Annotated in this window: 100 protein-coding genes, 5 tRNA genes and 1 pseudogene; 66 read left to right on the top strand and 40 right to left on the bottom strand. The window is 62.7% G+C overall.

Annotation, left to right across the window (positions count from 1 at the left end):
• The first annotated feature begins 39 nt into the window (after positions 1-39).
• Positions 40-975, top strand: a complete 936-nt coding sequence (locus tag ACTJLB_RS21115) for an electron transfer flavoprotein subunit alpha/FixB family protein (RefSeq protein WP_440784349.1) — start codon at positions 40-42, stop codon at positions 973-975.
• Positions 976-1,083: 108 nt separating this feature from the next.
• Positions 1,084-2,874: an acyl-CoA dehydrogenase gene (locus ACTJLB_RS21110; protein ID WP_440784341.1), complete on the top strand. Its 1,791-nt coding sequence runs from the start codon at positions 1,084-1,086 to the stop codon at positions 2,872-2,874.
• Positions 2,875-2,993: 119 nt separating this feature from the next.
• Here the strand turns inward: ACTJLB_RS21110 and ACTJLB_RS21105 are convergent, their stop codons facing one another.
• Complete coding sequence (locus tag ACTJLB_RS21105) at positions 2,994-4,310, bottom strand: D-amino acid dehydrogenase (protein ID WP_020069327.1); 1,317 nt, start codon at positions 4,308-4,310, stop codon at positions 2,994-2,996.
• Between the two features lie 164 nt (positions 4,311-4,474).
• Between ACTJLB_RS21105 and ACTJLB_RS21100 the strand changes: the two genes are divergently transcribed.
• The gene (locus ACTJLB_RS21100; protein WP_013340120.1) at positions 4,475-4,975 is read left to right on the top strand and encodes an Lrp/AsnC ligand binding domain-containing protein; all 501 of its coding nucleotides are present in this window, start codon (positions 4,475-4,477) and stop codon (positions 4,973-4,975) included.
• An 85-nt stretch (positions 4,976-5,060) separates the two neighbouring features.
• Complete coding sequence (locus ACTJLB_RS21095) at positions 5,061-6,206, top strand: PA0069 family radical SAM protein (RefSeq protein ID WP_440784340.1); 1,146 nt, start codon at positions 5,061-5,063, stop codon at positions 6,204-6,206.
• 21 nt (positions 6,207-6,227) lie between these two features.
• Here ACTJLB_RS21095 and ACTJLB_RS21090 read toward each other — a convergent pair whose 3' ends face one another.
• Together ACTJLB_RS21090 and ACTJLB_RS21085 are read right to left on the bottom strand one after the other, a co-directional pair.
• Positions 6,228-6,695: an NINE protein gene (locus ACTJLB_RS21090; RefSeq protein ID WP_087752513.1), complete on the bottom strand. Its 468-nt coding sequence runs from the start codon at positions 6,693-6,695 to the stop codon at positions 6,228-6,230.
• A 240-nt stretch (positions 6,696-6,935) separates the two neighbouring features.
• Positions 6,936-8,018 (bottom strand): PQQ-dependent sugar dehydrogenase, encoded by a 1,083-nt coding sequence (locus tag ACTJLB_RS21085; RefSeq protein ID WP_440784348.1) that lies wholly within the window; start codon positions 8,016-8,018, stop codon positions 6,936-6,938.
• A 259-nt stretch (positions 8,019-8,277) separates the two neighbouring features.
• On the opposite strand from ACTJLB_RS21085, the gene rpsP reads away from it, so the two are divergent.
• The 6 genes from rpsP (at position 8,278) to ACTJLB_RS21055 (ending at position 12,611) form a co-directional block, all read left to right on the top strand.
• Positions 8,278-8,532: a 30S ribosomal protein S16 gene (gene rpsP, locus ACTJLB_RS21080; protein ID WP_006400702.1), complete on the top strand. Its 255-nt coding sequence runs from the start codon at positions 8,278-8,280 to the stop codon at positions 8,530-8,532.
• Positions 8,533-8,652: 120 nt separating this feature from the next.
• Entirely contained in the window at positions 8,653-9,411 is a 759-nt protein-coding gene (gene rimM, locus ACTJLB_RS21075) for a ribosome maturation factor RimM (protein ID WP_020069332.1), read from the top strand.
• Between the two features lie 38 nt (positions 9,412-9,449).
• Positions 9,450-10,217, top strand: a complete 768-nt coding sequence (gene trmD, locus ACTJLB_RS21070) for a tRNA (guanosine(37)-N1)-methyltransferase TrmD (protein WP_020069333.1) — start codon at positions 9,450-9,452, stop codon at positions 10,215-10,217.
• A gap of 146 nt (positions 10,218-10,363) precedes the next feature.
• Positions 10,364-10,750, top strand: coding sequence for a 50S ribosomal protein L19 (gene rplS, locus ACTJLB_RS21065; protein WP_020069334.1), 387 nt, complete (start codon positions 10,364-10,366; stop codon positions 10,748-10,750).
• A 91-nt stretch (positions 10,751-10,841) separates the two neighbouring features.
• Positions 10,842-11,558: a CoA pyrophosphatase gene (locus ACTJLB_RS21060; RefSeq protein WP_020069335.1), complete on the top strand. Its 717-nt coding sequence runs from the start codon at positions 10,842-10,844 to the stop codon at positions 11,556-11,558.
• A gap of 114 nt (positions 11,559-11,672) precedes the next feature.
• Positions 11,673-12,611: a CobD/CbiB family protein gene (locus tag ACTJLB_RS21055; protein WP_020069336.1), complete on the top strand. Its 939-nt coding sequence runs from the start codon at positions 11,673-11,675 to the stop codon at positions 12,609-12,611.
• 191 nt (positions 12,612-12,802) lie between these two features.
• On the opposite strand, the gene ACTJLB_RS21050 is transcribed toward ACTJLB_RS21055, so the two are convergent.
• Genes ACTJLB_RS21050 through ACTJLB_RS21040 form a run of 3 tightly spaced genes read right to left on the bottom strand, consistent with a single transcriptional unit; the run spans position 12,803 to position 15,391 of the window.
• Positions 12,803-13,123, bottom strand: coding sequence for a putative signal transducing protein (locus tag ACTJLB_RS21050; RefSeq protein WP_087752516.1), 321 nt, complete (start codon positions 13,121-13,123; stop codon positions 12,803-12,805).
• A 1-nt stretch (position 13,124) separates the two neighbouring features.
• Positions 13,125-14,135, bottom strand: coding sequence for a ribosome small subunit-dependent GTPase A (rsgA, locus tag ACTJLB_RS21045; protein ID WP_440784339.1), 1,011 nt, complete (start codon positions 14,133-14,135; stop codon positions 13,125-13,127).
• Positions 14,132-15,391: a M48 family metallopeptidase gene (locus ACTJLB_RS21040; protein WP_408130781.1), complete on the bottom strand. Its 1,260-nt coding sequence runs from the start codon at positions 15,389-15,391 to the stop codon at positions 14,132-14,134. The genes rsgA and ACTJLB_RS21040 overlap by 4 nt, the downstream gene beginning before the upstream one ends.
• Positions 15,392-15,535: 144 nt before the next feature.
• On the opposite strand from ACTJLB_RS21040, the gene orn reads away from it, so the two are divergent.
• Positions 15,536-16,147 carry an oligoribonuclease gene (gene orn, locus ACTJLB_RS21035; protein WP_087752519.1) on the top strand — a complete coding sequence of 204 codons (612 nt, stop codon included), beginning with the start codon at positions 15,536-15,538 and terminating at the stop codon, positions 16,145-16,147.
• Between the two features lies 1 nt (position 16,148).
• Here the strand turns inward: orn and mog are convergent, their stop codons facing one another.
• Both mog and yjgA read right to left on the bottom strand, forming a co-directional pair.
• Positions 16,149-16,799: a molybdopterin adenylyltransferase gene (gene mog / locus ACTJLB_RS21030; protein ID WP_440784338.1), complete on the bottom strand. Its 651-nt coding sequence runs from the start codon at positions 16,797-16,799 to the stop codon at positions 16,149-16,151.
• Positions 16,780-17,391, bottom strand: a complete 612-nt coding sequence (yjgA, locus tag ACTJLB_RS21025) for a ribosome biogenesis factor YjgA (protein ID WP_088173629.1) — start codon at positions 17,389-17,391, stop codon at positions 16,780-16,782. The genes mog and yjgA overlap by 20 nt, the downstream gene beginning before the upstream one ends.
• A gap of 256 nt (positions 17,392-17,647) precedes the next feature.
• On the opposite strand from yjgA, the gene pmbA reads away from it, so the two are divergent.
• Positions 17,648-19,018, top strand: a complete 1,371-nt coding sequence (gene pmbA, locus ACTJLB_RS21020; protein WP_408162389.1) for a metalloprotease PmbA — start codon at positions 17,648-17,650, stop codon at positions 19,016-19,018.
• A 125-nt stretch (positions 19,019-19,143) separates the two neighbouring features.
• On the opposite strand, the gene ACTJLB_RS21015 is transcribed toward pmbA, so the two are convergent.
• Positions 19,144-19,644 carry a dihydrofolate reductase gene (locus tag ACTJLB_RS21015; RefSeq protein ID WP_020069345.1) on the bottom strand — a complete coding sequence of 167 codons (501 nt, stop codon included), beginning with the start codon at positions 19,642-19,644 and terminating at the stop codon, positions 19,144-19,146.
• 694 nt (positions 19,645-20,338) lie between these two features.
• On the opposite strand from ACTJLB_RS21015, the gene ACTJLB_RS21010 reads away from it, so the two are divergent.
• A complete protein-coding gene (locus ACTJLB_RS21010; RefSeq protein ID WP_020069346.1) occupies positions 20,339-21,733 on the top strand; it encodes a sigma-54 dependent transcriptional regulator in 1,395 nt (464 codons plus the stop codon).
• Positions 21,734-21,961: 228 nt separating this feature from the next.
• The gene (locus tag ACTJLB_RS21005) at positions 21,962-22,933 is read left to right on the top strand and encodes a thymidylate synthase (protein ID WP_440784337.1); all 972 of its coding nucleotides are present in this window, start codon (positions 21,962-21,964) and stop codon (positions 22,931-22,933) included.
• 87 nt (positions 22,934-23,020) lie between these two features.
• On the opposite strand, the gene ACTJLB_RS21000 is transcribed toward ACTJLB_RS21005, so the two are convergent.
• Entirely contained in the window at positions 23,021-25,531 is a 2,511-nt protein-coding gene (locus tag ACTJLB_RS21000) for a DUF6600 domain-containing protein (RefSeq protein ID WP_440784336.1), read from the bottom strand.
• 147 nt (positions 25,532-25,678) lie between these two features.
• Positions 25,679-26,392 carry an ArsR/SmtB family transcription factor gene (locus ACTJLB_RS20995; protein WP_408486743.1) on the bottom strand — a complete coding sequence of 238 codons (714 nt, stop codon included), beginning with the start codon at positions 26,390-26,392 and terminating at the stop codon, positions 25,679-25,681.
• Between the two features lie 176 nt (positions 26,393-26,568).
• Here ACTJLB_RS20995 and ACTJLB_RS20990 point away from each other — a divergent pair, with 176 nt between their 5' ends.
• From ACTJLB_RS20990 to ACTJLB_RS20975, 4 genes and pseudogenes are all read left to right on the top strand, one after another.
• A complete protein-coding gene (locus ACTJLB_RS20990; RefSeq protein WP_179214179.1) occupies positions 26,569-26,712 on the top strand; it encodes a hypothetical protein in 144 nt (47 codons plus the stop codon).
• A gap of 239 nt (positions 26,713-26,951) precedes the next feature.
• Positions 26,952-28,234: pseudogene (locus ACTJLB_RS20985) on the top strand (MFS transporter).
• Entirely contained in the window at positions 28,234-29,394 is a 1,161-nt protein-coding gene (locus tag ACTJLB_RS20980; protein ID WP_440784335.1) for a GlxA family transcriptional regulator, read from the top strand. Before ACTJLB_RS20985 ends, ACTJLB_RS20980 begins: the two are co-directional and overlap by 1 nt.
• A gap of 224 nt (positions 29,395-29,618) precedes the next feature.
• Positions 29,619-30,125: an acyl-CoA thioesterase gene (locus tag ACTJLB_RS20975; protein ID WP_020069353.1), complete on the top strand. Its 507-nt coding sequence runs from the start codon at positions 29,619-29,621 to the stop codon at positions 30,123-30,125.
• Positions 30,126-30,301: 176 nt separating this feature from the next.
• Here the strand turns inward: ACTJLB_RS20975 and fumC are convergent, their stop codons facing one another.
• The 5 genes from fumC to ACTJLB_RS20950 all read right to left on the bottom strand — a co-directional run bounded on the left by fumC (position 30,302) and on the right by ACTJLB_RS20950 (position 36,922).
• Positions 30,302-31,702 carry a class II fumarate hydratase gene (fumC, locus tag ACTJLB_RS20970; RefSeq protein ID WP_027804847.1) on the bottom strand — a complete coding sequence of 467 codons (1,401 nt, stop codon included), beginning with the start codon at positions 31,700-31,702 and terminating at the stop codon, positions 30,302-30,304.
• A 14-nt stretch (positions 31,703-31,716) separates the two neighbouring features.
• Complete coding sequence (locus ACTJLB_RS20965; RefSeq protein WP_440784334.1) at positions 31,717-33,366, bottom strand: phospholipase D family protein; 1,650 nt, start codon at positions 33,364-33,366, stop codon at positions 31,717-31,719.
• Positions 33,367-33,522: 156 nt separating this feature from the next.
• Positions 33,523-34,482, bottom strand: a complete 960-nt coding sequence (gene panS, locus ACTJLB_RS20960) for a ketopantoate/pantoate/pantothenate transporter PanS (RefSeq protein ID WP_440784333.1) — start codon at positions 34,480-34,482, stop codon at positions 33,523-33,525.
• A gap of 482 nt (positions 34,483-34,964) precedes the next feature.
• A complete protein-coding gene (locus ACTJLB_RS20955) occupies positions 34,965-36,377 on the bottom strand; it encodes an MATE family efflux transporter (RefSeq protein ID WP_020069357.1) in 1,413 nt (470 codons plus the stop codon).
• A gap of 326 nt (positions 36,378-36,703) precedes the next feature.
• Positions 36,704-36,922 (bottom strand): RNA-binding S4 domain-containing protein, encoded by a 219-nt coding sequence (locus tag ACTJLB_RS20950; RefSeq protein ID WP_011489423.1) that lies wholly within the window; start codon positions 36,920-36,922, stop codon positions 36,704-36,706.
• Positions 36,923-37,233: 311 nt separating this feature from the next.
• Here ACTJLB_RS20950 and ACTJLB_RS20945 point away from each other — a divergent pair, with 311 nt between their 5' ends.
• From ACTJLB_RS20945 to ACTJLB_RS20935, 3 genes are all read left to right on the top strand, one after another.
• On the top strand, positions 37,234-37,698 hold the full coding sequence (locus tag ACTJLB_RS20945; RefSeq protein WP_392394197.1) for a hypothetical protein: 465 nt from the start codon (positions 37,234-37,236) through the stop codon (positions 37,696-37,698).
• 80 nt (positions 37,699-37,778) lie between these two features.
• Positions 37,779-38,060 carry a hypothetical protein gene (locus ACTJLB_RS20940; protein ID WP_020069359.1) on the top strand — a complete coding sequence of 94 codons (282 nt, stop codon included), beginning with the start codon at positions 37,779-37,781 and terminating at the stop codon, positions 38,058-38,060.
• A gap of 219 nt (positions 38,061-38,279) precedes the next feature.
• On the top strand, positions 38,280-40,409 hold the full coding sequence (locus tag ACTJLB_RS20935; protein WP_440784332.1) for an ATP-dependent helicase: 2,130 nt from the start codon (positions 38,280-38,282) through the stop codon (positions 40,407-40,409).
• Positions 40,410-40,551: 142 nt separating this feature from the next.
• Here the strand turns inward: ACTJLB_RS20935 and ACTJLB_RS20930 are convergent, their stop codons facing one another.
• From ACTJLB_RS20930 to fdxA, 8 genes are all read right to left on the bottom strand, one after another.
• Complete coding sequence (locus tag ACTJLB_RS20930) at positions 40,552-41,319, bottom strand: DUF4088 family protein (protein ID WP_440784331.1); 768 nt, start codon at positions 41,317-41,319, stop codon at positions 40,552-40,554.
• A 322-nt stretch (positions 41,320-41,641) separates the two neighbouring features.
• A complete protein-coding gene (locus ACTJLB_RS20925) occupies positions 41,642-41,971 on the bottom strand; it encodes an AzlD domain-containing protein (protein ID WP_440784330.1) in 330 nt (109 codons plus the stop codon).
• Entirely contained in the window at positions 41,968-42,648 is a 681-nt protein-coding gene (locus ACTJLB_RS20920; RefSeq protein ID WP_020069363.1) for an AzlC family ABC transporter permease, read from the bottom strand. Before ACTJLB_RS20920 ends, ACTJLB_RS20925 begins: the two co-directional genes overlap by 4 nt.
• Positions 42,649-42,775: 127 nt before the next feature.
• Positions 42,776-43,606: a helix-turn-helix transcriptional regulator gene (locus ACTJLB_RS20915; protein WP_087752824.1), complete on the bottom strand. Its 831-nt coding sequence runs from the start codon at positions 43,604-43,606 to the stop codon at positions 42,776-42,778.
• 128 nt (positions 43,607-43,734) lie between these two features.
• A complete protein-coding gene (locus ACTJLB_RS20910; protein ID WP_408174399.1) occupies positions 43,735-44,211 on the bottom strand; it encodes a CreA family protein in 477 nt (158 codons plus the stop codon).
• 247 nt (positions 44,212-44,458) lie between these two features.
• Positions 44,459-44,534, bottom strand: a tRNA-Asn gene (locus ACTJLB_RS20905).
• 62 nt (positions 44,535-44,596) lie between these two features.
• Positions 44,597-44,672: transfer RNA gene (locus ACTJLB_RS20900), tRNA-Asn, on the bottom strand.
• Between the two features lie 117 nt (positions 44,673-44,789).
• Entirely contained in the window at positions 44,790-45,113 is a 324-nt protein-coding gene (gene fdxA, locus ACTJLB_RS20895; protein WP_020069367.1) for a ferredoxin FdxA, read from the bottom strand.
• A gap of 295 nt (positions 45,114-45,408) precedes the next feature.
• Here fdxA and pncB point away from each other — a divergent pair, with 295 nt between their 5' ends.
• From pncB to ACTJLB_RS20870, 5 genes are all read left to right on the top strand, one after another.
• Positions 45,409-46,605: a nicotinate phosphoribosyltransferase gene (gene pncB, locus ACTJLB_RS20890; protein WP_020069368.1), complete on the top strand. Its 1,197-nt coding sequence runs from the start codon at positions 45,409-45,411 to the stop codon at positions 46,603-46,605.
• Between the two features lie 127 nt (positions 46,606-46,732).
• Complete coding sequence (locus ACTJLB_RS20885; protein ID WP_440784329.1) at positions 46,733-47,395, top strand: LutC/YkgG family protein; 663 nt, start codon at positions 46,733-46,735, stop codon at positions 47,393-47,395.
• Between the two features lie 80 nt (positions 47,396-47,475).
• On the top strand, positions 47,476-48,903 hold the full coding sequence (locus ACTJLB_RS20880; RefSeq protein WP_440784328.1) for a sodium:proton antiporter: 1,428 nt from the start codon (positions 47,476-47,478) through the stop codon (positions 48,901-48,903).
• Positions 48,904-48,957: 54 nt separating this feature from the next.
• The gene (locus tag ACTJLB_RS20875; protein ID WP_440784327.1) at positions 48,958-49,947 is read left to right on the top strand and encodes a 2-hydroxyacid dehydrogenase; all 990 of its coding nucleotides are present in this window, start codon (positions 48,958-48,960) and stop codon (positions 49,945-49,947) included.
• Positions 49,944-51,392 carry a DNA recombination protein RmuC gene (locus ACTJLB_RS20870; RefSeq protein ID WP_440784326.1) on the top strand — a complete coding sequence of 483 codons (1,449 nt, stop codon included), beginning with the start codon at positions 49,944-49,946 and terminating at the stop codon, positions 51,390-51,392. The genes ACTJLB_RS20875 and ACTJLB_RS20870 overlap by 4 nt, the downstream gene beginning before the upstream one ends.
• Before the next feature lie 90 nt (positions 51,393-51,482).
• Here ACTJLB_RS20870 and ACTJLB_RS20865 read toward each other — a convergent pair whose 3' ends face one another.
• The 5 genes from ACTJLB_RS20865 to ACTJLB_RS20845 form a co-directional block, all read right to left on the bottom strand.
• Positions 51,483-51,758: a hypothetical protein gene (locus tag ACTJLB_RS20865; RefSeq protein WP_006053283.1), complete on the bottom strand. Its 276-nt coding sequence runs from the start codon at positions 51,756-51,758 to the stop codon at positions 51,483-51,485.
• Positions 51,759-51,838: 80 nt separating this feature from the next.
• Positions 51,839-53,140: a molybdopterin molybdotransferase MoeA gene (gene moeA, locus ACTJLB_RS20860; RefSeq protein WP_131320295.1), complete on the bottom strand. Its 1,302-nt coding sequence runs from the start codon at positions 53,138-53,140 to the stop codon at positions 51,839-51,841.
• 59 nt (positions 53,141-53,199) lie between these two features.
• A complete protein-coding gene (gene mobA / locus ACTJLB_RS20855) occupies positions 53,200-53,838 on the bottom strand; it encodes a molybdenum cofactor guanylyltransferase MobA (RefSeq protein WP_440784325.1) in 639 nt (212 codons plus the stop codon).
• 8 nt (positions 53,839-53,846) lie between these two features.
• Positions 53,847-54,956 (bottom strand): GTP 3',8-cyclase MoaA, encoded by a 1,110-nt coding sequence (gene moaA / locus ACTJLB_RS20850; protein ID WP_088173478.1) that lies wholly within the window; start codon positions 54,954-54,956, stop codon positions 53,847-53,849.
• Positions 54,957-55,150: 194 nt separating this feature from the next.
• Positions 55,151-58,483, bottom strand: coding sequence for an Rne/Rng family ribonuclease (locus tag ACTJLB_RS20845; RefSeq protein WP_440784324.1), 3,333 nt, complete (start codon positions 58,481-58,483; stop codon positions 55,151-55,153).
• A 733-nt stretch (positions 58,484-59,216) separates the two neighbouring features.
• Here ACTJLB_RS20845 and ACTJLB_RS20840 point away from each other — a divergent pair.
• Genes ACTJLB_RS20840 through ACTJLB_RS20825 form a run of 4 tightly spaced genes read left to right on the top strand, consistent with a single transcriptional unit; the run spans position 59,217 to position 62,366 of the window.
• Complete coding sequence (locus tag ACTJLB_RS20840; protein ID WP_027804850.1) at positions 59,217-60,254, top strand: RluA family pseudouridine synthase; 1,038 nt, start codon at positions 59,217-59,219, stop codon at positions 60,252-60,254.
• Entirely contained in the window at positions 60,247-60,906 is a 660-nt protein-coding gene (locus ACTJLB_RS20835) for an HAD-IA family hydrolase (RefSeq protein WP_020069378.1), read from the top strand. Before ACTJLB_RS20840 ends, ACTJLB_RS20835 begins: the two co-directional genes overlap by 8 nt.
• Positions 60,903-61,319 carry a Rieske (2Fe-2S) protein gene (locus ACTJLB_RS20830; protein ID WP_020069379.1) on the top strand — a complete coding sequence of 139 codons (417 nt, stop codon included), beginning with the start codon at positions 60,903-60,905 and terminating at the stop codon, positions 61,317-61,319. The genes ACTJLB_RS20835 and ACTJLB_RS20830 overlap by 4 nt, the downstream gene beginning before the upstream one ends.
• Before the next feature lie 42 nt (positions 61,320-61,361).
• Complete coding sequence (locus ACTJLB_RS20825) at positions 61,362-62,366, top strand: S49 family peptidase (protein ID WP_440784323.1); 1,005 nt, start codon at positions 61,362-61,364, stop codon at positions 62,364-62,366.
• Positions 62,367-62,459: 93 nt separating this feature from the next.
• On the opposite strand, the gene ACTJLB_RS20820 is transcribed toward ACTJLB_RS20825, so the two are convergent.
• Together ACTJLB_RS20820 and ACTJLB_RS20815 are read right to left on the bottom strand one after the other, a co-directional pair.
• Positions 62,460-63,179, bottom strand: coding sequence for an SAM-dependent methyltransferase (locus tag ACTJLB_RS20820; RefSeq protein WP_440784321.1), 720 nt, complete (start codon positions 63,177-63,179; stop codon positions 62,460-62,462).
• Positions 63,176-63,793 carry a Maf-like protein gene (locus ACTJLB_RS20815; RefSeq protein WP_440784320.1) on the bottom strand — a complete coding sequence of 206 codons (618 nt, stop codon included), beginning with the start codon at positions 63,791-63,793 and terminating at the stop codon, positions 63,176-63,178. Before ACTJLB_RS20815 ends, ACTJLB_RS20820 begins: the two co-directional genes overlap by 4 nt.
• Before the next feature lie 348 nt (positions 63,794-64,141).
• Between ACTJLB_RS20815 and ACTJLB_RS20810 the strand changes: the two genes are divergently transcribed.
• The 22 genes from ACTJLB_RS20810 (at position 64,142) to nagZ (ending at position 84,417) form a co-directional block, all read left to right on the top strand.
• Positions 64,142-64,786 carry a YceD family protein gene (locus ACTJLB_RS20810; RefSeq protein WP_440784319.1) on the top strand — a complete coding sequence of 215 codons (645 nt, stop codon included), beginning with the start codon at positions 64,142-64,144 and terminating at the stop codon, positions 64,784-64,786.
• Positions 64,787-64,887: 101 nt separating this feature from the next.
• A complete protein-coding gene (gene rpmF / locus ACTJLB_RS20805; RefSeq protein WP_006051932.1) occupies positions 64,888-65,067 on the top strand; it encodes a 50S ribosomal protein L32 in 180 nt (59 codons plus the stop codon).
• Between the two features lie 172 nt (positions 65,068-65,239).
• Positions 65,240-66,346 carry a phosphate acyltransferase PlsX gene (plsX, locus tag ACTJLB_RS20800; protein WP_027776481.1) on the top strand — a complete coding sequence of 369 codons (1,107 nt, stop codon included), beginning with the start codon at positions 65,240-65,242 and terminating at the stop codon, positions 66,344-66,346.
• The gene (locus ACTJLB_RS20795) at positions 66,346-67,335 is read left to right on the top strand and encodes a beta-ketoacyl-ACP synthase III (RefSeq protein WP_087752810.1); all 990 of its coding nucleotides are present in this window, start codon (positions 66,346-66,348) and stop codon (positions 67,333-67,335) included. The genes plsX and ACTJLB_RS20795 overlap by 1 nt, the downstream gene beginning before the upstream one ends.
• Positions 67,336-67,433: 98 nt before the next feature.
• Complete coding sequence (gene fabD / locus ACTJLB_RS20790; RefSeq protein WP_440784318.1) at positions 67,434-68,369, top strand: ACP S-malonyltransferase; 936 nt, start codon at positions 67,434-67,436, stop codon at positions 68,367-68,369.
• A gap of 71 nt (positions 68,370-68,440) precedes the next feature.
• On the top strand, positions 68,441-69,190 hold the full coding sequence (fabG, locus tag ACTJLB_RS20785) for a 3-oxoacyl-ACP reductase FabG (RefSeq protein ID WP_214877423.1): 750 nt from the start codon (positions 68,441-68,443) through the stop codon (positions 69,188-69,190).
• Positions 69,191-69,340: 150 nt separating this feature from the next.
• Positions 69,341-69,580, top strand: a complete 240-nt coding sequence (acpP, locus tag ACTJLB_RS20780) for an acyl carrier protein (protein ID WP_004197638.1) — start codon at positions 69,341-69,343, stop codon at positions 69,578-69,580.
• A gap of 231 nt (positions 69,581-69,811) precedes the next feature.
• Positions 69,812-71,050 (top strand): beta-ketoacyl-ACP synthase II, encoded by a 1,239-nt coding sequence (gene fabF / locus ACTJLB_RS20775; protein WP_020069388.1) that lies wholly within the window; start codon positions 69,812-69,814, stop codon positions 71,048-71,050.
• 115 nt (positions 71,051-71,165) lie between these two features.
• A complete protein-coding gene (locus tag ACTJLB_RS20770) occupies positions 71,166-71,549 on the top strand; it encodes a protein YgfX (protein WP_027804853.1) in 384 nt (127 codons plus the stop codon).
• A 116-nt stretch (positions 71,550-71,665) separates the two neighbouring features.
• A complete protein-coding gene (gene rpoE / locus ACTJLB_RS20765; RefSeq protein ID WP_440784316.1) occupies positions 71,666-72,265 on the top strand; it encodes an RNA polymerase sigma factor RpoE in 600 nt (199 codons plus the stop codon).
• An 83-nt stretch (positions 72,266-72,348) separates the two neighbouring features.
• Positions 72,349-72,963: a sigma-E factor negative regulatory protein gene (locus ACTJLB_RS20760; protein WP_440784315.1), complete on the top strand. Its 615-nt coding sequence runs from the start codon at positions 72,349-72,351 to the stop codon at positions 72,961-72,963.
• A gap of 4 nt (positions 72,964-72,967) precedes the next feature.
• Positions 72,968-74,011 carry a MucB/RseB C-terminal domain-containing protein gene (locus ACTJLB_RS20755; RefSeq protein ID WP_020069391.1) on the top strand — a complete coding sequence of 348 codons (1,044 nt, stop codon included), beginning with the start codon at positions 72,968-72,970 and terminating at the stop codon, positions 74,009-74,011.
• Between the two features lie 35 nt (positions 74,012-74,046).
• Positions 74,047-75,582, top strand: a complete 1,536-nt coding sequence (locus tag ACTJLB_RS20750) for a DegQ family serine endoprotease (RefSeq protein ID WP_087752809.1) — start codon at positions 74,047-74,049, stop codon at positions 75,580-75,582.
• Positions 75,579-75,842 (top strand): glutaredoxin family protein, encoded by a 264-nt coding sequence (locus ACTJLB_RS20745; protein WP_020069393.1) that lies wholly within the window; start codon positions 75,579-75,581, stop codon positions 75,840-75,842. Before ACTJLB_RS20750 ends, ACTJLB_RS20745 begins: the two co-directional genes overlap by 4 nt.
• A 150-nt stretch (positions 75,843-75,992) precedes the next feature.
• The gene (gene lepA / locus ACTJLB_RS20740) at positions 75,993-77,786 is read left to right on the top strand and encodes a translation elongation factor 4 (RefSeq protein ID WP_020069394.1); all 1,794 of its coding nucleotides are present in this window, start codon (positions 75,993-75,995) and stop codon (positions 77,784-77,786) included.
• An 18-nt stretch (positions 77,787-77,804) separates the two neighbouring features.
• A complete protein-coding gene (gene lepB, locus ACTJLB_RS20735) occupies positions 77,805-78,698 on the top strand; it encodes a signal peptidase I (RefSeq protein WP_204522241.1) in 894 nt (297 codons plus the stop codon).
• Positions 78,699-78,885: 187 nt separating this feature from the next.
• Entirely contained in the window at positions 78,886-80,241 is a 1,356-nt protein-coding gene (gene rnc / locus ACTJLB_RS20730; RefSeq protein ID WP_440784314.1) for a ribonuclease III, read from the top strand.
• Between the two features lie 52 nt (positions 80,242-80,293).
• A complete protein-coding gene (era, locus tag ACTJLB_RS20725) occupies positions 80,294-81,193 on the top strand; it encodes a GTPase Era (RefSeq protein ID WP_027804855.1) in 900 nt (299 codons plus the stop codon).
• A complete protein-coding gene (gene recO, locus ACTJLB_RS20720; protein ID WP_310068182.1) occupies positions 81,180-82,097 on the top strand; it encodes a DNA repair protein RecO in 918 nt (305 codons plus the stop codon). Before era ends, recO begins: the two co-directional genes overlap by 14 nt.
• Positions 82,094-82,858, top strand: a complete 765-nt coding sequence (gene pdxJ / locus ACTJLB_RS20715) for a pyridoxine 5'-phosphate synthase (RefSeq protein WP_020069399.1) — start codon at positions 82,094-82,096, stop codon at positions 82,856-82,858. The genes recO and pdxJ overlap by 4 nt, the downstream gene beginning before the upstream one ends.
• Positions 82,859-82,878: 20 nt before the next feature.
• Positions 82,879-83,304, top strand: coding sequence for a holo-ACP synthase (gene acpS, locus ACTJLB_RS20710; RefSeq protein WP_020069400.1), 426 nt, complete (start codon positions 82,879-82,881; stop codon positions 83,302-83,304).
• 84 nt (positions 83,305-83,388) lie between these two features.
• Positions 83,389-84,417, top strand: coding sequence for a beta-N-acetylhexosaminidase (gene nagZ / locus ACTJLB_RS20705; protein WP_088173492.1), 1,029 nt, complete (start codon positions 83,389-83,391; stop codon positions 84,415-84,417).
• A gap of 141 nt (positions 84,418-84,558) precedes the next feature.
• On the opposite strand, the gene ACTJLB_RS20700 is transcribed toward nagZ, so the two are convergent.
• From ACTJLB_RS20700 to earP, 4 genes are all read right to left on the bottom strand, one after another.
• A complete protein-coding gene (locus tag ACTJLB_RS20700; RefSeq protein ID WP_088173633.1) occupies positions 84,559-85,938 on the bottom strand; it encodes a sigma-54-dependent transcriptional regulator in 1,380 nt (459 codons plus the stop codon).
• Between the two features lie 369 nt (positions 85,939-86,307).
• Positions 86,308-86,514, bottom strand: a complete 207-nt coding sequence (locus ACTJLB_RS20695) for a CsbD family protein (protein ID WP_020069403.1) — start codon at positions 86,512-86,514, stop codon at positions 86,308-86,310.
• 259 nt (positions 86,515-86,773) lie between these two features.
• Positions 86,774-87,331 carry an elongation factor P gene (efp, locus tag ACTJLB_RS20690; RefSeq protein ID WP_020069404.1) on the bottom strand — a complete coding sequence of 186 codons (558 nt, stop codon included), beginning with the start codon at positions 87,329-87,331 and terminating at the stop codon, positions 86,774-86,776.
• A 460-nt stretch (positions 87,332-87,791) separates the two neighbouring features.
• Positions 87,792-89,054 (bottom strand): elongation factor P maturation arginine rhamnosyltransferase EarP, encoded by a 1,263-nt coding sequence (gene earP / locus ACTJLB_RS20685; RefSeq protein ID WP_440784313.1) that lies wholly within the window; start codon positions 89,052-89,054, stop codon positions 87,792-87,794.
• A gap of 1,187 nt (positions 89,055-90,241) precedes the next feature.
• Here earP and ltrA point away from each other — a divergent pair.
• The 9 genes from ltrA to ACTJLB_RS20640 all read left to right on the top strand — a co-directional run bounded on the left by ltrA (position 90,242) and on the right by ACTJLB_RS20640 (position 98,314).
• Positions 90,242-91,942 (top strand): group II intron reverse transcriptase/maturase, encoded by a 1,701-nt coding sequence (gene ltrA, locus ACTJLB_RS20680; RefSeq protein WP_440784312.1) that lies wholly within the window; start codon positions 90,242-90,244, stop codon positions 91,940-91,942.
• Between the two features lie 209 nt (positions 91,943-92,151).
• Positions 92,152-94,371, top strand: coding sequence for an excinuclease ABC subunit UvrC (gene uvrC, locus ACTJLB_RS20675; RefSeq protein WP_440784311.1), 2,220 nt, complete (start codon positions 92,152-92,154; stop codon positions 94,369-94,371).
• 117 nt (positions 94,372-94,488) lie between these two features.
• Complete coding sequence (gene pgsA, locus ACTJLB_RS20670; RefSeq protein ID WP_310353069.1) at positions 94,489-95,082, top strand: CDP-diacylglycerol--glycerol-3-phosphate 3-phosphatidyltransferase; 594 nt, start codon at positions 94,489-94,491, stop codon at positions 95,080-95,082.
• Between the two features lie 207 nt (positions 95,083-95,289).
• Positions 95,290-95,365 (top strand) — tRNA-Gly (locus ACTJLB_RS20665).
• A gap of 68 nt (positions 95,366-95,433) precedes the next feature.
• Positions 95,434-95,509 (top strand) — tRNA-Gly (locus ACTJLB_RS20660).
• 98 nt (positions 95,510-95,607) lie between these two features.
• A tRNA-Cys gene (locus ACTJLB_RS20655) sits at positions 95,608-95,681 on the top strand.
• Positions 95,682-95,841: 160 nt separating this feature from the next.
• Positions 95,842-96,600 carry a TraB/GumN family protein gene (locus ACTJLB_RS20650; protein ID WP_440784310.1) on the top strand — a complete coding sequence of 253 codons (759 nt, stop codon included), beginning with the start codon at positions 95,842-95,844 and terminating at the stop codon, positions 96,598-96,600.
• A gap of 132 nt (positions 96,601-96,732) precedes the next feature.
• A complete protein-coding gene (locus ACTJLB_RS20645) occupies positions 96,733-97,713 on the top strand; it encodes a sensor domain-containing diguanylate cyclase (protein ID WP_440784309.1) in 981 nt (326 codons plus the stop codon).
• A gap of 88 nt (positions 97,714-97,801) precedes the next feature.
• Positions 97,802-98,314: a GNAT family N-acetyltransferase gene (locus tag ACTJLB_RS20640; RefSeq protein WP_440784308.1), complete on the top strand. Its 513-nt coding sequence runs from the start codon at positions 97,802-97,804 to the stop codon at positions 98,312-98,314.
• Between the two features lie 77 nt (positions 98,315-98,391).
• Here ACTJLB_RS20640 and ACTJLB_RS20635 read toward each other — a convergent pair whose 3' ends face one another.
• From ACTJLB_RS20635 to ACTJLB_RS20625, 3 genes are read right to left on the bottom strand one after another with little or no spacing between them, the layout of a single operon-like run.
• Entirely contained in the window at positions 98,392-99,288 is an 897-nt protein-coding gene (locus ACTJLB_RS20635; protein ID WP_440784307.1) for a cytochrome c oxidase assembly protein, read from the bottom strand.
• 18 nt (positions 99,289-99,306) lie between these two features.
• Positions 99,307-99,780 (bottom strand): copper chaperone PCu(A)C, encoded by a 474-nt coding sequence (locus ACTJLB_RS20630; protein WP_440784306.1) that lies wholly within the window; start codon positions 99,778-99,780, stop codon positions 99,307-99,309.
• Between the two features lie 8 nt (positions 99,781-99,788).
• Positions 99,789-100,352, bottom strand: a complete 564-nt coding sequence (locus ACTJLB_RS20625; RefSeq protein WP_088173500.1) for an SCO family protein — start codon at positions 100,350-100,352, stop codon at positions 99,789-99,791.
• A gap of 501 nt (positions 100,353-100,853) precedes the next feature.
• On the opposite strand from ACTJLB_RS20625, the gene otsB reads away from it, so the two are divergent.
• Together otsB and otsA are read left to right on the top strand one after the other, a co-directional pair.
• On the top strand, positions 100,854-101,603 hold the full coding sequence (gene otsB, locus ACTJLB_RS20620; protein ID WP_020069416.1) for a trehalose-phosphatase: 750 nt from the start codon (positions 100,854-100,856) through the stop codon (positions 101,601-101,603).
• 82 nt (positions 101,604-101,685) lie between these two features.
• The gene (gene otsA, locus ACTJLB_RS20615; protein ID WP_088173502.1) at positions 101,686-103,146 is read left to right on the top strand and encodes an alpha,alpha-trehalose-phosphate synthase (UDP-forming); all 1,461 of its coding nucleotides are present in this window, start codon (positions 101,686-101,688) and stop codon (positions 103,144-103,146) included.
• Positions 103,147-103,244: 98 nt separating this feature from the next.
• Here otsA and ACTJLB_RS20610 read toward each other — a convergent pair whose 3' ends face one another.
• The gene (locus ACTJLB_RS20610) at positions 103,245-105,116 is read right to left on the bottom strand and encodes an ABC transporter ATP-binding protein (protein ID WP_179214139.1); all 1,872 of its coding nucleotides are present in this window, start codon (positions 105,114-105,116) and stop codon (positions 103,245-103,247) included.
• Between the two features lie 671 nt (positions 105,117-105,787).
• On the opposite strand from ACTJLB_RS20610, the gene ACTJLB_RS20605 reads away from it, so the two are divergent.
• The 3 genes from ACTJLB_RS20605 to ACTJLB_RS20595 all read left to right on the top strand — a co-directional run bounded on the left by ACTJLB_RS20605 (position 105,788) and on the right by ACTJLB_RS20595 (position 108,578).
• Positions 105,788-106,852: a glycosyltransferase family 4 protein gene (locus ACTJLB_RS20605; RefSeq protein ID WP_020069419.1), complete on the top strand. Its 1,065-nt coding sequence runs from the start codon at positions 105,788-105,790 to the stop codon at positions 106,850-106,852.
• Positions 106,853-107,107: 255 nt separating this feature from the next.
• Positions 107,108-107,962 carry a hypothetical protein gene (locus tag ACTJLB_RS20600; RefSeq protein ID WP_440784305.1) on the top strand — a complete coding sequence of 285 codons (855 nt, stop codon included), beginning with the start codon at positions 107,108-107,110 and terminating at the stop codon, positions 107,960-107,962.
• 151 nt (positions 107,963-108,113) lie between these two features.
• Positions 108,114-108,578 carry a DUF2214 family protein gene (locus ACTJLB_RS20595; protein WP_020069421.1) on the top strand — a complete coding sequence of 155 codons (465 nt, stop codon included), beginning with the start codon at positions 108,114-108,116 and terminating at the stop codon, positions 108,576-108,578.
• A gap of 73 nt (positions 108,579-108,651) precedes the next feature.
• Here the strand turns inward: ACTJLB_RS20595 and ACTJLB_RS20590 are convergent, their stop codons facing one another.
• Positions 108,652-110,529: an ABC transporter ATP-binding protein gene (locus tag ACTJLB_RS20590; RefSeq protein ID WP_131320285.1), complete on the bottom strand. Its 1,878-nt coding sequence runs from the start codon at positions 110,527-110,529 to the stop codon at positions 108,652-108,654.
• Positions 110,530-110,879 lie beyond the last annotated feature (350 nt).

Raw genomic sequence — 110,879 nt, 5'->3', positions numbered from 1 at the left:
TGCTGTGAGCAGCGCACGGAGACGAATGAAATGACGAATCTGGTGAATCTTGTAATAGCAGAACACGACAACACGTCGATCAAGGGCGCAACGCTGAATACGATCGCAGCCGCGCAGAAGGTTGGCGGCGATATTCATGTGCTGGTCGCAGGTCAGAATGCGCAGGCTGCAGCGGATGCGGCGGCGAAGATCGCCGGTGTTTCCAAAGTGTTGCTGGCCGACGCGCCGCAACTCGCCGAAGGGCTCGCTGAAAACGTCGAAGCCACGGTGCTGAACATTGCAAAGGACTACTCGCACATCTTCGCGCCGGCCACCGCCTACGGCAAGAACATCGCGCCGCGTATCGCAGCGAAGCTCGATGTCGCGCAGATCAGCGATATCACCGCGGTCGATTCCCCGGACACGTTCGAGCGCCCGATCTATGCGGGCAACGCGATCGCGACGGTGCAGTCGGCCGATCCGATCAAGGTCATTACCGTACGCACGACGGGCTTCGACGCAGTTGCAGCCGAAGGCGGCAGCGCGACGGTGGAGAAGATCGAAGCAGCCGCGGACGCGGGCCTCTCGCGGTTCGTCAGCCGTGAAGTGACGAAGCTGGATCGTCCGGAACTGACGTCGGCGAAGATCATCGTTTCGGGCGGGCGCGGCCTGGGCAACGGCGAGAACTACACCAAGGTTCTCGAGCCGCTGGCCGACAAGCTGAATGCGGCGCTGGGTGCATCGCGTGCCGCAGTGGACGCGGGCTTCGTGCCGAACGACTATCAGGTCGGCCAGACCGGCAAGATCGTCGCGCCGCAACTGTATGTGGCGGTCGGCATCTCGGGCGCGATCCAGCATCTGGCGGGCATGAAGGACAGCAAGGTGATCGTCGCCATCAACAAGGACCCGGAAGCGCCGATTTTCAGCGTTGCCGATTATGGCCTTGTTGGCGATCTGTTCACGCTCGTTCCGGAACTGGTCAGCGAACTCGGCTAAGCGTCCGGGCGCCGTATAAAAGCCATCCAAAGGCGTTAGGCGACATATAAAGGGCGCGGGACCAACAAGTCCGGCGCCCTTTTTCCATCAAGGCAGGAGGAGAACACAATGAGCTATACGGCGCCTATCAAGGACATGCTGTTCGTGATGAAAGAACTGGCGGATCTCGAGCAGATCGCGACGCTGCCAGGCTTCGAGGACGCGAATCTGGACACCGCCCAGGCCGTGCTGGAAGAGTCGGCGAAACTATGCGGCGAAGTGCTCGCTCCGCTGAATGTGGAAGGCGATCGCAATCCGAGCAGTTGGAAAGACGGCGTAGTTACCGCGACGCCGGGCTTCAAGGAAGCGTTCCGCCAGTTTGGCGAAGGCGGCTGGCAGGGCGTGCAGCATCCCGTCGACTATGAAGGTCAGGGTCTGCCCAAGCTGATCGCGACCGCGTGCATCGAAATGCTGAACGCGTCGAACCTGTCGTTCGCGTTGTGTCCATTGCTGACCGACGGCGCGATCGAAGCGCTGCTGACCGCCGGCACCGACGCGCAGAAACAGACCTATGTGCCCAAGCTGGTTTCCGGCGAATGGACCGGCACGATGAACCTCACCGAGCCGCAAGCGGGCTCCGACCTCGCGCTCGTGCGCACGCGCGCAGAGCCGCAAGGCGACGGTTCGTTCAAGCTCTTCGGCACGAAGATTTTCATCACGTGGGGCGAGCACGACATGGCGAAGAACATCGCGCATCTCGTGCTGGCACGGACACCGAACGCGCCTGAAGGCGTGAAGGGCATTTCGCTCTTCATCGTTCCAAAGTTTCTGATCAATGAAGACGGTTCGCTCGGCGAGCGTAACGACGTGCACTGCGTGTCGATCGAACACAAGCTCGGCATCAAGGCGAGCCCGACAGCGGTACTGCAATTCGGCGACCACGGCGGCGCGATCGGGCACCTGATCGGCGAGGAAAATCGCGGACTCGAGTACATGTTCATCATGATGAACGCTGCTCGTTTTGCCGTGGGCATGCAGGGCGTCGGCGTGTCGGATCGCGCGTATCAGAAGGCGGTCGCGTATGCGAAGGACCGCGTACAAAGCCGTCCCGTCGACGGCTCTGCAAAACAGCCGGTCGCGATCATTCAGCACCCTGACGTGCGTCGTATGCTGTCGACAATGCGCGCGCTCACGGAAGCGTCGCGTGCGCTCGCTTACGTCGCGGCAGGGCATTGCGATATCGCACATCGTCATCCGGACGAAGCGACGCGTGCAAGCCACCAGGCGATCTACGAATTTCTCGTGCCGATCGTGAAGGGCTGGAGTACCGAGCTGTCGATCGACGTGACGAGCCTCGGCGTGCAGGTGCACGGCGGCATGGGTTTCATCGAGGAGACGGGCGCCGCGCAGTATTACCGCGATGCCCGCATCCTGCCGATTTACGAGGGAACGACTGCGATTCAGGCAAACGATCTGATCGGCCGCAAGACGGTGCGTGATGGCGGCAAGGTTGCAAAGTCGCTGCTCGCGGGCGTCGCTGAGACCGTCGAATCGCTCGGCGCGCAGCAAGGACCTGCGTTCGAGTCGATGAAAAAGTATCTCGGGCAAGGGCAGCGCTCGTTGAGCGCCGCAATCGACTTCGTCGTCGCGAACACGAAAGAGGATCCGAACGCCGTGTTTGCCGGCAGCGTGCCTTATCTGAAGCTCGCCGGGATTGTGCTCGGCGGCTGGCAGATGGCGCGCGCACTGCTCGTCGCCGCTCAGAAGCGCGACGAAGACCCGGCGTTCTACAGCGCGAAAATCGCGACCGCGCAATTCTATGCGGAGCATGTGTTGCCGCTTGCGTCCGCACTCGAAGCGTCGATTGTCAGCGCGAAGGGCAGCGAGGGCGTTCTCGCGTTGTCGGCGGACCAGTTCTGACACGGTCTGTCGCTATACATTGCCCTTTAAATGCAAGCGGCGCCTTGTAGCAAGGCGCCGTTTCTCTTTTTTACGAGTCGCTTCGCGCAGTCACGAACCGGCCGACGACGCGGTATGCGTCAAATCTCGCGAGTTCTCGAAGTCACGCTTCGCGCATAAGCCGGACGATGCGCGCTGCCAGTGTCGCCGAGATAGCGATGTACCGACAGATCGTCTGCCTTGATGGCAGGCTGCTTGCCCGAGATGACGTCGGCGAGCAATTGGCCGGAACCACACGACATGGTCCAGCCGAGCGTACCGTGGCCGGTGTTCAGGAACAGATTCGCCACCGGCGTGCGGCCGACGATCGGTGTGCCGTCCGGCGTCATAGGCCGCAGCCCGGTCCAGAAGCTCGCCTTCGACGTATCGCCGCCACCCGGGAACAGGTCGTTCACGCACAGTTCCAGCGTTTCGCGGCGCGCCTGGCGCAACGATTTGTCGAAGCCGACGATCTCAGCCATGCCGCCCACGCGAATCCGGTTGTCGAAACGGGTGATCGCGATCTTGTAGGTTTCGTCCAGCACCGTGGAAACGGGCGCGGCCGCTTCATTGACGATGGGCGCCGTGATCGAGTAGCCCTTCAGCGGATACACCGGAATCTTCACGAGACCGGACAGGAATTTCGTCGAGTACGAACCCAGCGCGACCACGAACGAATCGGCGCGCACCAGTTCGTTGCCGCATTGCACGCCGGCAATGCGGTCTCCGGCCATGGCGAGTGCGTCGATCGGCGTGTTGTAGCGGAATTTGACACCCAGTTGCTCGGCCAGCGCGGCAAGGCGCGTGGTGAACATCTGACAGTCGCCGGTTTCGTCGCCCGGCAGGCGCAGACCGCCGGTCAACTTGTGGGAGACGGCGGCAAGCGCCGGTTCCGCCTGCGCCAATTCGGCGGCCGAGAGCAGTTCGTACGGCACATTGGCTTCGCGCAGCACCGCGATGTCTTTCGCCGCGCCGTCGAATTGCTGCTGCGTGCGGAACACCTGCAGTGTGCCGCCAGTGCGGCCTTCGTATTGGATGCCGGTCTCGGCGCGCAGCGCCTGCAGGCAATCGCGGCTGTATTCGGCAAGACGGACCATGCGGCCTTTGTTGACCGCATAGCGCGACTCGGTGCAGTTCTGCAGCATTTGCCACATCCATTGCAGCTGAAACTGCGTGCCGTCGAGGCGGATTGCGAGCGGTGCGTGTTTCTGGAACATCCACTTGACGGCTTTCAGCGGCACGCCCGGTGCGGCCCATGGCGACGCATAACCGGGCGAGATCTGCCCGGCGTTGGCGAAACTGGTTTCGAGCGCCGGGCCGGCTTCCCGATCGATAACGGTCACTTCATGACCCGCCCGTGCCAGGTAATACGCGCTTGTCACGCCGACGACGCCACTGCCCAAAACGACGACTCGCATAGCTGCTCCGGAAAATTCGCAAAGATTCGGGGCGGTGCGCTCGCTAGTTCGTGGATTCGTGCGATTAACGAGGTGTAACGCGGTTCGCCCAGTGTTAACCGCTATACTATGGCCGAGCCTGCAGGTTTTGTTATTGTATTTTTGCGATTTTTAGAAGAAACACTATGCGTACGCAGCGCCAGCCGGTCCGAGCTCTCGACAAGCTCGATCACAAGATTCTTCGTCTGCTGCAACAGGACGGTCGCATGGCCATGAAAGACCTCGCGGAGCAGGTCGGACTGTCGGTCACGCCGTGTATCGAGCGCGTCAAGCGCATGGAGCGCGACGGCGTCATTACCGGCTACTACGCGCGCGTGAATCCGGCGGAACTGGGCGCGGCACTGCTCGTATTTGTAGAAATCACGCTGGATCACAAAAGCGGCAACATGTTCGACCAGTTTCGGCGTGAAGTTCAGAAAATCCCCGAAGTGCTCGAATGCCACCTCGTGTCAGGTGACTTCGACTATCTGATCAAGGCGCGGATCGGCGAAATGGCCGACTACCGCAAGCTGCTGGGCGACATCCTGCTGCAGCTCCCCGGCGCGGTGCAGTCGAAAAGCTACGTGGTTATGGAAGAAATCAAGGAAACGCTGACCATTCCCGTCGGCGACGAAGCCACGCGCTAGTTTTCCGCAGGGCTCGACAAACGGCGTAAACACTGTATATTTATACAGGTGTTTTGCGCCGTTTTTTATTAGTCTCCTGCTAGCCGTGACCAAATCCCACGTCTCTTCCGTCCGCGAGTTTCCAATCGCACCGCCAGCGCCTCGCAAAGGGCGCGGCGCGGTAACGAACTTGCAGGGACGCTACGAAGTCGACCACCGCGAAGCCGTAGACGACGGCTGGCTTGGGGTCCCGGACGAAGAGGAAGCACCGAAGGTTCTGCGTACGCAGGTTTTCGAGGAAAGGGCGAAGAGCATCCTCACGCGCAATAGCTCGCCGGATATCCCGTTCAGCGTGTCGCTCAATCCGTATCGTGGCTGCGAACACGGCTGTATCTATTGTTTCGCGCGGCCCACGCACAGTTATCTCGGGCTTTCGCCGGGACTCGACTTCGAAAGCCGGATCTATGCGAAGGTCAATGCGCCTGAATTGCTGGAGCGCGAACTTTCGAAGAAATCGTATGAGCCCGAGCCCATCGCGCTGGGCGTAAATACCGACGCCTGGCAGCCCGCAGAACGCGATTGGCGGCTCACGCGGCGCGTGGTCGAGGTGCTCAGCGAGCGGAATCACCCATTTGCAGCGATCACGAAGTCGTCGCTGATCGAGCGCGATCTGGATCTGCTTGCGCCTATGGCGGCTCGGGGCCAGTTTATGGCAGCCATCACGATCACTACGCTAGACGCGGATATCGCCCGTACGCTGGAGCCGCGCGCGGCTACGCCCTCGCGGCGGCTGCGAACCATCCGCACATTGAGCGAGGCCGGCATTCCGGTCGGCGTGAGCATTGCGCCCGTCATTCCGTTTGTCACCGAGCCCGACATGGAGCGCGTGCTCGAGGCGTGCGCGGAAGCCGGCGCCAGCAATGCGAGTTATATCGTGCTCCGCTTACCGTGGGAGGTCGCACCGCTTTTCAAAGACTGGCTTGCCGCGCATTTTCCCGATCGCGCTGAACGGGTCATGGCGCGCGTGCGCGATATGCGCGGTGGTAAAGACTACGACTCGTCTTTTTCTGCCCGCATGAAGGGCGAAGGTTTGTGGGCCGATCTGCTCAAGCAGCGTTTCCACAAAGCGGTGCGCCGTTTAGGGCTGAACCAGCGCGACCGGGGCATTCTGGATATGTCCCACTTCCGGCGAAACGAGGCGCAGCGCGTGCCGGCGGCAATTCCGGACAATCTGCAACTCGATCTGTTCTAGCGTATTGCGCGGCGTGCCGGATTATTGCGACAGCGCTTTGGCCGCCTGAACTTGCCCTTCGAAGTAGGTCTGGAAGGAAATGGCGAGGCCGGTCATCAACAGGAAGGCCCCAATTAGCAGCGAAAAGATCACCACGAAGATTACGGTCCAGCCCGATCGGCTGGTGCGCTGCGTGTGCGCGTTGAACTGCCTGTCCCATTTTTCGTCAGGGCGGAGACCGTAGACGATCGCGGCGAGGAATGCAGCCAGAAGCGAGACGGCGCCCGGAAACGCCAGGACCCAGCCGAGCATTGAGGTGCGTTCGCTCGCCACCAGCAACATCGCGCCTGGAATGCCGATCAGCGTGCCGATCAGGTGAGCCCAGCCGAAAAGGTCGCGCGGTCCGTACAGGTAAAAGCGATGTGCGCCGAGGGTGCCCAGGAAAAATGCCAGTGCGGCGGTAATAGTTTTGGATCGAAAGTAAGTCGAGGTCGAAACTGGCTTGGACATGTAGGCGAGGGCAGAGTAACGGGCGGTCAGTAACGCGGGCCGAAGGAGCGGTCAATGGAGCGGGCACACCGTTGCCGCGGACCGTCGCGCATTCTACGCCGCTCGCGTGCGGCCGGTCACGCGGCGTACGGCCTCAGGGGGCCTGGCATGTTGCCGTCTGGCTTGCTGGTTCCTGTGTCGCGCACCGCGGGACGAGATCGACTGCTGACCCACTGAAACGTGGAGCGGCCAGACGGGCGTTCAAGGCGCAGAGTAAGTGACGCGATAGATAGCGCCGGCGTAGTCGTCGCTGATAAGCAGGGACCCGTCGGGCAGCGGCAGGACATCGGCCGGGCGGCCCCAGACGGTTTCTCCCGGCTGGAGCCATCCTTCGGCGAACACTTCCTGACGCGCATGACTGCCGTCCGGCTCCGTGACGACGCGCGTCACGCGGTAACCGGACTTCTTGCTTCGGTTCCAGGAACCGTGCTCGGCAATAAAAATGTTGGCGCGGTAGTCGGGCGGGAACATGGAGCCGCTATAGAAACGCATGCCGAGCGCGGCAACGTGCGCACCTAGCTTGGCGACGGGCGGCGTATACGCGCTGCATGGGTGACCCTCGCCGAATTCCGGGTCGGGAATGACGCCGGCGTGGCAGTACGGAAAGCCGAAGTCCATGCCGACGCGCGGGGCGCGGTTGAGTTCGTCGTCGGGTGCGTCGTCGCCCAGCAGGTCGCGACCGTTATCGGTGAACCATAGTTCGTGCGTCACCGGATGCCAGGCAAACCCGACCGTATTGCGTACACCGCGCGCCACGACTTCGTAATGGTTGCCATCAAGGTCCATGCGGCCGATCATCGCGTAGCGGTCACGGTCTTTCTCGCAGACGTTGCAGGGCGCGCCTTGCGGCACGTAAAGTTTGCCGTCCGGCCCGAAAGCAATGAATTTCGCGCCATGATGAGTCTCCGTCGGCAGTTTGTCCGTCACTATGACTGGCTTGGGCGGCGCATTAAGGCGCGTATCGATCGAGTCGAAGCGTAAAATCTTCGACAGCGCGGAGACGTACAGCGCGCCGTTGTGCCAAGCCACGCCGACCGGAGTCTCCAGTCCCGAGGCCACCACGTGGCGCGCGGCTGCGCGTCCGTCCTGCAGCTGGAGCGCGTACACATGGCCGTCGAGACTGCCTATATATAGAACGCCCTTCGGCGACAACGTCATGGCGCGAGCACTCGGTACAGTGTCCGACAAGACCTCAATGCGAAAACCGGCCGGCAGCTTGATGCGTTCAATAGGTAGCGCGGCAAACACATTGCACGCAAAGGAGGCCAGGAGTGCCGCCGCCACCGTGCGAAAACCGCGACAGAGCGGGGCGTTAGCGGTCCGACGGGCGAAGTAGACGAGTACGAGAGCGGCTCGGGACAGTGGTTTCACAAGGCGATCCGTCAGGTTGTTTGGGCTTCTGGGCGCCGCCGACCACCCGCGCTGTATGGGCGGCGCAACCGCGCTGCTCAGTTTATCCCGGTAAGTGTTTGTTATGGCGTCAGTTTCCCGCTATAATCGCGTGTTTCAGTCGTTCCGAACCCCGGTTTTCAAGGATTCTAGTATGGTCATCATCCGCTTGGCTCGTGGCGGCTCCAAGAAGCGCCCGTTCTACAACATCGTCGCAACCGATTCGCGTAACCGTCGTGACGGCCGCTTCATCGAGCGCGTTGGTTTTTACAACCCGGTCGCTACGAAGGGCGAAGCCCTGCGTATCGCTCAAGACCGCCTCACGTACTGGCAAGGCGTTGGCGCACAACTGTCGCCGACCGTCCAGCGTCTCGTGAAAGAAGCGCAAAAGGCGCAGCCGGCTGCTTAATGGTAGCTCGCATGCGGATCGTCGTCGGTTTGCCCGGCGGCTCGTGCAACTCGCATGAGCAGTCCGATACGCAAGATTTTTTGCCGAAGCAGGCGTCGAAGTTCGTTGTGAGGCTCAATCATGTCCGAGCGTGATTCCGGCAGTTCAGGTCGCGTAAAGACCAAAGAGCCGACACAAGAGCCGCCGAAAGGTGCAAGCTCACGTGCGAAGACGTCTGGTCAGGCGCCATTCGGTGCATTCGTCCGCAAGCCGGTCGAGCGGACCGAAGGCAAGGCGAAAGCCAATGTTGCAAACGCCGGTTCCGAGGCAGCAGCAATGCGCGCGGAAACGGCGGAGAGTTGGCCGGCCGACGCGGTCGAGGTCGGCGCAATCGTCGACGCATACGGTCTCAAAGGCTGGGTCAAGGTAGCTGCTCACGCGGATGCCGGCCATGGCGGCGACGCTTTGCTCAGTGCAAAGCGCTGGTGGCTGATGAAAGGCCGCGAGCGGCAGTCGGCGCCGTCATTGCAGGCGAAAACGCATAGCGACAGTGTGGTGGCCCATCTGGGCGGCGTCACTGACCGTGATGCGGCGTTGTCACTGCGCGGCTCTCGCGTCTATATCAGCCGCAGCGAATTTCCGGCGCTGGAAGCCGACGAATTCTACTGGGTCGACCTGCTCGGCCTGGATGTGGTGAACCTTGCCGGCGTCAACCTGGGCAAGGTGGCAGACATGATCGACAACGGTGCGCATTCGGTGTTGCGCGTCGAATATGCGGCAGCCGACAAAGTCGGCAAGCCGGTCACCGCCGAGCGTTTGATCCCGTTCGTCGGTGTGTTCGTCAAAACGGTGGACCAGGCGGCAAAGCAGATCATCGTCGACTGGGAAGCTGATTATTGACAGTTCAGCAAATCGAGTTCGCTAAAACGGAGAGAGCGATGCAGTTCGATGTCGTCACGCTCTTTCCCGAAATGTTTCGTGCGCTGACCGACTGGGGTATAACCAGCCGGGCAGCAAAGCAGGAGCGCTATGGGTTGCGCACGTGGAATCCGCGTGATTTCACAACCGACAACTACCGCACAATCGACGATCGCCCATACGGCGGCGGCCCCGGCATGGTCATGCTGGCCAAGCCGCTGGAAGATGCGATTGGCGCAGCCAGGGCGGCGCAGGCGGAGCAGGGCATCGGCGCGCCGCGCGTTGTGATGATGTCGCCGCAAGGCGCCACGTTGAATCACGAGCGTGTCATGAAGTTCGCCGCGCAGCCGGGGCTGATTCTGCTGTGCGGGCGCTACGAAGCGATCGATCAGCGTTTGCTCGACCGCGTTGTAGACGAAGAAGTCAGTCTGGGCGACTTCGTGCTGTCGGGCGGAGAGTTGCCCGCCATGGCCTTGATGGATGCGGTCGTGCGCCAGCTGCCGGGCGTGCTCAATGATTCGCAGTCGGCGGTGCAGGACAGTTTTGTCGACGTGCTGCTCGATTGTCCGCACTACACGCGGCCCGAGGAATACCAAGGCGTGCGCGTGCCCGATGTGCTGCTTGGCGGCCATCACGCGGAGATCGAAGCGTGGCGTCGGCGCGAGGCCTTGCGAAACACGTTGCACAAGCGGCCTGACCTGATCGTCAAGGCTAGAAAAAACAAGATGTTGAGCCGTGCCGACGAGGCATGGCTTGCAAGTCTCGCGAAGGAAGAGCCGAAGGCGTAAAGCTTCGGTCTTTCGAGCGGACACCAGGCGGCGCCGCACATGCGTGTACGGCGCCTGATGTGAACCCATCCTCTATCGGGGCCGTAGCCGGGCATTTTCATGCGAGGCAGGTACGAACGCCGACAAGATGGACTTAGGAGTCAGTGATGAATCTGATTGCAAAACTCGAGCAGGAAGAAATTGCGCGCGCCCTCGGCGAAAAGACCATTCCCGAATTCGCTCCTGGCGATACGGTGATTGTCAGCGTGAACGTGGTTGAAGGTACGCGTAAGCGTGTTCAGGCTTACGAAGGCGTCGTGATCGCCAAGCGTAACCGTGGTCTGAATTCGTCGTTCATCGTCCGTAAGATTTCGTCGGGCGAAGGCGTCGAGCGTACGTTCCAGACGTACTCGCCGCTGCTGGCAAGCATCGTCGTGAAGCGTCGTGGCGATGTGCGTCGTGCGAAGCTGTACTACCTGCGCGACCGTTCGGGCAAGTCGGCTCGAATCAAGGAAAAGCTGGTCTCGAAAGACCGCGCTGCTTCCCAGGCGTAAATGCTGTAAGAAAAAGCACCCCTCGCGGGTGCTTTTTTGTTTGCCAGGTCAAAATAGCGGCATCGCCTCTACCGCTCACTCGAGAGATCCGTTGATCCGCCCCGCCTTTGAACCTGAAACGTTGCCTGTCGAAGCGACCGGCGCCCACTTGCCGCCAGTGCCCGCGGAGCGTCTCACGCCCGATGGTCTGCGCCGCCGTTTCAAACAGCATCTTTGCTGGACACCCGAGCCGATCGTCGAGGCGCCGTGGCGCAATACCCAAGGCGATCCGCGTGTCGCCTCTGTGCTGGTCCCGCTTGTAATCCGCGCAAATGGTCTGACTGTGCTGCTCACGCAGCGTGCCGACCATCTCAACGATCACGCAGGCCAGGTCAGCTTCCCTGGTGGCCGGCAGGAACCGTTCGACGCAGACGCCACAGCCACTGCTTTGCGCGAAGCGCAGGAGGAAGTAGGCCTGGCGCCGTCGCGCGTGGAAGTGCTTGGCGCGCTACCCGACTATCTGACGGGCACGGGTTTTCGCGTGACGCCGGTAATCGGCCTTGTGCATCCGCCGTTCGCATTGAAAGCGGACGCGCTGGAGGTCGCAGAAGTATTCGAAGTGCCGCTCGCATTTCTGATGAACCCGGCGCATCACGAAGAACGCGTGTTCCGTTACGAAGGAGGCGAACGGCGTTTCTTCGCTATGCCGTACCCGCGCGGCGCGTCATTGGAAGCGGCTGAAAGAGACGACGGCACGGGCAGCCACTATTTCATCTGGGGCGCGACGGCCGCCATGCTGCGCAATTTCTATCGCTTTCTAATGGCTTAAGGCGAGGTGACGCGCATGGTCGCCGGATGTTTGGCAACGACCTCGCTCAGCGGCATCCGACCCTGTGCTATCGTTATGAAACAATCGTAAAACTCGAAAAGCACGGCGCATCGCATGACTTTTTTTTCCGTATTGCTGGCTCTGATCATTGAACAGGTGCGCGCACTGTCGCCGAACAATCCGGTATCCGCGCTGCTTCAATACCATGCGGAGTCGGCGGCGCACGGATTCGATGCAGGCAAGCCCAAGCACGGCCTTCTTGCGTGGCTCGTCGTAGTGGTGCCGTGGACGCTCGTCGTCGCGCTCGTCTACTACGTTCTGTACAACATCCATTTCGCGCTTGCGTTCCTGTGGAACGTCGCGGTCCTGTACTTCACGCTGGGCTTTCGCCAGTTCAGCCATTACTTTACGGACATTCATCTCGCGCTCAATAACGATGATGTGCCGCGCGCCCGTGAAATTTTGAACGAATGGACCGGCCTCGACACGCTCGACATGCCGGTGAGCGAGATCGTGCGCCATACGCTGATTCACGCAGTTGTCGCGTCGCATCGCCACGTTTTCGGCGTGTTCTTCTGGTTCCTGATTCCGGTGGGGCCCGCAGGCGCGGTGCTGTATCGCATCGCCGAGTATTTGTCGCGCACGTGGGCGCGTCCGGTGGACGACCGTACCATCGCGTTTTCAAGTTTTGCGCAGCGCGCATTTTTCGTGATCGACTGGGTGCCGGCGCGGCTTACGTCGCTGGGGTTTGCGATTGTCGGAAATTTCGAAGACGCGATCTATGCATGGCGTAACCACGCGCGTCAGTGGCCGGATGCGAACGACGGCGTGTTGCTGGCCGCCGGCAGCGGCGCGCTTGGCGCGCGTCTGAGCGGGCCGCTCGCAGAGCCGTCGAGCCTCGACGCGCTCGCCACCGGCGACGGCGGTCCCATGCAAGTCGGCGACGATTGCACGCCGCGCACGCTGCAGTCGGCCGTCGGGCTGGTGTGGCGCGCAGTCGTGTTGTGGATGATCCTGTTGCTCATGCTGACAATCGCCGTGTGGCTCGCTTGACCGCACACGCATGCGAACAAAAAAAGCCGGGTCGCCCCGGCTTTTTTTACGTCCTTCTCCAGGCTCAGGGGCGCTTTGAAAGCTAGGGTCTGCTGAGGCCGAGCATCGACCACGCCGCGTCAGTCTGAACAGCATCGCATGAAGCGCATCAAGCGCATCAGCTCGTGTGCGTACTGTGTGTGAGGCGCGAATCACCCGTCCAACGGATCGCGCGCCGTACCGCACTGCCAGCACACGGTGAATTGCGCTTCGAGCCTCTCACCGCACTGTCGGCACTGCCAGCCAGGCGCACCGGCCGCTGGACCTTGCGACGCCGCATCGATCAAGCGCCGCGCCACCGCCTCGTCGCGATCGTCCACGAGCCATAGCTCAGGCGCGCATTGATCGGCGGGAATATCGCCGAGCGCGCCGTTCAGATAGCGGTTGTGCAACTCGCACGGAATGCCGGCCGCGGCCAGCACATTGACCCAATGCTGTCCGATGATGAGGTTCGGCGCCCGCATCAGCCTCATGTCAGCGAACGACCTGACTGGCTTCGTGCACGAGTTGCGCGTACAGCGCATGGCGTTCGCGGCGGATACGGCCATCGGCAACCGCCTCGAGGATCGCGCAGCCCGGCTCTTGCAGGTGATGGCAGTTGTAGAAGCGGCAATTGGGCAAGAGCGGCCGGAACTCCGGAAACGCGCGTTCGAGCCGGCCTTCAGTCAAATGATGCAGGCCGAATTCCTGGAAGCCCGGCGAGTCGATCAGTGCGCCGCCTTCGCCGTCCACGCTGCGAGTGCCGTGCGCGATGTCCGAGGTGTCCGCTGTGTTTGCTGTGTCATTGCGGGCGAAGTGCGGCAGCGGATAGAGACGCGTGAACGTCGTCGTATGGCGGCCGCTGTTCAGCGCCGTCGAGATCTCGCGCGTGGCGACTTCGGCGTCCGGAATCAGCAGATTCACGAGCGTGGACTTGCCCATACCGGACTGGCCGAGCAACAGCGTCGAATGACCGCGCAAATGTTCGATCAACGCGGTGCGAGCGGCCTCGGGTTGAGCCTTGATCGACACTTCCACCACCGTGTAGCCGAGCGCGCGATACGGCTCCAGCCGTTTGCGAGCGCCTTCGAGCGCATCGGTCACGTCGATCTTGTTCAGCACGATCAACGGCTTCAGTTCGTTGGCTTCCGCTGCGACGAGCGCCCGGCCGAGCAGGTCTTCGCTGAAATGCGGCTCTGTCGCGAGCACGATCAGCAACTGGTCGAGATTCGCGGCGAACAGCTTCGACTTGTACTGATCCGAACGATAAAGCAGATTGCGCCGCTCGCCGATTTCGACGATCACGCCCTGGTCGGCGGAAGTGGGCTCGTAGATCACGCGGTCGCCTACTGCGACTTCGCTGCGCTTGCCGCGTGGGAAGCATTGGAGCATCGGGCCGCCGTCTTCGGGCGCGACCAGATAGTGGCGGCCATGCGCGGCGACCACGAGGCCGCCTACGCGCGTGCTGGACGGCGCGCGCGGCGCTTTCTGAGGGCGGCCGCTCATGCGTGGCGCAACAGTCGGTCGATCCGCTGCGACGCAGGCGGATGCGAGTAATAGAACGCGGTGTAGAGCGGATCGGGCGTCAGCGTGGACGCATTGTCTTCATACAGCTTGACGAGGGCGTTGACGAGGTCTTGCGCGCGGGTTTGCGTGGCTGCGAATGCATCGGCCTCGAACTCGTGCTTGCGCGACGTGAGACTGCCGAGCGGCGTCACAAAGAACACGAACACAGGCAGTGCAAGGAAGAACAGCACGAGCGCGAGTCCGCTATTACCGCCGACTAGCGACGGCCGCACGCCCAGCCCTTCGTAGAACCACACGGACTGCGCGAGCCAGCCGAGCAAGGCGAGCATAGCGAGGCTGAGCGCGAACGTGACCAGCATCCGCTTGATCACGTGACGGCGTTTGAAGTGGCCGAGTTCGTGCGCGAGCACGGCCTCGATCTCGCTGCCCGACAGGCGCGCAAGCAGCGTGTCGAAGAACACGATCCGCTTGGCCGCGCCGAAGCCGGTGAAATACGCGTTGCCGTGCGCGGAGCGGCGGCTGCCGTCCATGACGAAAAGGCCTTTGGCCGCGAAGCCGCAGCGTTTCATCAGCGCCTCGATGCGACTTTTCAGCGCTTCGTCCTTGAGCGGTTCGAATTTGTTGAAAAGCGGTGCGATAAACGACGGGTACAGCACCAGCACGAGCATCTGGAAGACGACCCAGACGATCCACGTCCACAGCCACCAGAAGCTGCCCGCCTGGTTCATCAGCCACAGAACGACGAACAGCAACGGCAGACCGAACGCGGCGCCGAGCAAGACGCCCTTCAACCGGTCGACGATGAAAATGCGCTTGCTCATCCGGTTAAAGCCGAAGCGTTGCTCGATTACAAACTGCCGGAAGTAATCGAACGGCAGGTCGATCGCGCTGGTAATGGCGATCACGGCCGCGACCAGTGCGATCTGCCCGACGTAGCCGCGGCCGAGCCAGTCTGTGATCGCCAGATCGAGTGCCTGCACGCCGCCGAGCAGTGTCAGGCCGATCAGCACGGCGGCGCCGACGACGATCTCGATCATCGTGAGACGCGTGCGCTCGACGGTGTAGTCGGCGGCGCGCTGGTGCGCGCTCAGCGCGATGGTGCCGGCAAACTGGCTCGGCACCTGCTCGCGATGGCTGGCGACGAAGCGGATCTGCCGCGACGCGAGCCAGAGTTTGGTGCCGACCATCGCCACGACGGCGACGACGAACAGAACGGTGAAGTACAGGGTAGGCATCCGTGGATTCCGTGGTATCTATGCGAGAATTATATGTTTCTTCCCGCCTCGCAGCGGGGACATGCTCAAACCATCTCAAACGACCAACCGCCGCAGCAATGGGGCTTCCCGCAAGCTTCCTGCCCGGCCATCAGGACTCCCTTCATGACCGACATTCCCGAATCCGCGCAACCGCTGCCGCTCGTGCGCAGCGACATGAATCTCATCTGGCTGGACATGGAAATGACCGGACTCGACCCGGATTCGGACCGCATCATCGAAATTGCGGTGGTGGTCACGAATTCGACACTCGACAGAATGGTCGAGGGCCCGGTTCTGGCGATTCATCAGAGCGACGAGACGCTCGCCAAAATGGACCAATGGAATCAGAACACACACGGCCGGTCGGGACTGATCGACCGCGTCAAGGCATCTACGGTGAGCGAAGCCGATGCCACCGAACAGATTCGCAATTTTCTCAGCACACATGTGCCACCCGGCAAGTCGCCGATGTGCGGCAACTCGATCTGCCAGGACCGCCGCTTCATGGCGCGCTGGATGCCGGATCTGGAGAGCTTCTTCCATTACCGCAATCTCGACGTCAGCACGCTCAAGGAGCTGTGCCGACGCTGGCAGCCGGCAATCTACAAGGGTTTTCAGAAGCGCGCGCTGCATACGGCGCTTGCCGACATTCACGAGTCGATCGACGAACTGAAGTACTACCGGGAGCACTTCCTGATTCCGCCGACGCCGGACGCCTCCCTCAACGCGGAATAAGCTAAGCCTGCCGGGGGGCGCGCACCGCGCTCTTCGGCCGGAACGCCTTCACTACTTCCGCGTTAGTCTCCACGTACGGCCCGCCGATCAGGTCGATGCAGTAGGGGACCGCCGCGAAGATGCCGGGCACCTTCACCGTGCCGCCGGCGTCGGCATCGCGCAAGCCTTCCAACGTTTCCTTGATCGACTTCGGCTGACCCGGCAGGTTGACGATCAGCGCCGCGTGATCCGCCGTCTCGCGGATCACCGCGACCTGACGCGACAGGATTGCGGTCGGCACGAAATTCAGGCTGATCTGACGCATCTGTTCGCCGAATCCCGGCATTTCCTTCGTCGCGACCGCGAGCGTGGCCTCGGGCGTCACGTCGCGCCGCGACGGGCCCGTGCCGCCGGTAGTCAGCACGAGATCGCAGCCGACTACATCGACGAGTTCCGTGAGCGTTGCCGAGATGGTCGGCGCGTCGTCCTGAATGAGGCGCGTGACCACCTGCCACGGCGAAGTCAACGCGGCGCCGAGCCACTCCTGCAACGCCGGAATGCCTTTGTCCTCGTAGACGCCGGTGGATGCGCGATCGCTGATCGACACGAGGCCGATCAGGATCTCGTCGGGGTGATTGCGCTTCAGCTTGGTGTCAGGCGTCGCGGTCGTCATCGTCGTCTTCCAGGGCGTCGTCGGCATCGGAATCGCTCGCCGCTGCGGGTCCGTCCGCGTTCTTGATCCACTGGAACAACTCACGGAAGTAACGCGGCGGCTTGTTCTGCTCGGCTTCCTTGCGGGCGTTGCGGATCAGCGTGCGGCCTTGCTGCGGATCGGCATTCGGATGCTGGCGGATGAAATCGGTCAGCGCGGCGTCGTCGGCAAGCAGTTTCTCGCGAGTGCGCTCGATCCAGTGCAACTTGGCCGTTTCTGCCTTGTTGACACCGTTGTAAGTGTCGAGCGCGGTGCGCAGCGCAGCGGTTTCTTCGTCCAGCAACGAGCGCATCACGCGCCCGACGTACTGCACCTGACGGCGCTTGCCTTCGTGATCGGTGATGCGGCGCGCCTCGCGCACGGCGTCGTCGAGCTTTTCGGGCATCGGCATGCGCTTGAGCGCGTCTTTGGGCAGCGCGATCAGCGCCGAGCCGAGTTCCTGCAGCTCGTGCATTTCGCGCTTGAGCTGCGACTTGCTCGGACGGTCGTAGCCGTTTTCGTCGACTTCCGGCTCGGCGGATTCGATGGGTTGAATGCGGGTTTTGCGTGTCATGCCGATATTGTAGCGTGCCAGGCCCGACGAACCGGCTGCGCTGCCGTGCGCGGCGATCGACATCGCCGGAAGCGAGCAGCGAATGCCAGGTGCAGCAGCGTTTAGCTTGATATGATCGCGGGATGCGTGAGTGCGCTCGAACGCACGGCAAACGCAGACTGACGCGCATACGAGCAGCGCATATGAGGCGCACTGAACAGCGCGGCATGTGCGAACACCCAAGGGCCGCTCGGCCCCGAACAGGACGGCAACGACAATGGCAGCAGACATGGACGTCAAGCAGCGCTTTTTTCCGCATACCCAGGATGAACTGAAGGAAATCGCCTCGGACATCCTTCGTCACGCGAAGTCGCTCGGCGGTACCGACGCGGCAACCGAAATTTCCGAAGGCGACGGCCTGTCCGTCTCCGTGCGGCGCGGCGAAGTCGAGACGATCGAACATAACCGCGACAAGATGGTCGGCGTGACCGTGTTCATCGGCAACAAGCGCGGCAACGCGAGTACTTCCGACTTCTCGTCACAAGCGCTGAAGGACACGGTCGCGGCCGCGTACAACATCGCCCGCTTCACGGCGGAAGACGATTGTGCGGGTCTCGCCGAAGCCGAGTTGCTCGAGACCGAGCCGCGCGACCTGGATCTCTACCATCCGTGGAATCTGTCCGCCGACGAAGCCGTGGAAATCGCCCGTCGCGCGGAAGACGCCGCGTTCGCCACCGATCCGCAAATCAAGAACTCGGAAGGCGCGAGCGTGTCGGCGCAGCATTCGCAGTTCGTGCTTGCCACGTCGCGCGGTTTCCTCGCGGGCTATCCGTACTCGCGTCACTACATCGCCTGCGCGCCGATTGCCGGCAGCGGCCGCAACATGCAGCGCGACGACTGGTACACGTCTACGCGCAGCGCGGAGCAACTGGCCGACCCGGAAGCGGTCGGTCGTTACGCGGCGCAGCGCGCGCTTGCGCGCATCGGCGCGCGTGGCCTCGACACGCGCAAGGTCCCGGTGCTGTTCGAAGCACCGCTCGCCGCGGGTCTGCTCGGTGCGTTCGTGCAGGCTACGAGCGGCGGCGCGCTGTATCGCAAGACGTCGTTTCTCGTCGATAGTCTCGGCAAGCCGGTGTTCGCGCCGCATGTGCAGATCGTCGAAGATCCGCACGTGCCGCGTGCCATGGGCAGCGCGCCGTTCGACGAAGAAGGCGTGCGCACGCGGCAGCGCTCGGTGGTGAAAGACGGCGTCGTGGAAGGCTATTTCCTCTCGACCTATTCGGCGCGCAAGCTCGGCATGCAGACAACCGGCAACGCGGGCGGCTCGCACAACCTGTCGCTGCTCAGCTCGAACACGCGTGCGGAAGACGACTTCGAAGAAATGCTGCGGAAGCTCGGTACAGGACTGCTGCTGACCGAACTGATGGGCCAGGGTGTCAACTACGTGACGGGCGACTATTCGCGCGGCGCGTCCGGCTTCTGGGTCGAGAACGGCAAGATCCAGTATCCGGTCGAGGAGATCACCGTCGCGAGCACCTTGCAGGAGATGTTCCGCCATGTCGTAGCAATCGGCTCGGACACGATCACTCGGGGCACCAAGCAGACCGGCTCGGTGCTGATTGAACGGATGACGATCGCCGGGCAGTAAGCGGTTTCCCAGCGTTGTAGCGGTACAAACGAAAACGCCACGCAAGTTTGCGTGGCGTTCTGCTTTTTCGGCGTGCCTGGTTCTGTTTTTGTCAGCGCGCTTCACTGCGCCCGGGGCGCCTTACGTCACCGGCTTTTGCGCTTGTATGTGACGAACGCGTAGTCGAAATCGTTCGGTGCATGCGCGCGATGCGTTTCGTGTGCGACTTCTTCCCACTCGTTCGGATCGACTGCCGGGAACGTCGCGTCGCCGTCGAAATCGGCGGAAATCTCCGTGACGATCATCTTGTCTGCAAGACGCAACCCTTCCACATACAACTGGGCACCGCCGATCAGAAACGCTTCGGGCGCCTGGTCCTGCGCGGCGAGCTTGAGTGCTTCGCCGAGCGTGGTGGCCGCGTCGCAACCCTGGAAGCGCCGACCGGCATCGCGAGTCACGACAATGTTGCGGCGTCCCGGCAACGGCCTGCCGATCGACTCATGCGTTTTGCGGCCCATGATGATGGGCGCGCCCATGGTGGTCCGCTTGAAAAACGCGAGGTCTTCGGGGAGTCGCCAGGGCAACTGGTTGTCGCGGCCGATCACGCCATTATTGGCGCGAGCAACGATCAGGGTGAGCGTCGTCATCGAATGGAAGAGGGAACATAACCCGCCTGATTCTACCTGACGCACACGCTCCGGCCGCCGCTCTGGCGTGATCCATCGAGCGGCGACGCCCGGCGGCACCGGCCGAAAAATGCCGCGCGCACTGCGACATCGGCTGAATCCGCGCAATAAAAGCCGATTGAGTGGCGAGTCTTCCTATACATAGCGATTGGCGAACATCTAGGACCGCTCGCAAACCATTGGTGCATTGGTGAACAACGTTCCCGTCACCAATCAGATAAAGTAGTGGCACAGCAAACTATGCAGGTTGAACCCGCCAGAAGAAAATACCTATTAGATGCTAATTGAAACGGTACGATCTACCTGCGTTCCTACGTATGAGAAAAGCGCTTCCACATTTCGTAATTCGTAAGTTGATTACTTATTTATCGGCGTGGACGCCTTGCTGGGCAAGGGCGGGCGGATTAAATTCGCATAATTGTTTTCCAAGCCGCGCGCGTATAGTAAGCTCTCGGAAAGAGCTTCAATTTTAAAAAAAGCCCGCTAACGGGCCGTCTCAAACACACACGCCGCTTTCTGGGGATCAGCTGTCCGCACGGAATGGAATGGCCGTTCGGTTTTTGCTATTTGCGAATCCCGAATGTGCCAGCGTGTCTGAATTGCGGTTCAGGTGCGTGCATCATCCTTAACGTTCGTTGACGAGAGGATCTGAATAATGGAACCCGCAACGCGGCAACTGATTTACGTTTCGCGAGAGCCAAGCGCGGAACTGAACACCCGCTTCCACCAGCGTGGCTGGAATGTCGAAGTGGTGGGATCGGCGCGCGACGCGCGCCGGGCCGTACGCGCCGGTTCGGCAGCGGGTGGCCTGCTCGATTTATCGAGCCATTTCCAGCCGCATGAAATTGCAGCATTCGAATCCTGCCTGACCATGCCGAACGTCGGCTGGGTCGCCGCGACCATGCCTGGGCAACTCCAGGACGCAGCGCTGCGCCGTCTGGTACGCGATTATTGTTTCGACTATGTGACCGTCCCTTACTCCGGCGACCGGATCGTCGATTCCGTCGGTCACGCATACGGCATGATCTCGCTCGGCGAACCCGCTTCGAACGATGCATCGCAGGGCGCCGAAGGTGAAATGGTCGGGTCGTGCGACGCAATGCTGGCGCTGTTCCGCTCCATCCGCAAAGTCGCAATGACTGACGCGCCGGTTTTTATCTCGGGCGAGTCAGGAACGGGCAAGGAACTGACGGCTGTTGCGATTCACGAACGCTCGGCGCGGCGCAACGCGCCGTTCGTGCCGATCAACTGCGGCGCGATTCCACCGCATCTGCTGCAGTCCGAACTGTTCGGCTACGAACGGGGCGCGTTTACCGGTGCGAATCAGCGCAAGATCGGCCGCGTGGAAGCGGCCAACGGCGGCACGCTTTTCCTCGACGAAATCGGCGATCTGCCGCTCGAAAGTCAGGCGAGCCTGCTGCGCTTCCTTCAGGAGCGCAAAGTCGAGCGGCTGGGCGGCCATAGCGCGATCGACGTCGACGTGCGGATCATTTCCGCAACGCACGTGGATATGACGGCTGCCATGATCGAAGGACGTTTCCGCTCGGACCTGTATCACCGCCTGTGCGTGCTGCAAATCGACGAACCGCCGCTGCGCGCGCGCGGCAAAGACATCGAACTGCTCGCGCGCCACATGCTGGAGCGTTTCAAGAAAGACGCGAGCCGGCGCCTGCGCGGTTTCGCACCCGACGCAATCGCCGCTTTGCACAACTACGGCTGGCCGGGCAACGTGCGTGAACTCATCAACCGCGTGCGTCGTGCGATTGTGATGTCCGAAGGACGCGCGATCACGGCGCGCGATCTCGAACTCGCCGAGTACGTGGAGATCGTGCCGGTGTCGCTCGCTCAGGCGCGCGAAGCGGCCGAGCGCCAGGCGATCGAGCTTGCACTGTTGCGTCACCGTGGACGTCTTGGCGACGCAGCCCAGGAGCTCGGTATCTCGCGTGTCACGCTGTACCGGCTGCTGTGCTCGCACGGCATGCGTCATATGGAGAGCGAGCCGCTGGCGTCGCCGCACGGCACGCTGCCCGCATCGGTGCCGCATCTCTGAGGTGCGGCCGCACGCAACGGTTGTGAGCTGGCCGCTCCGCAGCGGCCGGTAGACCGGACGGCCCGCGACGCGTCGCCCTCCGCGTGGGTTCGCGCGGGGCTCGTCGCACCAGGGCGCCTTCCATAGACTCTCGCAAGCGGTCGGCGCCCGCCGGCCGCGCTTGGTAAAATCGGGTTTTCCGCTCAATCTCGCGGCGCACCGCTTCCGGACCGCGTCGAAGGAACCCGCATGAAACAATACCTGGATCTCGTCCGCACGATTCTCGACACTGGCACGTGGCAGGAGAATCGCACCGGCATCCGTACCATCAGCATGCCGGGCGCCATGTTGCGCTTCGATCTACAGCAGGGTTTCCCGGCGGTCACAACGAAAAAGCTGGCGTTCAAGTCGGCCGTGGGCGAACTGGTCGGTTTCCTGCGCGCGTCGCGCAGCGCGGCCGATTTCCGCGACCTCGGCTGCAAGGTGTGGGACGCGAACGCCAACCAGAATCCGCAATGGCTTGCCAATCCGTATCGTGAGGGCCCCGACGACCTGGGCGACGTATACGGCGTGCAGTGGCGGCAGTGGCCGGCCTACAAGGTGCTCGACGCCAGTGCGAGCGCGCAGCTTGCGGATGCGACCGCGCGCGGTTTCCACGTGATCACTGAATTCGACGAGAACGGTAGCCGCAAGGTGCTGCTGTACAAGGCGATCGATCAATTGCGTCAGTGCCTCGACACCATCATGCAGAATCCGTCGGACCGGCGAATCCTGTTTCATGCGTGGAATCCTGCGGTTCTGGATCAGATCGCGTTACCGGCTTGCCATCTGCTCTACCAGTTCCTGCCGAATGTGGCGAAGCGCGAAATCTCGCTGTGCCTGTACATCCGCAGCAACGATGTCGGGCTCGGCACGCCGTTCAATCTGACCGAAGGCGCGGCCCTGCTGCACCTGGTGGGACGCTTGACGGGCTACACGCCGCGGTGGTTCACGTACTTCATCGGCGACGCGCACATCTACGAGAACCAGTTGGACATGCTGAAGCAGCAGCTCACGCGCGAGCCCTATGAAAGCCCCAAGCTCGTCATTTCCGAGCGGGTGCCGGACTACGCGAAGACCCACGTGTACGAACCGGAATGGCTGGAAAAGATAGAGCCGTCGGATTTCTCGCTGGTCGGCTACCGGCATCACGAGCCGCTCACGGCGCCCATGGCTGTCTGACGCGCCTGACCAAAAAAGCCTCCGCGGTTCCCATCGCGGAGGCTTTTTGTTTTGTGACGACGACAGACTGCTCGTAAGGAAGGGCGCTTAGCCCTTGTGATGCTCGTCGTGGCCACCGGCCGAGCGCTGCTCGCCGTGCTGCTGCGGCTCAGGGCGCGGCTGCTGCACTTGCTGCGGATGAAACTCCTGACGCGGCGCCTGCTGAGCTTGCGGTTGCGGACGAGGCTCAGGACGCGGCTGCTGCGCCTGCTGCGGATGAAACTCCTGACGAGGCGCCTGCTGAGCTTGCGGTTGCGGACGCGGCTCAGGACGCGGCTGCTGTTGGACCTGCGGCCGCTCGACCGCTTCGGCGTGCTGCGCGGACTGCCGTTGATCTTGCGCCGCATGCTGCTGTTGCCCCATCGCCGGATTCTCCACGGGGCGCGGCGCCTCGCGTGACTGCATCGCTGGGTTCCGCTGACCTCCTGGCTGCTGCGACCACTCCGGCCTTGGCGTATGCGCCTGTTCACCGCCTCGCTGACGACCCTGCTGCGCTTGCTGGGCCATAGGCGTATGCGGCTGCGTCCAGGCGGGCTGCTGACGTCCATCCGCGGCAACTGACTGGCCCTGCTGCTGAGCCGGTTGTCGAGCCGGTTGCTCTGCCACTCCCCGCTGTTGTGCCACACCCGGGTCGCCGCCGTTCGCCTGCGGCGGCCGCGGCACGCCGTTCGGCGGGGCACCTGCTGCGCCAACCTGCTGCCCATTCCACCGCAGGGGCGCGCCGGGACGCTCCGGCTGGGCACCCGCGCGCCCCGGCTGAACGGCGACAGCCGCGTCGCCTGGACGGCGCCCGGCCTGCGGCACGTTGTTCTGCGGCTGGCCTGGGGCGCCCGGCGCGGCCTGTCCGCCCGGTCCCGGCTGAAGAACTGGCGCTCCCGCCGCCGCCCCCGGCATTCGTCCCGGAAGATGCGACTGGACGACCCGCACGTTCTGCACCGGCAACGCACCGGGCCCACCCGACATGTGCGCCGGGACCGACGTCCGAACGATGGGCTGCCCGGCGCCCGGCACGCGTCCACCGCTTTGCGCGAAACGCTGCGCGAGGCCATCGCGGTAGGCGGGCGGCATCGACGGACTACGCGTCGCGACGACTGGACGTGTCATCACCCCCGCCGGCGGCCGGTAATTCGCGTTGCGCAGACCCGGCCCGTAACTCTCGCGCACCGGCGCGATGCCCGGGGCGCCCGGGTTGATCCGCGCATTGCGCCACTGCGCGGGATCCACCTTCTGCGCAAAGCGCCCCACAGGCTGTCCATGCACGAAAGCCGTCGCCGGAACCGCCGTCACAGCGCGCGGCGCCCGGTAGTTGACGTACGTGTTGTGAATGTTGGTGATATTGCGGTTATAGTTGTTGATGACCGTCGTCTGATTGACGCGTTCGTAGTAGCGCGGGCTCCAGTGATCGTGGTCGCCCCAGTGCGGATGCCACCGTTCGCCCGGTCCGAGCGGGAACCACGCGACGCCCGCGGCCACCGCACCGCCAATCGCCAGGTTCACGCCCCAGTCCAGTCCGCCGCCTCCGCCACCGCCGCCGACGAAAGCCACCAGCGCCGGCGCATAGACTGGCGGCGCGCTGACCACGACCGGGCCTGGCACCCATGCCCAGGAGTCGTCGACGTAGGCCCAGCGGCCGTAGTGATACGGAGCGAACCCCCACGGTGCGTCGTCGACCCAGGTCCAGCCCCAAGGCGCCTGCCATACCCAATGTCCGTCGTGGTACGGCGCCCAGCCGGCGGGCGTCGCGCGCGGCACCCAGACCTCGCCGTACTGTGAGCTGCTGCGCCACGTACCGTTGGCGTCCAGATCCTGATAACCGGGGATTTCACGCGACACATAGCGCGCCGATACCGAGCGGTTCTCGGCGCCGTCGCGGCTCGCGGCCCATTGGTCGAAGCCGTCGGGGCCCGGCGCGCCATTGTCGGCAAGCGTTTGCAAAGAAGTGCCGGCAAAGCGGATCTGCTGGCCGGCCGCGACCGGCACCTGTGCGCCGTCGCCATAAACCGTCGCATTGCCGTTGCGAACGGTGACGGTGGTGCTGCTGCCGTCCGGCGCGACGTCGACGCGGTAGTCGCCCGGGCCGTTCAAACCGAGCGCGAGATTCGGCGTGTCGATTTCATACGACGACCCCGGCGGCAGTTCCCGCACATGCGCCGACAACGTCCCTTGCGCGACCTTCAACTGCGCGCTGTTGTCGTCGAGACCGAGGATATCCAGGCTTGTCGACTGGCCGAGACGCACGGCGGTCGAGCCGATATGCAGTTCGGAACGCGCGTTCTGATCGTTCCACAACTGGTCGCCGGTGGTGAGCGGCCGGTTGATCTGCGCGTACGACCAGTCGGCGGCGCCGGCGGGCTCGGTGGTCACGGTTCCGGCCATGTAGTTCAGCCGCGCGACGCGCCCGGGCGGATCGCTGTCCGTAGCGACGCCCTGCGGCGCCGGCGCGGCTTGCTGCGCGAGCGCGGCCTGCGCGGCGAACAGGAAGGCGGCTGCGGCAATCAGCGAGTAGCCGATGGTGCGACGGGTTGACGAGGTTGTCGATGGTGAGGTCGTGGTTCTCATGATTGTTCTCCGACGGACGATGCACGTGCAGCATCCGTGAACCACTGTACCCGCGCCGTTTGTTTCAAGACGCCCACTTTTGTAAAGCCTGGTGGCGACTGGTAACAAAAGGTCTCCATCAGGCCGTCGGGCTCCGAGCGCGGTCAGTCACTCGGCCAGGAAGGCGTCGAAGTGCCGGTGTCCGGTCGGCGTGATGCGCAAGATTCGCGGCCGTTCGGTCCGTTCGACCCAGCCGTGCGCGGCCCACGAGTCGAGCAGCGCCGCCCCGAGCGCGCCGCCGAGATGCGGGCGGCGTTCGCTCCAGTCCGGGCAGGTGCACGCGAAGCGGCGCCGGCGGCTGCGCTGCGCCGACAGGTCGATGCCCCAGTCGGAGAAGCGGGCAGCACCCTCCGGTGTGGCTTCGAGCGACGCACCGTTCAAAGCCAGCAGTCCTCGTCCGATGAGCCGCTCGAATACGCGTACGGACAACTCGCCGGCCATATGGTCGTAGCAGGTGCGTGCGTAGCGCATGTCGGTCGGCACGGTGCGCACCGGGCGCGGCACCGGACGCTGCGGCGCGCTGACTTGCGCGACGTTGGCGAGCGCTTCGATGGACGCCGCGATGTCGGCCGACGCAATGCGGAAATAGCGATGCCGGCCGCGCACTTCGAGCGCGAGCAGGCCTCCCTCGGTCAGGCGCGCGAGATGAGCGCTGGCCGCCGAAGGCGACAGTCCCGCGATCATCGTCAGTTCGCCGGCGGGGCGAGCGCTGCCGTCCATCAACGCCCACAGCATGGCTGCGCGGCCGGGATCGGCGAGGAGCGCGCCAATGCGGCTCAGGCCGGGAAAATGATTGTGTTCGTCTGCGAGGCTGGCGGGCATGACGCGTCTCCGTATCTGTCGGTCTTCGATGCGCGGGGCGCAACGTACGATGCAGCCACTTTACCGGGCAAATGCATTCGATGTTTCAGCCTGGCGTGAACCGTCGATTGCAGCGCGGCGCATGCGCCTGAAGCGCCAGGCTAGAATCGGAGCCTGTCTTTGCAGGATACGCAGTCATGAAAACAGTTCTGGCCGTTGTCGTTTGCATCGTCTTGTTGGGCGCCTGCGCTCAAGGCGGCTCCGGCTCGGCATCGGGTGCGGGTACCGGCAGCGTCACCATGTACGGCACGATCGACGAAGGCATCACCTTCCGCAAATAAAGGCGTCGTTGGCCTCGTTGCCTCTTTCGGCAAGCATCGAATTGGCAGAAACTGATACATCATTGTCATTGCTGCCACGCGCAGTCATGTGACGATGTGGTTTTCGCCAAGTGAGCACTCGGCGGCTCAGCTCAGTCAGGCCAGTCAGGCGACTTAAGGCCGTGGCGGCGTGTGAGGGCCGCTTGGGCCGCTTGTGCCGCTCCTGCCACTTCGACCACCTTCGCCGCCGGGACTGATCCATGCCGCCTGCCGCACCAGCTTCGTCTTCTCGATCCGCCGCCGCTTCTGCCTTCACTGCCGTTTCCGCGGAACTGCGCGGCTCCGGCCCGCATGGACGCCGTGACGCGCGCGTGCTGGCCGTGTGCCAGGCGTTGTACACCTCGTCGGTGTCGATCGATCTCACACTGACGGGCCTCGTTGGCTACACGCTCGCCGACGACAAGGCGCTCGCCACGCTGCCTTTCTCGCTGATCACGGTGCTGCGGCGCTCACGACGATCTTCGCGTCGTTTCTGATGGCGCGCATCGGCCGTCGCGCGGGTTTCGTGCTGGGCGCGAGCGTCGGCGCGCTGGGCGGCGCTGTGTCCGTGTGGGCGATCTTTCATCACGACTTCTGGGCTTTTTGCGCGGGGACCGCGACGGTCGGCGTATTCCAGGCGTTTGCGCAGTACTACCGGCTCGCCGCCGCAGACGCAGTCGGTCTCGAAGCCAAGAGTCGCGCAATTTCGACGGTTCTCACGGGCGGCGTGGTCGCGGCCGTCTGCGGCCCGCTTCTCGCCGCGTGGAGCAAAGACTGGCTCGCGCCGGTGACGTTCGCGGGCTCTTACGCGCTCGTCACCGGACTCGGACTCGCGTCGATTGTCCTGTTGATGCTGCTTTATCGCGACATGGCGCCTGCGCCGGCCGTGGCCAGTACCCACGACGCCGCACGGGCGCTCAGGGAGATCGTGCGGCAACCGATCTTCGCCGCGGCGCTCGCGAACAACGCGCTCGGCTATGCCGTGATGACGTTCGTCATGACCGCCACGCCGATCGCGGCGGTCGCGTGCGGGCACAGCATCGGCGACGGCGCGTCGATCATCCAGTGGCATCTGGTCGGCATGTTTGCACCGTCTCTCTTTTCCGCGCGGCTCATCAAGCGTTTCGGCGTGCTGCCGGTGATCGGCGCGGGCATTGCGCTCTCGGCACTATGCGGTGTCTTCGCATTGCGTTCGACCGATCTGCCGCACTTTTACGCCGCGCTCGCGTGTCTCGGGGTGGGCTGGAATTTCATGTTCGTGGGCGGCTCCACGCTGCTCGCGCAGTCGTACAGGCCGTCGGAACGGGCGAAGACGCAGGCCACCAGCGAATTCACGACGTTCGCGTTCTCCGCGCTCGGTTCGCTATTCGCAGGGCAATTGCTGGCGCGCTTCGGCTGGGCGACGATCAATGCGGCGATCTTTCCGCTGCTTGCCGCAGCGGCGCTCGCCACGCTCGCCTATGCGCGGTCGTCCAGACGGCGCGCGATGGGAGGGGTCGCGTGATGACCGTGCGTCATATCGTATTTGCCGTCGCACCCGATCTGGTCCTGCTCGACGCGTGCGGCCCGCTGGAAGCCTTCTGGCGCGCCGAACTGACGATAGCCGCTGCGCACGGCGCGAGCGATGGCGGTGGGCGGGTGCCTATACCGGCGAACCCGTCCACGCATGCGGATGCGTCCGTGCCTGCATCCACGCATTCGCCCGCACGCCCGATCGCTTATCGCACGACAGTCGCTTCGATCGAGGGCGGCGTCTTGCAGACTTTTCCGGGCCTGCCGGTCGTGACCGAACGACTCGATTCACTCGACGCCGAGCCTATCGACACGCTGATCGTCCCCGGCGTTCCGGTCGATCAGCATTGCACGCTGCAGCCGGAACTCGTCGCGTGGATCAGGCGCAATGCGCCGCGCGCGCGACGCGTGTGCTCGGTATGCACGGGCGCGTTCTATCTGGCGGCGGCCGGCCTGCTGGACGGCCGCCGCGCGACCACACACTGGCGGGATGCGCCGCATCTCGCGCGCCGCTTTCCCAATGTTCATGTCGATGCCGATCCGATCTTTATCCGCGACGCAGGCCCGGAGGGAGTCCGAGGTGATGGCGAACGCGTGGTCTGGACGTCGGCGGGCGTGACGGCGGGCATCGATCTCGCACTTGCGCTGATCGAAGAAGACCTCGGCCACGCCGTCGCGATGCAAGCCGCGCGGCGCCTCGTTGTCTTCATGAAGCGCCCCGGCGGGCAGTCGCAATTCAGCGCGGCACTCGCGGCACAGGCGTCGGCGGGAGGGCCGTTCGAGGCCTTGCATAGCTGGATGGTCGCCCATTTGCGCGAGGACCTCACGGTCGAGCGACTCGCCGAGCACGCGCGAATGACCCCGCGGACCTTCGCGCGCCGCTACGTCGACGAGGTCGGGCGTACGCCGGCGAAAACCGTGTCCGCATTACGCCTCGAAGCGGCTTCGCGGGCACTGGCCGAATCGCGCCGGCCGCTGAAGCGCATCGCGCTCGATTGCGGTTTCGGCAGCGAGCAGAATCTGCGGCGCGCGTTCGTGCGGCGCTTCGGCGTGCTCCCGCTCGAGTATCGTGAACGGTTCATGTCCGCGACTGCGCCTGCGTCGGCGAACCATCGAGAGGCGCCTGTCCGCGCCGGCGACGACGCGCGCTGAACGACTGCGCGCGATGCGACCGTTCGAGCCGGAGAACAGGCCAGCGCCGCGGCACTGTACGAGCTTGCAGCGGCCACAGCGGTGAACCTGCTGATCGGATTGCGCGCCGAAACCGGCTGCGCGCATGGACGTTGCACGCATTTCCGCCCGATAATTGGGTACGCCGTCAATATTGCGCTCGTATAATCGCCTCCTTTCAATGCATCCGATTGACCGGAGTCAAGATGAGTAGCCATCTCTCAGCGCCGCTGGAACGTTCCGAAACCACGTTTCGCTTTCTCGCCGAACCCAGCTCGGTCAACTTCGGCGGCAAGGTGCACGGCGGCGCGCTGATGAAGTGGATCGACGAAACCGCGTATGCGTGCGCGGCGGTGTGGTCGGGGCGTTATTGCGTGACGGTCAGCGTCGGCAATATCCGTTTCCGTCGACCGATTCTGGTAGGCAACCTCGTCGAATTGCGCGCGCGCGTGGTGGCGACAGGGCGCACCAGCATGCACATCCATGTGTCGGTGCAGGCTGGCGACCCGAAGGGCGGCGAGTTGCTGCAAACCACGGATTGTCTCGTCGTGATGGTCGCGGTCAATGAAAACGGACACCCGGTGCAGGTGCCGTCGTTCGTGCCGGAAACCGACGAGCAGAAGCGCCTCGCGAAGTACGCGATGGACGTGAAGGAAGCGCTCGACGCGATCGTCGAGCTGAAGCCGGAAGAGGTGGCGCAGGGCAAGGTTTGAACGACGCTTGCCGGCGTTCACTCGGGCGCCGGCAAAACTTCAGGCGGCGATCCTTTGCCGCTTAAGCGCCCGCGTTTCCGTCCCGGGCTAATCTGAATCAAACCCGCATCGAATCAAACCGGGCGACTCACCGGGAGTCGCCCAGCGCGTCAGGCGTGGGAGCGGGCAGGTGCCAATCAAGGCACCGAATGGCCCACCATATCGCCCGGCCGCACCCATTCGTCGAACTGCTGCTCAGTGACATAGCCGAGCGCGAGCGCCGCGGCCTTCAGCGTGGTGCCCTCCTTGTGCGCCTTCTTCGCGATCTGCGCGGCCTTGTCGTAGCCGATGTGCGGATTGAGCGCCGTCACGAGCATCAGCGATTCGTTAAGCAGCGCGTCGATCCGCTCACGATTCGGCTCGATGCCGACTGCGCAGTTGTCGTTGAAACTCAGAGCGCCGTCGCTGAGCAGGCGGATGGACTGCAGCACGTTGTGCGCGATCATGGGCCGGAACACGTTCAACTCGAAGTTGCCGCTCGCCCCGCCGATGTTCACCGCGACGTCATTGCCGAACACTTGCGCGCACAGCATCGTCAAGGCTTCGGACTGCGTGGGATTGACCTTGCCCGGCATGATCGAGCTGCCCGGTTCGTTCTCCGGAATCGACAGTTCGCCCAAGCCGCAGCGCGGACCGCTCGCGAGCCAGCGGATGTCGTTGGCGATCTTGTTCAGACTCGCTGCCACCGTTTTCAGCGCGCCGTGCGCGAAAACGAGCGCATCGGCTGCGGCCATTACCTCGAATTTGTTGGGCGCGGACACGAACGGCACGCCGGTGAGCTTCGCGATGGCAGCCGCGACCTTGCCGGCGAACTGCGGATGCGCATTCAAACCGGTGCCGACAGCCGTGCCGCCCTGCGCGAGTTCATACAGATGCGGCAACGTCGATTCAACATGGCGGATGCCGTGGTCGAGTTGCGCGACATAGCCGGAGAACTCCTGGCCGAGCGTGAGCGGCGTTGCGTCCTGCAAGTGCGTGCGGCCGATCTTGACGATGCCGGCAAACGCCTTCGCCTTGCCGTCGAGCGTGTCGCGCAACGTCTTGAGCGCAGGCAGCAGATGCTTGACGATGCCATGCGCGGCGGCCACGTGCATGGCCGTCGGGAAGACGTCGTTCGACGACTGGCCGCGATTCACGTCGTCGTTCGGATGCACTTTGCGCGCTTCACCGCGCTCGCCGCCGAGCAGCTCGCTCGCGCGATTCGCGATTACTTCGTTCAGGTTCATGTTGGTCTGCGTGCCGGAGCCGGTTTGCCAGACCGCGAGCGGAAACTCGTCCGGATGCTTGCCTGCGATGATCTCGTCGGCCGCCTGCATGATCGCGTGCGCCTTTGTCTCGTCCAGCACGCCGAGGCCCAGGTTGACCTCGGCGGCGGCGCGCTTGATCACGGCGAGCGCGGTGATCAATTCGGGCGATTGCTTCTCGGTGGAAATGCGGAAATTCTGCAGCGAGCGCTGCGTCTGCGCGCCCCACAAATGAGCGTTCGGCACAGCGATTTCACCGAACGTATCGCGCTCCATTCGTACGTCTTCAGTCATGGTTGAGCTCCGCTTTAAAGTTCTGCGTTGACCGGCAATAGGGAGAATAGCCCTGTTAGCGCGTTCCGGTATAACCCTGCCTGCGGGTCGAAAATGTAGGTGCGGCGCGTGCCGTCTTCGACATCGGTCCACACGAGCGGGGACAGCGGCGCGCCGATCGAACGAAGATAGGCGAGCTGCGCGCCGTCGGCGAGCGTCACGCGGTAGCTTCGCTCCGGCGCCGTGGCGGTGGCGAAAATGTCGGCGACCTGCGCAGCCAGTTGCGGGCTGTGGATCACGAGCGCCAGTTCGGTATTCAGATGCGCCGAGCGCGGATCGAGGTTCATCGAGCCGATCACCAGAATCCGGCGGTCGATCACGTAAGTCTTCGCATGCAGACTCGCGCGCGAACGCGACCCGGCGATTCCCGCCGTGGGCGTATCCTGGCGCGGCTTGAATTCGTATAACTCGACGCCCTGTTGCAGCAGCGGCACGCGAAACGGACTGTAGCCCGCTTGCACCGCAACCGCGTCGGTGGCGGCGAGCGAATTCGTCAGGATCGCTACGCGCACGCCCCGGTGCGTGAGTGTGCCCAGCGCCGTCACGCCGGCGTCGTGCGGAACGAAGTAGGGCGACACGACGAGGAAATCCTTGTGCGCGTCCTTCATGAGCTCGCCGAGCCGCTTCATCGGTGGACTGACGTAGTCCGGCGACGGGCTCTCGATTTTCTCCGGCTGATCCGCCTCGAACTCCGCTTGCGCCCAGGTCAGGCCGAGTTGCTTGCCCGCAATCTGCGTGGCGAGCGGCGTCGCGTTCAAGGGCTTCGCGTTGTATGGATCGGCGTTGGTGCGCCAGTGCTTGCGCAGGTCGTCGCGTGTCTGATCAAGTTCTTCGCGATCGAATTTCTGCTTGTTCAGCACGCCGAGCGGATACGCGACGCTGCTGTTCCAGTAGTCGTCGAAGCTCGCCGAGACATCGGCGGTGATCGGGCCGGCGGCGAGCACGTCGATGTCGCGGAACTGCAGGACTTCGCTCGCGTTAAAGTATTCGTCGCCGAGATTGCGGCCGCCGACAATCGCCAACTGGTTGTCTGCGATCATCGCCTTGTTGTGCATGCGGCGCGTGAAGTGGCCGATCTGCGTGAAGACATTCGAAGTGCGCTCGAACACACCTTCACGCGCGCTGCCGAACGGATTGAAGACGCGAATCTCGATGTTGCTGTGCGAGTTGAGCCCCGCCATGATGCGGTCGATGTCCTTGAAGTTCAGGTCGTCGACCAGCATGCGCACGCGCACGCCGTGATCCGCCGCGTACAGCGCGGCGCCGAGCAGCAGCTTGCCGGTGGTGTCCTCGTTCGCGATGTAGTACTGCATGTCGAGCGTTTTCGTCGCCGCGCGGGCGAGCGCGATGCGCATCTGCAGTGCGTCCGTTCCGCTCGAGAGCACACGGAAACCCGATTCCCCCGGATGAGCGGCTTCGAGCGGTTCAAGCGCCGCGCGAAGCGGCGTGTTTTCGGTCGGTGATAACGCGTGAGTGACCGGGCGGTCGAACGCGGTGGCGGGAGGTTTGGTTGCGCACGCAGTCAGAAATGCCGACGTGCAACACAGCAAGAAAAAATGTCTGGCGGAGCGGATTGCGCGCTTAAGTTGCGTCGCGGTCTGCTTTTGTTCTGTATGCCACTGCACGCTTTTCCCCTTGTTGTTCAGGCTTTTCGTAACGGCAGCGCAGATGCTTCAGCCGCGCTGCCGAGAAATCCATTCTAAGGGGAATCGCGCCGCCGGACTGTGCACCGCGGCACGCCGGCGGCGTCTGGGACCGCGATGAGCGGTGGCTCGAAACCGTCAGACGCGTTCGGTGTTCAGCCCTCGTTCGCCTTCGGCATACGTCGAGCCCTTCGCCGGGCGCCCTGCCCAATAACCCGCGAGCAGCGACCCCGACAGGTTGTGCCAGACGGAGAACAGCGCGCCGGGCAACGCGGCAATTGGCGTGAAGTAGAGCTTGCCGAGCGTCGCGGCGAGGCCCGAGTTCTGCATGCCGACTTCAATCGCAAGCGTGCGGCAAACGGCTTCGTCGAAACCTAGCAGGCGGCCGCCCCAATAGCCGCCGAGAAGGCCGATGCCGTTATGCAACACCACCCCGAGCATCACCACGAGGCCGACGGACGCAATGCTTTTTTGCGTGCCGCCCACCACCGCGCCGATGATCAGCAGGATCGCGACCATCGAAACCAGCGGCAGCACTGGCTCGATCTTGCGAACCGTCTTGCCGAACAGGTGATTCACCACGAGACCGACCACGATCGGCAGCGCGACGATTTGCAGGATGCTCATCAACATGCCGTGGACGTCGACGGCGATTGACGCATCCACGTAAAGGCGCGTAAGAAGCGGCGTCGCAAAGACACCGACGAGCGTGGACAACGCACTGATCGTCACCGACAGCGCGACGTCGCCGCGCGCCAGATAGATCATCACGTTCGATGCCGTGCCGCTCGCCACGCTGCCCACCAGCACCATGCCGGCGGTCAGATCGGGCGGCATGCGCAAGACTTTCGCGATGACCCAGGCGGCGAGCGGCATCACGAGGTAATGCAGCACGATGCCTGCGATCACCGGCGCGGGCCGTGTGAAGACGCGTTGAAAGTCCGCGACGGACAGCGTGACGCCCATCGCCAGCATGATGATGGTCAGAAGCGTGGTGACGTGCGGAGCGATGCCGGTGAACGAAGCCGGCGAGAAGTACGCTGCAACCGAAATGAGCACGGCCCAAACGGGAAAAAGACGGGTGATGCGGGCAAGCATGGGGCAAGGTCCTTGGTTATGTTTTATGGCGAGAAGCGGAGGTTGGTCGTTCGCAAGCGGGCGCAGCGCTGAAGGCGGCGACGCTCTGCCGGGTGCGGGGCCTCACGACTGCAGCGAGTGCCTGTGAGCGGGACGCGCCGTACGTCGCGGTCGCTGCAGTTGAGTCGCAAGCGAACGGCAGGTTGTCAGCGGATGGTGGACCTGCCGGCAGCGCGGTCCTTTGTGAGGCGCGCAAGCGGAGCTTCGGTGGATGGACGCGGGTTCGCGACTCGCACCGAAGAAGTCACGCATTTTAACGTTGTGGGCGGCAGCTTGCTGGCTCTATGGTTGCGCGTGCAACGGGTTTGCAGGGACGTTGGCTCGCTGTGCCATTGTCCCTTTTGCGGCAAGACCGGCCGCCGGGCCTTAGCGGATTTCCCGTCCGCAAGCGGACCTGTCACGCAGCGCGGACGTGCCTGCAACGGCGAGTCTGTTACCCGCGTTCAAACCGATGCGGCAGGCGGCGCGTCCGCCGCAACCGGCACGCGCCGCAAGCTTAACTTGTGAAAGCGCAGCGTCATCAGCAGCGCGACGCTCGCGAGTCCGGCCGCGAGGCCCCACCACAAACCTCGAGCACCCAGCCCGGCATGAAAGGCGAGCGTATAGCCGGTCGGAAAGCCAATCACCCAGTAACCGAATGCGGCGGCGATCATTGGTATGCGCGTGTCTTTCAAACCGCGCAGGCAGCCTGATCCGACCGTTTGCATGCCGTCGACGATCTGAAAAATCGCTGCCACGCCGAGGAGTGAACTCGCGAGCGTAACCGTCGCCGCATTGGCCGGGTCGTCCAGGTGCAGATAGAGGCCGACGATCCAATGCGGCGCGGCGATCAGCACGATTCCCGACAACGTCATGAAGCCGACGCCGAGTGCCAGCGCGACGAAGCCCGCATGACGCGCGGCGAGCGGCTGCCCGGCGCCGGACCAGAAGCCGACTCTCACATTGGCCGCCTGGCCGATCGCGAGCGGCACCATGAATGCCACCGACGCGACGTTCAGCGCAATCTGATGTGCGGCCAGTTGCGACTCGCCGAGCAGCCCGACCATCAGGCCGGTCGCGAGGAAGAGCGTCGATTCGACGCCGTAGGTGATCGCCACCGGCCAGCCGATACCGAACAGTTCGCCCATCAGCGGGACGTTGGGGCGCGTGGCGACCACGAAATGGCGATAGCGGGGCCGCAGATGCAACAGCGCCATCAGCACGAGCGCGGTCAGCCAGACGGTGATGGACGTCGCAGCCGCCGAGCCGAGGAAGCCGAGCCGCGGCAGCCCGTACGCGCCGTGAATCAGCCCGTAGTTGAGAAAGCCATTCACCCCGACGCTGACGAGCGACACCCACAGGAGCCGCCGCGCCGCGCCGATCGCCGGCAGGAAAGAGCGCATCAGACCGACGCCGATCAGACTGCCCAGCGCGCCCCAGCGCAGCACCGCCGCATACTCGCCGACGTTATGCGCGAGCAGCGCCGGTTCCCCGAACGCAAGCAGGATGGGCGTCGCGAACGACAGCAAGGCGAACGCCGGCACCGACAGCAACACCGACAACACAAAACCGGTCCAGTAGATGTGCGGCACGCGGCTTTCGTCCTGCGCGCCGCGCGCATGCGAGACGCTCACGCTGACCGACGTCAGCACGCCCTGCAGCAGCGTCACGACCACGAAGAACAGATTGGCGCCCAGACCGCCGGCCGCGAGCGCGTCCGGTCCGAGAGAGCCGAGCAGGATCGTGTCGGTGACGCCCATGGCCATTTGCGACAGTTGCGCGATGGCGAGCGGCGCGGCGAGCCGCGCGGTGTCGGCGGCGTGGCGGGACAAGGTCGGCGGACGGGTGGCCACCCGGGTGAAGCCGGATTGAGTCATGGAGCGTGTGAAAGTTGACGGAATGACGACGCCGTGACCGCTGGCGACCGCCGCGGCACTGGAAGCAGCGAAGGCAACGGAAGCGCGCTCTACGAGAGACGCGTGGGCTCGCGGTCGCATGGCGGTTCACGAGCCTCGTAATGACGCCGATCGAGGCGGCTCGCCACGGTTTCCCGGCGAGCCCACGGTCGGCGATGTCAGCGGGGCCGTTCGTCTAGCGAAACCAACAGCTTATTGCGTGACCGCTGCAAAGTCGATGGATTAAGCACATTTTTGGTGCGCGAGTTTCCTGCGGAATCTCGTGGTTCCTGCGGGAGTAGTAGCGGTCAGGCTTCGTGGACCGCGATTCGCGTGTCACCGAGCAGTACCACCTGTCCTGCGCGGATCTTGCACGTTTTACGCGTTTCGACGCGGCCGTCCACAGTGACGGCTCCGTCCGCTACCATCATCTTCGCCGAGCCGCCGCTGTCCGCGAGCCCCGTGATCTTCAGCAGATTGTGAAGTTCGACGTAGTCGCCGGTGAGCGTGAAATCGAGGTTGGGCATGGGCATTGCACCTTCAGGCAAGGGGTTCGCATCATAAAGCACAAGCTTGCCCCTAAGAAGTCGCGTTGTCTCGCGCAGTGTTTCGTGAACGCATCGCAAGCAAATGCAAGCAGATGTTATCCGTTTGTCGGAAAGTGAAACGTTGCGTAACACCGGTCGTCACAACACGACTTCACTCGTAAAGTGCATCTCAGCAGGAAAGCTTGCCGGATCTAGTTCGGCTATGAGCAGACCGGGAGGTCGTCCAGCGCGCCGCAGCGCGATGCAGGGCGGTTCGACCCGGCCACAACAACTCTAGAGAGGAATTTGCCATGACCCAGATTCGTACGCTCCTGATCGGTACCGCCATGACCGCATTCGCCGCCACGGCAGCCGTCGCGCAGACCACACAGCCCGTTCAACCGGCTGCGGGCATGAATGCCCAGGTACAGGTTCAGTCGCCCGGCGCCGACGTCGCGCCGGCCGCTCCTGCCGCCCAAGGCGTGCAGCCGGTCACGCCGGCACCGACCCGCCTGACGGCCTCGGGCTCGCCCGATCCGCTGGTACAAAAGCGCGAAGCCAACGCGAAGGCTAACGCGGAGTACCGCGCGTCGAAGAAGGCGTCGAAGGCCGAACTGAAGGAACAGCAGAAGGCTGCCAAGTCCGAATACAAGGAGCAGGTGCGCGACGCGAAGATCAACAAGAAGGCGGACAAGCAGGCCGCTGACAACGAAATGAAGATGAACCTGCAAAGTCAGGCGGGCGCCCAGACCGACGGTGGCGAAGTTAAGCACTAATGGCAGGCGGAGCCGCGGGCTCAGGTAACCCGCGGCGTCGAACCCGACTCGACCTGATGAGACTGGTAAGGAGGAATCGCATGAGCAACACTCGATTTACTAATTCCGCAAAATCCCCGACCGCGCGGCTTTGCGCGTTGCTGATCGCGGGCTGCCTGTCGTCGGCCGCATTCGCGCAGGCAAGCGATCCGGCCGCGGCGCCGGTCACGCACGCCGATCAGAAGGCGGCGAAGCAGCAAGCCAAGGCAGACAAGAAGGCGGCTGTCGCGCAAGCCAAGGCCGACAAGGAAAAGACCGAAGCCCAAGCCGACGCCGACAAGGCGCACGCCGAGGCCACTCTGAAGGACGCGAAGAAGCAGTAGGTTCCTGCTTCCTGATGAGCAGGTGCGACTTGCTCAACGAAACGGCCCGTTTGCGGAATGCACACGGGCCGTTTCGTTTTGAGCGGCTTGTAAGCGTGCGGCGCGGCGCGCGCGTGACTGCGCAGCAGCCACGCTAAAAAAGGGCGCTTGTGCGCGCGGGTTGTATGGATATACAGTATGCGTCGCCGTTCCCGATCCATCCAACGCCCTTAAAACACCGTGCTTTCCGTCGCAGAAACGCCGTCGCCGTCCGATACCGCCGCCTGGCTTGCGAAGCTGAACGACGCGCAGCGCGAGGCCGTCGAATTCGGCACCGATACGCCCCATTCACCGTCGGGCGCCTTGCTGGTCATTGCGGGCGCGGGCTCCGGCAAGACCAGCACGCTTGCGCACCGTGTGGCCAATCTGATGGTGAAGGGCGCTGATCCGCGCAGAATTCTGCTTCTGACATTTTCGCGTCGCGCGGCGCTAGAAATGACACGCCGCGTCACACGTATTGCCACGACGGCGCTCGGCACGCGCGCCGCGCTCGCGCAAGGGCTGACATGGGCGGGCACGTTCCATAGCGTCGGCGCGCGGCTTTTGCGCGAATATGCAGAACTGATCGGACTTGCACCGGCCTTTACGATCAACGACCGTGAGGATTCCGCCGATCTGATGAATCTGGTGCGACATGAACTGGGTCTGTCCGCGAAAGAACGGCGCTTTCCGGCTAAGGGAACCTGTTTCGCGATTTACTCGCGCGTCGTGAACACCGGCGCGTCACTCGGGCAGGTGCTCGATAACGCGTTCCCGTGGTGCCGCGAGTGGGAAGCCGATCTGCGCATGCTGTTCGCGGCCTACGTCGACGCGAAGCAGAAGCAGAGCGTGCTCGATTACGACGACCTGCTGCTTTACTGGTCGCATATGGCTGCGGAGCCGGCGATCGCCGCCGATCTGTCGGCGCGCTTCGATCACGTGCTGGTCGACGAATATCAGGACACCAACCGGTTGCAGGCGTCAATTCTCCTCGCGCTGAAGCCGGATGGACGCGGCCTGACCGTGGTCGGCGACGACGCGCAGTCGATCTATTCGTTTCGCGGCGCCACCGTGCGCAACATTCTCGATTTCCCGGCGCATTTCGATCCGCCTGCGGTTCAGGTCACGCTCGAACGCAATTACCGCTCGACCGAGCCGATTCTTGCCGCGTCGAACGCGGTGATCGAACTGGCCAGCGAGCGTTATACGAAGAACCTGTGGACCGACAAGTCGTCGGCGCAACGGCCCCGGCTCGTCACCGTCGCCGACGAGGCCGACCAGGCGCGCTATATCGTCGAGCAGGTGCTGGAAGCGCGCGAGCAGGGCATGACACTGAAGTCGCAGGCGGTGCTGTTTCGCGCCGCGCATCACAGCGCGGCGCTCGAGATCGAACTCACGCGCCGCAACATTCCGTTCGTGAAGTTCGGCGGCCTGAAGTTCCTCGATTCCGTTCACGTCAAAGACGTACTGGCGGTGCTGCGTTGGGCCGAGAATCCGCGCGACCGTGTGGCCGGTTTTCGCGTCGTACAGTTACTGCCCGGCGTGGGGCCGGCCACGGCCGCCAGAGTGCTCGACGAAATCGTCGCGCGAGCCGGCGTGGGCAATCCCGCCGACACCGCGGGCGGCACGCTCGCCGCGTTCGCACCGCCGCCTCGCGCGCAGGAGGACTGGCATCCCTTCGTCAGGCTGATGTCGAGCGTGTATGGGCGGCAGACGCCATGGCCTGCGGAGTTCGAGATGGTGAGGCGCTGGTACGAGCCGCATCTGGAGCGCAATCATGAAGACGCCGCAATCCGTCATGCCGACGTGTTGCAGATGGAAAGCATTGCGGGCACGTATGCGTCGCGCGAGCGCTTTCTGACGGAGTTGACGCTCGATCCGCCCGATGCCACGAGCGACGAATCGGGCGTGCCGCTCATCGACGAAGACTATCTGATCCTGTCCACCATCCATTCGGCAAAGGGACAGGAATGGCGCAACGTGTTCGTGCTGAACGGGGTCGACGGCTGCATTCCGTCCGATCTGGGTACCGGCAGCGAAGAGGAAATCGACGAAGAACGCCGCCTGCTTTACGTGGCGATGACGCGCGCAAAAGAAGACCTGCATATCGTCGTGCCGCAGCGCTTTTACGTGCACAACCAGACGCATATGGGCGATCGTCACGTGTGGGCGTCGCGCACGCGCTTTATCCCTGCGCACCTGATGCCTTTGTTCGACGCGTACGCATGGCCCCGCGTGCCGGTGCCCAGTGCGCCGACGGCCGCGGGGCTCGCCGCGGCGGCGCAGGCAAAAATCGAAATCGGAGCAAGGCTCAGGAAGATGTGGGACTGAGCGGCGCTCAGGTGGGCGGGGCTCGATGCCGCACGGGCTGTCGCCGTGCGGGAGCATCCCGGAGGGCTCCCTGGATCGCTTTCGGCAGCAGGCAACGTGCTTTACGCGCTAGCTGCTGCTGGTGGGCAGACGCTCGGCCGAGTTAGCGCGACTGCCGTTGCTGCTGTTGCGGGGCGGGGCGGGGCGGCATGAAGAAGTTGCGCAGCCACGCCGCCATCCGCGAAAACACGTCGTACGGTTCTTCGACGAAGATTTCCGGCTTCAGCAGGCGCAGATATTCCATGATCTGTTGCGCTTCCTGCTTCTGGAACGAGCCGTGCGAAATGCCGAGCCGAAGCAGGCCGCGCAGTTCGCCCAGCTTTTCGCGGGCGGTGCTGCCCACGCTCGTTTCGCATGCCACCTTCGCTTCATAAACACGCTGACGCAGCGATTCCACGAGCCGCCATGCCGGCGTCTGCATGATTTCCTCGAGCGCCTGGATATCCTGCACTGCGCTCTTGATCTGTGCCGAGAGCGGGTCGACCAGCACCGCGTCGCCTTCGGCTTCCTTGACGATCGCCGCCGCCCAGTCGCGGCATTGCTTGGCCAACTCTTCCGGCGTCCACTCCGAGCGCGCTGCAAAGCCGAAACCGAATTCCCCGGCCTGCCGCATCAGAATCGCGACGACGTCAGGAAACTCCTTGTCCAGTGTGCGTTTGGCCCATGCATACTGGCCGCCCTGCAACATCCGCTGAACGGCGTGCTCGGTCAGCGGCACCATGTTGTCGAGCAGCTTCGCTCGCAAAAAGTCCTCGAACGAAGGCGTCGCGAACTGCGGATCGAGCTTCAGCGATACGCGCAGAAATGCATCGAAATCCTTGCGCAGCGTCGCAATGGTCTCGTCTTTGAGCGTGAGGGTAATTTGACCCATGTGTCTATCCCGTTTGGTCCTGCCGCGCGGCCTCGTCGTGTTCGTCCGGTCGCAAGCGGACCCGGAAGACTGGACGTGCAATGGCTGCGCGTTTGATTCCTGCCTGTTGCCGCGTCTGGCGGGACGTATCCCGACGAGCGGACCTCGACTGCATATCGGCGGATCAACGGGAAACTTAAGGGTTTTATCGGATATGAGGCAGGCTTTGCCGCACTGCCTGGACGGTATTGCGACGCTCGTCCGGAGCCGACGTTGAACGCGGAAGCCCCGCCACCGGCGGCTTCCGCGTGAGTGAGCCCTTACGTGTGGGAGCGCGCGTGCGTTATCGCAGCACCACGCCTTGCCAGACGAAAAACACCGTGAGGCCCACGGCGATGGTTACGAGTGGCCGCCGCGTCAGCGCGCTTACGATGACAGCGGCCAGTGCGCCGACCAGTTGCGGATTGCGCCACGTCAGTTCGGCACCGGTGTCGGCGCCATGCGGCGAGACCGCCATCGGCACGATGATCGCGGTCAGCACGGTGACCGGCACGAAGCCCAGCGCCGTGCGTACCAGAGGCGGAAACACCAGCCGGTCGCCGAGCACGAAGACGGCGGCGCGGATCACCCACGTGATGAGCGCCATGCTGAGTATCAAAACGACGTAGTTCATCGCGATCCCTCCGCCGACCGGCGTGCACGCCGCAAGCCGAAGCCCGGCGTGGAAAGCAGTACGCCGACTACGACGCCCGCGAAGACGGCAGCGAGCAGTCCGAGCTTGTACGGCCACGCTTGCCAGAAGAAGGCCAGCGTGCCCGCGGTGACCGCGGCCGCGATGTAGCGCAACGCGGTGAGCTGCGGTACGACGATCGCAATGAACGTGGCGACCATCGCAAAGTCGAGTCCGAGCGATTGAAGTCCGGGGAAGGCAGCGCCGAACAGCAGGCCGGCGACTGTCCAGAGCTGCCAGTTCAGATACATCGCGAGACCGGCGCCGAAGAAGTAGTGCGGGCCGACGGTGCCCGGCTCGCGGTTCCGATAGTGCTCCCACGCGACTGCGAATACTTCGTCCGTGAGCAGCGCGCCGAGGGCCCAGCGCCAGCGCGCCGGAAGATGCGCGACGTGCGGCGCGAGTGTCGCGCTATACAGAACATGCCGCAGATTGACCACGAGCGTGGTGGCCCAGATCACCGCGAAGCTCGCGTGGCCCGCGATCAGCCCGAGCGCGATAAATTGCGCGGAGCCCGCGAAAACGATGAGCGACATCAACTGGCCGTGCCACAGATGCAGCGGCCCGGACGCGACAAGCGTGCCGAAAATGACGCCGAAAGGCGCCGAGCCGACCATCATCGGGATGATGTCGCGCGCGCCCGTGGTGACTTCCTTTAAACGGACTGAGTGGGTCAAAACTTGCCTCCTATGAGTCGGGAAGCATAACGGGGCAGGCAGAGCCGGGCTTGTACGTTCTTGCGGACGATCACTGTCCCTGCCAGCGTCCGGGCGGCACGCCGAACATGCGCCGGAAGTGCCGCGTGAAATGGCTTTGATCGGTAAAGCCGCTGGCGGCCGCCACGTCTGTTACCGGGACACCTGCCCGCAATGGCGCAAGCGCGCGTTGCAGGCGTATCTGATTGCGCCAGGCGTGGGGCGGCAGACCCGTCGCGCGGTTGAAAAGGCGCGCGGCGTGAAATGGCGAGAGTCCGGCCGCCTGCGCCACGTCGGCGAGCGTGACCGGTTCGAGCAGGTCGCCTGCCAGACGTTCTTTCATGACGGCGACGCGGGTGTCGTCGGCGGCCATGCGCGAAGGCTCGGGCAGCGTCTGCGAATAACGCACGAGCAGCGTGGAGAGCGCGTCGAGCATGGCGGCTTCGGCCGCCAGCGCGTCGCTGCCCGCTTCGAGCATGCGGTGCGCGTTCGCGAGCCGCACGGCGAGGTCGGGATCGTGGATCACGCCAGGTGCAAACCATGGCAAAGGCTGCGGCTTGCCGGCGATCTGATCAGCGAGTTCGTGGATGAACTGCACCGGCGCGTACGTTACGCGATAGCGCCAGCCTGCTTCGACTGCCTTCGACCCGGTGTGGAGTTCGCCGGGATTGATAATCGGCACGCCTCCGGCTTCGGCGACATAGTCCGAACCGCGATACCGATAGCCTTCGGCGCCCGCGACGATCACGGGAATCGTGTACGCATCGTGCCAGTGCGGTGCGAACTCGTGGTCGTGATATTCAGCCGTGAGCAGGTCCGCACCGGGCAGAAGCGGCGTGCGCCAGTAACGGGCTGAATTCTGGAAACGATGGACGGCGGTCATTGCATGGCTCTCGCACAGCCAGTCAGTTTAGCGCGGAGCGACGGCTGCGGGCATGGCGGCGCGCTTCGTTCGGCGGCGCGCGCCGTGCGCTTTTTCGTAGGACGTCGCCCGCGCTGACCCGCGGTTGGTCACTTCACAGGGATGGTGGTGCCGGCCGGCATCGGCACGGCGCTCACACTGTTTTTCGCGCTGCCGCTGACAACCCGGTCGCTGTAGGTGAGATACACGAGCGCGTTGCGTTTTGTGTCGACCACGCGCACCACATGCAACGCCTTGAAGATTAGCGACATGCTCACCGAAAACACGTCGGCTTGCTGTTTCACCGGACCGGCGAAATGAATTGCACCGACCTGACGGCAGGCGATCGACGCCTCCGTGGGATCTTCCGCGATGCCAAGCGTGCCTTTCACGCCGCCCGTGCGCGCACGCGACACGTAACAGGTCACGCCTTGAACGAGAGGATCGTCATAAGCCTCGACGACAACCCGGTCGGAACCGGTGATGTGAAAGTTCGTATTGACGCTGCCGACTTCTTCGCCGTGCGCGACCGGCACAGCGACGGCGGCGGCGACTGCAAGCGCGATTTGCAACGTGGTGATTTTCATGAGATGGCCGGGTTGAGCAGGAAGCGTTGGAGGCGCGTTGTGCGCCGCGAGCTGTCATCGTATACCGCGGGAAGATTGGCGAGACGTTCGGCAACGGCTCAGCAGACGCGCCTTGGAAAATCCGCCGTGAATTGATGAGAGGGGAGCGACGCGCTGATCGCGAATGAGGCGCTCGCCTTGAAGGAAGATCGAACTGAAGGAAGACTAGAAACAAAAAGGCCCGCACGGATGCGGGCCTTTAAAATTTTGGCTCCTCGACCTGGGCTCGAACCAGGGACCTACGGATTAACAGTCCGGCGCTCTACCGACTGAGCTATCGAGGAACAGCAGTACAACTTGATCTACATAAAAAAGCCCGTCTTGGTTAACGGGCTTTTGCAATTCTTGGCTCCTCGACCTGGGCTCGAACCAGGGACCTACGGATTAACAGTCCGGCGCTCTACCGACTGAGCTATCGAGGAACAGAAAAACAACAGCAGAGAAGCGAAATTGTAGAAGCAGCGTTGGCGCCTGTCAATACCTTGTGTTCATCTCAATTTGATCCGAACTACCGGGAGGTATGACGGGCTCTCAAACGCTCAGCGCGCGAGCAGGGCGAGCTTTTCCTTGACGTCCTTGAACTCGTCGGCTTCCGGCAGCGGCGCCTTGGTCTTGGTGATGCTCGGCCAGTTCTTGGCGAGATCGGCATTCAGCTCGATGAAGTTCTGCTGGTCGCCCGGCACGTCTTCTTCGGCATAAATGGCGTTCACCGGGCACTCGGCCACGCACACTGCGCAGTCGATGCATTCATCGGGGTCGATCGCGAGGAAGTTGGGACCTTCGCGAAAGCAGTCCACCGGGCACACATCGACGCAGTCGGTATAGCGGCACTTGATGCAGCTTTCGGTCACAACGTGAGTCATTCAGGCAGCTCCTGCATGCGGAATCAGGGAAGGCGCAAACGCCAAAAGCGGTATTGTAACGTAACGTCAAGAGGCGCATGCAGCATCGCACAACGCCTTTTATATGTTTTCGTGATTAGTTTATTGCGTGCGCGAAGAGTAACGGGTTCACGCTCGGAGGCGCGAGGGCAGGCCGCGCTCGCGCCTGAATGACGGCGCATTCGGGTAACATGCGTCAAGCCGGCGCGCACGAGGCGCCCCGATGCATGGGTTGAGTCAGGCCTTCCGTACTTCCTGCGGTCCAGTTCGCACCATCATGATTATTACTTCGCTGCTCGACACCGATCTGTACAAGTTCACGATGATGCAGGTGGTTCTGCATCACTTCCCCGCGGCCAACGTCGAGTATCGCTTCCGTTGCCGCACGCCGAACGTCGACCTCGTGCCTTACATCGGCGAGATACGCGACGAAGTGCGCAAGCTCTGCCAACTGCGCTTCACCGACGAGGAACTCGACTACCTCCGGCGCATGCGCTTCATTAAGGGCGACTTCATCGAGTTCCTCGCGCTCTTTCATCTGAACGAGAAGTACATTTCGATCGAGCCGTCGCCGAAGAACAACGGCGAGATCGACATTGAGATCAAAGGTCCGTGGCTACACACGATCCTGTTCGAGATCCCGATGCTCGCCATCGTCAACGAGGTCTACTTCCGCAATACGCAGCAGGAACCGGACTACAGCGAAGGCCGCGGGCGCCTGGTCGACAAGATGAAACTTCTGGGCGCGCGGCCGGAATTTGCCGACTGCAAGATTGCCGACTACGGCACGCGTCGCCGCTTTTCGAAGCAATGGCACGAAGAAGTGATCCTCACGCTGAAAGACGGCCTTGGCGAACAGTTCGCCGGCACCAGCAACGTGTTTTACGCAATGAAGCACAGCCTGACGCCGCTCGGCACCATGGCGCACGAGTATCTGCAGGCGTGCCAGGCGCTCGGCCCGCGGCTGCGCGATTCGCAGATCTTCGGCTTCGAAATGTGGGCGAAGGAATATCGCGGCGACCTTGGCATTGCACTGTCGGATGTCTATGGCATGCAGGCGTTTCTGCGCGACTTCGACATGTACTTCTGCAAGCTGTTCGACGGCGCGCGCCACGATTCTGGCGACCCATTCGATTGGGGCGAGCGCCTGCTCCAGCACTACGAGGCGAACCGTTGCGATCCGCGCACGAAGATCCTGGTGTTCTCCGACGCGCTCGATATTCCCAAGGTGCTGCAGCTGTATGAGCGCTTCCGCGGACGCTGCAAGCTCGCCTTTGGCGTGGGCACGAATCTGACCAATGACCTCGGCTACAACCCGCTGCAGATCGTGATCAAGATGGTTCGCTGCAACGGCCAGCCCGTGGCGAAGCTGTCCGATTCGCCGGGCAAGAACATGTGCGAGGACAAGGCGTATCTCGCGTATCTGCGGCAGGTTTTCGGCATCGCGCAGCCCGAGGAAGAGTCGGCGAATTAACGGCTTTTGCACGCGTGTTTCCTCGTGTCTGAAGAGTTCCTATGCCGTTCGGCCAGGGTGTTCGCGCGGAGGGTGGCCGGTATAATTCCGACATATCGCACGGCTATCGACACGAGGACTTTCGCATATGGACACATCGATTGCCCGCCGCAACATTCTGGCGCGTATCCGCGCGGCGCAAGGCCGGGAACCGGAGCCGTCCCCGTCCGAGCGGGAAGCGGCGGCGGACTATCTGGCGCGCCATCCGTCTGGCCCGCGCCCGGATATGCCTGCGGACCTGACCGGGCGGTTCATTGAAGAAGCGCAGAAAATGGCGACCACCGTCGACACGGTAGCGTCGCTGAGCGACGTGCCGGCCGCGGCGTATCGCTATCTCGCAGATCACTCGTTGCCGTTGCAAGCCATTGCCTGGGGAACGCTGCAGGATCTGCGCTGGAACGACGCAGGCCTCGCAGTTGAATTTCGCAAGCCGAGAGACGGTGACGTAGTGGGCCTGACCGGCTGCTTTTGTGCGACTGCCGAAACGGGCTCGCTCGTGTTGCTGTCCGGCCCGGACACTTATGCATCAGCCGGTCTGCTGCCGGAAACGCATATCGCAATCGTGCCGGCTTCGCGCATCGTGGCAGGACACGAAGAAGCATTCGCATTGATCCGCAGCGAGCGGGGCGAGCTTCCGCGTGCGGTCAACTTCATCTCTGGGCCGTCGCGCACCGGGGATATCGAACAGACCATCGTGCTCGGCGCGCATGGGCCGTATCGCGTGCATGTGATCGTCGTACTCGGCGCCTGAGTGAAAACCACGCTTGTCTTCACGCGTGCGTAACTGTCCGCGGTGTTCAAGTCATTTCAACAAAGAAGGACCTCCAGCATATGACTAGACGTGCCGTGCCGACGTGCATGGTGCTCGTGGCTGCACTGACGCTGACGAGCTGGCCCCAGGTGGCCTGCGCCGCCACACTCGAAGGCGCTTCGCTTTCCGCGCTCTGGGGATTGCCGTTTGCGGGCATGCTGCTCTCTATTGCCCTCTTTCCTCTCGTCGCACCGGCTTTCTGGCATCACCATTTTGGCAAGATTGCGGCGGCGTGGGCGCTGGTGTTTCTCGTGCCGTTCGCGCTTGCGTTCGGCTCGGCCATCGCGTTAGGCACGCTAGTCCATGCGTTGCTCGAAGAATACATTCCCTTCATCGTGCTGCTGACTGCGCTGTACACGGTTGCTGGCGGAATCTGCGTGCGTGGCAATTTGCACGGCACGCCGCGCCTGAACACAACGATTCTTGCGCTCGGCACGTTGCTCGCGAGCGTGATGGGCACGACCGGCGCGGCAATGCTGCTCATCCGTCCGTTGCTGCGCGCAAATGACAATCGCCGGCATGTGGTGCACGTGGTCGCGTTCTTCATTTTCCTGGTCGCGAATGCGGGCGGCTCGCTCTCGCCGCTCGGCGACCCGCCGCTCTTCCTGGGCTTCCTGCAGGGCGTCGACTTTTTCTGGACCACCACGCATCTCGCGCTGCCCATGTTGTTCGTTTGCGGTGTGCTCCTAACAGCGTTCTATTTCCTCGACTCGCACTATTTCCATCAGCGTGAAGAAGAGCGTTCGCGTTTTTTTGACCCTACGCCCGACTCGCCGCTCGGCATCGACGGCAAGGTGAATTTCCTGCTACTTGGCGCGGTTGTCGGGCTCGTTCTGATGAGCGGGCTGTGGAAACCCGGCGTCAGTTTCGATGTGCTCGGAACCCATGTAGATTTACAGAATGCCGTACGCGATGTCGCGCTCGTCGTCGTCATGTTGCTTTCACTCGCATTGACGCCGCGTGCGGCTCGCAAGGGCAACGACTTCAACTGGGCGCCGATCGAAGAGGTGGCCAAGTTGTTCGCGGGCATCTTCGTGACTATTGCACCCGTCATCACAATACTGCGCGCGGGCGAAGCCGGTGCGTTTGCCGGCGTGGTTCATCTGGTCAACGATTCCGCAGGGCGACCGCACGACGCGATGTACTTCTGGGCGACGGGCCTGCTATCTTCGTTTCTGGACAACGCGCCGACGTACCTGGTGTTTTTCAACCTGGCCGGCGGCGATGCTTCGTCGCTCATGACAACCGGCGCCACCACGCTCGCGGCGATTTCGGCGGGCGCGGTGTTCATGGGCGCGAACAGTTATATCGGCAATGCGCCCAACTTCATGGTAAAGGCGATTGCAGAGTCGCGCGGGGTTCGCATGCCGAGCTTTTTCGCTTATCTGGGGTGGTCCGGTGCGGTGCTGCTGCCGCTTTTTCTTGTCACCGGTTGGCTGTTTTTCTGACACCGAGTCTGAAGCCGAGGCCGCCGAACTCGACACGCTATACGGAGAATTGCAATGCAGAAGATCCTCGTCGCCCGTCCGATTTTTCCCGATGTGATCGAACGGCTCAAACAGTATTTCGACGTCGACTGGAACCAGGGCGACGTGCTGTCCGCGGAAGAACTGAAGCGCCGTCTCGTTGACAAGGACGGCGCACTGACCGCGGGCGATCCTGTCGGCGGGGAGGTTCTCGCGGCCGCGCCGCGCCTTCGCGTGGTGTCGAATATGGCGGTGGGTTACAACAACTTCGACATGGCGGCGTTCAACGCAGCCAACGTGCTCGGCACGAATACGCCGGACGTGTTGAACGAGTCGACCGCGGACTTCGGCTGGGCGCTGATGATGGCTGCGGCTCGGCGCATCGCGGAGTCGGAGCACTGGCTGCGCGCGGGCAAGTGGCAAAAGTGGGCGTACGACGGCTTTCTCGGTGGCGATATCCACGGCTCCACGCTGGGCGTGATCGGCATGGGCCGGATCGGCCAGGCGCTCGCAAGGCGCGCGAAGGGCTTCAACATGCAGGTCATTTATCACAACCGCTCCCGGGTCGCGCCCGAGATCGAAGCCGAGCTGAATGCCGAATATGTGTCGAAGCAGGACCTGCTGCGGCGCGCCGATCATGTCGTGCTCGTGCTGCCCTATACGAAGGAGAATCATCACACGATCGGCGCTGCCGAACTCGCGCTGATGAAGCCCACTGCGACGCTGACCAATATTGCGCGCGGCGGCATCGTCGACGACGCGGCGCTCGTCGAGGCGCTGCGCTCCGGGCAGATCGCCGCGGCCGGCCTCGACGTCTTCGAGGGCGAGCCGAATCTGAATCCCGATCTGCTGAGCGTGCCGAACATCGTGTTGACGCCGCACATTGCGAGCGCAACCGAGGCGACGCGCCGTGCAATGGCCAATCTCGCCGCGGACAATCTGATTGCCGGCCTTGGCGAAGGTCCGCGCGCCGGTCGGCCACCCAATCCGATCAATGCCGAAGTTATCGGCCGGGCGCGTGCATGACGATGATTCTTGTCGCGGCCGTCGCAGTGCTGGCGGTCGCGCTCGTGCTTGCGGTGGTCTTGCTGATGCGAGTCCACGGTCGCGCTAATGAGCACGAGCAGTTCGAAATGCTGAGCGATCGCATCGATACCGCAGCCGACGCGCAGGCACATGCCTATGAGCGCCTCGAGCGGCAATTGCGCAACGACATCGCCGAGACCGCGCGCGTGTCGCGTACGGAGCAGAGCGGCGGCTTCGCGCATTTCCAGCAAACGCTGGCCGCGCAATTCAGCAGCATGACCACTGTGCAGGGCGGCAAGATCGACGGATTCGCGCAGCAACTGGACGCGGTGCGTCACAGCCTTCAGCAGCAGGCGCAGCAGGCGCGTGACGAACAGGGACGCTCGCTCAAGCAGTTCGGCGATACCCTCAGCCTGCAGCTCGGCCAACTCACGGAGGTGAACGATCGCCGCTTCGCCGAGGTTCGCGCGACCATCGAACAGCGGCTGAAGGACATCGAGGCGAACAATGCCAGCAAGCTGGATGAAATGCGCCGTACCGTCGACGAAAAACTGCACGCCACGCTCGAACAACGCCTAGGCGAGTCATTCAAGCTCGTGTCGGACCGCCTCGAACAGGTACATCGCGGCCTGGGCGAAATGCAGACGCTCGCGGCCGGCGTCGGCGATCTGAAGAAGGTGCTGACGAACGTGAAAACGCGCGGCACGTGGGGCGAAGTGCAGCTCGAAGCGCTGCTTGAACAACTGCTCACCGCCGACCAATACGCCAAAAACGTGGCCACCGTGCCGAAGAGCGCGGATCGCGTCGAGTTCGCTATCCGCCTGCCTGGACGGGTGGAGGCGGGCGGTGCGGCCACACCGGTATGGCTGCCCATCGACGCCAAGTTTCCACGCGAAGATTACGAGCGGCTCATCGACGCGCAGGAACGGGCCGACCCCGCCGCAGTGGAAGAAGCCTCGCGTGCCCTGGAAGCCAGGATTCGCGCAGAGGCACGCGCCATCGCCGAAAAATACGTGTCGCCGCCGCACACCACCGATTTCGCGTTGCTGTACCTGCCCACCGAGGGTCTCTACGCGGAAGTGCTGCGTCGGCCAGGTTTGTCAGATCTGCTGCAACGCGATTACCGCGTGACGATTGCCGGCCCCACTACGCTGACGGCGTTGCTCAACAGTTTGCAGATGGGTTTTCGCACGCTTGCCATCGAGCGGCGCTCAAGTGAAGTGTGGCAAGTGCTCGGCGCGGTTAAGACCGAGTTCGGCAAGTTCGGCGACGTGCTGGCGAAGACCAAAGCGCAACTCGAAACAGTCACGCGTTCTATTGAAGCCGCTGAGACGCGCACCCGCGTGATGAATCGCAAACTGCGCGATGTCGAGGCGCTGCCCGGAGAGGAGGCGAGTGGTCTGATAGGCGGCGCGTTGCCGGGCGTCGATCCCGACGAGCAGTAAGCAGTAACGCTGGCGCGGCGCGTGCGCGTCAGCAGTCCGCGCCTGCCGCGTCAGCGAGCGCGGCGGCAGTGGCGCGGAGCGGGGCACGCATCAGGCTTCTTCCGGTGCGTCGGTCAACTGGATTTCGATGCCGCCGAATCGCGACGCAACCCAGTTGTATGCGTGGCATGCAATCCACAGCAGGATGAAGCCAAGAATCGCATTCAACAGCAGCGCGCTAAACACAGTGCTTAGTTCGACAGAACCGTAGCGCACGAACGCGACGAGCACGCCGAGCAACACGATCGGCACAGAGAACGTCAGATAGACGAGGATAAGTGCTTTGGCCGTCTGTCCCGGTGCGATGAACGAGATCTGTTTTTTCATGTAAGTCAAACCCGCATGTCGTAGTGGTAATGGGTAAAGCTGAATATGACCGTGGATGAAAGCGCCGCGAGGCGGATACGTCAGATCAAGCCGTGGAACAGCATGATACTGACGCGTTCGCCCTCGCCAATGTCGCCTTCTTCATGGCCGAGCACGATGAAACAATTGGCCTCGCTCATCGAACTCAATACGCCGGAGCTTTGCGAGCCTGTCGGCGTGACCTGCCACTGGCCGTTCGCGGCCTGGCAAGCTATGCCGCGCTGGAACTCCGTGCGTCCGGCGCGTTTGCGGATTGGCCGCACGCTCGCCGCGTGAATCAGCGGCAGCGGCTGCGGCGCGGCGCCCGACATGAGCAACAGCACTTCGCGCACGATCTGATAGAACGTCACCATCACGGCGACCGGATTGCCCGGCAGACCGAAGAATAACGCAGGTCGTCCAAGACCCGGCCGCTCGCCGGACCATACGCGGCCAAACGCAAGAGGGCGGCCCGGGCGCATGGCGAGGCTCCAGAACGCGACGTCGCCGAATGTCTGCAACAACTGCCTTGTGAAATCCGCCTCGCCGACTGAAACGCCGCCGGAGGTCAGTACCACGTCGGCACTCTCCGCGGCGCTGCGCAGCGCGGCTTCGAGCGCGGCAGGTTCGTCGCGGATCACGCCCAGATCCAACGCTTCCACGTTCAGGCGCCGCAACATGGCGAAGAGCGTGTAGCGGTTGCTGTCGTAGACCGCGCCCGGGTCGAGCGGCTCGCCCAGAGAGCGCAGTTCGTCGCCAGTGGAAAAGAATGCGACGCGCAAGCGCCGCCGAACATTGATTTCGCCGATGCCGAGCGAAGCCAGCAGGCCGAGGTCGGATGCGCGAATAATGCGGCCCGCATGTAACGCAACGTGGCCGCGAGCGAGGTCTTCGCCGGCTAGCCGCCGGTTTGCGCCGGCCTCGACCGCGTCGGCTGCAAAGCTGATCGAAGCGGAGTCGGCATTGCGCTCGACCAGTTCCTGCGGCACCACGGTGTCGCAGCCTTCCGGAACGCATGCGCCCGTCATGACGCGCACGCATTGCGCTGCTCCCACGTGGCCAGCAAACGGATGTCCCGCCAAAGCTTTGCCGACGACGGTCAGTTCGACCGGCTGCGCGCCGCTTCGCAATGCGGCGCCGTTGAACGCATAGCCGTCCATTGCGGAATTGACGTGCGACGGCACGTCGATCGGCGAAACGATGTCTGCGGCCAGCACGCGGTCGAGGGCGTCGCGCAAGGCCACGCGTTCGACGGCCGTAACCGGCGTCGCCCACTGGCGAGTAATCGCCTGGGCAGCCGAAACAGGTAGCGCATGAGGATCGTACTGCGCGACGCAGCGGGAAAATTCGTTATGCGTGGTCATGAAGAGCTGGACGTCGCGGCTGGCGGCTAGGTGGCGCTTGCCGTGCGGCGGAGCGGGATTCAGCCGGGGCCCCGATCACGCTCGAGGTCGGCGAGTTCTTGTAACGAATTGATATTGTAAAACGCATGCTCGTCGGTAAAGACGACTTCCACGGTCTTGTGGCGCGCGTACCACGCGCGCACCTTCCGCTCGCCGGCGGCCAGGTAGGCGGCGAGGTCGTCGGCGAGACCGGTTCGCAGCAGCGCAAAAACCGGGTGAAGCGAGCGATTTCCGTCGGCGTCAACGGTTGTAACGGTGGCGATGTCAGCTGCGTTTGCAGCAAGGGCCTGAGCAAGGCGCTCGGCGAGGTCGGCGGGGAGCCAGGGCGTGTCGCACGGCGCGCTCAGCAGGTATTCGCTGCGAGCAGTGCGCAGACCGGCCAGCAAACCGGCCAATGGCCCTGGGAATTCAGGCAACGTGTCGGCGACAATCTCTGCGCCGAACGGCGCACCGAGTGCTGCGTAAGCGTCCGGGTGGCGATTGGCGCTGATCAGCAGCGCGCCCGTCTGCGGCGCAAGGCGCTTCAGCACATGACCGGCGAGTGGCTCGCCGTGCAAGGTCTGGAAGCCTTTGTCGGCGCCGCCCATACGTGTACCGCGGCCGCCCGCGAGCAGCAGGCCGGTAATCTGTTCGCGCGTCGGCGTCGCGGCTTGACCCATCCCAGCGATCAGCCGCCGATGTACGACATTTCGACGCGCCGTGCGTCCTGCTCGCGTGCTTCGGCCGCGTTGCTGCCGCGCAATTGCGAATAGCGGTCGCCGCGGCCTTGCCAGATTTCGGCCACCGCAGTTGCGATTTCGGCGTCGCTTGCCCCGCTGCGCAGCAACGCGCGCAGGTCGTGGCCCGACGATGCGAACAGGCACAGGTACAGCTTGCCCTCGGTCGAAAGGCGCGCCCGCGTACAGCTCGCACAAAATGCGCGCGTCACGCTGGAAATGACGCCGATTTCGCCGCTGCCGTCGGCATAGCCCCAGCGCTGCGCTGTCTCGGCTGCACTGTGCGCTTCGAGCGGCGCAAGCGGGAAATGCTCGTCGATGCGCGCGATCACGTCCGCCGACGGCAGCACTTCGGTCATGTTCCAACCGTTGGACGTGCCCACGTCCATGTATTCGATGAAGCGCAGCACGGCGCCCGAGCCTTTGAAATGGCGCGCCATCGGCACGATTTCGCTGTCATTCGTACCGCGCTTGACCACCATGTTGACCTTCACCGGCGCGAGGCCGACGGCGTGCGCGGCGGCGATTCCGTCGAGCACGTCGGCCACCGCGAAATCGGCGTCGTTCATGCGGCGAAACAGCATGTCGTCGAGCGCGTCGAGGCTGACGGTTACGCGGGTGAGGCCTGCGTCCTTGAGGCTGCGCGCCTTCCGGGCGAGCAGCGAGCCATTCGTGGTGAGCGTCAGATCGAGCGGCCGGCCTGCTGGCGTAGTGAGTTGCGCGAGGCGTTCGATCAGGAATTCGAGATTCTTGCGCAGCAGCGGCTCGCCGCCCGTCAGGCGAATTTTCTCGACGCCATGCGCGACGAAGAGCCGCGCGAGCCGCTCGATTTCCTCGAAGCTCAACAACGCGCTGTGCGGCAGGAATGCATAGTCCTTGTCGAACACGGCGCGCGGCATGCAGTAGACGCAGCGGAAGTTGCAACGGTCCGTCACCGAAATGCGCAAGTCTCGCAACGGACGCGCGAGCGTATCGTGCAGTTCGCCGCTAGGCGTCTGCACCGGGCCGGAAATGACCGGCGCCGCGCTGAGGTCGGCAACAGGGATGATGCGTCGGGACATGAGTGACTTGCGTTGTGCCAAACGGATAAGGCGATTCCTTCATTCTATCGGAAATGCCTTAAACGGCTGGGCGATGCCAACCCCTGTCGGGGTTTACGGGGAGGGTAGGGAGTTCGCGAGGGCGATGCGATTCGCATGCGCAAAAAACAAAAAGCCCGCCGGTGAGGGCGGGCTTTTCGAAGCGGGTTGCAAGCTTACTGCGGATGCTTCCCGGTTTCCACTTGCTGCATCGGTGCCGAGTCGAGCGGCGGCAACGGCTTGCGCTCACGCACCACGCGCGGCGGTTTCACCGTTTGCGCAGCGGCTTCTTGTGCTGCGCGCAGCTTGTCGGCGTCGGTATTGACCCAGACAAGACCGGCTTGCTCCAGCACCGGCTTCAAGGCTTCAGCCGAGACGCCGCCGTTGAACGACGCGCGCGGTGCCGACGGCGCTTGCGATGCCTGCGTGGCTTCGGCCACATCGGCGGCTTCGGCCGCTTCGGCCGGTTGCGGCGCGGCGGCGACAGGCGCCGGCTCGACCGCTGCTGAGTCCGCAGCCGGTGCGACTGCTGCCACGACCGGTTTCTGCTCGACGATCTGCGGTTGCGGTGCCGGCTCGGCGGCCGGAGCTGCGATCACTTCCGCCGGAGCGGCGGCCGCAGGTTCGACGTGAGCCTGTTCGGCTTGCGCTTCAGCCGCCGGCGCAACAGCCGCAGCCTCTTCACGAACGACCGGTTCCACGAGCGATACCGTCTCCGCCGCAGCCGGTGCAGCCTGCGCCGGTTCGACCGGCGCCACAGCTTGTGCAACAGGCGCCTGCACGACCGGTTCGACGGCAGCCGGAGCAGCCGGCACTTCGGCGACCGGCACGACCGTTTCCGTCTTCGCTGCCTTTTCGACAGCGAGTGCCGGCGTTTCGGTTGCAGCGTGGAGCTCCGTGACGACAGCCGTCTCGGTTGCAACGGCGGCAACTACGACTTCCACCGGCGCCACTTCCTTCACTTCCCGGGCTTCGCTCACTTCGGGCTTCGATTGGACCGGCTGATGCGCGGTGCGCACCGGTGCGTCGTCGCTGACGTTGACGTTGTCGCCTTCCGCTTCGGCGACGTCTGCCGCCAGGTTGCCGTTCACGTCTTCCTCACGCTCACGACGACCGCCGCGACGGCCGCGACGGCGACGACGACGCTCTTCGCCGTCACGCGCCACAGCTTCCTGATCGACCGGCGCAGCGTTGTCAGTAACGGCCGTCTGGTTTTGCGCCAGTGCCAGTTCTTCCGCGGTTTGCGCCTCGGCCTGGGTCATCGCATCGGCGGTTTCTGCCTGCGGCTTGCGGCGCTCGCCGCGCTCAGCGCGTTCGCCACGTTCGCGGCGCTCGCCGCGTTCCTGACGCTCGCCACGCTGTGCGCCTTCGGCCGTTTCAGCACGCTCGCCGCGATTGTCGCGCTCGCGGTTGTCACGCCCTTCGCGCGGTTCCCGTGCTTCGCGGGGTTCACGGCCTTCACGCGCTTCGCGGTTGCCGCGAGGTTCACGAGCCTCGCGCGGTTCACGCGGCTCACGGCCTTCGCGTGCATCACGCACCTCGCGGCCTTCGCGCGGCTCGCGTTCCTCGCGACGCTGCGAAGGCTGCTGGCCTTGACGGCCGCCGTTCGTCGCTTCGCCACGGGCTGCCGCATCGCGACCACCCGCGCCACTGCGACGATTACGGTTGCGATCGCCGCCGCGTTCGCCGGTGCGCTCACCGCGCTCCGAACGCTCGCCACGCTGTTGCGGACGGGCGGGTTTTTCGGTAGCCGCAGGCGCAACGGGCGCCGGCGCCGCCGGCTGCATGCCGAACAGATTCTTCAGCCAGCCGATGAAGCCGCCGCTCGCCTGCGTAACAGCGACGGGCGCCGGCGCTGCGACCGGTCGAACCGGCGCGCTCGGAGCCGGCTTCTCGGGCGTGATGCCCTTGACCGCCGCTTCCTGCTTCGGCTTCACTTCTTCGGTGCGCTTGCTGTAGCCGGTTTCCGACTCCAGCTCGCGAGCCGCTTCTTCGGCCATCTTCCACGAAGCGCGCGGTTCGTCGAGGCGCGCGTCGTCGTGACGCAGACGTTCCAGCTTGTAGTGCGGCGTATCCAGGTGCTTGTTCGGCACCAGCACGACGTTCACCTTGAAGCGCGATTCGATCTTGTTGATTTCCGAACGCTTTTCGTTCAGCAGGAAGGCGGTCACTTCGACCGGCACCTGGCAATGGATCGCCGCGGTGTTTTCCTTCATGGCTTCTTCCTGAATGATCCGCAGCACTTGCAGCGCGGACGATTCGGTATCGCGGATGTGGCCCGTGCCGTTACAGCGCGGGCACGTCACGTGGCTGCCTTCCGACAGGGCCGGACGCAGACGCTGACGCGACAGCTCCATCAGGCCGAAGCGCGAGATTTTGCCCATCTGGACGCGCGCACGGTCGTGTTTGAGGGCGTCTTTCAGGCGTTGCTCGACTTCGCGCTGGCTCTTGGCCGACTCCATGTCGATGAAGTCGATCACGATCAGGCCGCCCAGATCGCGCAGGCGCAACTGGCGCGCGACTTCGTCGGCGGCTTCGAGGTTGGTGCGCGCGGCCGTTTCCTCGATGTCTGCGCCCTTCGTGGCGCGGGCCGAGTTCACGTCGATTGCAACGAGTGCTTCAGTGTGGTCGATCACGATCGCGCCGCCCGACGGCAGCGGAACCGTGCGCGAGTACGCCGTTTCGATCTGATGTTCGATCTGGAAGCGGGAGAAGAGCGGCACGTCGTCGTGGTAGCGCTTCACCTTGCTGACATTGTCCGGCATCACGATGTCCATGAAGGCGCGTGCCTGGTCATGAATCTCGGTGGTGTCGATCAGAATTTCGCCGATGTCCGGCTGGAAATAGTCGCGGATCGCGCGAATCACGAGGCTCGATTCGAGATAGATCAGCATCGGCTGGCCGCTCGAACCGCTTTGCGACGCCGCTTCGATCGCGCGCCACAGTTGCATCAGGTAGTTCAGGTCCCACTGCAGCTCTTCGGCGCTGCGGCCAATGCCGGCCGTGCGCGCGATGATGCTCATGCCTTCCGGCAACTGCAGCTGCGCCATGGTTTCGCGCAGTTCCTGGCGGTCGTCGCCTTCGATCCGGCGCGACACGCCGCCGCCGCGCGGGTTGTTCGGCATCAGAACGAGATAGCGGCCGGCGAGGGAGATGAAGGTGGTGAGGGCTGCGCCCTTATTGCCGCGCTCTTCCTTTTCGACCTGGACGATCAGTTCCTGACCTTCCTTCAACGCGTCCTGAATGCGCGCGGAGCGCATGTCGACGCCGTCGCGGAAATACTGGCGGGCGACTTCCTTGAACGGTAGGAAACCGTGGCGGTCTTCGCCGTAGTTGACGAAACAGGCTTCGAGCGACGGCTCGATGCGGGTAATGATGCCCTTGTAAATATTGCCTTTGCGCTGTTCGCGCCCGGCGGTTTCGATGTCGATGTCGATGAGTTTTTGCCCATCGACGATGGCAACGCGCAGTTCTTCCTGCTGCGTCGCATTGAACAACATGCGTTTCATGGAACGGCTCCAGTGCGGCTCGGCCGGCGCGCTTCGCCTTCGCGGTTGTCAGTCGCGAGCGCGAAGCGGGCAGCGGCATGCCGCGCCTTATTGTGTTTTCACAAGCACGCTGGAGCGGGAAAAATGGCGGGAGAATTGCCTGAGAGGGCCCGGCTCCATAAAGAAGGAGCGCGGTGCCGCAGGGCACATGCGAACACGGCTTCAAATAACGACCCGACACGCCGCGGGTTCTGCCGGCAGACCTTCATAAGCCTTTCGTCCCCTCTCGCCGGTGCGCCAACTGGGCGCGTGACCGGAGGGTCGAAGGCTGCGGTCGTGCCGCAACGGGAAGTTCGCGCAAGCGGCGCGTCTTTTCCTGCTGGGGGTGTCTCGCCTCATTTTGACGTCGCCAAGTCTTGTACTTTCTACAAGACGCCATGGGCGCACGCCGTATTTTCGCAACTCGCAGCTTCGTACAGCAGGACGTAAGACGCCCGATACCGAAGCTGAGAGTTAAATTCTTTTTTACCAAAATTCCGTTACCGTCGAAGCCGACCTTGACCGAACGCGCCTGTGGGCGCCGTCCCTGCCGGGTGCTGACTTCGTGCGTGCAACTTGTTGCATCTCATTTTCAGGGTGAGCAACCAGACCCCGGCACAAGTAAAATAACGATTTACGCTTGCACCTGCGCAATCCGCCCGAATTCCGGACACTGCGCCGGCCGCCGCAGACTGCTGGGCAAATTATATTCAGAATGAAAGAGTTAGGCAAAATATCCCAGAAATCGGTGACAAGCGCGGTCGCGAGCGATCAGGTCTCAGTGATCGAGATCGACGACAGCGCGGCCGGACAGCGCATCGACAACTTTCTGTTGCGAGTCTGTAAAGGCGTCCCCAAGAGCCACATTTATCGCATCCTGCGCAGCGGGGAAGTGCGTGTGAACAAGGGCCGGATCGACGCGCAGTATCGGCTCGAACTCGGCGATCTCGTGCGCGTGCCGCCCATCCGGGTCGCGCAACCCAACGAGGCGGTGGCGCACGCGCCGGTGCCCAGCGCTGAGTTCCGGACCATTTTCGAAGACGAACACCTGCTCGTCATCGACAAACCGGCGGGTGTCGCGGTGCACGGCGGCAGCGGCGTCGCGTTCGGCGTGATCGAGCAGATGCGCGAGGCGCGGCCGCAGGCGAAATTCCTCGAACTGGTGCATCGGCTGGATCGCGAGACCTCCGGCATCCTGATGCTCGCCAAGAAGCGTTCGGCGCTCGTGAATCTTCACGACCAGATTCGCGAGAACAGGATGGATAAGCGCTACTATGCGTGCGTTCATGGCGAATGGGCGAGCGACTGGGGGCGTCGCCGCGCCGTCAAAGAGCCGCTGCACAAATACCTGACCGCGGACGGCGAGCGGCGCGTGCGCGTGCAGGCCGACGGTCTGGCGTCGCACACGGTCTTCAATCTGATCGACCGCTGGCCCGACTACGCATTGCTCGAAGCAGAGTTGAAGACGGGCCGCACGCATCAGATCCGCGTTCATTTGCAGCATCTGGAACTGCCGATCGTCGGCGATGCCAAATACGGCGACTTCGCGCTGAACAAGGCGCTGGCTCGCGCGAATGCCAAACCCGGGCTCAAGCGCATGTTCCTGCACGCTTACCGGCTGAAGCTGACGCATCCGGCAACTGGCGCGCCGCTGCAACTGGAGGCGCCGTTGCCGGCCGAATGCCGCAATTTCATCGCGCAGCTCAACGAATTACGAAATGGGTCACACCCGGAGACGGCACCGCATGGCTAGAGAGCAATTTGACCTGATCGTGTTCGACTGGGACGGAACGCTGATGGATTCCACCGCGCACATCACGCGCAGTATCCAGGCAGCGTGCCGTGATCTCGGTCTGCCGGTTCCAGCGGACGAAGCCGCGAGCTATGTGATCGGCCTCGGCTTGCGCGACGCGCTGCAAATCGCGGCGCCCACGCTCGATCCGAGCGACTACCCACGGCTCGCCGAGCGCTACCGGTTCCACTATCTCGTGAAAGATCAGACCACCGAGTTGTTCGTCGGCGTGCGCGAAATGCTGCAGGAGTTGCGGGATCAGGGCTATCTGCTGGCGGTGGCGACGGGTAAAAGTCGCGTTGGACTCAACCGCGCGCTCGATCAGGTGCGGCTGACCAGCCTGTTCGACGGCACCCGCTGCGCGGATGAGACGTTTTCCAAGCCGCATCCGGCCATGTTGCACGAATTGACGCGCGAACTGGGGCAGGACCCGGTGCGCACGGTGATGGTCGGTGACACGACCCATGATCTGCAGATGGCGATCAACGCTGGCGTCGCCGGTGTCGGCGTGACTTACGGCGCGCATCCGGCCGGGTCGTTGAGCGCGCTGTCGCCGAAATATGTCGCCTCCAGCGTGGGCGCGCTGTCGTCCTGGTTGAGGGAGAACGCATGAGCACCGGCGTGAGCGAGGGCGGGGGCGAGGCTACCGTTCAGGCGGTTCGGGTGTGCGCATCCGGGGAACTCGTGGACGGCGGAATGGGCGTGCGGCGTGCCGCCAGAATCGGTGCCGATGAAGTCGTGGTGTTTTTCGTGCGCTACGAGGGTCGTGCTCACGGTTATCTGAACCGTTGCGCTCACGTTCCGATGGAACTGGATTGGGCGGAGGGTCAGTTCTTCGAATCGTCCGGTTTATACTTGATGTGCGCCACACATGGGGCGATTTACGCGCCGGATACCGGCAAATGCGTAGGCGGTCCGTGCCGCGGCGGCAGGCTGCGGGCGCTGAAAGTAGACGAGCGCGATACGCCCGAGGGCCGCGCTGTCTTCTGGCTTCCCGACGGCGAGTTGCAACCCGCCGCGTCCTGATCCGCGTTTTGATCTGTCTTCCTCGAAAATTCCACTGCACGCATGTCCGATAATTTGACGCCTGAAACGAAAGAACCGGCTATGAGTGGCCATAGCCGCGTCTCCGCCGACGAGACCGGCTGGGAACGCGCGGCGCTCGAGCGCATCGCGCTTGCTGCAATCAACGAACAGCGTGCCGCTCGCCGCTGGAAAATCTTCTTCCGTCTGCTGTTTCTTGTCTTGCTGGGACTGGTGATCTGGGCGGTGTTCATATTTTCCGGCGACAAGCTGGCGGCTACGGGCCGTCATACGGCATTGATCGCGCTTGACGGCGAAATCTCCGCAGATACGAACGCAAACGCCGAAGATGTTGGCGCGGCGCTCGAAAGTGCGTTTGGCGACGCGGGCACGGCCGGGGTGATTCTTCGCTGCAACAGCCCGGGTGGCAGTCCCGTGCAGGCGGGAATCATTTATGACCAAATTCGTCGATTGCGTGCCAAACATCCGTCAATTCCGCTCTACGTCGTCGTGGGCGACATGTGTGCGTCGGGCGGTTACTACGCTGCCGCTGCCGGCGACAAGATCTATGTCGACAAGGCGAGCATCGTGGGCTCGATTGGGGTGCTGATGGATAGCTTCGGTTTCACCGGTCTCATGGACAAGCTGGGCATCCAGCGCCGCCTGCATACATCTGGCGAGAATAAGGGCTTTTACGACCCGTTTTCGCCCGAAACGCCGAAGATGGATGAGCATGCGCAAGAAATGCTCGACCAGATTCACGGGCAATTTATCGACGCGGTTCGCCAGGGTCGCGGCAAACGCCTTCACGAAACGCCCGATATGTTCTCCGGGCTTTTCTGGACCGGTCAGAAGAGCGTCGAACTGGGTCTCGCGGATGGTTTTGGCGACGCCAACTATGTGGCGCGCGAGATCATCAAGGCGCCGGAGATCGTCGACTACACGGTCAAAGAAAGCATCACCGACCGCGTCGCGCGCAAATTCGGCGCGGCCGTCGGCAATGGCGCCGTGCACGCGATGGCGCTGGGCGGCAAGCTCAATTTGCGCTGATCGGATCGAGGCGCTCCTGTCGCAAAAGCCCCGCGCGGTCGTTCGGACCGGGCGGGGCTTTTTTGCATCGAAGTGGCTGGGAGGCCGATTCGTTCAAGCGGCCAGTATCAGAAAAATCGCCGGCCGCTTATGCAGATCGAGTGCCGGTTTCTTCTTCCAGTCGGCCACCGTGTGGCTGCGGATCGTTTCCGTTTGCAGCGTCAGATCCACAGCGACACAAACCAGTGTCGACGGCGCGCAGGTTGCCAGCAAGGTGTCCAGCAGTGCGCGGTTGCGATACGGCGTTTCAATGAAGATCTGCGTCTGCTTGCCTTTGCGCGATGTCAGTTCGAGCTCGCGCAGGCGTTTGGCCCGTTCGGTCGCGTCGACCGGCAAATAGCCGTGGAAAGCAAAACTTTGGCCGTTGAGCCCGGAAGCCATTAGCGCAAGCAGGATCGAGCTCGGCCCTACGAACGGCACGACCTTGACTCCGCGTTCATGCGCCCGCCGCACCAGCAGCGCGCCCGGATCGGCTACCGCAGGGCAACCCGCTTCGGATACGAGGCCGGCGTCCATGCCGACCAGAACCGGTGCAAGCAGTTTGTCGATCTCGCCGGCCGGCGTGTTGACGTTCAGTTCGCGGATCTCGATTTCCTGGATGGGCTGCTCGGTGCCTACCTTCTTCAGAAATGCTCGTGTGGTCTTGGCGTTTTCGCCGATGTAGTACCGAAGCGCCGCGGCGCGGGCTCGCACCGGGGCCGGCAGGACGGCGTCGAGCGCGTCGGCATCACCTTCGCCTAGCGTATTGGGAATCAGATAAAGCGTGCCGCTCATTGCGCCCCCAATAACGGATAACCCGCCGTCAGCAGCATGTCCGAGAGCGCAATCAGCGGCAGGCCGACGAGTGCAGTCGGATCGTCGGAATGGATGGCTTCGAGCAGCGCAATGCCGAGCCCTTCGGACTTGGCGCTGCCGGCGACGTCGTACGGCGTTTCGGCCAGAAGATAGGCTTCGAGCGCTGCGTCCGGCAGTTCGCGGAATCGCACGCGGGTGATCACGTCGACGCTCTGGGCGGTTCGCGAGCGGCTGTCGAAAAGACACAGCGCACTATGAAACAGCACCTCGCGGCCGCGCATTGCTTGCAATTGTGCGAGCGCCTTGTCGTGAGTTCCCGGCTTGCCGATTTGCAGGCCGTCGTAAGTGGCGACCTGGTCGGAGCCGATTACGAGGACGGCTTCGTCGGCGGGAAGCGCGCTGCCAACCGCTCGAGCCTTCGCCTCGGCGAGCCGCAAAGCGGTGGCGTCGGGCGCTTCGCCGGCGTGCGCGGTTTCGTCGATCGCGGGCACCGCAACGTCGAATGGAATGCGAAGGCGTTCAAGCAACTCGCGTCGATAGGGCGAACTCGACGCCAGAATGACGCGTGGCGGGCTTTGTGGGGAGTCTGGCATGGGCGATCAACGGCTAAAAGGGCGGGACGTACGACGTTGCGCGGAGGCCGCGCTGGTACGAGCTTAAGTGTTTGACTCGAAAAGACAAAGCGGATATGATTTTGGGCTTTTCATCGGTATGCTTGCGTCAGGCGTGGCTCGCCGGGCGTGACGCGGTGAGAGCCGGAAGGGTAGCTGCAAGCAGGGCTGCGGTGTCGCTGCGGTCATGCAGTTTAGCGGCAACACAATCGTGCATCGCTCAAGTTTCGCGGCCTTCTCGCGGACTGATTCACCCCGTGATTTACCCTTGATTGACCCGTGAGTTGCCGGTGTTTAACCGGCGAAATCATTGCCGACGCAGGAGCGCACATGACTCAACATCCTGGCAAACCTGCAGGTCTGTCCGACCCGCATGAACTCGATCTGTTCGAATTTGCGCGAAGTGGACGGCAGGCCGCGGGTGTCGTGCGCGTCTCGCAACTGCCGCGCATGTTAAACGAAGTCCCGGCAGAAGCGCCAGAGCGCGACACCGCGTTCACGTGGCAAGCCGAAGGGGCGACGCAGCCGGAATTGCAGGACGACGGCACTGAGGGCCCTCAACCTTATCTGAGGTTGGCGATCCACGGCGCTGCATGGCTCGAATGTCAGCGATGCATGACACCGTATTCGCAGGCGTTCAACGTCGACGCAACTTATCGGATCGTCAACACCGAGGCGGAAGCCGAAGAGTTTCCGCTCGACGAGGATGAAGTCGAAGTGATCGTGGGCTCACGCCAGTTCGATCTCATCGACTTGATCGAAGAAGAGTTGCTGCTTTCTTTGCCGCTCGTGCCCAAGCATGAGGTCTGTCCCGAGGTGCACGAAAGTCTCATCTCGGGTGTGGCCGGTGCCGAAGGCGAAGGTGACGAAGCCGCGCTGGACGAGGCAGGTGAGGGCGATGAGCCCGAGCGGCCGAATCCGTTCGCGGCGCTCGAAAGTCTCAAGCGTGGCGAGCCGGGCGACAAGAAGCATTGAACAGTTGCATGGGAGCGCGATACGGGCGCATTGGCCATTCGGCCAATGGCGGACACCGGGTCGGGCTGTGTTAGAATTCGGAAAATTTTTAGGAGTTAGTCATGGCAGTTCAACAAAATAAGAAGTCGCCGTCGAAGCGCGGCATGCACCGTTCGCACGATTTCCTGACGGCAGCGCCGCTGGCCGTGGAACCGAGCACGGGCGAAGTGCATCTGCGTCACCACGTTAGCCCGAACGGCTACTATCGCGGTAAGAAAGTCGTCAAGACGAAGAACGACTAATCGTTTCACTGCGATGCGCCAACTGGCGTTTCGCGTGGCGATCAGCTCGCTTGACATTTTCCCGGCTCGGCAAAAAGGCGGCATTCGTTTGCCGCTTTTTTGTGTCGATCGCAGTTGCAGCTTCAGCGCTTACTGCGATCTCATGCAGAGCGCCTGAAATTCGCCGCACTCCATGACAGTAAAGCTCACGATAGATTGCATGGGAGGCGACCACGGCCCGTCCGTGACCGTTCCCGCTGCCGTCAACTTCGTTCGTTCGCATCCCGACGCGCAATTGCTGCTCGTCGGCATTGAAACTGCGATTCGTGCGCAGCTGAAGAAGTTGAAGGCTCAGGACCTGCCGGCGCTGACGGTCGTATCCGCTTCCGAGATCGTTGCAATGGACGACCCGGTCGAGGTCGCGCTGCGCAAGAAAAAAGATTCATCCATGCGCGTCGCGCTGAATCGCGTCAAGGAAGGCGAGGCGCAAGCCTGCATTTCCGCCGGCAACACCGGCGCACTCATGGCGGTTTCGCGTTATGTGCTGAAAACGCTGTCGGGAATCGAGCGCCCGGCAATTGCGTCCGCTTTGCCGAACCCGAACGGCTACACCATGATGCTCGACCTGGGCGCCAACGTCGACTGCGAGCCGCAGCATCTGCTGCAATTCGCGGAGATGGGGCACGCGCTCGTGTCGGCGCTGGAAGGCCGCGAGCGGCCCACCATTGGTCTCCTGAATATCGGCGAAGAAGTCATCAAGGGCAACGACACGATTAAGCGTGCCGGGGAGTTGCTGCGCGCGAGCACACTTAACTTTCACGGCAACGTAGAAGGCAACGACATCTTCAAGGGCACGGTCGACGTGATCGTGTGCGATGGTTTCGTCGGCAACGTGGCGCTCAAGACCTCTGAAGGCCTCGCGCAAATGCTGTCGAACATCATCAAGGAAGAGTTTGGGCGTTCGTGGCTCACCAAAGTGATGGCGGTGCTCGCGCTGCCCGTGTTGATGCGCTTCAAGAAGCGCGTCGATCATCGGCAATATAATGGTGCTGCGCTGCTCGGCCTGCGCGGACTGGTGATCAAAAGCCACGGTTCCGCAGATGCCTACGCGTTTGAGTGGGCTATCAAACGCGGGTATGATGCCGTCAAAAACGGCGTGCTGGAGCGCCTTGCGCAAGCGATGGAAGAGAACGCTGGTTCTCTTGAACAGGCGGCGCGCGACGCAAGCGGTGCGGGTCACGCAAGCCCCATCGCAGGCCAGCCGGCCGAGCCCTACGCTGCGCAATCCTCGAAGGCATAATGGCTCAATCGACAATTTATTCCCGCGTCCTCGGTACCGGCAGCTATCTGCCGCCCGCGCGCGTCACCAATCAGGACCTCGCTGAGCGTCTGGCGAAGCAAGGCGTCGAAACGAGCGACGAGTGGATCGTGGCCCGCACGGGCATCCATGCACGTCACTTCGCGGATCCTGATGTCACAACCAGCGACCTCGCGCAGTTCGCGTCGCTGCGTGCGATCGAAGCGGCGGACATCGACCCGCAATCCATCGATCTGATCATTGTTGCCACTTCCACGCCGGACTTCGTGTTTCCGAGCACGGCGTGCCTGTTGCAAAACAAGCTCGGCATCAAGAATCACGGCGCGGCGTTCGACGTGCAGGCCGTCTGCTCCGGCTTCGCTTACGCGGTGGCTATGGCCGACAGTCTGATTCGCGGCGGCCAGCATCGCACGGCGCTCGTCGTCGGCGCCGAGACGTTTTCGCGCATTCTCGATTTCAACGACCGCACCACATGCGTGCTGTTTGGCGACGGCGCCGGCGCGGTGATCCTGCAGGCGTCGGACGAGCCGGGCGTGCTTGCGAGCGCATTGCATGCAGACGGCAGTCATTCGAACATTCTGTGCACGCCGGGCAACGTGAACGGCGGTGTGATCGCCGGCAGCGCGTTTCTGCATATGGACGGGCAGGCGGTATTCAAGCTGGCCGTGAACGTACTCGAAAAGGTCGCGGTCGAGGCACTCGAAAAAGCGAATCTTTCCGCCGATCAGATCGACTGGCTGATTCCGCATCAGGCCAACATCCGCATCATGCAGAGCACTTGCCGCAAGCTCGGCTTGCCGCAGGAACGCATGGTCGTCACGGTGGGCGAGCACGGCAATACGTCGGCTGCGTCCATTCCGCTCGCACTCGACGTCGCGGTCCGCGACGGTCGCATCAAGCGCGGCCAGAACGTGCTGATCGAAGGCGTCGGCGGCGGCTTCACGTGGGGCGCGTCGGTCATTCGCTACTAAGCGGGCCGACTTCAGGCGGCGCTCTTCATGCGCCCATGCGTCGCGTGCTTTCGAGCCGCGCGCACCTCACATCTGACTAAATCGATTTTGGGGACGATATGAAATTTGCGTTCGTTTTTCCCGGACAGGGTTCGCAATCGGTCGGCATGCTCAATGCATTTGCCGACCATGCGGTTGTGCGCGAGACAGTTCAGGAAGCGTCCGACGCGCTGAATCAGGACATCGGCAAGCTGATCGCCGAGGGTCCGGCCGAAGATCTGAATCTCACTACGAACACGCAGCCGGTCATGCTGACCGCGGCCTACGCGATCTATCGCGCGTGGCAGCAGGCGGGCGGCCCCACGCCGGCCATCGTCGCGGGTCATAGTCTCGGCGAATACACGGCGCTCGTCGCGGCTGGCGCGATCGCGTTTCGCGATGCCGTGCCGCTCGTGCGTTTTCGCGCGCAGGCGATGCAAACAGCGGTGCCCGTCGGCGAAGGCGGCATGGCGGCGATCCTCGGTCTGGACGACGACACCGTGCGCGCTGTTTGCGCCGAAGCGGCGGCCACGGGCGTCGTCGAAGCGGTCAATTTCAACGCGCCTGCTCAGGTCGTGATCGCGGGCCACAAGGCAGCGGTCGAAAAAGCCTGTGAAGTGGCGAAGGCGAAGGGCGCAAAGCGCGCGCTGCCACTGCCGGTATCGGCGCCGTTCCATTCGTCGCTGCTGAAGCCGGCGTCGGATCAATTGCGCGAGTATCTGGCGAGCGTCAACGTTCAGGTGCCGTCGATTCCGGTCATCAACAATGTCGACGTCGCGATCGTGAACGAGCCGGCGCAGATCAAAGATGCACTGGTGCGCCAGGCGGCCGGCGCGGTGCGCTGGGTCGAATGCATTCAGGCCATGGCGGCTCAAGGCGTCACGCACGTCGTCGAATGCGGGCCGGGCAAGGTCCTTGCGGGCCTCACGAAGCGTATCGACGGCAATCTGGTCGGCGCGTCCGTGTTCGATCCCACTTCGCTCGAAGAAACGCTCAAGCTCGTTACGGCAGGTTGAGCGCTGCATCGCATAGACGGCAACAGGCATCAGCAATCAATCAGCCCTCCGAAGGGCATTCGGACCGACAGATGGAAAAGAATCTCGATAAGCAGATCGCAATCGTAACGGGCGCCTCGCGCGGCATCGGCCGCGCCATCGCTATGGAGCTCGCGCGCCAGGGCGCAACGGTGATCGGCACGGCGACCAGCGAAAGCGGCGCGGCGGCAATCAGCGAAGCGTTCAACGCGGCCGGCGTGAGCGGGCGCGGCGCGGTGCTCGACGTGAACGACGCGGCTGCTGCCGAAGCGCTGATCGAAGGCACGGTGAAGGAATTCGGTGCGCTGCATGTGCTCGTGAACAACGCCGGCATCACGCAGGACCAACTGGCCATGCGTATGAAGGACGACGACTGGGATGCGGTGGTCGACACCAATCTGAAGTCGGTGTTCCGTCTGTCGCGCGCGGTGCTGCGTCCAATGATGAAGGCAAAGGGCGGCCGCATCATCAATATCACGTCGGTGGTCGGTTCGGCGGGCAACCCTGGGCAGATTAACTACGCCGCAGCGAAAGCGGGCGTGGCCGGCATGACTCGCGCGCTTGCACGCGAGATCGGCAGCCGTGGCATTACCGTGAATTGCGTGGCGCCCGGTTTCATCGATACAGACATGACGCGCACGTTGCCGGAAGAGCAGCAAACGGCGCTGAAAACGCAGATTCCGCTGGGCCGTCTCGGCAGCCCGGAAGATATCGCACACGCTGTCGCATTCCTCGCGTCGCCGCAAGCAGGCTACATCACCGGCACGACGATGCATGTGAACGGCGGAATGTACATGTCGTAACCAAATTCGGTTACTATCCGCGCCTTGATGCGTTTGCAAATGCGTAAGGCGCATGCCTTGACAGCAACCTGATGCGCCGCTTTTTTGCCGGGTCAAACCTGATAAAATGCGCGCACCTGTATTTTTGAACTTCTTTCCCTTGGAGGGGTAATGGACAATATCGAACAGCGCGTCAAGAAGATCGTCGCAGAACAACTGGGCGTGGCCGAAGCTGAAATCAAGAACGAAGCTTCGTTCGTGAACGACCTCGGCGCCGACTCGCTGGACACGGTTGAACTCGTGATGGCCCTCGAAGACGAATTCGGCATGGAAATTCCGGATGAAGAAGCCGAGAAGATCACCACCGTTCAGCAAGCGATCGATTACGCTCGCGCAAACGTCAAGGCCTAAGGTCATTCGCGCCTGCGTTTATGCGTTAGCGGCGTATGACGCCCTGCCGTGTCGGTTGCCGACGCCAGCGGGGTCGCCATTTTTTGCCGTGAGGTGTGCCGTGCAGGAGCCAGCGATGTTGACAGCGCATTCTTCAGCGCGATTGCCGACTTAACAGCCACAGGGTACACAGGTCAGGTTCCTGTGGCCGCTGTGGCTTTTGTTTTTGTCATCTATGAAAAAGGGGTTACCGTGAGCCGCCGTCGTGTTGTTGTTACAGGCCTGGGGCTGATTTCGCCTGTTGGCAATAATGTTGCCGACGGCTGGGCCAATCTGGTCGCCGGCAAGTCGGGTATTGCCAATATCACGAAGTTCGATGCGTCGAACTTCTCGACTCGTTTCGCCGGCGAGGTGAAGGGCTTCAATATCGAGGACTACATCCCCGGTAAGGAAGCGCGCCACATGGATACGTTCATCCATTACGGCGTCGCTGCTGGCATCCAGGCGATGCAGGACAGCGGCCTGGAAGTCACCGACGAGAATTCGGAGCGTATCGGCGTCGTGGTCGGCTCGGGCATCGGCGGTCTGCCGATGATCGAAGTCACGCAAACCGAACTGCTCAATCGCGGCCCGCGCCGCATTTCGCCGTTCTTCGTGCCGGCGTCGATCATCAACATGATCTCCGGGCACCTGTCGATCAAGTTCGGCATCAAGGGTCCGAATCTCGCCATCGTCACCGCGTGTACAACGGGTTTGCACTGTATCGGCGAGGCTTCGCGCCTGATCGAATACGGCGACGCAGACGTGATGATCGCGGGTGGTGCGGAATCGACCGTGTCGCCGCTCGGCATCGGCGGCTTTGCAGCGGCCCGCGCGCTGTCGCAACGCAATGACGATCCGGCGACGGCAAGCCGTCCGTGGGACAAGGATCGCGACGGTTTCGTGCTCGGCGAAGGCGCCGGCGTGATGGTGCTAGAAGAGTACGAACACGCGAAGGCTCGCGGCGCGAAGATTTACGCCGAAGTCGGCGGCTATGGGATGAGCGGCGACGCCTATCACATGACCGCACCGCTCGAAGACGGTGACGGCGCGCGCCGCTGCATGCTTGCGGCCATGAAGAACGCCGGCATCAATGCCGACCAGGTCAACTACCTGAACGCGCACGGCACGTCCACGCCGCTCGGCGATCTGGCTGAGACAACCGGCATCAAGCGGGCGTTCGGCGACCATGCCAAAGACATTGTCGTGAATTCGACCAAGTCGATGACGGGTCACCTGCTCGGCGGCGCCGGCGGTCTTGAGTCGGTGTTTACCGTGCTGGCTGTTCACCATCAGGTGTCTCCGCCCACGATCAACATCTTCAACCAGGACCCCGAGTGCGACCTGGACTACTGTGCCAACACCGCACGGGAGATGAAGATCGACGTCGCGCTGAAGAACTCGTTCGGGTTCGGCGGCACGAACGGTACGCTCGTCTTCAAGCGCGCCTGATCTCTCGCAACGGGTGACGCGCCAGCCAACGGCGCCGGCTTTGCCGGCGCTTTTCCGTGATACGGCCAGCTTCGGAGGAGCGTCGCAGCAAATCGTGCTGCGGCGTTCCTTCGCGATGCGCGTTGCGTTGGCTGCTTTCGTGGTGACGGCGTCGTGTGCGGTTTATAGCTGCATGGCGTCGTGGCTCACCGCATGGCAGGCGGTTCCGTTGACGCTTGCGGTGTTTGCGCTCCTTACGCTTTGCGCGGTCAGGCACGACCGGGCGCAGCCAGCGGCGCTCAGAATGGGACGCGAGGGCATTTCTGTCTGGGGCCGGGCCGGAAATCTGCTCGTATACGGTCGAATCGCCGGCTGTGCGCACTGGAGCGACCGTTTGCTGGTGCTCGAAGTGACGCCAGACGAAGGTCGGCGTCAAACGCTTCTTGTTCCGGCCGACACTGTGCCGACGGCCGTTTTCCGCGAACTCGCGGTGCGCGGGCGGCGCCGCGCCGGCGCGTGACTGTAACGAAAGTAACCGCTGTTACCCGCGCGTCATGACCTCCGTAACGTGCCTCGTCGACGGGAACGCTACAATGGTGCCCCCGTCATGCGCCCCAAAGTTAACGGATTTATCAGGTGAGCGAAAAAGAAATTGATCAGGTGCTGGTCGAGCGCGTCCAGAAGGGCGACAAGGCCGCCTTCGAGCTTCTGGTCTCCAAATACCACCGCAAAATTCTCCGGCTAATCTCGCGCCTCGTGCGCGACCCCGCCGAAGTAGAAGACGTTGCGCAAGACGCTTTCATCAAGGCGTATCGGGCGTTGCCGCAATTTCGCGGGGAATCGGCTTTTTATACGTGGTTGTACCGGATTGCGGTCAACACGGCAAAGAACTACCTTGCGACCCAAGGCCGGCGCGCGCCGACTTCGACCGAAGCAGATGCTGAAGAAGCTGAAACTTTCTCGGACGCCGACCAACTAAGGGATATCAACACGCCTGAGTCGATGTTGATGAGCAAGCAGATCGCTGAGACGGTCAATGCTGCGATGGCGGTTTTACCGGAAGAGCTGCGTACCGCCATTACTCTTCGTGAAATTGAAGGTTTGAGCTACGAGGAAATCGCTAAGATGATGGGCTGCCCAATCGGCACCGTCAGATCGCGAATTTTCCGCGCTCGCGAAGCCATTGCGGCAAAATTGCGTCCGTTGCTTGACACACCTGAAGGCAAGCGCTGGTAAGTCACTAGCGCGCCGAACGGGGCGCGGGTGCAATATCTGAATTAGTGGTGTCACTACGGGGTCTTTGTAAGATGGGGAGCATCATGGGGTCGGTCTCGATGCAATCGCAAGCCAGCTCGCGCGGCGAGCGTCTGTCCGCTTTTGTCGACGGTGAGCTGTTCGGCGAAGAGCATCTGAATCTGGACAAGTTTCTGTCCGAGCTGGACGGCGAAGATCGCGCCGCGTGGTCCAGCTATCACCTGATCGGCGACGCATTGCGTTCCGACGACCTCGCGGTCGGTTCCGCGACGAGCAGCGCTTTCCTCAGCGGATTCGCCGCCCGGCTGGAAAGCGAGCCGCATTTGCTCGCGCCGGCAGCCATACCGGTTACGCGCCGTCTGCTGGCGCTGCGTCGCCGCGTGGTGCCGGCCTTCGCGGTGGCCGCCGCGGCCGCTACGCTAACGTGGATCGTCGTGCCGCAGTTGCAGGGCGTACCCGTCGGCCCGGGCTCGACGCAGGTCGCTTCGGTTTCCTCCCACGGCGACGCGGTGCAAAAGGTTGCCATGGCGTCCGTGCCGGTGGCGCAAGACGCGAACATCATTCGGGACGCGGGTCTCGACCAGTATCTCGAAGCTCATCAGCAGTTCGCGCAGCAACCCGTCATGCCGGGCTCAATGCCGCTGATCCGCGCTGCTGCAGTCTCCACGCAAGGCCAATAGTTTGATGCAGACTCCGCGGTTGAATATAACGACTATCTGGGGGCGGCTGCCGGCATTTCTGTTCTGCGCAGCCGTGTTGTTGTCCGCTACACCGCGGGTTTTTGCACAAACCGACGACCCGCTCGTCGCCCGCCGCACCGCTGCCGATCTGCTGGATCGCATCCATCAGGCTGCGCAGCAACAGAACTACGAAGGCGCGTTTGTCTATCAGCGGGGCAATTTCGTCCAGACGTCGCGGATCGCGCACTATGCGACGAAGGCAGACGGCGAATTCGAGCAGCTGGAAAGCCTCGACGGCAAGCCACGCAAGATGCTTCGTCATAACGAGGAGCTCTATACGTTCGTGCCGGAACGCCATTTGTGCGTTGTCGAAAAGCGCCAGAACAAAGACTCGTTCCCCGCGCTGCTTGCCGTAAGCGGCGAGCAGGTCCTGTCGGTGTACGAGCCGAAACTGCTCGGCGACGACCGCGTTGCGGGCATCGAAAGTCAGGTCATCGAACTCGATCCGAAAGACGCCTACCGATTCGCTTACAAACTGTGGGCTGACAAGAAAACCGGCCTGCTGCTGCGCGCACAAACGCTCGATCCAAGCGGTCAGGTGCTCGAACAACTGTCGTTCTCGCAGATTCGCATCGGCGTGCCCGTCGACAAGGCGGGCATTGTCAACGGTATTCGCAATACCGCGGGCTGGACGGTCGTGCATCCGCCCATCGAACCGGTCGATATGGCCGCGCAGGGCTGGCAGTTCGGCGTGACGGTGCCGGGCTTTCGCAAGATCCGTGAACTGCGCCGCCCAATGGCGGCGCGCGAAGCAGGCCAGCCCACCATTCCTGTGGATCAGGCCGTGTTCTCCGACGGTCTCGCCGCGATCTCGGTGTTCATCGAGCCGGTTGAAAACAACACGCGCAAGGAAGGCGCGGGCAGTACCGGTGCTACGCACGTACTAGTCAAGCGCCGCGGCGACTTCTGGATTACCCTGCTCGGAGAAGTGCCCCAGACCACGTTGCAGCAATTCGCGTCTGCCATAGAATACAAGGCTCCGAAGTAATCCTCCGAATCCTGAATCCCTCGGCTTCCTACGATATGACGACTTTCTCGGTGCGCAAATTCCTCGCGGCCGCGGTGGTGGCGGCATGTTTGCCGTTCGCACCGCATACGGCGTCAGCGGCCTCCGCAGCCAATCTGCCCGACTTCACCGACCTCGTCGACAAAGTCGGTCCGGCGGTCGTCAACATTCGCACGACCACGCGCGTGACGAACAGTGGCGCACGCGGCGGCTTGCCGCCCGGCATGGACGACGGCGACATGTCGGAGTTCTTCCGGCGCTTTTTCGGCATTCCGATGCCGCAGTCGCCGCAATCTCCCGGCGCGCCGCGCGGCGGGGACAATGGCGGCCATGGCGGCAGCGGCGGTAGTGGTGGTAGTGGTGGTAGCCAGGACACGCCGGACAGCAACGATCCCGAACAGAATAGCGGCGTCGGCTCGGGCTTCATCCTGTCGGCGGACGGCTACGTGATGACCAACGCGCACGTGATCGACGACGCGGACACCATTTACGTTACGCTCACCGACAAGCGCGAATTCAAGGCGAAACTGATCGGCGTGGACGATCGCACCGACGTCGCGGTCGTGAAGATCAGCGCGGCGAATCTGCCGACCATCACCATCGGCGACTCGAACAAGGTTCGCGTGGGCGAGTGGGTGGTCGCAATCGGCTCGCCGTTCGGGCTCGAGAACACGGTGACGGCCGGCATTGTCAGCGCGAAAGGGCGTGACACGGGCGACTATCTGCCGTTCATCCAGACCGACGTAGCCGTCAATCCGGGCAATTCGGGCGGACCGCTCATCAACATGCAGGGCGAAGTGATCGGCATCAACTCGCAGATCTACAGCCGTACCGGCGGCTTTATGGGCATTTCGTTCGCGATTCCGATCGACGAAGCGATGCGCGTGGCCGATCAGTTGAAAGCGTCCGGCAAGGTGGTGCGCGGCCGCATCGCGGTGGCGATCGGCGAAGTGACCAAAGACGTCGCTGATTCGCTTGGTCTGCCGAAGTCGCAGGGCGCGCTTGTCAGCAGCGTCGAGCCGGGCGGTCCGGCGGACAAGGCAGGCGTGCAGCCAGGCGACATCATCCTGAAGTTCAACGGTCATTCGGTCGATACGGCTACTGACTTGCCGCGCATGGTCGGCGATACCAAGCCGGGCACGAAGGCGACCATCACGGTCTGGCGCAAGGGCCAAACGCGCGAGTTGCCGGTCACGATCGCAGAGATGCAGCCGGACAAGACTGCAAAGGCCGATCAGCGCAAGCCACAGGCGCCGAAGCAGCGGGCCACGAATGCGCTCGGCCTGGCCGTCAGCGACATCCCGTCCGATCAGCTGAAGGCGCTGAAACTGCGCAACGGTGTGCAGATCGACGCCGCGGACGGTCAGGCGGCACGCGTCGGCCTGCAAAAGGGCGACATCATCCTGCGTGTGGGCGACACGGATATCACAAGCGCGAAACAGTTCGACGAACTGACGTCGCATCTGGACTCGCAGAAGATGGTCGCACTGCTGGTGCGTCGCGGCGAGAACACTCAGTTCGTGCCGATTCGCCCGCGCAGCGCTCAGAAATGACAACGGTGGCGCCGCTCACGCTTTATTCGCGCGCGTGGTGCCACTTGTGCGACGACATGCGCGCCGCGCTCGAGCCCTTGCTGGCCGAGTTCGGCGCGCAAATAGAAGTCATCGACGTCGACAGCGACCCCTCGCTCGAAGCCCGCTACAACGAGCTGGTACCCGTTCTGTTGTGCGACGGAATCGAGCTTTGTCACTACCGTCTCGACGAATCGCGGGTGCGTGAAGCGTTGGCTGCCCGCACCGCTGCGGCCTCCTGAGCCGGTCTTTCGTCGAAGGTCTCTGCATCCAGGCCCTGCAAGATCCGCCGGGCACCGGCCTTTTCGGCTAAAATAGATAAGTTTTTCACCTACTTACAAGGCGTGCTCCGCTATTGTCCGAGCGCGCCTTTTTTGCTTGATCGGCACTGAATGGATCATATTCGTAACTTCTCGATCATTGCGCACATCGACCATGGCAAGTCGACGCTTGCCGATCGCATCATCCAGATTTGCGGCGGTTTGTCCGACCGCGAGATGGAAGCTCAGGTGCTCGACTCGATGGACCTCGAGCGCGAGCGCGGCATCACTATCAAGGCACAGACTGCGGCCCTGACCTATCGCGCCCGCGACGGCAAGGTCTACAACCTGAACATGATCGACACGCCGGGGCACGTCGACTTCTCGTACGAAGTCAGCCGCTCGTTGTCCGCGTGCGAAGGCGCACTGCTGGTTGTCGACGCAAGCCAGGGCGTGGAGGCGCAAACAGTCGCCAACTGCTACACGGCAATCGAACTCGGCGTCGACGTCATTCCGGTGCTCAACAAGATCGATCTGCCGGCCGCGAATCCCGAGAACGCAATCGCGGAGATTGAAGACGTAATCGGTATTGACGCAACCGACGCCACGCATTGCAGCGCCAAGACGGGCCAGGGCGTGGAAGACGTGCTCGAAGCGTTGATCGCCAAAGTGCCGCCGCCAAAGGGCGATCCGGAAGCGCCGTTGCAGGCGCTGATCATCGACTCGTGGTTCGACAACTACGTCGGCGTCGTGATGCTCGTGCGTATCGTCAACGGCACACTGCGTCCAAAGGACAAAATCCGCATGATGGCGACCGGCGCGCAGTATCCGGTCGAACACATCGGCGTATTCACGCCGAAGTCCAAGAACCTCGAATCGTTGTCGGCGGGGCAGGTGGGTTTCATCATCGCCGGCATCAAGGAATTGGCCGCGGCGAAGGTGGGTGACACCGTCACGCTGGTGAACGCGCCTGCTGCCGAGCCGTTGCCGGGTTTCAAGGAAGTGAAGCCACAGGTGTTCGCCGGCCTCTATCCGGTCGAAGCGAACCAGTACGACGCGCTGCGCGACTCGCTTGAAAAGCTGAAACTGAACGACGCATCGCTGCAATACGAGCCCGAAGTTTCGCAGGCGCTCGGTTTCGGTTTCCGTTGTGGCTTCCTGGGTCTGCTGCACATGGAGATCGTGCAGGAACGTCTCGAACGCGAGTTCGACATGGACCTGATCACCACGGCGCCGACCGTCGTGTACGAAGTCCTGCAACGCGACGGCACAACCATCATGGTCGAAAATCCGGCCAAGATGCCGGAGCCCTCTAAGATCGAAGAAGTGCGCGAGCCGATCGTCACCGTGAACCTGTACATGCCGCAGGATTACGTCGGGTCGGTGATCACGCTGTGTACGCAAAAGCGCGGCAACCAGATCAACATGCAGTATCACGGCCGTCAGGTGCAGTTGACCTACGAGATCCCGATGGGCGAGGTCGTGCTGGATTTCTTCGATCGGCTGAAATCGATCTCGCGTGGTTACGCGTCGATGGATTACGAATTCAAGGAATATCGCGCGTCCGACGTCGTGAAGGTCGACATGCTGATCAACGGCGACAAGGTGGACGCGCTGTCGGTCATCGTGCACCGTTCGCAGAGCCAGTACCGGGGCCGCGAAGTCGCGGCGAAAATGCGCGAACTGATTCCGCGCCAGATGTACGACGTTGCGATCCAGGCCACGATTGGCTCGAACATCATCGCGCGGGAAAACATTAAAGCATTGCGTAAGAACGTGCTGGCAAAATGCTACGGCGGCGATATTTCACGTAAGAAAAAGCTGCTGGAAAAGCAGAAGGCAGGCAAGAAGCGAATGAAGCAAGTGGGGTCCGTCGAGATTCCGCAAGAGGCTTTCCTCGCCATCCTGCGTGTCGAAGACAAATAAGACGAACAACGGAACCCTATGAATTTTGCGCTGATTCTTTTTGTGCTCGTCGTTTTGACGGGCGTCGCATGGGTCGCAGACAAACTGGTGTTCATGCCGCAAAGGCGGCGCGCGGCGGAAGCCGCGGTCGCTGAGTTCGACCGTCAGCAGGCACGTATCGGTGAGCGTTTCGCCGACGAAAACGCCGCGCAGACGCGCGCGCGTCTGCGTGACGACAAGCTGCGCCAACCGTGGTGGCTCGAATATTCCGCGAGCTTTTTCCCGGTGATTCTGGTGGTTTTCGTGGTGCGCTCGTTTGTTGTCGAGCCGTTCAAGATTCCGTCCGGCTCAATGGTGCCGACGCTGCTGGTCGGCGACTTCATCCTCGTGAATAAATTCGATTACGGTATCCGTCTACCGATCGTCAATACGAAAATCACAGAGGGCCGGCCGCTTCAGCGCGGCGACGTGGTGGTGTTCCGCTACCCGAAAGACGAGTCGGTCGACTATATCAAGCGCGTGATCGGCTTGCCGGGCGACACGGTTGCATATCAGGACAAGCAGCTCACGATCAACGGCAAACCAGTGCCTGAAACGCCGCTGCCCGACTATCTTGACGAGGAGCGTCTTGGCTACGCGAAACAGTTCGAGGAAAATCTCGACGGCCGCAAGAACGCAATTTTGAACAATCCTGCGGTGCCGCCGTTTATCGTCGGCGCAGAAGATTATCCGTATCGCGACAACTGCACATACAACGCGCGCGGCGTGATTTGCAAAGTGCCGCCGGGCAATTACTTCATGATGGGCGATAACCGCGACAACAGCGCCGACAGCCGTTATTGGGGTTTTGCGCCGGACAAGAATATTGTCGGCCGCGCGTTTTTCATCTGGATGAACTTCAGCAATCTCAAGCGCATCGGCTTGTTCCAGTAAGTTTTGCGCCGACTGCATGACGCGCTGCGAACGTGATCGCTTATCGAAGATCAGCGATCACGTGAACGACCCTGCGGGCGCCCGCGCGTTATCGCTACATAAAGTCCTCTAACGTCGCTTCACCACGCTTTTCCCGTCGGGCCGGCCGCGTTTTCGCCCGGCCCGACGCCCGCGTTATACTCTGCCCATGCCCTCATCTCCGTTGGAAAGCCGTCTGCGCTACGAATTTCGCAATGCGGAATTGCTGCGCCAGGCTTTAACACACCGCAGTCACAGTTCCACGCACAACGAACGGCTCGAATTTTTAGGCGATTCCGTTCTGAATTGCGCGGTGGCTGCGCTTTTGTTCCAACGTTTCGGGAAGCTGGACGAAGGCGACCTGTCTCGCGTTCGCGCTAATCTGGTCAAACAGCAATCGCTTTACGAAATCGCTCAGGCCCTGAATATCTCCGAAGGACTTCGGCTCGGGGAGGGCGAACTGCGCAGTGGCGGCTTCCGTAGGCCGTCAATCCTTGCTGACACGCTCGAAGCGGTGCTGGGTGCAGTGTTCCTCGACGGCGGTTTCGAAGCCGCCCAAACGGTCATTAAGCGGCTCTACGTGCCGATCCTCGATCACATCGACCCGCGTACGCTCGGCAAAGATGCGAAAACGCTCTTGCAGGAGTATCTGCAAGGTCACAAGATCGCGTTGCCCACATACACCGTCGTGGCTACCCATGGTGCAGCGCACAATCAGCAATTCGAAGTTGAGTGTACGGTGCCGAAGCTGGACGTGAAGGTCTCTGGCTCGGGCGCCAGCCGGCGCGCGGCTGAGCAGGCCGCGGCCAAAAAAGCGCTCGACGAGGTCCTCGCCGCCGCGCCTGCAGTCGTCGGCAAGTCGAAGCGCTCAAAAAGCGCCCGCGCCGCGAAAAACGTCGAGCTTGAGATCGTTCCCGGCGTGACTGGCGTTCAGACCGCGCTTGACCTGCGCAGCCCGGATCGTAAGAGCGAGCGTGGCGCGGCGAGAGGAGAACCGCGGGTAACGTCCGGAACAGAGCCCGCAGCGGAGCGCAGCGCGTTGGCGACTGCGGTTGCGGCTGCGCCGCTGGCGGTGATTCGTGCGGCGCACGTCGAGTACAGCGCCCCGGAAAGAGTCGAACGCGCTGATAAGGGCGAGCGGCTGGAGAAAGCCGATAGGGCGGAAAAATTCGAGAAATCGGACCGAACCGTAGCGCAGTCTGGCGAAAAATCGGCGGAAAGATCAGCAGGGGACAAGCCGGCGGACAAACTGGACGCGAAGTCGGCCGAGGCCAAGCCAGCAGAGTCAAAAACTGCCGACCCGAAAGCCGCCAACGCCTCGTCCGCCGACCCGAAGCCCGCCGACCCGAAGCCCACCGAACCAAAAGCAGAGTCCGCCGCCGTCCGCAACGTAGACAAACCGCCCCGCACTCGCGAGCCGGCGTCCGACGCCGTATCGCCCGTGACGAACACTGCGGCCCCCACCGAAAACGAACCCGGCGTAGCCGACGCGGTACAAACGCGCGTCGCCGACGCGGGCCATTGATTGCCCCGGTGCGCCACCCGAGCGCGTCGATCCGAACCTGCCGTAGCCCAATATGAACGCTCCCACTCCCACTGGTTTCCGCTGCGGCATGGTCGCGATCGTCGGTCGCCCTAACGTTGGCAAATCCACGCTGATGAACGCGCTGGTCGGCCAGAAAGTCAGCATCACGTCGCGCAAGGCGCAGACTACGCGCCATCGCATCACCGGCATCCATACGCTCGAAGACGTCCAATACATTTTCGTCGACACGCCCGGTTTTCAGACCAAGCACAGCGGCGCGCTGAACCGTTCGCTGAACCGCGCGGTGACGTCTACGCTGACTTCCGTCGATGCGATCCTCTTCGTGATCGAAGCCGGCCGTTTCGGCCCGGACGACCAGAAAGTGCTCGACCTGATTCCGCCTTCCGTACCCACGTTGCTGATCGCAAACAAGCTCGACCGTGTGTCGGATAAAGACTCGCTGTTTCCGTTCATGCAGCAGGTGAGCGCGCTGCGCCAGTTCAGCGAGATCGTGCCGCTGTCGGCCAAGAACCCGGACGACATCAAGCGCCTGATGGCCACCGTCAAGCCGTATCTGCCGGAAGGCGCACCGATTTACGGGGAAGACGATCTCACCGATCGCAGCGAGCGCTTTCTCGCGGCCGAGATTCTGCGCGAGAAAGTTTTCCGTTGGACCGGCGACGAACTGCCGTACACGAGCACCGTGCTGATCGACAAGTTCGAAACGGAAGGACGCCTGCGCCGCATCTTCGCGACGATCCTCGTCGAGCGCGACACGCACAAGGCCATGATCATCGGCCAGAAGGGTGCGAAGCTGAAGCAGATCAGCACCGAGGCGCGCCTCGACATGGAGAAGCTGTTCGACGGACCCATCTATCTGGAAACCTTCATCAAGGTGAAGAGCGGTTGGGCCGACAACGAAGCAGGACTTCGTGCGTATGGGTACGAATGACGCGTGGGTCACGCTGAATTCCGACACGGATCCGGACGACTCGGGGCCGGGCGCGCCGTCACGCGAGCCGTCAAAACCGGCTCGCGCCAGCCGCAAATCTTCCACTAAAAGCACCTCCGACACCGGCCCCGATGACGCGCCTCGCAAGGCGCCGGCTCGCCGGTCCTCGCGCGGTTCCGCATCGGCTTCCGAATACCGGATCGCCGAGCAACCCGCCTTCGTTCTGCATAGTTATCCGTATCGTGAGACGAGTCTGATCATCGACGTGCTGTCGCGCGATCACGGTCGCCTCGCGCTCGTCGCCAAGGGCGCGAAGCGTCCGCACTCCGCGTTGCGCGGCGTGCTGCAGACGTTCCAGCCACTCGCGCTGTCGTGGTCCGGCAGAGGCGAGGTGCGCACACTGACCGGCGCCGAGTGGGTGGGCGGCATGCTGCCTTTGACAGGCGACGCGCTGCTGTGTGGCTTCTACGTGAACGAACTCCTCGTGAAGTTTTGCGCGCGCGAAGATCCGCATCCGCAACTGTTCCATCACTATGTCGTCACCATGACGCGTCTCGCGCACGACGAGCCGCCGGTCCAGGTGTTACGTTCGTTCGAGCGCGTGTTGCTGCGCGAAACCGGTTACGCGATGGCGCTCGATCGCACCGTCGCGCGCAAAGCGGTGGAAGCCGGCAGCCGCTATGTGTTCGATCCGGAGCGCGGCGTGCGCGAAGCATCCGACGATCTGCCGTCGCAGTGGCCGGTGATTGCAGGTCAAACCTTGCTCGATATGGAAAAGGACGATTACCATCGGGCGCAGACGGTGGCGCAAAGCAAAACGCTGATGCGCTTTCTGCTCAACACTTATCTTGGCGGCACGCCGCTCGCGACGCGCCAGATCCTGATCGACTTGCAGAACTTATGAGCTTCTTTCTAACGTCGCCGAATGTGATTGATCTCGGCGTGAACATCGATCACGTCGCCACGCTGCGCAACGCGCGCGGCACTTCGTACCCCGACCCGATCCGCGCCGCGCTGATGGCCGAGGAAGCCGGTGCCGACGTCATCACGTTGCATCTGCGCGAAGATCGCCGCCATATCGTCGACGCCGATGTGCGCGCGCTGCGCCCGCTGCTCAAGACGCGGATGAACCTCGAATGCGCGGTCACGCAGGAGATGCTCGACATCGCCTGCGAAGTCAAACCGCATGACGTTTGCCTCGTGCCGGAAAAGCGCCAGGAATTGACGACAGAAGGCGGTCTGGACGTCGCCGGTCAGTTCGAGGCCGTGCGCGCCGCGTGCAGGCAACTGGCCGACGCGAACTCACGCGTGTCGCTCTTCATCGATCCGGACGAGACGCAGATCCGTGCAGCGCACGAAGCCGGCGCACCTGTAATCGAGCTGCACACCGGACGTTATGCCGAGGCGCACGATCCAGCCGAACAACAGCGCGAATTCGAGCGCGTGGTTCGCGCGGTCGAATTCGGCGCGACGCTCGGTATCAAGGTGAACGCAGGCCACGGCCTCCACTACACGAATGTCCAGCAGATCGCGGCGATCGACGGCATCGTCGAGCTGAATATCGGTCACGCGATCGTCGCCCATGCGATTTTCGCGGGCTGGGACAACGCGGTGCGCGAGATGAAGGCGATCATGGTCGCCGCCCGTCTCGGCGCACGTGCGTAACGCGTAACGGGCCGGCCCCTATGGCGATCTACGGTATTGGTACAGACATCGTTCAGGTGAGTCGCGTGGCCGCGGTCATGACCCGCACCAACGGCCGCTTTGCCGAGAAGGTACTCGGCCCGGACGAACTGCGTGTCTACCACGCGCGCAACGCCCGTTCTGCCGCGCGCGGGCTCGCATTCCTCGCCACGAGATTCTCGGCGAAGGAGGCGTTTTCGAAGGCGATCGGTCTCGGCATGCACTGGCCCATGACATGGCGCGCGTTGCAAACGCTCAATAAGCCGAGCGGCGAACCGATGGTGGTCGCGTCCGGGGAGTTAGCCGAATGGCTCGAGGCGCGCGGCATCACGGCGCGCGTCACGATCACCGACGAGCGCGATTACGCCGTGTCGTTCGTGATTGCCGAAAGTGCGCAAGCGCAAGAGGCGAACGGCTCCGACTCTTAAGCTGCGGCTAACCAGAAATAATTGTGAACGCGGCCCATGCGGTCGCGTATCTCCTTGCTTCACGCAATCTTCAAGCGAAAATCAATGAAAACCAATCCCGGACCGGTGATGCTCGACGTCGTCGGCAAGACGCTGAACGACGACGACAAGCGCCGTCTCGCCCATCCGATGACCGGTGGCGTGATTCTGTTCGCGCGCCACTACGAGAGCCGGGCGCAGCTGATTGCGCTGACCGACTCGATTCGCGCGATTCGCGAGGACTTGCTGATCGCGGTCGATCACGAAGGCGGACGTGTGCAGCGCTTTCGAACCGACGGGTTCACCGTGCTTCCCGCAATGGGCAAGCTCGGCGCGCTGTGGGACAGCGACGTTATGCATGCCACCAAGGTCACGACCGCAGTCGGCTATATCCTCGCTTCGGAATTGCGCGCCTGCGGCATCGACATGAGCTTTACGCCGGTGCTCGATCTCAACTACGGCCAGTCGCAGGTAATCGGCGATCGCGCATTTCATAGCGACCCGCGCGTCGTGGCGATGCTGGCGAAAAACCTCAACCACGGTCTTGCGCTCGCGGGCATGAGCAACTGCGGCAAGCACTTTCCGGGGCATGGTTTCGCGCACGCGGATTCGCACGTCGCGATGCCCGTCGACGAACGCTCGCTCGACGAGATTCTGCGCGACGACGTAGCGCCATATGACTGGCTTGGGCTGTCGCTCGGCTCGGTCATTCCGGCGCACGTCGTCTATCCGCAGGTGGACTCCAGGCCGGCGGGTTTTTCACGCATCTGGCTGCAGGACATCCTGCGCGGCAAGCTGCGCTTCGAAGGCGCTATTTTTAGCGACGACCTCTCAATGGAAGCCGCGCGCCAGGGCGGCACGCTCACCGAAGGCGCGACTGCCGCGCTGCAGGCCGGTTGCGACATGGTGCTGATCTGCAATCAGCCGGAAAAGGCCGAACAGGTGCTCGACGAATTGCGCTTTACGCCATCGAAGGAATCGCAGCAGCGGCTCAAGCGCATGCGCCCGCGCGACAAGGCGCTGAAGTGGAGCAAGCTGGTGGCGGAGCCGCGATATCTGCAAGCCCAGGCTTTGCTGCGCAGCGTGTTCGCCTGAGCGACGCGCGAAGACAGTAGATAGACCAACGGCGCCTCGCTTGAGGCGCCGTTATTCATTGGTCATCTGCGCGCGTGCATGTCATGTGCGCCGCCCCGATCCGCTTTGCGAGTGGTTCGACTTGCAAAGCGAAGCGGGCGGTCAGTTCAGCCGCATCCGTTGCAGTTTGTTGTACAGCGTCTTCGGGCTGATGCCCAGCAGCGACGCCGCCCGATGGCGTGTACCGCCTACCGCGTCGAGCGTCGCGCGAATCAGCATTTCTTCCACATCGGCGAGCGGGGTGCCGACCGTAACCTGAACGCGGCTGCCATTCAGATCGCGACCGTTGACGGAGCCCGCTTCGTCGGCGCGCAACGACTCCAGCACGTCGCCCGACGCGTGGTACGCGCGCCGCACGCGGTCCTGCAACTCGCGCACGTTGCCCGGCCATTCGTATGTCAGGCATTCGCGCAGGAAGTTGGGCCCGATCTGCTTGGCGACGTCGGATACGCCGCGCGCGGCGGCGTCGTGATTCAGGTCGTCGACAATCGCCTGCGCGATCAGCGCAGGATCTTCGTCGCGCTCGCGCAACGGCGGCAGCGTCACCGCTGCGGCTTCGAGACGCAGCGCGAGGTCCTCGTGGAGGCTGCCGTCCGCGACCGCAGCGCGCGGCGGCTTGCGCGTCGACGCGATCAACCGGAAATCGGTCACGACCTGACTAGTGCCGCCGACCCGCATGAAGGTCTGCGAATCCAGCGCGCGGAGCAGTGCTTCTTGCTGCGCGCGCGGCAACTCCGCGATCTCGTCGATGAAAAGCGTCCCGCCGCTCGCCTGCTCGAAGAGGCCCGGCTCGCGCTGATCGGCGCCGCTAAACGCGCCGCGTTCGTGGCCGAACAGCACGCTGTCCAGCGAACGCAGTTGCGAACTGGCCGCGCTGCGGCAATCGAGCGTGACGAACGGGCCTTTGCGGCGCCGGCTCATATCGTGCATCGTCTGCGCGGCCACCTGCTTGCCGGTCCCGGCTTCGCCCGAAATCAGGACTGCCGCTTCGGTCGGCGCGATATGTTCGATCGTGTCGTACACGTGCTGCATCGCGGCGCTGCGACCCAGTACCGAGCCAAAGCGCCCAAGCTGGCGCAACGATGCGCGCAGCGTCTGCACTTCTTCAGTCAACTCATACGGACGCGGAATTCTCGCCAGCAGACTGCGCAGGCGCGGAATGTTGACCGGCTTCAGCAGATAGTCCCAGATGCCGTGCCGCAAGCCTTCGATCGCGCTTTCCACGGTCGCATTGCCGGTCATGACGATCACGGGCAGTGCGCCGCCTGGCGGATGCGCGGGCAGATGCTGCAACAGATCGAGCCCGCTGCCGTCCGGGAGATTCAGGTCGACCAGAACAACGTCGGGGATGAAGCGCGTCAGCGCGGCGCGCGCTTCGGCGATGGTCGTCGCGGTGTCGACGGAAAAACCATCCGCGGCAAGAATCGCGGATAGGCCCGACAGGCTATTGGGGTCGTCTTCAACAATCAGAGCGTGTGGCATGGCGAGCGCAACTTTATAAATGGATGAAATAGCCGCTTTTTCTGCGCCTGAACCGCAGCGCGGCGAAGCGGGCACGATGGCTGGCCGGTACTGTCGGTCGGATGCGTCGCCACGCAAGTCAGCATCAGCCGGGCGGCGCGCAAGCGGCCTCCCGGTCGGCATGACCGCGATACCCGGCATTCATGACGCCGGGCGAAGCGGGCGGCGAGTCGACTCACGTAGTTCTGGTCCTTTTCTGTATCTGAGCGGGCGATTCGCCGCGCGCTGGTTAGCGCTGCGGACCGCCTGGTTCTATTCGCCGGCATCCTGCGGTCACTATGCAACGCTGCAAGGGCGCCGACGCTTACTTCGCGTCTGCTGTTTTTGCTGTCAGATATCCCGATTGCTGTCGAAGAAGCGGCGTACTTCGCGCTCCGCGTCCTCGCGCGTTTTGCCATAGCGTTCCTGGATCAGGCCCGCGAGACGGTCTGCGCGACCTTCGGCCTTGGTGAGTTCGTCGTCGGTCAGTTCGCCCCACGCAGCCTTTGCCTTGCCGACCAGTTGCTTCCACTTGCCTTCTGCGATGTCGTTATTCATCTCGCATCTCCGGAGTCGAGAGGTATTGGGTATGGGGTCTCTAGCATGAGCTATGCCAACGCGCTTTGACTTGGCATATCAAGGGCTTAGATTGGCCCACACGGCAACATCGAACGCTGCAACCGGAAATTTGGACAAAATTGCCGGTAAAGTTTTCCTCAACGATACTCGGCGGCACAAAAAAGAAAAAGCGCCCAATTGGGCGCTTTTCATTTTTGCCAGCGCGTTGTGTCGCGCTGGCGGGGCAGCTTGCCGGCGGTTATGCGCGGCTACGATACTCGTGCGTACGCGTGTCGATTTCGATCTTGTCGCCGATGTTGCAGAACAGCGGCACTTGCAGTTCGAAACCGGTGTTCAGCTTGGCATTCTTCAGCACCTTGCCCGACGACGTGTCACCCTTGACAGCCGGTTCCGTGTAGATGATTTCGCGGACCAGCGTGGTCGGCAGTTCGACGGAGATGGCTTTCTCGTTGTAGAACACGACTTCGCAAGTCATGCCGTCTTCGAGGTAGTTCATCGCGTCGCCCATCATTTCGGCTTCGACTTCATACTGGTTGTAGTCGGCGTCCATGAACACGTACATCGGGTCGGCGAAGTACGAGTACGTCACTTCCTTGCGCTCGAGCACGACGACGTCGAACTTGTCGTCTGCCTTGTACACGCTTTCCATGCCTGCGCCGGTCAGCAGGTTCTTGAACTTCATCTTGACGACGGCGGAGTTGCGGCCCGATTTGTTGTATTCGGCCTTTTGCACGACCATTGCGTCTGCGCCGATCATCACGACGTTGCCGGTGCGGAGTTCCTGTGCGGTCTTCATAAAACTGTCCTGTACGAAATAAGTAGCTTCAACTTGTGCTCAACGGCATACGGCGCAAGCGGCTTCGACGTTTCCTGCGCTTTGCGCCGCGCCGCGATGAGACGGCCCGGCGAGAAGCGGTGCATGAAGCGCGGTTGACTTGCTGCGAGGGTTCCAGTGGCGTAGCCGATGCGACGCGTTCCGCAATTCCCGCAAATCCGTTACCTGCTTTTTACCCGATGCGGGCGTGTACACGAGTGGCGCCGGTCTGCAGCGTGTTTCCTGAAGTGCGCTTTACTCCGCCGTTTCTCCACCGATTACATGCGGCTTGCGTGAAGCATCGCATTTGCATCTTTCGATGCCGGGGGAACCGGCTAAAAGTCGGAGACTAAAAGCCAACTGAAGCCAACCGAGGCCAACTGAATCCAGGATTTTTGCTGCGATCGGGCCGCGCTTGCGTCGTCGGCCGTTGGATAACCGCTTATTTTAACTGACTTTTTGTGAACAAGGCCAGATTTCCGGCGAGGTCGCCGACTCGCGCGAGTTCACCGGCCCATTCGACCGCGCGTCGCTGCAGCGCCGGGTAGTGGTCGCGCAGCGCTGCCCAGTCCGGCTTGCCGACGCCATTCCAGGCGTGCCAGAAGCGCGCGAGCGCGGCGCGGGCATCGACGGGAAGCGTGCGGCCGTAGTGTTCAAGCGCGGCGTCGAGCTTCGGCAGATGCGCGTCGTCCGCTTGCGGGTAAATGTGCCAGACGAAGGGCCTGGCGGCCCACTGCGCGCGCACAAACGAATCTTCGCCCCGCACGAAATTGATGTCGCTTGCCCACAGCAGCGCGTCGTAGCCGGGTTGTTCGGTGAACGCGAGGCCATGTGCGCTCAATCCGCCGCGCTCCGCATGGGCGCCAGCGCTGAACGACTGCATTCCGAAAAAGCGCGCGACCGCGCCGGAGATGCGGCCCTCGGGCACAAGCAGCACCACAGGTTCGACGCTATCGCGCCATTGCTCGAGCAGGTTGTCGACTGCCGGGTTCTCATAGGCGAAGAGCGAGACGACAGTCGCCCCGACAGGCGGCGCGCGTCCCACGGCTCGCAGCCACCACGCTTCTCGTGCCGCAGGCGACGCCTCGAACGCCGCGCGTACGGCATCCAGATTCCGCTCCTTCAGCACGCCGCCCGTGCCCGGCCCGAGACCGGGAAAGAAGAACGTCTTGACGAGCGGATAGCGCGGATGCGGTGACGGCCGCAGGTGGAAGTCCGAGACCCAGTCCTCGGCGCTCAGATATTCGAGGTTGATCCACACAGGCGGGCACTTGCGCTGCGCCATCGCAGCCACGTAAATGGGCGGCAGTTCGCAGGCGAACGCCTCGATCACCACGTCGGCCACTTCGAGCGTGTCGCCGGCGTGCGTCGGCGCGTGCCAGTGTTCGACGACGATCCCGTCGATGGTCTGCCGTGCACGATCGAGCGCGAGCGACGGACACAGTTTCTGGAACGCATGCAGATCGTCGACGAAGACTCGCACTTGCCACCCGTGCTCGCTCGCAAGCTGACGCGCGAGGCGCCAGCACACGCCGATATCGCCGAAATTGTCGATCACCGCGCAGAAAATATCGCACGCGATCGCTGCGGACGGTTCGCGAGGCGCAGCGGCGCTTGGATCGGCAGCTGCGTCGGCAGCTGCGTCGGCAGCCGCGTCGACGGCTGGGTCGGCGGTTGGGTCGGATGGCGGCGCGGTGGAGGGCATCGGCGGGCTCGGGCGGACGCGGAATGTTCTAAACTGGCGATTCTAGTGCGACACGCACGCTCGTGTCCGGGTAGCCCCAACGTAAGGGGCATCGACTAGCGGCAAAGGAGGCGTCTGTATGAGCCTAACCAGTCGCGAAGATATCACGCGGAGCATCGGGAAGGGGCGCGAGTCCCTCGACGCAACTGCTCGGAAGTGGGGTATCTCTTGTAGCGAAGCGAGAGCCGGTAGAGGTTTGCCGGGTCTCGTCCATACGAGTCTCGGTGAAGCACATCCTCCGAGAGCTCGCATTGCATTGACCTGATTACCGTCAGGTCCCGCCCAGTCAGCGGCTTCATCTCCGCCGACTGGGCGGAGTGATGTATGCAATTCCTGCGCCGTCATCGGCAACGGATTCGCGAACCGATACGAGCGAAAAGCTCGGCGTGTCATTGTTTGGCCTCGTCAGTTGCACGGCGAGGATAGTGAACCTGCTGTACGACCAGCAGTAGCCTAGGAAGACATGCGTCACTGGCAACGGTGGGGTGTGAAGCTCTTCTGACAATGTAGCCCCCGGATGTTTCGGGCAGGCCATTCCCGTGAGGGATTGGTCTGGACACTCCTAGCAGCAATGGGGTCGAGGAGCTAGGCTGGCTGATAGGGTTAACGTATGTGAACTGCTGATAAACCTCGTTACCAGTGAGGAGCCAAAGCTGCTTGAACATCGGGCTCTAACCAAAAAGGTACGTGGCTGGTTAGCCCACTTAGAATTTGGGCTACGTCGTTGTCAAGCCACCGGGGGATAGGCGGAACCTACGTCAGTCGTGTGACACGCCGGGAACGTGGTAAGCCTGTATGGTTGCCAGCCGTCGTTTGGCTGGCAGGCGAACCGCAAGGGACGCTGTTGATTGTGCAGGTATGGGAGGACGGAAAAAGCGAATGTCGGGCTGTAATGGCCCGGATAGGAGTTGAGACATTACTCCACGCGAAAGCGGGCAGACTTCCGTCTGGTCTACCGTCGCAGGGCGGCTGACTACCCTCTGTAACTTGGTTAGGTGCGAACGCATGCGCTCGTACTGAGGTGTTTGTCCGAGATGGGGGCGCATGCGCTCCTATTGAGGTGTCTGTTGTTCCCCAGAGGGGTGTGTCTGCCCCTCTGGGGGAGATGCGCCTTCTACCTGGGGACTTTTTCCAAGTAGGAGAGCAGCATGAAAGTATCTGGTCGAGAGACCGGGTCTGCGCTTTCCCATGCGCCAGACAACTGGAACGCTGTCGATTGGCGTCGGGTTGAACGGAACGTGAGAGGGATGCAGATTCGAATTGCGAAGGCGACGCGGGAAAGTGACTGGCGCAGGGTGAAAGCTCTGCAACGGATGCTGACTCGCACGTTGTCTGCGAAGCTGTATGCGGTACGACGTGTTACGCAAAACCAGGGTGCGCGAACGGCGGGAGTCGATCGCGAACTGTGGGACTCGCCTGAAAGCCGGTGGGAGGCCATCGGTGGGTTGAAGCGGCGCGGGTACAAGCCTCTGCCATTACGGAGAGTCTTTATCCCCAAGGCCAATGGAAAGGAGCGCCCGCTGGGCATCCCGACCATGCGGGACAGGGCGATGCAAGCTCTGTATCTGCTGGCGTTGGAGCCGGTGTCGGAATCGACGAGCGACCCGAACTCTTATGGGTTCAGGATAAACCGTTCGACGGCTGATGCTATGGGTCAGGTACGTGCTTGCACGTCCCGGAAGGATTCGTCCCGATGGGTACTGGAAGCGGATATCAAAGGCTGCTTTGACCACATCAACCACGACTGGCTGGAAAACCATGTCCCCATGGACAGGGAAATTCTCCGGAAGTGGTTGAAGGCTGGCCTGATTTACAAGGGTCAGCTACAGGCGACTGAGGCCGGTACGCCGCAGGGAGGGATCATCTCCCCGACACTGGCGAATGTGACGCTGAACGGGCTGGAGCGTGAACTGGTTGCGCACCTCGGTGCGAAATTCGGGATCGTCAAGGCTAAGAAGTTGAAGGTCAATGTGGTGCGATACGCGGATGACTTCGTGATTACCGGCGACTCGCGAGAGATACTGGAAAGCGTGGTCAGGCCTTGGGTGGAAGCGTTCCTCGCTGTTCGAGGCTTGCAACTGTCTGAGGTAAAAACGCGCGTCACTCACATTGATGACGGCTTCGATTTCCTTGGGTGGAATTTCCGAAAATACTCGGGAAAACTGCTCATCAAACCGAGCAAGAAGAACGCGCAAGCGTTCTATCGCAAGGTGGCGGAAACGATCAGCGGCAACAAGACGGCAAAGCAGGGGGATCTAATCCAACTGCTGAACCCGATGTTGCGCGGATGGGCGCAGTATCACCGTCCGGTCTCAGCCAAGCAGACGTACAGCCGCTTGGAGCATCTGATTTTTCGGAAGCTCTGGCGGTGGTCGAAGCGGAGGCACCCGCAAAAGAGCGCTGTGTGGGTGAAGCAGAAGTACTTTCACTCTATCGGTGCCCGGCACTGGGTGTTTGCGGTTCGTACGGAACGCGAAGACGGCAGTTGGGGGCTGAATGAGCTATACCAGCTTAGTGGTATGGCTATCAAACGGCACACGAGGATCAAGGGCGAGTTCAACCCTTTTGATCCGACATGGGAGCAATATGGCGAAACCTTGCGGCAGGGGCGCATGTGGGAACAAATGCGCTACCGAAAGCAGTGGGCGACGCTGTATATGTCACAAGGCGGGCTATGCGCGCATTGTGGCTGTGCGCTAACGGACGAAACGGGCTGGCACGACCATCATCTGGAATATCGGATGCATGGTGGTACCGACGCTCTGTCCAACCGGGTGCTGCTCCACCCGCACTGCCACCAGCAAGTGCACGCTGGTAAGCTGGTTGTAACTAAGCCGGTTCTGTCGTAGACAGAACTTTGTTTGTAGATTTGAGCCGTATGCGGGGAAACTCGCACGTACGGTTCTCGGGGGGCCCGGCTTTCGCAAGAAAGTCGGGCTACCCGACAAGCACCCGTTCGATCTCCTCGCGCCGGACTTCTTTGAGCGCGAAACCGATGCGGCCATACGAGGCCAGACGGGGCGACCGCCCGCGAGACAGTTCCATCAGCCGATCCTGCATGACCGAACCCGAAGCAAACATCGCTTTCGAGCCGAAAAAAGTGCTCGCCCAGTTGCCGCATCTGCCTGGCGTCTACCGCTATTACGACACGCACGGCGCGGTGCTGTACGTCGGCAAGGCGCGCGATCTCAAGAAGCGCGTTTCGAGTTACTTCACGAAGACGCAGCTGTCACCGCGCATCGCGATGATGGTGACGCGCATCGCGCGCATCGAGACGACCGTGACGCGCTCCGAGGCAGAAGCGCTGTTGCTGGAAAACAATCTCATCAAGGCGCTCGCGCCGCGTTACAACATTCTGTTTCGGGACGACAAGTCGTATCCGTACCTGAAGCTGACCGGCCACAAGTTTCCGCGCATGGCCTATTACCGCGGCTCGGTGGATCGCAAGAACCAGTACTTTGGTCCGTTTCCGAGCGCGTGGGCGGTGCGCGAGAGCATTCAGATCCTGCAGCGCGTATTCCAGTTGCGCACGTGCGAAGACTCCGTGTTCAACAATCGCACGCGGCCGTGCCTGCTGCATCAGATCGGCCGTTGCACGGCGCCTTGCGTTGGCAACATCGGCGAAGAGGACTATGCGCGCGACGTCGCGAATGCGTCGCGCTTTCTGCTCGGCCGCCAGGGCGAAGTGATGAAGGAACTCGAGCAGAAGATGCATGCGTTCGCGAGCGAGCTGAAGTTCGAGCAGGCTGCGGCCGTGCGCAATCAGATGAGTTCGCTGTCGACGGTGCTGCATCAGCAGGCCATTGAGGTGGGTAGCGATAGCGATGTCGATATTCTCGCGGTGGTCGCTCTGGGCGGGCGCGTCTGCGTGAATCTCGCGATGGTGCGCGGCGGCCGGCACCTCGGCGACAAGGCGTATTTCCCCGCGCACGTTGAAAGTGCGTTGACGGCGGAAGAGGGTGGTCTCGAAGAGGACGGCGACGACGACGTGTTGGTCGACGTCGCGTCGGATGCAGGTTCGGTTTCTGCGGAAAACGCGCTCGGCGATATAGGCGGCGACAAACTATCGTCGGACACCGCGGACGCGCTTGCAATCGCACAGGAAATGCCGCCGGAAGATGACGACGACCTCGCGGACGACGCAAGTGACGCGGGCGACGCAGCCGCGCTGGATGCCAGCCCCGATTCCAGTTCTGAACCGGTGAAACCGCGCAAGAACAGCGCGTCGGGCAGCATCGAATCGGAAGTGCTCGAGGCGTTCATCGCGCAGCATTATCTCGGCAATCGCGTGCCGCCCGTGCTGGTGGTCAGCCACGCGCCGGCCACGCGAGAACTCGTCGACGTGCTGATCGAGCAGGCCGGCCACAAGGTCACCGTGCTGCGTCAGCCGCAAGGGCAACGGCGCGCGTGGCTCGCGATGGCCGAGCAGAACGCGCGGCTCGCGCTCGCCCGACTGTTGTCCGAGCAAGGCTCGCAACAGGCACGCACCCGCGCGCTTACCGACACGCTCGGCATGGAGTGCGACGACCTCGCGCACGTGCGCATTGAATGTTTCGACATCAGCCACACCATGGGCGAGGCGACGCAGGCGTCGTGCGTCGTGTACCACCATCACAAGATGCAGTCATCGGAATATCGCCGCTACAACATTACCGGCATCACGCCCGGCGACGACTACGCGGCGATGCGCCAGGTGCTCACGCGCCGCTACGAGAAAATGGTCGCGCAGGCCGCTGCGAATGCCGCCGACGAGGCCGTCGATCTGCAAAGCGATGCGGCGGTAGACCCGTCGCTCGCGCCCGAGGCCGCTGAACCGGTCGCGTCGGGAGGTATCTTGCCGACCATCGTGTTGATCGACGGCGGCAAGGGGCAGGTGGAAATCGCGCGGCAGGTGTTCACCGAGCTTGGGCTCGATACCGGCATGCTGGTCGGTGTCGCGAAAGGCGAGGGGCGCAAGGTCGGCCTCGAAACCCTGATTTTCGCGGACGGCCGCACGCCGCTCGAACTCGGCAAGGAAAGTGCCGCGTTGATGCTGGTCGCGCAGATCCGCGACGAGGCGCACCGTTTTGCGATCACCGGCATGCGCGCGAAACGCGGCAAGACGCGTCAGACGTCGCGGCTCGAGGAACTCGAGGGCGTGGGGGCGAAACGGCGTCAGCGGCTGCTGGCGCGCTTCGGCGGACTGCGCGGCGTGGTCGCGGCCAGCGTCGAAGATCTTGCGAGCGTCGAAGGAATTTCCCAGGCGCTCGCCGAGCAGATATACCGGCAATTGCACTGAATCGCGGTGCGGCGGTCGCGCAAGCGGTGCGCGCGTCGCTCCCGGCGCCGCTTTGCTTGTGGCACGCACTGCGACACGGCACAATTGCATCTCTCCCGTCAGACGCTGCGCCTGCCCATGCCGTTCAATTTCCCGATTTTCCTGACCTGGCTGCGGATTGTTCTGATTCCGCTGGTCGTCGGCGTGTTTTATTTGCCCGACATGATGATGAGTCCCCCGCACCGTAATCTCGCGGCGGCAACGATCTTCGTGCTCGCTGCGCTGACCGACTGGTTCGACGGCTACCTGGCCCGCAAATGGAATCAGACGTCGGCGTTCGGCGCGTTTCTCGATCCGGTCGCGGACAAACTGATGGTGACCGCCGCCTTGCTGGTGCTCGTGCAACTCGCGCGAATCGATTCCGCGATTGCTCTCGTGATCGTTGGACGCGAGATCGCGATCTCGGCGCTGCGCGAGTGGATGGCGCAGATCGGCGCGTCGAAGAGCGTCGCCGTGAATTCGCTTGGTAAATTCAAGACCGTTTGCCAGATGGTGGCTATTCCGATGCTGCTGTTCAACGGTCCGTTGTCCTTCGGCGGCGGCGTGGCGATCGACACACGAACGTGGGGCTTGTGGCTCATCTATCTCGCGGCATTCCTGACGATCTGGTCCATGCTGTATTACATGAAGCTCGCATGGCCGCAAATTCGCGAGCGCAGCGGGGCTGCCTGAGCGCCGTGCGCGCTCGCATTGAACGCGATTCGCGGGAACGTCATGAGTGAAATCTGTTCAGTTAAAGAGATTGGCAAAAGGGGTTGACACGTTTCGGTCGTTTCTCCATAATCTCGTTTCTCCGATGCACGCAGTTCGAAACGTCGGTTGCAGTAGAAGGAAGAAAGGCGCAGTAGGCCTTTTTAAGCAGCACAAAAGCAGCAATACGCGGGAGTAGCTCAGTTGGTAGAGCGCAACCTTGCCAAGGTTGAGGTCGCGAGTTCGAGCCTCGTCTCCCGCTCCAGATTTTTGAAGCAGCGCGTTGGTCAGTAATGTAGTTGAGAAGTGCAAGGCGTTGCGAAGCAGTGCAATGCGGGAGTAGCTCAGTTGGTAGAGCGCAACCTTGCCAAGGTTGAGGTCGCGAGTTCGAGCCTCGTCTCCCGCTCCATACATCAGGGGAAGCAAGGCTTCCCTTTTTGTTTGGTGGACTGATGGTTGTCCACGAGACAAATCAGCGAATCTGCAGCTAGATTCCAATCCGCTTGCGGCGCGATAGCAAAGCGGTTATGCAGCGGCCTGCAAAGCCGTTTAGGCCGGTTCGACTCCGGCTCGCGCCTCCAGTAGTTGAAGTGCAGAAAAGCCCCGCCATGTCGGGGCTTTTCTTTTTTTCCGCGTCCGCAATCCAGTGCGGGCTCGTGCATATCGACGTGCTGCGGACGTGCTGCGCCGCGCGGACGATATGGCGCACAATGCACGTTTGTTCCTTGTCACACAACGTGCATGTACCTACACATCACCGGCACGAATGTGCGCCTCCTTGGCTCCATGCATCTCTTTCCCGCGTCGAGCCGCAGAACGCCGCCGTGGATCGAGCAAGCATATGACTGGGCCGAGGCGCTCGTTTTCGAATCCGACGCGCCGACCATTCTTCCTTTTCTCAAAGCCAATCCGCTGCGTGGCGCGCAAAGCCTCGCGTCTTTCCTTTCCGCCGACACCTGGACTCGTCTGCAAGCGGCCTGGCCCGCTGACGGCCCGCTCACGCCGCTCGCCGATCTGCGTCCGTGGGCCGCGCTGATCATTGCGCCTACGTTGTTTCAGCAGCTCGTCGAGGGCGTCGAGCCGCGCATGCTGCGCTGGGCGACAGGCGAGGGCAAAGCCTATGAGTTCCTGGAGACAGCGCAGGAAGTCGCCGGCGCGCTCGAATCGATTCCGCTCGATGCAGTCGCCGCGGCACTCGAGTTGCTCATGGCCGACCTCAGCGAGCCGCAGCGCACGGTCGAGCGCATGCATGAAGCGTGGCTCGACGGAGATCTGTCAGCCGTGTACCGCATTGCCGTCGAGTCACCCATGTTCAATCTGCCCGACATCCGACGCACGATTCTGGACGGGCGCAATCACATGTGGGCCGCGCGCATAAACGAGTTGCTCGCCCGGCCTGAGCGAACTCTGGTCGTAGTCGGCGCGCTTCATCTATGCGGACCGGGCAACCTCGTCGAACGTCTCGCACGATCCGTCGAACCGGTGTTTGCCGGCGAGTAGCTAGGGCGCTATGGGGAACTTGTGCGCACGCGTAAAATCGCAGATCGAGAAGCCTCGAATCGCTCAAAAGATTACTCAGGAATCACCAGATCACTACTCGCTGTTCCACGCGATGGTTTCAGAGGACACCCCATGCATCTGCCACCCATTCCCGGCAATGAAAGCACGCGTCTGGAGACGTTACGCGCGCTGAATATTCTCGATACTTCGCCCGAAGAGCGTTTCGACCGCCTGACGCGACTCGCGAAGCGTCTGTTCGGTGTGCCGATCGCGCTGGTAAGCCTCGTGGATGCAGACCGGCAATGGTTCAAGTCGTGCGTGGGCCTGTCGGCGAGCGAGACGTCGCGCGACGTCTCGTTCTGCGCGCATGCAATCGTGTCGGACGAGATACTCACGGTGCCCGACACGCTGGCCGACGAGCGCTTCCACGACAATCCGCTCGTGACCGAAGCGCCCAATATCCGCTTCTATGCCGGCTGTCCGCTGACGGTGCCCAACGGCAGCAAGCTGGGCACGCTGTGTCTGATCGACGTCAAGCCGCGCGAACTCGACGATGAAGAGCGCGAACTGCTGCGCGATCTCGCGCGCATGGCCGAACAGGAACTGGCGGCCGTGCAGCTCGCCACGCTGGACGACCTCACGCTGCTGTCCAACCGGCGTGGCTTCTCCGCGCTCGCCCAGCATGCGCTCAATGTCTGCAAGCGCCTGAACAAGCCGGCGTCGCTGCTGTTTTTCGACCTCAACGATTTCAAGCAAATCAACGACACGTTCGGTCACGCCGAGGGCGATCGTGCGCTGAAGACTTTTGCCGACATACTGCGCACCGCGCTGCGCGAAAGCGACGTGATCGGGCGGCTCGGCGGCGACGAGTTCGTCGCGTTGCTCAGCGACGCGGACGAAGCCGCCACCCGCGAGGTGACGGAGCGTCTTACGCACTTGCTCGACGAGCGCAATGCGCAGGATCAGCGCGGCTATCGGATTCGCTTTAGCGTGGGGCAAATTCAGTACGACGCCGGGCGGCACGGTTCCATCGCAGAATTGCTCACCGCGGCCGACGCCGCGATGTACAGCCATAAGCAGGCGTCGAAGGTGCGCGCCGCGAGAGGCGCGTAAGCGGTTGATTATTCCGGTGCCGCGACGCGCGGCATCATTGTGCATTCGCCGCCGTCGGTGACGGCGCGCTTCATTCCAAAAGCCTGTCATGACCGAACCGCAACACACCGCTGCCGCGAGGCTCGCGCAACTCGAATGGCGCTGGAAGGCGTTCGATGAACTCACGAGCGCCGAGGTCTACGCGATGCTCGCCGCGCGCAGCGCTGTCTTCGTGATCGAGCAGAACTGCCTGTATGGCGATATCGACGGTCTCGATCTCGACGCATGGCATCTGCTCGCGTTCGGCGCAACGGACGATGCAACCACGGGCGCCGCGCGACCGCCGCTCGCCGGCTATTTGCGCGTGCTCCTACCCGACGCCGACGACGGCGATATTCGGATCGGCCGGGTACTGACTACCGCGAAATTCCGCGGCATCGGTCTCGGCAATGCGATGCTCGACCGCGCGATAGCGCATATCCGCACGCAGTGGCCTGGCACGCCGATCCGCTTGCACGCGCAGGCACATCTGCAAGGCTTCTACGGCGCTTTTGGGTTTGCGCCAGTGTCCGAGATTCACGAAGAGGACGGCATTCCCCACGTGTGGATGCGTTCGGCCTGAGCGTGCATGGGCGTGCCTGGGTGATCCGGGGCATCTGCCCGAGGCGGGCGAGGCGTTAGCGGGGTATCGGCGAGACGTCAGCGGTGAGAGCCGACAGTCGATGAAGCCGTGTTCGCGACATCGGCTTGCGTGGGGCTTGCCGGCCTCGCACGCCGTTCGCCGCGCACGCGTCCGCGTGCGGAGAGGCGCATCCAGTGACGCAACGCGACGAGCGCGCCGATCACGCTCATCATCGAACCTGGAATCCACAGAAGCAGACCGCCGATCTGTTGATCGCGCATCGGGCTCAGCCAGGTGAACGCGCGCCCGCAGATCGAATAGATCGGATACAGCTCTCGCGGCGAAAAAAAGATGAACGCGCCGAGGATGATCTGCGGCGGAATCGCGGCGATCACCACCAGCACGCGCTTGCCAGGCGACAGGCGCGCCGGCGGCGCGGGACGCGGGTCGAGCACGAGCCACCAGAACAGCAGGCCGTCGACCACCATGCTCCAGTTCATCACGCGATAGAGCCGCCAGTCGAGCATCGCGACAAAATGGACCGGCGACATCAGCCAGAAGTAAATTAGGCCGACGAACAATGTCACCGCGACGACCGGATGCATGACGACGTCGAGCAGCTTTCGTACGAACGGCAGCGCGAGCGCGGGCCGCACGAAGCGCTGCCGCCAGCGGAACGGAATGCCAGCGCGCAATGCCGCGCCCGGATACGACAGCGCGATAAAGAATGGCCCGAGATGATGCAGCACGAGGTGCTGCGCGCGATGCATGAAAAACTCGTGCTCGAAGAAATAATCGAGCCGCGTGTGCAACGCGACGTATAACGCCACCAGCCCGAACCAGAAGGAAACGCGGCGCGCAACCGACACCTTTGCCTTGCTCGCGCCGCGCACGAACAGGATTGCGGGCAGCAGCAGAGCGATGACGACCGTCGGTGAAAATTCCCAGGGATCGAGCCAGTAGAGCAGGTTCATTGCCGCGGGTTGCCGTGCTTACTTTGTCTGCGCGGGCGACTTCACCGCGAACGGTGTGTCGAGCTTTGCGCCGTCCGAAAACTTCAGCATCAGATGTACCGTGTCGCCCGGCGCGATCTTGTGCTTCGCGCCTTCGAGCATCACGTGATAGCCGCCCGGTGCGATTGCAACCTGCCCGTGCGCGGGAACCGTCAGCTTGTCGACCATCACCATCTTCTGCGACGAACCGTTCGAGACTGTCTGATGCAGCATCGCGTCGCCGTAGTCGGTGCTCGAAATATCGACGAGGTCCACGGGCTTGTCGCCTGAATTCACGAGCGTCACATACCCGGCGGCCGGCAGGTTGTTCGGCAGCCAGCGGACCCAGGCATTCTGTGCGGTGATCGGCTGCGCGCCGGCGGCGTGGGCAGTCGCCGCGAAAGCAAACGAAAGGGCAAAGGCGCCGGCGACGGCGGAGAGCGTACGCATTCTGGACGTTGGGATCTGTGTCATGGATTGAGTCAGGAGCGTTGATCGACGATGCGGCGCAAGTCCTGCGCGATCGCATCGGGAGTGTCGTGGTCGGTGGCGAGCAGGCGTGCGCGGCCTTGCGCGTCGAACACGTAGACGGCGGAACTATGAGTGACTTCGTAATTGCCGTTCGGGTCGCGCTTTTCCATCTGATACGCAACCCTGTAGCGCTTGGCGAGCGATTCGATCTGCCAGTCGCTGCCCGTCAGTCCTTCGGCATGCTTCGAATCGAACGCCCCGACGTAATCGTGCAGAGCTTGCGGCGTGTCGCGCGCCGGATCGACGGTGATGAACAGGATGCGCACCTTCTGCGCGTCGGGGCCGAGCTTTTCCAGCACCTGCATCAGCCGTCCCATGGTTTCGGGACAGACGTCCGGGCAATGCGTGTAGCCGAAATAGACGAGCGAGGCGCGCCCCTTGAACGAATCGCCGCTGACCGGACGCCCGTCGTCGCCTGTCAGCGTGAAGTCGAGGTCGGGCAAATGGCCCGCCACGTTGGTCAAATGCCACGGCTCCGCGCGACTTGTGCAGCCGGCAAGCGCGATCATGGCCATGAGCGCGCCGGCTGTGATCGCCGAGCGGAACCGGCGCGCGCGGCTCTCGCGAGGCCGAGACCCCGGGTGCGCTTGCAAGCGTTGCAGTGAGATGTTCGGGAACAAAGCAGGTATCAATGACTCGATTGAAGAGCGGGGCATTGCGCACGCTTTCGCGTGCGCGCGCTCAAACTTGTGCCGGCGAGCGGTTCGCGATAGTGGACGAAAATCGTCGTAACGCCAAAGTCCCATTTGGCTGCGACTGTATCGCAAAATGACGGAAGGCGTCGCTCATGGCCCACGGGCAGAGCGTTTGCGAGGCAATATGACGCACATGGCTGAAAGCCCGTTGAAGTCCGATCGTTTCCGTTTTGAACGCAATGCCAGCGAACGGGGCGCGACCTCGCTGCCGTGCTGCTCCATCCGGCTTGCGGCCCGGCTCTCTTTCTCGAAAAATTGATGGATGCGCGGTAAGATGCGCACACTTTTCCGGCTGCGAAAGGCCGAAAGGCAAAATACCCGATGCAACCACTTCCGGCTTTCCTGTCTCCTGGCGAGACCGCGTTTTTCTTCGATTTCGACGGCACGCTCGTCGAACTCGCGCCCACGCCGGACGGCGTTCAGGTGCAACCTCGCGTCATCGAGCTACTCGCCGAACTGCGGCGCTTGACCAATGGAGCGGTCGCTGTGGTGTCCGGGCGCGGCATCGACAGTATCGACGCTTTTCTCGGCATGCCCGATCTGCCGATTGCCGGTCTGCATGGCGCCGAGCGGCGCGACGCGAACGGCGACACGCAACGCATTGGCTTCCACGATGAACGCCTTCTGCGCATGGAGCAGGTTTTGGCCGAGGTGGTCAACGCCAACCCTGGCATGCTGCTCGAGATCAAGGGCGCCGCGCTCGCGCTGCACTACCGCAATGCGCCGGATCGCGAGCAGGCGGCGCGTGAGGCGACCGAGCGGCTGGTCGCGGATTATCCGAATTCGTACGTGTTGCAGCCGGGCAAGATGGTCTATGAAATCAAACCGAAGGACGTCGATAAAGGCCGCGCCATGCGCGCGTTCCTCGACGAGCCGCCGTTCGTCGGACGCAAGCCGGTTTTTGCCGGCGACGACCTGACCGACGAGAAGGGCTTCGCCGTCGTCAACGAGCGCAACGGACTGTCGATCAAGGTCGGCGCGGGCGAGACGATCGCGCAAACGCGCGTCGAATCCGTTTCCGCGCTGCTCGACTGGCTCGAGACGGTCGTTGCGGCAGCGCGTGCAGGATGAGCGGCGCGGTGTGCGGCGCAGGACATTTACAACGCACACGACATAGTGCGACAACAAGGCATTACATCGGGGACAGCGTTTCATGAGCCGACTGATTATCGTTTCGAACCGGGTTGCGCCGATCTCGGAGGGCGGTCCGGCGGCGGGCGGTCTGGCGGTCGGCGTGTACGACGCGCTCAAGGAGACCGGCGGCATGTGGTTCGGCTGGAGCGGCGACGTGCTGAGCTCCGGCCAGCCGCAGATCAAGGTCGAAGAGCGCGGCCCCGTGACTTTTGCGACCATCGCACTGATGCGCCGCGACTACGACCAGTACTATCGCGGCTTCTCGAACGCGACGCTGTGGCCGGCCTTTCACTACCGCGCCGACTTGCTGCAGTACGACCGGCATGACTTCGAGGGTTATTGCCGCGTGAACGCGTGGCTTGCGCAGCAACTCGTGCCGCTGCTGCGTGAAGACGACGTTATCTGGGTCCACGACTATCACCTGATTCCTTTCGCCGAGGCGCTGCGCGCAGCAGGCGTGAAGAATCGCATCGGCTTTTTCCTGCACATTCCGTTTCCCGCTTCGCAGGTTCTGCTGGCTGTGCCGCCACATCGCGAACTGGTACAGGCGTTGTGTTCGTTCGATCTGCTCGGTTTTCAGACTGCGCCTGACCTGCGCGCTTTCTGCGATTACATCGTCAACGAGGCGAACGGCACAGTCGACGCGTCGGCCGCCGGGCCGCTCGCAGTTCATGCGTTTGGCCGCACGTTGCGTGCAGCGGCTTACCCGATCGGCGTCTATCCGGACGAGATCGCCGAACTGGCCAAGGCGGGTGAGCGCGGCAAGCCGGTGCGCACGATGAAGGCTACGCTGCATTCGCGCAAGCTGATCATGAGCGTGGACCGCCTCGATTATTCGAAGGGGCTGGTCGAGCGCTTCCGCGCGTTCGAGCGGCTGCTGGAACACGCCACCGCGCAACGCAACAAGGTGTCGTTCCTCCAGATCGCGCCGCCGACACGCGCCGACATGCATGCCTATCAGGACATCCGTCTGCAGCTGGAAGGGGAGTCGGGCCGCATCAACGGACGTTTCGCGGAGCTGGACTGGACGCCGATCCTGTACATCCATAAGCAATATGAACGCTCGGTACTCGCCGCGCTCTTTCGTACGGCGCATGTTGGCTACGTCACGCCGCTGCGCGACGGCATGAATCTGGTCGCCAAAGAGTACGTGTCGGCGCAGGACCCGGAGAATCCGGGCGTGCTTGTGTTGTCACGTTTCGCGGGCGCGGCGCAGGAGCTGGACGGTGCGCTGATCGTCAATCCGGTGGATATCGACGGCATGGCCGATGCGCTCGCCAGAGCGCTCGACATGCCGCTCGCGGAGCGCCAGGCGCGTCATCGCGACATGATGGCGCAGTTGCGGGAGAACAATGTCTCGGTCTGGCGCGACAATTTCATGCGTGACTTGCAGAGCGCCGGTGGTGCAACCCGCACCAGGAGCGGGCGGGCGCGTACCGCTTCGGGGAAGAAGACCGCGCGCGAGGTTCTCGCGAGCTAGCTGCGGTGAACCGGTTCTGATTGGGAAAACGAAAAAAAGCCGCTTGATAAAGCGGCTTTTTTCTTTGACTAAACGCGTTTCTCTCTACGGCGCGCGGCTCAGATAACGTGCTGTTCGTCGACTTTCTTTCCGCCCACATGCAGCGTGGCGCCCTTGCCGTATTGCTTCGACAGCAGGTCGCGATACAGGCCGGGACGCAGGCGCAACTCTTCGGGACTGCCGTCGTCGATCACCTTGCCGGCGCTCATCACGATAATGCGGTCGAAGTTGTTGAGCGTCGACAGGCGGTGCGCAATGGCGATCACCGTGCGGCCTACCATCAGCCGGTCGAGCGCCTTCTGGATCGCTTCTTCGGATGCGCTGTCGAGCGCCGACGTGGCTTCGTCGAGCAGCAGGATCGGCGCGTTCTTCAGGATCGCGCGTGCAATGGCGATCCGCTGACGCTGTCCGCCTGACAGCTTCACGCCGCGGTCGCCGACGATCGTATCGAAGCCTTCCGGCATGGCTTCGATAAAGTCGGTGCAGCGGGCCTCGCGCGCCGCAGCCAGCACTTCTTCGCGGCTCGCTTCGGGGCGCCCATACGCAATGTTCTCGTACACCGTGCGATGGAACAGCGAAATGTCTTGCGGCACCAGCGCGATCGCATGGCGGAGGCTATCCTGCGTGATCGTGTTGATGTCCTGACCGTCGATTTTGATCGAACCGCCTTGCGTTTCGTAGAAGCGCTGCAGCAAGGCGAGCACGGTCGACTTGCCCGCGCCCGACTTGCCGATCAGACCGACTCGCTGGCCCGGCTCGATATGCAGGTCGAAATGGTCGAGGATCGGCCGGCGGCGCGGATAGGCGAACGTCACGCTTTCGAAGTCGACGCGGCCGCCCTGCGGCACGAGCTCGGTCGCGCCGTCGCGGTCGGGCATGCCATGCGGCTCGAGCAAGGTGCGCACGGCTTCCGCGAGACGGGCCACGTGCTGCGTGACGTCCACCAGCGCGACTGCGAGATCGCGCGTGCCGTGCAGAATAGTGAAGCCGAGCGAGCTGACGAGCACGATGTCGCCCGACGTCGCTTTACCTTGGTCCCACAGCACGAGCGCCCAGCCAAGCAGGCCGGCCGACAGCAGCGCGGTAATCACGGCGTGCAGCAGACGCAGCTTTTCCAGATAAAGCAGGCTTTGCTGACGCGCGTCCATCTCGGCCTTGACCGTCGCACCGAAGCGCTGCTGTTCGCGAAACGTCATGCCGAAGGCGCGCACGAGGCCCATGTTGCTGATGACGTCGACGAGTTCGCCGTCGACCGAGGCCGCCTTGGTCGCGAAATGGTGGTGGCGCGCCGAACCGCGGCCGGCAAGCTTGTACAGCACGACCGACAGAATGGCTGAGCACAGCATCAGGCCGCCGGCCATCAGCGGGTTCACCGCGATGATCATGAAGATCGCGCCGAGCACGGCGATGCACGGCGGCAGCACGTTCCAGGCGGTCGTGTTCTCGGCGGTGTAGACCGCATTCGACGTCGCAGTGATCCGGCTGGCCAGCATGCCGGGCTGCTTCTCGGAGTAGTAGGTCGGCGAGTGTCCGCTCAGATACTGGAACAGGTCGCGCCGCAAGTCGCCGGTCACGGCGACAAAAGTGTGGGCTGCAACCCAGCCGCCGACGCGCCACAGCAGATTGTCAGCGGCGATCAGCCCGACCAGGATCGCAAAAGCGCCCCACAGCGGCCCTGGATGATGCCGGCCAGCGCCGAGCACATCGATGAGATGCTTGATCGCATATTGCGAAGCGAGCGCACAGCCCACGGCCGCTATCACGCTGCACAGCACGGTCGCATGAGCGAGCGGGTGACGGCGGATAAAGCGGAAAAGGAACGCAAGGGGCCGATGCGCATAGCTCGCGAGCTTGGCGTTCTGGGCGTTGCGCTGGGCGATGGTCAAATGTTCCAATTGATCGTGAGGTTGATGAGGTTCGGGGGTGTGCATGCAAAGCGTGGGCCACGCGAAAAGATTCGCGGCGAAGCCAATGCTTCGCATTGTAAACATGCAAAAGCGATTGCGCCCTGTGTAACCGGGCTTTTGGCGCGATAGATGTCGCGATGGACGTCCGCGACCTACTTCTTGCTCGACTCACTGCAGCGGCAGTGGTTCACGCGGTCGGGGAATGTTTTCGAGATATAATTACAAATTGCATTCAGCCGGGACTCTGCATTCTCTTCAACGGGTACCGGCAAGATTGATGCGAGAACTTACAAGATCCCGCGGGCGAACCAGGGGCAGCCGCAGATGTCGGCCAGTCGCTACTGTAGAACTGTCTTGTAAAACAAGGGTTTGCAAAGTGTATCCCCTTTGTAACAACGTAAAGACTTTGAAATGTTGTGGTGCAGCGTGAGGCTCGGCATCGATAATGCATGCGCTCTATGCCCCACGCGGAATTTTCTGACAGTTTGTCAACGTCCGTGTTGTTTGTGCGTTTACCGCACAGGCATGAACGGTGAGCACCGTTCGGGCTCTCTAACCCGAAGCGATCTATCGTAGGATTTCTCGAAAGAATAAGGCCCGCGCCGGCATGTCCAGCCCGGCTGACCTGGCGAGCAAGCGAGTCGCTTTTACCAAACGCAGTACTTTTGCCGGTTTTTTACGAGGAGTTCTTCATTATGCGAATCGCACAAATCGCTCCGTTGCACGAGGCGGTTCCTCCCAAGCTGTACGGTGGTACGGAACGTGTGGTGTCCTATCTGACCGAAGCGCTGGTCGAGCAGGGCCACGACGTCACGCTCTTTGCGAGCGGCGATTCGCAAACCTCGGCGAAGCTCGAAGCGTTCTGGCCGCAGGCGCTGCGCCTCGACCCCACCATTCGCGACGTGATGGCGCCGCACATGCTGCTGCTCGAGGAAGTGCGCCGCCGCGCGGACGAATTCGACGTGCTGCATTTCCACATCGACTATTACCCGTTTTCGCTGTTCGCACGCCAGCCCGTGCCGTTCGTGACCACGCTGCACGGCCGTCTCGACCTGCCGGAATTGCAGCCGATCTTCAACACGTTCAAGGACGTGCCGGTCGTGTCGATCTCGGACAACCAGCGCATTCCGCTGCCGCAGGCTCACTGGCTGCAAACCGTTTATCACGGCCTGCCGGAGAATCTGCTCACGCCGATCAAGGACGTGAAGCCGAGCTATCTCGCGTTCCTCGGCCGCATTTCGCCGGAAAAGCGTCTGGACCGTGCGATCCGCATCGCCGAACAGGTCGGCATGCCGATCAAGGTCGCGGCCAAGCTCGACAAGGCTGACCGCGCTTACTACGACGAAGTCATCAAGCCGCTCATGGCGCTGCCGCACGTCGAATATATCGGCGAAATCAGCGAAGCGGAAAAGACCGAGTTCCTCGGCAACGCGCACGCGCTGCTGTTCCCGATCGACTGGCCGGAGCCCTTCGGTCTGGTGATGATCGAGGCAATGGCTTGCGGTACGCCGGTGATCGCGTTCAATCGCGGTTCGGTGCCGGAAGTGATCGAAAACGGCGTGTCGGGTTTTGTCGTCGAAGACGAAATCAGCGCTGTCGCAGCGGTCAAGCGTCTGCATACGCTGCCGCGCGAAACGGTGCGCAAGGCGTTCGAAGCCCGCTTCTCGTCGAAGGTCATGGCGCAGAACTACGTCGCCACGTACGAAGAGCTGCTGCGTCGGAAGCACCGTACCGTGCTGCGTGAAGTCAACGCGAACTGATTGAGCCGGACCGGATAGTTCCGGTCCAGGAACGGGCTTGCTGGGAGGAGCGTCTTCTACGCGTCTCGCCAGCGCCCGGCAACGCCCCGCGCGCAAGCCGCTCGCGGGGCGTTGTTGCATCCACGCCGCGTTTTTCGCGTTCCGCGATGCAAAGTAAGCGGTTCAGGCACGCGGCGGCGAGCCGGTCTTCGTAATATCCCTATAATGGCCGTGCCGCGAAATTGGCTGCGGCGCCGCCGACGACAGGAGGATGCCTTGGCGAGAACGAAAGAGACGCGTGCGAATGCCGCGCCCGGCGCCGGAACGATTTTCGCGTTACGCGCTATCGGTCTCGTGCTTCTCGCCCGCTGGCTGTTTTCCATGTCGGAGATGGATCTGACCGCGTCGCTGTCGGCCATGGCGTCCTCGCCGTGGGCGTGCATCAACCTGGTCTTCCTGTTCCTGCTCATTTTTCTTCCTGGCGCACGCGCGGTCGCAGAGCGTCCTTTTCATCCGCTGCCGCAATGGCTGCGGCAAGCGCTGCGCCTCTTCGCATTCCTGGGATTTCTGTTCGCGATGTGGTCGGTCAGCGCCTTTGCGGTAAGCGCCGGCTGGCGCCGTGCCGCGCAAGCCGTGGCGGCGACCAACGGCTGGCTGTTGGCGGCGCCCGCGCTGTACGCGGCCGTTCTGTGGATCTGCCGTCCGCGCGCGCTGTGGCGCACCAACATTGCTGCGCGCCGTTTTGCGATCGGCCGCTACGCCGTCTCGCTCGATCCGCTTACGCGCACAGTCAGCGTATGGGCCGAGCGTCGCAAGGTGGGGCAGTACGACGCGCGCGAACTCTCCGTGCGCTGGGCGGACGTGGCAGGCACGCGCTCTGCGACGGCGCCCACGCCGGTCATCGCGCTCCATGTCGCCGGCGATACTGTCGCCGGCGTTGCGTCGTCAGGCCCGAGCGGCGCTCCGTCGCTTGCTCGAGCCGCGTTCGGCCGGCGTCCGAAAATCGAGTTGCTGTGGGATTCGCCCGCGGCGGCCGGTCACAACCGGCAAACCGTATTTCGCGCGGCTCTGACGACCGAAGGAGATCGCGTCGCCGCACGCGCGCTCGACAGCACGTTGCGGCAGGTCTGAGGCAGAGGTTTTGTGCAGTCGGTCACATGCAGTGACGGTTGCGCGCGTTGTAAAGTAAGCCGTGGTCGATAATGAAACAACGATGCCGCCCGTACTGACGGCGGGCGAGTGAAACAACAATCGATGTGCCGTGTCGTTTGCAGGAGTCGCTATGCTGGTTCGCTGGTTGCTTGCCGCTCTTCATCTGCTCGCCTATGGCTTCGCACTTGCGTCGATTCTGCGGCGCACGTGGGCGCTGCGCCGTGCCGCGGTGCCAGCGGCGCTCCGCTCGGTATTCCGGGCCGATACACGCTGGGGCCTCTCCGCACTCGTGTTGATCGTCACCGGCTTGATGCGCGTTTTCGGCACGTATGAGAAGGGCGCCGATTACTATCTCCACGAGCCGCTCTTTCACGTCAAGATGACGCTGCTCGTGATAATCCTCGTGCTGGAAGTTCCGTCGATGCTGGCGTTAATGCGCTGGCGCGCATCGATACGAAAAGGCGCTGCGCCGGAGCTGCAAAACGCGCGTCGCTATGCGCATTTGAGCGTGATTCAGACTGTGTTGCTCGTGTTGATGGTCTTTGCGGCAACCGGCATGGCGCGCGGCATCGGTTTGCCCTCGGGCGCGGTGTAACGATAGCGGCGCGCCGGCGGAATATGCCTTGTACGAAGACATATTCCGCAAGACACGCCGGATCTTTCCCTCTTCAGTCATTGACCAGCAGGCTTGAATCGTCCACCGCGTGGCTGCGCGCGCGGGGCCGTTCGTGCGATGCCGGCGCTTCATTCAAGCCCTTGATCAGTTCCAGCGCCTGACGCTCGAACAGACGCCGGTAGAGTCCGTTCTCGAGTCGGATCAACGTCTCGTGGCTGCCTTCTTCGATTACCTTGCCCTTGTCGAGCACGAGCAAGCGGTCGAGCGCGCGCACAGTCGAAAGGCGGTGTGCCACGACGAGCGTCGTGCGGCCTTGCATCAGCCGCTCCATCGCCTGCTGGATCAGCACTTCGCTTTCGCTGTCGAGGCTCGACGTGGCTTCGTCCAGAATCAGGATGGGTGCATCCGCCAGAAACGCCCGCGCGATCGCCACGCGTTGGCGCTCGCCTCCCGAGAGCTTGATGCCGCGCTCGCCGACCAGCGTGTCGTAAGCATTGGGCAGCGCGCTGATGAAGTCGTGCGCGTTCGCGAGTCGCGCGGCGTGTTCGATCTCGGCGCGGCTCGCGTCCGGACGTGCATACGCGATGTTTTCCGCGAGCGAACGGTGAAACAACACCGGCTCCTGCTGCACGATGGCAATCTGACTGCGCAACGACGTCTGCCTGACTTGCGCGATGTCCTGACCGTCGATCGTGATGCGGCCTTCTGACACGTCGTAAAGACGCTGAATCAACTTGATGAAGGTCGTCTTTCCCGAACCCGAATGGCCGACCAGCCCGACGCGTTCTCCGGGCGCAATGCGCACGGAGAAGTCGCGATAGAGCGGCGTGGCGTCCGCTCCATAATGAAACGTCACATGCTCGAAGCGGATCTCGCCTTTGCCGATGACGATCGGACCGGCGGCCGGGCGATCTTCGATGCCGAGCGGCTGACGCTCCAGCGAGACGAGTTCTTCCATGTCGTTGACCGAGCGTTGCAAGTTGCGAATGTGCATGCCGACCTCGCGCAGGTAGCCTTGCAGCATGAAGAACATCGTCAAAGCGAAAGTGATGTCGCCGACGCTCGCCTCGCCGCGCAACCACAGTAGCAGCGCGGCGCCGAGAATCGCGGTCTGAATCGCCACCAGCATCGCGCCTTGCACGCCGCCGTTGATCGTGCCGCGAATCCACGTGCGGCGCGTGCGGTTGCGCCACTTGCCGATCACACGCGCAAGTAGCAACTCCTCGCGCTCTTCGGCGCCGAAAGCCTTGACCACACCGTTGCAACTGACCGCGTCCGCGAGCGCGCCGCCCATGCGCGTGTCCCACGCGTTGGCGAGGCGTGCGGCCGGCGCCACGAAGCCGAGCGACAGCGCGACAGTCACCGCGATATAGACTAACGAGCCGACGCCGACCACCGCGCCCATCATCGGCCAACGCCAGCCGAGCAGCAGCGTCGCGCCCACCAGCATGACGAGCGACGGAAACAGCGCGATCAGCAGCGTGTCGTTGAGCAGATCGAGCGCCCACATACCGCGCGTGATCTTGCGCACCGTGGAGCCGGCAAAGCTGTTGGCATGCCAGTCGGTTGAAAAGCGTTGCACGCGATGGAAGGCGTTCGCGGCGATCTCACTCATCATCTTCAACGTCAGCTTGATGATGTTGAAGTACATGGCCTGCCGAAGCAAAGTGGCGCCCAGTCCCAGCGCGGCCAGAACGCAGAAGGCCGTGATGGCTGCATGCCACGCGCTCGCACGTGCGGCCGGGCCGGATGCGATGGCGTCGACGAGGTGGCCGGCGAACATCGGCGTGAGCACGTCCGCCACGGCGGAGAGCATGACAAGCGCGGAAATGACGACAATGCGCCACGGCTGTTGAGCCCAGTGCCGGAAGGTGAAGCCGAGGACATCCTTGAACGCTTGCCCGCGAAAGTCGAGTTTTTTTCTGGTCATTTGCGACAACCCGTTCGCGCATGGCGCACCGGGGTTCCAGTCAGAAGCGAGATGGATAGACAGTCGAAGCGCGCCGCTTAACGGCAATGGAACTGCTGGCAATGAAACTGCTGGCAATAAGCCTGCGGACTCGGCTGCGAACTATCTGGGATTGCGCAGAGCGCCTTTTCAGGCCGACTTGCGCGGTTGACGAGTCAACGTCGTGGGACCATGTCAGGGATGGCCATATGCACTGCGAACATGTGACGCCTCCCTGTAGTCAATGAGGTGGAGAGAGTAGACGGGGGAATGCCCGAAAGCCGACTATATCAGCACTGTTTTGCCGCCGCAATCGACGAGGTTTCGTTGTT

The sequence above is a fragment of the Paraburkholderia sp. 22098 genome (genome assembly GCF_052045935.1).
Lineage (GTDB): Bacteria > Pseudomonadota > Gammaproteobacteria > Burkholderiales > Burkholderiaceae > Paraburkholderia > Paraburkholderia caledonica.
Note: the sequence above shows the minus strand (reverse complement) of the source record. Positions and strands in the feature narration are given on the sequence as shown.

Bases quoted from the DNA above. Each gene is read 5' to 3' on its own strand.
- ACTJLB_RS20695 (WP_020069403.1), bottom strand. From the start codon at position 86,514: ATGAATAACGACATCGCAGAAGGCAAGTGGAAGCAACTGGTCGGCAAG.
- fdxA (WP_020069367.1), bottom strand. From the start codon at position 45,113: ATGACTCACGTTGTGACCGAAAGCTGCATCAAGTGCCGCTATACCGAC.
- moeA (WP_131320295.1), bottom strand. From the start codon at position 53,140: ATGACCACGCATAACGAATTTTCCCGCTGCGTCGCGCAGTACGATCCT.
- ACTJLB_RS21055 (WP_020069336.1), top strand. From the start codon at position 11,673: ATGACTTTTTTTTCCGTATTGCTGGCTCTGATCATTGAACAGGTGCGC.
- efp (WP_020069404.1), bottom strand. From the start codon at position 87,331: ATGAAGACCGCACAGGAACTCCGCACCGGCAACGTCGTGATGATCGGC.
- ACTJLB_RS20820 (WP_440784321.1), bottom strand. From the start codon at position 63,179: ATGAGCGGCACGCTTTATCTGATTCCCAATACGCTAGGCGAAGGTGAT.
- ACTJLB_RS20605 (WP_020069419.1), top strand. From the start codon at position 105,788: ATGCGAATCGCACAAATCGCTCCGTTGCACGAGGCGGTTCCTCCCAAG.
- ACTJLB_RS21090 (WP_087752513.1), bottom strand. From the start codon at position 6,695: ATGTCCAAGCCAGTTTCGACCTCGACTTACTTTCGATCCAAAACTATT.
- ACTJLB_RS20640 (WP_440784308.1), top strand. From the start codon at position 97,802: ATGACCGAACCGCAACACACCGCTGCCGCGAGGCTCGCGCAACTCGAA.
- uvrC (WP_440784311.1), top strand. From the start codon at position 92,152: ATGACCGAACCCGAAGCAAACATCGCTTTCGAGCCGAAAAAAGTGCTC.
- acpP (WP_004197638.1), top strand. From the start codon at position 69,341: ATGGACAATATCGAACAGCGCGTCAAGAAGATCGTCGCAGAACAACTG.
- ACTJLB_RS20995 (WP_408486743.1), bottom strand. From the start codon at position 26,392: ATGCCCGCCAGCCTCGCAGACGAACACAATCATTTTCCCGGCCTGAGC.
- earP (WP_440784313.1), bottom strand. From the start codon at position 89,054: ATGCCCTCCACCGCGCCGCCATCCGACCCAACCGCCGACCCAGCCGTC.
- ACTJLB_RS20940 (WP_020069359.1), top strand. From the start codon at position 37,779: ATGAGCAACACTCGATTTACTAATTCCGCAAAATCCCCGACCGCGCGG.
- ACTJLB_RS20830 (WP_020069379.1), top strand. From the start codon at position 60,903: ATGAGCACCGGCGTGAGCGAGGGCGGGGGCGAGGCTACCGTTCAGGCG.
- ACTJLB_RS20590 (WP_131320285.1), bottom strand. From the start codon at position 110,529: ATGACCAGAAAAAAACTCGACTTTCGCGGGCAAGCGTTCAAGGATGTC.
- trmD (WP_020069333.1), top strand. From the start codon at position 9,450: ATGCAGTTCGATGTCGTCACGCTCTTTCCCGAAATGTTTCGTGCGCTG.
- ACTJLB_RS20920 (WP_020069363.1), bottom strand. From the start codon at position 42,648: ATGATGGTCGGCTCGGCGCCTTTCGGCGTCATTTTCGGCACGCTTGTC.
- ACTJLB_RS20870 (WP_440784326.1), top strand. From the start codon at position 49,944: ATGACGATGATTCTTGTCGCGGCCGTCGCAGTGCTGGCGGTCGCGCTC.
- ACTJLB_RS20925 (WP_440784330.1), bottom strand. From the start codon at position 41,971: ATGAACTACGTCGTTTTGATACTCAGCATGGCGCTCATCACGTGGGTG.
- ACTJLB_RS20875 (WP_440784327.1), top strand. From the start codon at position 48,958: ATGCAGAAGATCCTCGTCGCCCGTCCGATTTTTCCCGATGTGATCGAA.
- rsgA (WP_440784339.1), bottom strand. From the start codon at position 14,135: ATGAGCGGCCGCCCTCAGAAAGCGCCGCGCGCGCCGTCCAGCACGCGC.
- ACTJLB_RS20865 (WP_006053283.1), bottom strand. From the start codon at position 51,758: ATGAAAAAACAGATCTCGTTCATCGCACCGGGACAGACGGCCAAAGCA.
- recO (WP_310068182.1), top strand. From the start codon at position 81,180: ATGGGTACGAATGACGCGTGGGTCACGCTGAATTCCGACACGGATCCG.
- ACTJLB_RS20795 (WP_087752810.1), top strand. From the start codon at position 66,346: ATGGCTCAATCGACAATTTATTCCCGCGTCCTCGGTACCGGCAGCTAT.
- ACTJLB_RS20595 (WP_020069421.1), top strand. From the start codon at position 108,114: ATGCTGGTTCGCTGGTTGCTTGCCGCTCTTCATCTGCTCGCCTATGGC.
- ACTJLB_RS20910 (WP_408174399.1), bottom strand. From the start codon at position 44,211: ATGAAAATCACCACGTTGCAAATCGCGCTTGCAGTCGCCGCCGCCGTC.
- ACTJLB_RS20745 (WP_020069393.1), top strand. From the start codon at position 75,579: ATGACAACGGTGGCGCCGCTCACGCTTTATTCGCGCGCGTGGTGCCAC.
- ACTJLB_RS20915 (WP_087752824.1), bottom strand. From the start codon at position 43,606: ATGACCGCCGTCCATCGTTTCCAGAATTCAGCCCGTTACTGGCGCACG.
- plsX (WP_027776481.1), top strand. From the start codon at position 65,240: ATGACAGTAAAGCTCACGATAGATTGCATGGGAGGCGACCACGGCCCG.
- moaA (WP_088173478.1), bottom strand. From the start codon at position 54,956: ATGTCCCGACGCATCATCCCTGTTGCCGACCTCAGCGCGGCGCCGGTC.
- ACTJLB_RS20885 (WP_440784329.1), top strand. From the start codon at position 46,733: ATGGACACATCGATTGCCCGCCGCAACATTCTGGCGCGTATCCGCGCG.
- ACTJLB_RS20700 (WP_088173633.1), bottom strand. From the start codon at position 85,938: ATGCCACACGCTCTGATTGTTGAAGACGACCCCAATAGCCTGTCGGGC.
- ACTJLB_RS20750 (WP_087752809.1), top strand. From the start codon at position 74,047: ATGACGACTTTCTCGGTGCGCAAATTCCTCGCGGCCGCGGTGGTGGCG.
- ACTJLB_RS20955 (WP_020069357.1), bottom strand. From the start codon at position 36,377: ATGACTCAATCCGGCTTCACCCGGGTGGCCACCCGTCCGCCGACCTTG.
- ACTJLB_RS20930 (WP_440784331.1), bottom strand. From the start codon at position 41,319: ATGGGTCAAATTACCCTCACGCTCAAAGACGAGACCATTGCGACGCTG.
- mog (WP_440784338.1), bottom strand. From the start codon at position 16,799: ATGACGACCGCGACGCCTGACACCAAGCTGAAGCGCAATCACCCCGAC.
- ACTJLB_RS20755 (WP_020069391.1), top strand. From the start codon at position 72,968: ATGCAGACTCCGCGGTTGAATATAACGACTATCTGGGGGCGGCTGCCG.
- mobA (WP_440784325.1), bottom strand. From the start codon at position 53,838: ATGGGTCAAGCCGCGACGCCGACGCGCGAACAGATTACCGGCCTGCTG.
- fumC (WP_027804847.1), bottom strand. From the start codon at position 31,702: ATGACTGAAGACGTACGAATGGAGCGCGATACGTTCGGTGAAATCGCT.
- ACTJLB_RS20980 (WP_440784335.1), top strand. From the start codon at position 28,234: ATGACCGTGCGTCATATCGTATTTGCCGTCGCACCCGATCTGGTCCTG.
- rimM (WP_020069332.1), top strand. From the start codon at position 8,653: ATGTCCGAGCGTGATTCCGGCAGTTCAGGTCGCGTAAAGACCAAAGAG.
- ACTJLB_RS20610 (WP_179214139.1), bottom strand. From the start codon at position 105,116: ATGCACACCCCCGAACCTCATCAACCTCACGATCAATTGGAACATTTG.
- fabG (WP_214877423.1), top strand. From the start codon at position 68,441: ATGGAAAAGAATCTCGATAAGCAGATCGCAATCGTAACGGGCGCCTCG.
- orn (WP_087752519.1), top strand. From the start codon at position 15,536: ATGACCGACATTCCCGAATCCGCGCAACCGCTGCCGCTCGTGCGCAGC.
- ACTJLB_RS20760 (WP_440784315.1), top strand. From the start codon at position 72,349: ATGGGGTCGGTCTCGATGCAATCGCAAGCCAGCTCGCGCGGCGAGCGT.
- ACTJLB_RS20945 (WP_392394197.1), top strand. From the start codon at position 37,234: ATGACCCAGATTCGTACGCTCCTGATCGGTACCGCCATGACCGCATTC.
- pmbA (WP_408162389.1), top strand. From the start codon at position 17,648: ATGGCAGCAGACATGGACGTCAAGCAGCGCTTTTTTCCGCATACCCAG.
- ACTJLB_RS20815 (WP_440784320.1), bottom strand. From the start codon at position 63,793: ATGCCAGACTCCCCACAAAGCCCGCCACGCGTCATTCTGGCGTCGAGT.
- otsA (WP_088173502.1), top strand. From the start codon at position 101,686: ATGAGCCGACTGATTATCGTTTCGAACCGGGTTGCGCCGATCTCGGAG.
- lepB (WP_204522241.1), top strand. From the start codon at position 77,805: ATGAATTTTGCGCTGATTCTTTTTGTGCTCGTCGTTTTGACGGGCGTC.
- rplS (WP_020069334.1), top strand. From the start codon at position 10,364: ATGAATCTGATTGCAAAACTCGAGCAGGAAGAAATTGCGCGCGCCCTC.
- ACTJLB_RS20975 (WP_020069353.1), top strand. From the start codon at position 29,619: ATGAGTAGCCATCTCTCAGCGCCGCTGGAACGTTCCGAAACCACGTTT.
- ACTJLB_RS20770 (WP_027804853.1), top strand. From the start codon at position 71,166: ATGCGCGTTGCGTTGGCTGCTTTCGTGGTGACGGCGTCGTGTGCGGTT.
- ACTJLB_RS21100 (WP_013340120.1), top strand. From the start codon at position 4,475: ATGCGTACGCAGCGCCAGCCGGTCCGAGCTCTCGACAAGCTCGATCAC.
- rpmF (WP_006051932.1), top strand. From the start codon at position 64,888: ATGGCAGTTCAACAAAATAAGAAGTCGCCGTCGAAGCGCGGCATGCAC.
- ACTJLB_RS20650 (WP_440784310.1), top strand. From the start codon at position 95,842: ATGTACCTACACATCACCGGCACGAATGTGCGCCTCCTTGGCTCCATG.
- ACTJLB_RS21040 (WP_408130781.1), bottom strand. From the start codon at position 15,391: ATGCCTACCCTGTACTTCACCGTTCTGTTCGTCGTCGCCGTCGTGGCG.
- ACTJLB_RS21000 (WP_440784336.1), bottom strand. From the start codon at position 25,531: ATGAGAACCACGACCTCACCATCGACAACCTCGTCAACCCGTCGCACC.
- nagZ (WP_088173492.1), top strand. From the start codon at position 83,389: ATGAAAACCAATCCCGGACCGGTGATGCTCGACGTCGTCGGCAAGACG.
- ACTJLB_RS20990 (WP_179214179.1), top strand. From the start codon at position 26,569: ATGAAAACAGTTCTGGCCGTTGTCGTTTGCATCGTCTTGTTGGGCGCC.
- ACTJLB_RS20825 (WP_440784323.1), top strand. From the start codon at position 61,362: ATGTCCGATAATTTGACGCCTGAAACGAAAGAACCGGCTATGAGTGGC.
- ACTJLB_RS20810 (WP_440784319.1), top strand. From the start codon at position 64,142: ATGACTCAACATCCTGGCAAACCTGCAGGTCTGTCCGACCCGCATGAA.
- lepA (WP_020069394.1), top strand. From the start codon at position 75,993: ATGGATCATATTCGTAACTTCTCGATCATTGCGCACATCGACCATGGC.
- era (WP_027804855.1), top strand. From the start codon at position 80,294: ATGAACGCTCCCACTCCCACTGGTTTCCGCTGCGGCATGGTCGCGATC.
- ACTJLB_RS20645 (WP_440784309.1), top strand. From the start codon at position 96,733: ATGCATCTGCCACCCATTCCCGGCAATGAAAGCACGCGTCTGGAGACG.
- pgsA (WP_310353069.1), top strand. From the start codon at position 94,489: ATGCCGTTCAATTTCCCGATTTTCCTGACCTGGCTGCGGATTGTTCTG.
- otsB (WP_020069416.1), top strand. From the start codon at position 100,854: ATGCAACCACTTCCGGCTTTCCTGTCTCCTGGCGAGACCGCGTTTTTC.
- ACTJLB_RS21010 (WP_020069346.1), top strand. From the start codon at position 20,339: ATGGAACCCGCAACGCGGCAACTGATTTACGTTTCGCGAGAGCCAAGC.
- ACTJLB_RS20835 (WP_020069378.1), top strand. From the start codon at position 60,247: ATGGCTAGAGAGCAATTTGACCTGATCGTGTTCGACTGGGACGGAACG.
- pncB (WP_020069368.1), top strand. From the start codon at position 45,409: ATGATTATTACTTCGCTGCTCGACACCGATCTGTACAAGTTCACGATG.
- ACTJLB_RS21015 (WP_020069345.1), bottom strand. From the start codon at position 19,644: ATGACGACGCTCACCCTGATCGTTGCTCGCGCCAATAATGGCGTGATC.
- ACTJLB_RS21105 (WP_020069327.1), bottom strand. From the start codon at position 4,310: ATGCGAGTCGTCGTTTTGGGCAGTGGCGTCGTCGGCGTGACAAGCGCG.
- acpS (WP_020069400.1), top strand. From the start codon at position 82,879: ATGGCGATCTACGGTATTGGTACAGACATCGTTCAGGTGAGTCGCGTG.
- pdxJ (WP_020069399.1), top strand. From the start codon at position 82,094: ATGAGCTTCTTTCTAACGTCGCCGAATGTGATTGATCTCGGCGTGAAC.
- yjgA (WP_088173629.1), bottom strand. From the start codon at position 17,391: ATGACACGCAAAACCCGCATTCAACCCATCGAATCCGCCGAGCCGGAA.
- fabD (WP_440784318.1), top strand. From the start codon at position 67,434: ATGAAATTTGCGTTCGTTTTTCCCGGACAGGGTTCGCAATCGGTCGGC.
- rnc (WP_440784314.1), top strand. From the start codon at position 78,886: ATGCCCTCATCTCCGTTGGAAAGCCGTCTGCGCTACGAATTTCGCAAT.
- ACTJLB_RS20845 (WP_440784324.1), bottom strand. From the start codon at position 58,483: ATGAAACGCATGTTGTTCAATGCGACGCAGCAGGAAGAACTGCGCGTT.
- ACTJLB_RS21110 (WP_440784341.1), top strand. From the start codon at position 1,084: ATGAGCTATACGGCGCCTATCAAGGACATGCTGTTCGTGATGAAAGAA.
- ACTJLB_RS21005 (WP_440784337.1), top strand. From the start codon at position 21,962: ATGAAACAATACCTGGATCTCGTCCGCACGATTCTCGACACTGGCACG.
- ACTJLB_RS21050 (WP_087752516.1), bottom strand. From the start codon at position 13,123: ATGAGGCTGATGCGGGCGCCGAACCTCATCATCGGACAGCATTGGGTC.
- ltrA (WP_440784312.1), top strand. From the start codon at position 90,242: ATGAAAGTATCTGGTCGAGAGACCGGGTCTGCGCTTTCCCATGCGCCA.
- panS (WP_440784333.1), bottom strand. From the start codon at position 34,482: ATGCTTGCCCGCATCACCCGTCTTTTTCCCGTTTGGGCCGTGCTCATT.
- ACTJLB_RS20840 (WP_027804850.1), top strand. From the start codon at position 59,217: ATGAAAGAGTTAGGCAAAATATCCCAGAAATCGGTGACAAGCGCGGTC.
- ACTJLB_RS20880 (WP_440784328.1), top strand. From the start codon at position 47,476: ATGACTAGACGTGCCGTGCCGACGTGCATGGTGCTCGTGGCTGCACTG.
- ACTJLB_RS20630 (WP_440784306.1), bottom strand. From the start codon at position 99,780: ATGACACAGATCCCAACGTCCAGAATGCGTACGCTCTCCGCCGTCGCC.
- ACTJLB_RS20625 (WP_088173500.1), bottom strand. From the start codon at position 100,352: ATGGCCATGATCGCGCTTGCCGGCTGCACAAGTCGCGCGGAGCCGTGG.
- rpsP (WP_006400702.1), top strand. From the start codon at position 8,278: ATGGTCATCATCCGCTTGGCTCGTGGCGGCTCCAAGAAGCGCCCGTTC.
- ACTJLB_RS20635 (WP_440784307.1), bottom strand. From the start codon at position 99,288: ATGAACCTGCTCTACTGGCTCGATCCCTGGGAATTTTCACCGACGGTC.
- ACTJLB_RS20950 (WP_011489423.1), bottom strand. From the start codon at position 36,922: ATGCCCAACCTCGATTTCACGCTCACCGGCGACTACGTCGAACTTCAC.